Here is a 101,767-nt window from a genome sequence, read left to right on the forward strand (position 1 = left end):
TGCGATCGGAGCTTTGGATATCGCCTTTCACGATATCCGGGCGAAAGCGTTGGGTGTTCCCGTTCACCAATTGCTGGGAGGCAAGCACCGCGATTGCGTTCCAGCCTTTGCCACTGCCCCGGCCGATCCAGGGCCTGAGATGATTGAGCAGGCCAAGGTCCTTTGGGATGCGGGTTGGAATTGCATACGCTTCGTGCCATGGGGCCAGCATTCGGTAGACGTTTTCGAGCCTCGGGAATCGATCGCCCGCACGGCGCCCTGGATGGTAAAAGCGCGAGAGGAGTTAGGACCGGAAGCGGTCCTTGGTATCGACTATCACCATCGGCTCTCGGTCGCCGAGGCGGCGTCATTCTGCCAGAAGATGCCACGCGCCACGCTGGACTTTATCGAAGAGCCTATCCGGGACGAAACCCCCGAGGCCTATGAGGCCCTGCGGCGGATGACCGACGTGCCTTTCGCCATCGGGGAGGAGTTTTCATCCAAGTGGCAGTTCCTACCCTACATTGAGCGCGATATCCATCAGTTCAACCGTTTGGACATATGCAATGTCGGCGGCTTTACAGAGGCCGCCAAGGTCGCGGCCTGGAGCGAAGCCCACTACGTCGACTTGATGCCGCACAATCCGTTGGGTCCGATATGCACGGCGGCCACCCTTCATCTTGCCGCGGCCGTCCCCAATTTCGCCTGGCTCGAGTGCCGGGCGTCCCCGGTGGAGCAGCTCGGCTTCGATTCGCGTGAACTCTTCCCAGAGCAAGCGGTTCTCGAGGGCGCCCGTTACCGCGTTCCCGACGGCCCCGGTCTGGGGATTGAAGTCAATGAGGAAGCTCTGACAGAGGTCGACTTCCAGTATTGCGAGCCGCCGCACCTCCGGCGTCGCGACGGTAGCTTCACCAACTGGTGAAGAGATAGAGGAGGAGGAAAAGTTGGCAATTTCATGTAGCCGGCAGGGCGCTGAGCGAAGGTCCACGTCGGCTCTCAGAAATTAAGAGAGATTGTCGTCTTATTTCGGCTAAGGTCCTAACGAGCCGCTTGCGCGATCTGCAGGGCCGCGATGTCGTTTCTCGACAAGTGATGCCGACCTCGCCACCCACTGTGGAATACACGCTGACGGCGCTGGGGAAAGAGCTATTGCCGGCCATAAGGGCGATAGTCGAAGTTGGCACAAAGCTGCATGCGCGGCGAGAAGTGTCGCGAAATCCGCATCTCACGCGGTGAGAGGAGACGTGGTAATCACGATGGTAAAGTTCATGTCGAAGTCTCGTTACTGGTCAGCTACCGCGGCCGCTATCAAAATTTAGGCCGTGCCGTTGATGCGAGGTGGGGGCTTGTAACATGAGCAAGCACTGCAGATTTTGAGCGAAGGAACTTCAATTCGATCGCTGCATGGGGCGTAGGGGGCTTCCACGACGGATCAGAGGCACCAGCTACTCTTGAAATTGGGCGAAGCGACTGCTCCAGACGATCTCGAGGTTCTGATTTTTCCTCATGCAAACAACCCCCGATAGGTTCCAATCAATAACGCTGCAAAAGCGATCGTGGCGGCAAGACCGCATCCTCAATTTTTAAAATGACTTCGTGCGACCGCCTGCATTGTGCTCGCCTGCACGATCGCGATGAGGCCCGCAGCGATCGGCGAATAGCGGTTTGTCGACCCGCTAGCGGGTCGACAACTACTGGAATGACTAACATCAGCCACCGGTAGACATCGCGTTCGGATCCATCCACACTGCTTCCCAGACGTGTCCATCCGGATCGGCGAGATTGCGATTGTACAGGAAGCCGAGGTCTTGCATCGGATTGATGTCAGCTTCCCCGCCATGTCGGGCGGCAGCCTCATTCATCTGGTCGACCGCCTCGCGGCTCTCGCAGGAGATGGCCAGCATTACTTCGCTCGACGTTGCCGGCGGGATCGGACGGCTGGTGAAACCGCGCCATTTATCGTGGGTGAGAAGCATGACGTTGATCGTCTCGCTCACCACCATGCAGGCCGAGTTATCGTCGCTGAACTGCGCGTTGTTGGTGAAACCCAGGGCTTCGTAGAAAGCCTTGGCCCGAGCCAGGTCGGTCACCGGCAGGTTCACAAAAATCATCTTGGTCATCGTAGAGCCCTCTGGTAGTAGCGGGATACGGCCGAATCGGGGGCAATATCCGTGATTGAAGCCCCGCCATGACCTTCACGGCGGTTGCTTGGCTGGCAGAGATGGGGCAATTCGGTCGCGGAAGAATTGATATTTGTTAAGAAATCGCCTCAGCGTTTGTCGGATCTTGTGATCGCGATTGTCTTCCGCAGTCGGCTGAGGCTTTCCGGGGTTATGCCCAACCAAGCGGCGATGTGATGCTGCTTCAGACGCTTATGCAGTTCCGGCTCCCTATGGATGAAGTCGATGTAACGCTGCATCGCGTCGTCATGCCGAAAAGCGATCTCGCCCGGCTCTTTATTGATAATCCAATGGCGTTCCATATAGCTGATGTAAAACGCTGCAATGTCGGGAAAGTCACTCACGAGCGACTTGAAAGCTGCAAAGTCATATTCGAGAACGGTGCTGTTCTCGATCGCCGTAATTGCGAATGGGCTGGGCTTGCCGAGCAGAGTCGCGCTGACCGATGAGGCAATGCGGTTCTCAGGAAAGAAGCATTTAATGACCAGGTCGCCGTCGCGGCCGACATAGCGCTGACACAGAAGGCCTTCGACAACGAAGGCATAGGTCGTCGGTACGTCGCCCGCGCGAATGAAGGGCTCCTCCTTACGATATTGTCTCTGCCGCAGGAGTGACGACCAGGCGAGCTCGGCTTTTTCTGACAGATCGGTGTAGGTCCGGATTTTGGTGAAGAATGCTTCCGTGTTCATGAGCTCAGTCCGTGAGTCGGTGATGGTCTTAATCTGGCTCATTCATCGTCGTGGCAAAAGACCAATTCGTGTGCTGTGCTCACGTAGGGCGAGACGTTCCGCGGCACTGGGCAAACCAGACCATCATCGTTGCGACACGCCGGTGGCTGGCCAACCGCTCAGGTGCGATCTGGATGATTGCCCGAAGCACCTTTGAATTCGTCGATTTCGGCGATCAGCGACCGGATTTGAGGCGCTATCCGGACGGCCTCCATGTCTAGAAATTCCATTTCAACATCCGTTCCCATCCAATCCCTAGACACTCTCAGACACCATTTATCCGTCCGCAAATGGTTCACGGAAACGATCCATGAGGTCTCAGTGACTTAGGTTTCGCAGTACGGCGCCGCGGGCTCAAATGCCTCTAGGAGCCAAGTGTGTTGAATTATCACCGCTAGAGAGAAGAGGCAGCCTTTCGGCTGCCGCTTGGCCTACATTCCAGCTTCGGTCATCCAGGCCTCAGCATCAGCCCCTCCAGGAATGCGGAGCGGCGTCTTAGGCTGGGTGGCGGCGCGCCAGACCGCTTCGGCTACATCCCGTGCATAGGTTACCGGGCCTTTATCTTCCTGCACGTTCTTCACGAACTGCTGCAGGAGTGACGCATAGTCAGGATCATCCAGGCCGCGCAAATGGGGCCGGGCATTGGCGCCAAACTTCGTTTCCGGAGACCGGCCTGGTAGAACGATGTGCACACGAACTCCGAATGGCTCCACTTCCACTGCCAACGACTCGGAGATGGCGTTCACCGCAGCCTTGCTCGCGCGATAGACTCCGATGACCGGAAGCGTCCTGACCGTTACCGTGGAGGTGACATTGATAATGACACCCGCCCGACGCTGGCGCATTTGCGGAAGGAAAGCCTGGATCATCGCCAACGTTCCGATCGTGTTGATCTCAAACAACGACCGAACCGTTTCCGGTGTTGTGAGCTCGATCGGCGATGGTGCGCCTAGGCCGGCGTTGTTCACCAGGACATCAACCGGGCCAGCAGCTTTGACGGCCTCCCTGATGCTCGTCGGATCAGTGATGTCGAGGGGCAGCAGTCTAAGACCAGTGGCGGCCGGTAGCACCGCCGCGTCGGGGTTGCGCATCGTCGCGATCACATCCCAGTCGCGTTGCAGAAAGAGCTTTGCTGTTTCCAAGCCAAAGCCAGACGAGCAGCCGGTAATTAGTATCGTAGGCATATATGTCTCCGGATCAAAAGGAACACTCTGACCGTAGTGACCCGCAGCCGGACTTGATATAGGCTGAGATCCTCATTTCTTTAGTATAAGTCTTGATATGGCCGTTGATCCCCTTGCCGAAATCGTCACGTTGCTCCAGCCCGCCGCTCGTTTCTCCAAACTGGTGGAATGCAAGAACGCGTGGCGAATTCGACGTGGGGCCATGGGCGAGCCGTTCTACTCGGCAATCCTGAAGGGCAGTTGTCGCGTCAAGTTCGGGCACGGCGAACCGATCGTTCTTCACGCTGGCGACTTTGTCCTGGCGCCTGCCGCGCGCGACTTGGTCAACGAGAGCGTCGAAGCACCGTCGCGCCCGATTGAAACAGTTCCGGTCCAGGTTGCAGAAGGCCATTTTCGCGTTGGTCCCGAGGAGGGGGCCGCCGATCTCGTCATGCGCATCGGACACTGCAGCTTCGGCGCGCCAGACGCCAATCTTCTGGTATCGCTTCTTCCAGACGTGGTCGTCGTCCGTGGAGAACGTCGCCTTACGACGCTGATGGAGTTAATCGGCGAGGAGACGCGGGGGCGACGACCCGCCCGCGATCTCGTGCTCGAGAGACTGCTGGAGGTGGTGCTGATCGAGGCCCTACGGTCAGGGACTGACCACACCGCTGCTCCCGGACTGCGTCGCGGCCTCGCCGACGAACGCCTGTCTTGCGCACTACGCGCGTTTCATGGACGTCCGGCGCATCCATGGACCGTCGCAGATCTTGCGGCGGCTGCGTCTCTCTCACGGTCGGCCTTTTTTTCGCGGTTCAGCCGCATCGTCGGGGTGCCGCCCATGGAGTACCTGCTTGCTTGGCGCATGGCCCTCGCAAAGCAGTTACTGCGTATGGGGGGAATTGGCGTGGACCAAGTGGCGGAACGTGTCGGGTACGGCTCGGCAAGTGCGTTCAGCGTGGCGTTTGCTCGGTACGCGCGCGTCCCGCCGGCGCGGTATGCGCGCACCCATCGAGCGGATTGACCGCAAACAGCAAATTGTTGGAAGTGGCGTCGACCTTGTTCACGCCTGCACCGGCAGAGGCTCCGCCTCATGACGGGATGCCACCCGCTGAATGCGCCACGATACGGACAAAGCAGCGCGCCGATCGAAATAGGCCTTCCGGTAGACGTCGGTCGTCGGTCAATCACAGGGGCGGCGGGTCGGATGATTTAACTTCCCGATAGTGCACCAGCGCAGGCGCTGGTTCATTCCCCGAACAGGATGGCCCCATAGTCGGTGGCGCCATGTAAGATGTGGATGATGACCACCCTTCCGGCTTCGACGCGGTAGAAGATCAGATAGTTTCCATGAACGCGACAACGAATATGATGGTGCTCGTAGCGGGGGACGAGGGCGAAGCCTCGCATAACGTCGTTGGCTATGAGGACCGAAACTGGCTGATCAAAACCCACTTTGAGGCAGCCCACAGCCTACCATGAGCCGACGGACTTGCGCAGGTGGCACAATTGGGGCAGAGCGTTTTGAGCTTTGAAAGCACGACGTCTCGCCGCAGCTTTCTCTCGCTCTCGGCGCTGGCGTGTTGCGCCCCACCTTCAGCACCGGCCGGATGGTGGGGCAGCAGTCGACGCCTCACCCAGATGGATCCGCCCTCCAAGACGCCCACGGCTTTCGAGCCGGCCGTCATGTGCGGCCCGATCGCGGGTGGTGGGTTCCTGATCAGGTGGTTTCCTACCGCAGATCGATTTACGCCACTATCGCCAGCAGGTTTTCGATCACGATCTTTGAGCGCCCGGACACTATCGTCGTCGACATCCCCTCGCGTCTCCGCTTCACGACTCGATCCATGCCGGTTCATCCGCTCTGCCGTCGCCGGCCAGGCCCGACAATGCAAGCAAGCGGCTAGGTGCCGAACTCTGGAAAGCTTTCATTCAGCAAAGTCATTGAATGTCTACTCGCCGATAAGTAATTTGCAACCTCAGCTGGATTCAATGCTTTCCAGCCGCATGGAGACATCAATGTTACAAAGCCTGCAAAACATCATCCTCAGAATGGTTGCGCAGGGCGACGAGCTACAAGCGACCTTGGAAAGACTTTGCGTTGAAGTGGAGTACCTTCTACCGGGCGCTGTTGCATCGATACTGACGCTCGATGATCAGGGGCGCCTACACCCATGTGTCGGACCCAGCTTGCCTATGAGCTACTCGATAGCGCTTGACAATCTCGAGATCGGCCCGGCGGTTGGTTCGTGCGGATCAGCGGCTTTTCTTGGCGAAGCGGTGATCGTTGATGACATTGAGCATGATCCGCGATGGGCTGAATTCAAGACCTTGGCACTGCCTCACAGTCTCAGGGCGTGTTATTCCAATCCGATCTTTGGCAGCAAAGGCAAGATCCTTGGCACGTTCGCGCTTTATTTTCGGGACGCACGCGCACCTTCTATTCTTGAACAAACCATCGTAGAGAGCTGTTTACCGGTGTGCATGATTGCGATGGAGCGTCACGAGCGGTTGCGGGAATATCGCCGACTTGCCTTCACCGACGTCCTGACCGGGCTACCCAATCGCGCAAAATTCAACGTCGCGATGGACGAAATGTTGCCGGGTGACTGGGCGCTTTTGCTTGTCGATGTCGACAACCTGAAGGTCGTCAACGACACGTTTGGCCATGCGGCCGGCGATGACCTGATTGCATCGGCTGCACGAGGATTGCTGAGCGTCGTCAGCCCTCGGGCCGTCTATCGCCTAGGGGGCGACGAGTTCGCGATCGTCCTCGAACCCGCTTCGGGCACTGAAGCGGAGGATATCGCTGCAGAGTTTGCCCGAAAGGTCCATCAGCCAACCCTATGCGCCGGTCATACGGTGTTTCCATCCATCACCGTCGGAATCGCGCACTCCGAGCAAAGATATTCGGCGGAAGAAGTCCGCCACTTCGCCGACCTCGCCCTTTATCATGCCAAGGACAAAGCCCGCGGTGGCTTTGTGACCTATGACGCGGCATTGACATCGACAATTGCGCAGCGCTACGAAGTTGTGCAGAGCGTAGCGACCGCCTTGAGGGATGATCGTTTCGAAGCCTGGTACCAACCGATCGTCCGCATCGATACCGGAGAGATCGTCGGCGTCGAAGCTTTGGCGCGCATGCGTCTGGTGACTGGCGAGGTGTTGCCGGCCGCCGCTTTCCATGAAGCCACGAAAGATGCCCATGTCGCGGCATCCCTGACACGCACGATGATCAAGCACATTTCGATGGACCTCGGTAGCTGGCTGAGATCGGGTATCCCAATCCAGCATGTGGGGATCAATCTCTCCGCCGCAGATTTTCAATGTGAGGATTTTCCGGAGAGCCTCCAAGCCGCGTTCGCGCGGGAGGGTGTTCCGCTCCATCACGCAATTCTCGAGGTGACTGAATCCGTTTATCTAGGTGGACGAGATCAGATCGTTGCCAAGAAGATCGCCTCGATGCGTGCGGCTGGCTTCAAGATTGCGTTGGATGACTTCGGCACTGGCTTTGCCTCACTCACTCACCTGATCACAATCCCGGTCGACCTGATCAAGATCGACAAATCGTTTACCGATCGGTTGGGTGACGATGATGTGGGTGTAGCGATTGTTGAAGGTATCCTCCATATCGCCAAGCGAATGGGAGTCCCTGTGGTCGCAGAGGGCGTGGAAACGCCTGCGCAGGCCGAAATGCTCCTGACGCGTGGCTGCACCCTTGGCCAAGGATATCTTTATGCCAAGGCGATGCCCGCTTCCGAAATGGGTGTTTTGCTTCGGGCCCGCGGCCAAAAGACGGACAAGGTGGCCGCTCGCGTTAACGTTGGGGGCGCCCCAGGTCGATCCCTGCTGATACAGAAGGGGAAGGCGCGAAGAGTTGACGCCTCCAATTTCTAAAACGTCGGGAACCCGCTATGGCCCGTCTGGCCTCAGCAGACGTGGAGAAAATTTTCGTCACATACGGCAGGAGCGTACTTCCTCAAGACAATGTGCTGCCTACATTTCCCGAAAACGATGAATGGTCCGTAATACTGGAAAGGTCGGGGCGCGTTCTCGCTCGACATAGACACCAACATCCTGACGCCAACGTCGGAGTTCAGGAAGATCTATGGTCTCTCAAAGCGCAGCTGGTGGATATCTCGGCAGTCGAGGCGCGCGTCTTCGATGAGGATAAGGAGATTGGAGCCAACGCCAGGAGCCGCCGCACTGGTCAGTCGCTGCTGGATGTCGAATATTGCATTCGACGGGGGAAATGACGGCCAGAAGCGCGAGATCGCCCGGCGAGGCGAATTCGAGTTCGATCCTGCGGGAAAGCCTGTCCGTTTCGTTGGTGTCGTCCAGGATGTGACGGATGGCCGCAAGACCGGCGAGACCTGAAAAATTGCGAAGCGCGCTTTCGAGCGCTAGCTCAAGCGATACCCAAGCACGTCTGGACGGCGAGGCCCGATGGCCGCTCGACTGTTTCAACGAGCGATTTTACGAGTACGCAGGAAAGCACGCGGGCGAACTGGACGGTGAGCTGTGGATAGGCATCGTTGGCCTGAAGCATGCGCCGAAACAGTCGGAAAAAGTTCGGCTGCCTGACGCTTCCGATGCCGGCAGGCCTGCGATCCGATCTTGGCCCCGCAGGCAATCCTTGACCTCGCGAACTCCGACAATCCTCCTCTTCATCGCCTGCTGGGAAGCGATGCTCTCCGTCGCACACGCAGCAAAATCGATCAGGTCGTCGAGGAGATTGACGCGTGGGAGGCCATCACGCGTTGGACGAATTTCCCAGGGGCATAGGGAGGCCGGTCTGTTCCTGTCCCGGATTTCATCAAGGAGAGGTTTCTCGACCGCGCAAGTTTTCACCCGTCCTATGCCGCGACGAACTTAAAGTGAATACCCGTTCGGTTTAAATTCTAGCGCAGGTTTCTGTAACGGGAAGTCGGGAACAGGGTCCTGTGTTTCGTGACAGGACCCTGTCTTTGAGAAAGGTACCAGTAGGGGCGTCGGCACCCATCACAAACGCGAGCGCAGACGACCTTTCCAAGGCCCGAGCTCAGTGCCTAATACGATCCAGGACAGCCACAAGATCACCGACCGAACGGCTGGTGGTCGGCTTTCCACTCCCTCGATCTTGCTCCGATTACGCTAAGAAGACGTATCTAGGCAGACTAAAAAAAGCCGTGAAAAGCGCGGGAAACCCTCGTAAAAAGGTCAATTCCGCGATGGTTGGCCATTGACGCCAGCCAGCTTCGTGAAGCCGCCACATCGTTAACGGGTGAAGTTCCGAGGGGTGCATGTCGAAGGCAGAAGAAGGCCACGTGATTATTTCGAAGGCCGTTCAGAAATGGTATCGCCACTATCAGGTCGCTTGGGATGACGAGGCTTCATCTTTTCTTTGTGATGCCGCCCTCAAACTTTACGACAACGGTTTTCGTTCTGTGGAGGAAGTCGCTGACAGGCTCATTAAGACCTATGTTGGCGTCCCCGATACTCGCGTTAATGCCTGTTCTTGAGATTCGGTTCGTTGAGTTGCTAGGTCCAAAATAATCAGCACTCGTCGCCTACGGCAGTTGGGGGTAATTAGTTTGGCGTACAGCGTCCCGCTTCATCACAGGTGAAGAGAGTTTCAAGGCGCACACAGGAAATCAAGCTTGACCGTACAGTCAACCGTTCAGGCGTCGAAGTTCTCTTCACCCCCAATGCGGCGTCGAACAGGCCTCCAGCCGGGCACACGAGATGCAAATGAAGGGCTTCCCATGACGGGTGTGGCCCCGAGGTTCCATCTCAGCCACCGGGACGGCCACGATTGGATAACCAAAACGCGGCCCCTGAGTGACCGGTCCGCAGGGGCGGTGATCTAGATCCCGGTCGTTGTGGCGCGCTGTCCGTTGTGGCGCATCAAGCGGGATCATACTCCTCGACGTTGCGCATAGCTTTCAGATCTTCTGGTTCCTCTCCAGAGTGGGGACACGCGTGCGCAATTCTTCTTGGACCAGTGGCCAAACTACATTCATCGGTCCTTGACCGTGCCACGGGGGCTTCTGGTAGCGAGCCTCGGATGGTTCTGAGCTCCTGCGGCTGGATCACCTAAGCCTGCTCGGAACGTCCTGAAGCGAGATAGAGACGGTTCAGAATTGCCTTGACATGTCGAGGCCAAACCTCTGGCTTTGTAATCCGTCGCGATCGACCGTGGCACTGTAACGTCCGGTGATCGTCCCGGCGCGACCAGACGCCAGCGTCATGCCAAGGCCGCTCCGTGAGATCTTCCTAGGATTGTGATAAAGTCCCTCGGCGCGTGTCAGGAACTTGGTGTGTTCATATCCTTCAGGGCAAGCTGTCGCCGGCACCATTGGCCTCGTTGCCTTCAACCACCAATCGTCCACGGAGCTGTTCGATAGCACGTTGAAAAACGGACGGATCGTCCAGTGCCCGAGAAAGAACAATTGCTCCTTGAATAGCAAGAACGGCCTCCTCCGCGAGGATGCGCGACTGTTTCGCGTCACGGCCTTGCCGGGTAAGCGCTGACTGCAACGCGTCCACCCAAGCGATGAAGTAACCCCGAATGGCTTGCGCGAAAAGGTCACGCGTATTGGAAACTGCCAACGCTCCGACAAGGCACACGCGCCTGCCGGACCTGAAATATTGGGCCGTCGAGTCGAGCATTGCTCCGATGGAGCCATTCGCGTTGCGCTCGTTACGCAACGGCGAATAGACGGCATCCTCGAACCATTGGCCGATTTCGTCGAGAACGGCCCGCACCATCTCTTCCTTTCCGTTCGGGAAGAAATGGTAAAGGCTGCCCTTTCCAAGGCCGGTGGCCTTGCCAATCAAGGCAAGGCTTGCACCCTCATAGCCATGTTCGCGGAAAACTTCGGCCAACGGGGCTATAGCGTCGGCTCTTTCAGCGACCATACGGGCCATGATTAGAGGCCCAGATCGCTGAGGCTGGGATGATCATCCGGCCGACGGCCAAGAGGCCAGTGGAACAAACGATCGCTTTCAGAAATCGGCATTTCATTGATGCTCGCGTGTCTGTGCGCCATCAGACCGTCCTCTGCGAATTCCCAGTTCTCGTTACCATACGCCCGGTACCAGCGGCCGCCATCGTCGCGATATTCATATGCATAGCGTACCGCGATGCGGTTGCCTGTGAAAGCCCAAAGCTCCTTGATAAGGCGGTAGTCGTGTTCCTTGTTCCACTTACGTGTCAAAAATGCCTGGGCTTCTTCGCGATTGCTCGCGAATTCCACGCGGTTGCGCCAGCGGGTATCGAGCGTATAGGCGAGAGCGACTTTGCCCGCGTCTCGGGTGTTCCAGCCGTCTTCGGCCAAGCGAACCTTCTCGATGGCAGATTCGCGGGTGAATGGAGGGAGTGGGGGCCGTGACATTTCGATCTCCTTTGTCAATTAATCTGTACCGAGTGGTAATCACTGTACCGATCAGTACAATATGCGAAAGAATGGGGGAGTCAAGCAAGTCTTGCCGCAGCTGAAATATTTCTGAGCGTTTTTCAGTTCGTGGACAGCGTGCGCCGGTTCCCGAAACAGTTCAAAACGAAGCGAGCAGTCCGTACAGCCAGGCGCTCGGACGCACCGGTTTCATGCGAAGAACGCTACGAAACCCGCGATCGAAACGATCACCGGCCGGCCCCAGCGATCGCAGAACGAATATTTCCGGCTATGCGCCCAACCCCCGCCCGTTCCTTCAGATTGGCTGGCATGCCGCTCGCCGCGGAAAAAGGTAATTCTCTAGTATGCGGTCCGCACCTCGGTGAGGGGTAGTGGCGCCCCAAAACTATCTGATCCCTCGCATTGTCCCATAATAGGGGGCACGCCGTAGTTCCGTCCTTCAACGCCTTATTTGATTGAAAGAGATGGCCACGGGTTCAACTGCCACGACAAGGCGTACAATACCGTGCCTCGGGGCCCTGCAGATCTTGAACAGTACGGAAAGATCCCGCCGTTCGTCCACCACTCGGACGATCTTCGCGCAAGCAAAGGTCGGCTTGTGTCACAAAATCTGCCGGCATGTTTTCTTCGGCGTCTATGTCAAGTTGCCTCGAGATATAAAGCCCTGGCCCAGGTCAATCGTGACAATGCGGTACTGTCGGCAGCACCAGTGGAGTGAATTTTTTCGAGCATGATTGGCCTCGATAATCATGTGGAAGCCTCATGATACTATTGGGCCGAGTTGAAAACTCCGATCCATTTCAGAAGAAGCGGACTGGAGCGTTATGAGACTACGGAACTTGGCCTCCGTGGGACACTTGTCACCGGCAAGGCATTCAGATCCTAGCCGCGCCGGTGCAACAGAGTCAGGCCGAACACGAGCAGTCCCAGCAGCGTTACGGAAAAGCCGGCCCAGGCGGAGGACAGGAGACCATAGCCAGCTCCAACCGCGACACTGCCAGCCCAAGCGCCGATCGCATTGGCGACATTGAGCGATGCAAGGTTCATCGCGCCCATGAGGCTGGGAGCTTCAGGCGCTAAGCGGGTCAACCTTACCTGGATGGTCGGGATCGCTGCCATCATGGCCGCACCAACGCCGAACACGGCGGCGAAGAAGATCCAGGGATTGGTGCCGCCAACCGCCAGCGCAGCTAGGATCAGCAGTGTGCTACCGAAACCAAGGACGATTCCGCGTGCAGGATAGAGATCGGCGAGCTTGCCGCCAAAGACGTTGCCCACCGTCATACCGATTCCGAAAATCGCCAGCGAGGCAGGAATCATGTCGGGCGACAATCCTACAACGTCGGTGACCAGCGGTGCAATGAAGGTATAGACGGCGAAGATGCTGGCGATGCCGAGTGCCGCGACGATCATAACGCCCCAGACCTGTGGCGTACGAAGCGAAGACACCTCCTGGATCACCGGAACGCCATCGAGCGCCCTGGTGCGCGGCACCCATTGGAAGATTGCGGCGAATGCGAGAAGCGAAAAGGCCGCGACTGCAAGATAGGTTTCACGCCACCCGATCGTCTGCCCCAGAAGGGTCGCCAGAGGTGAACCGAAGATCGTCGCAACCGTCAGTCCGGTCATCACGATGGCAAAGGCCTTTCCGGCCTGCCCCGGCCCGACGATGTAGGAGGCGACGACAGCGCCTGCACCGAAATAGGCACCCTGTGGCAGGCCGCTGATGAAGCGGGCCAGCATAAAGAAGCCGAGGTTGGAGGCCATGGCCGACAGGACGTTACCGGTGATGAACAAGCCATGAGAGCAAGAAGCAGAGTGCGGCGATTGAGCCGTGCGGCGGCAAGTGTCACAAGTGGAGCGCCGATGACGACGCCGAAGGCATAAGCGGCGATCGCACTGGTCGCATCGGGAATGCTGACGCCGAGGCTCTCGGAAAAGAGCTGGATAATGCCCATGCTGGCGAATTCCGAAGTTCCGATCGAGAAACTGCCGAGCGCCAGCGCCAGCAGTGTCAGATTGCGGGAACGCGCATTATCGGCTGGCGCTTGGATGTAGGTGTTAGCTTGCGAGACGATTTCCATGATGCTGATCCTTTCCGAAACCGTGTGGGGAACAGTCTTTTGCGGAACTCACGTCCGGCTTGCTGCTCTGACGAGCAGATCTCACATCGGATGCGCGATCAGTAGACGCGGATTGTTCTCAGCATTTGAGAAACCGTTTCACAGGAGGGTTTTTTTGGCGACCGAGGGCTCGCTCCAGGCCAGCGGGATCTGAAGTCACCCTTCAGCAACTGCGCTCTTCCCCGGTGCAACTGAGGCGTCTCCTCGACGATGTTTACCTAATTCCGTATTGATCTCCAGGACGATCCCGCCGTCGAGCGAGCGGTTTACCATCTTTTGGGTAGGCAATCTCCGTAGCGGACGCCGCGAGATCGTTCTGCCGATAGAAGGCCTCGCCGCAGCGCCGATCCACGTCGTTTTTCCGCACAGGCGCCTCGCCGCCGCGAAAGTCAGGGTGTTTGTCGGCTTTCTGGCACTGAAATTAAAGTCGGCCCAGACACCCAATTGAAATCAATCAGACGCAAACGTGAAGTCGTTAGTTCGAACCGGTAGAAGACCGCGGCGCTCGGAAGAACTTTCGACGCTGCAACTGCTTAGCAAAAAGAGCACCGCAATTTCGTCTTTGCTAAGGACAGCGGTTGATGGCAATGTGGCTGCCCGTCGTTTGACAATCAATTGCCTCCAGCTAATGTACCCATGTGGCATACGAACGGTGAGGCTTAGTAAGGCGTACGGGGACCCGCCTTAATGGGACGGTTTTTCGCTGCCAGAGGAAGGGGTGTCATAGGGCTCTTTGGAGGCAACACCTGTGACTTCCCTTCCGTCATCTTCCACCAATCCCTGCAATGCCGGCGTATTGTCAGTAGAGTTCGCTTGCCTGCCAATGGTCAGACGGTTTCTCCGCCTTGATTTTGACGGCTCGAAGATCAGCTGACAGGTGTGACGTCACGTTTCGTCACATGATGGGATCGGAGATTCTCTCTCAAATTTGGGGGCTGGCTCCGCTTATCCGGCAGGTGGTTCTAGATTTGAACTTGCCGTAGGTCTGAACGCAGACGGGCTCAAAGCCGAGCCCGTCGGAAGGGCGTATTTCTAGATCGGTGGTGGAGCAGCTATCTCCGCGCCGCGTCGCCCGCCCTCGGCGGACCAAGCGGGCTCGAACCCAGGGATGAAGGCCCGATTTACCTTGCTATTGAACGACCAATGATAGCTAACTCTGTCTTCAGAAGGAGAAGACTCAGATGGCCAAGGGTCAGGTAAGAAGCAATAAAGAAGCCAGGAAGCCCAAAAAGGACAAGGGCGATAGCAAAAGCGCCTCGCCCGCAGTTGGTTCTCAGGTCAGGGACAGCCAAACCGCCAAGAAGTAAGAAACTAAAGCGAAAACTTTCCTGCCCTATCGCCGGACGAGGAGAATTAGTGTCAAACATCACGCCGCGACGCGGCCAAGCCGATCGTGGGTTTTCGGCGCGAGAACCGTACCACGCGGCAACTTTCGCTAAGAAGCATGGCATCGCTGCGAGCGATGCGACTCGCATTATCAACACGCATGGGTCTGATCGCGATGCATGTGACAAGGCCGCCAACCGATTGAAATAGGCAATTGGCTGGCCGCGTTCAAAGACCTAAAGGCGGCGGTCGCAACACTGGCCTAGGACTATCTCTGACAGCCAGGCATGTGGAGTCAGGTCGAACGAAAACGATTGGGCTTGGTCAAGGCCGTAACGTCAAGGACTTTGTCCATGATTTCGGCCGGCAGCGTACCTGCTTCACTGAGAAGGTCACGCAGGTTGCGGCCGCTCGATAGGATTTCTTTCGCCAGCAAGGTCGCACTTTCGTACCCAATGAGGGACGTCAGAGCCGTAGCGAGAGCTGTGCTGGCCTCCAGATTTTGTCGGCAGCGTTCTTCGTTTGCCGTGATGCCAAAAACACATTTGACGGTGAGCGTTTTCACGACGTTCGTCAAAAGCGTCATGGATTGCAGCAGGTTGAAGACGATGACAGGCTCCATCGCATTAAGCTGAAGCTGTCCCGCTTCCGCCGCAAGGGTCACAACTAGGTCGGCGCCAATAACCTGAAAGGCGACCTGGTTCACGACTTCGGGGATAACAGGGTTGACCTTGCCAGGCATGATCGAAGAGCCAGCCTGTACGGCGGGGAGGGATATCTCCCCCAGGCCCCCCCGCGGACCGCTGCAAAGCAGGCGAAGGTCGTTGGATATCTTCGAGAGCTTCACTGCCGTGCGCTTGAGGGTTCCCGAAAAGGAGACGAATGCGCCGGTATCCCAGCATGCCTCGACGAGATCGGATGCAGGAAGGACGAACACGCCGGAGACCTCGGCGAGTTTCTTGATGACGATCGAGGCATATGCCGGATCGGCGGTTATGCCCGTACCGATCGCGGTTCCCCCAAGGTTCATTTCCCGCAGAAGGTCGGCCGCATCATTCAACCGAGCGATGTCCTCGCGCAGTGTCACCGCGAACGCCATAAACTCCTGTCCAAGCGTCATGGGGACCGCGTCCTGCAATTGCGTCCGTCCCAGCTTTAAGATGTCGGCGAATTCCGCAGCTTTGCCTTCGAACGCGATTGCCAACGCTTCAATGGCTTCGGACAGAGCCCGATAGCTCAACAGTACTGCCAGTCGGATCGCCGTCGGATAGACGTCGTTGGTTGACTGGGACAGATTCACGTCATTGTTGGGATGAATGACGTCAAACGCGCCCCGCGGGTGATCGAGAATCTCGAGCGCCACGTTGGCAATCACCTCATTCATGTTCATGTTCGTCGATGTCCCGGCTCCCCCCTGGAAGACGTCGAGAACGAACTGGTCCCTGAATCTGCCTTTAACAATCTCGTCGCAGGCCGCCGCGATCGCAGTTGCTTTGACGTCATTGAGGTCGCCAATTTCGAGGTTTGCGAGGGCCGCTGCCTTCTTCACGTACGCCAGTGCCCGGATGAACATTGGGTAGTGTCCGATAGTGATGCCAGAGATTTGAAAGTTATCGATCGCCCTGGCGGTTTGAGACCCATAGTAAGCGCTATCGGCGACGTCGACGAAACCTAGGGAATCTTTGTAACGAGTCGTCATCGGTTCCACATCCTCTGTAACCATCTCTTGCACTCCAGCATCGGCCGGTTCTGGCCATCTCGCTTTTGGGGCGAGTTAGATCAGGCCGAATGGGATGCCCTTTCCCTCAATCGAACGACCCTGGAAGTCTTCACGGACGCCTTGCGATCTTCGAGAATCATGTCGGCACCCTTCATGGCGATCATCGCGGTTGGGGTATTCGTGTTGCCTGAGACGATAAGCGGCATGATAGACGCATCGATAACTCGAAGTCCCTCGATTCCGATGAAACGAAGGCGCTCGTCAACGACGGCGTCGGGATCATTGCGCTGGCCCATCTTTGCCGTGCTGGTGGGATGGAAGATCGTCGTACCGATATCGCCGGCCGCTTTCGCAAGCGAGGCGTCGTCGTCGCCGACCGAGGGGCCTGGCAGATATTCTTCCGGACGAAGCGAAGCCATCGCTGGCTGCCTTACCAGGCGTCTCGTCACCCGGATTGCATCTGCTGCAACCTGACGGTCCTCGTCTGTCGACAGATAGTTCGGTTTGATAACGGGCGGCTTGGCGAGGTCAGTCGTTGTGGTCCTGACGTAACCGCGGGATGTGGGACGGAGGTTGCACGCCGCGATCGTGATGGCGGAGAAGCGGTGGAGAGGGTCGCCGAACTTGTCCAGGGAAAGCGGCTGGACGTGAAATTCGATATTTGCTCGTTCCTGCGCCGGGTCGGACTTTGTAAAGATACCAAGCTGAGACGGAGCCATTGTCAGCGGGCCGCGACGGCGGAAAATATAATCCAGGCCCATCAACGCCTTGGAGATCGGGTTGTGGTAGCTATCGTTGAGCGTCTTCGCCCCGTGGATTTTGTAGATTGCCCTCTGTTGTAGGTGATCCTGCAAATTGCGGCCGACGCCTTGCTTGTCAACCACGGTCTCAACGCCGATCCGGGAAAGCCATTCGCCAGGCCCGACGCCAGATCGGTGGAGAACCTGTACCGATCCGATAGCACCTGCGCTCAGGATGATTTCTGCGTTTGCCGCAGCGACGACGTCGCTGCCGTCGGGCCGGCGGAAACGGACTGCGGTGGCACGCCCGTCGCGTATGTCAATTTTGTCAACGAGGACGTTGGTTTCCAAGGTCAGGTTGCCTCGGTGAAGCGCCGGCTTCAGAAAGCCACGAGCTGACGACCAGCGGCGACCGCGCTTCTGATTGACATGGAAGTAGCCAGCACCGTCGTTTTGACCAAGATTGAAATCGTCTGTCGCCGGGACGCCGATTTCGCCGGCAGCGGCGCGGACGGCATCTAGCACCGGCCAGGATATACGCGGGGCCTCAACTCGCCAGCCACCACCCGATCCGTGATACTCGCCCTCGCCCATGAAATGGTCTTCCAGGCGCTTGAATACCGGCAGGACATCCTGCCAACCCCAGCCCGACAATCCTAGCGAACGCCAGGTGTCGTAGTCAGCCGCCTGGCCGCGCATAGCGATCATGGCGTTGATCGCGGAGCATCCGCCGATAACCTTTCCCCGTGGGTAGGCAAGCGATCGGCCATTCAGGCCTTCTTCGAGCTCGGTGCGGAACATCCAGTCCGCCCTCGGATTGCCGATGGCAAACAGGTATCCGACGGGAACGTGAAACCAAATCCAATTATCGTTGCCACCGGCTTCGAGCAGAAGAACGCGGTTCTTCGGATCTTCGGACAGGCGGCTTGCGAGAATGCACCCTGCCGTGCCGGCACCGATCACGATGTAGTCAAAAGGGGCGTCCATCCCGGTCTCCTCCTAAGGTTTCCAAAGTGGATGCGCTTTGAAGGCTCTTGCTGCAACGCCAAAAAATGCAGATAGAATGTGCCAAAAAAGGTGATGAGCATGGATTGGGACGACCTAAGGATATTCTTGCAAATCGCTCGAACGGGACAAATCGTCGAAGCCGCGCGGCTTCTCGATCTCGACCATTCTACGGTAAGCCGCAGGCTGAGTAGGCTTGAAGAGGCGGTCGGAGCGAAACTCTTTAATCGTGCCGGTCGCCGACTGAAGATCAATGCGTCGGGCCGGGATCTTCTTTCAATCGCATCCAGGGTGGAATCGCTTCTGCTTAGCGAAGTCGGCACCATAACCGATGAAGGCGGCCCGGTGTCCGGCGTTGTCCGCATTGGGGCGCCGGAAGGCCTGGGCGCGGCGTATGTCAGTTCTCATCTAGACGAGCTCCGCGCCGGGCACGAAAGCCTCGAGGTCGAACTTGTCGCGCTTCCACAGAACTACTCGCTGGCCTCACGCGAGGTCGACATTGCGATAACGCTGGATCGTCCGCGAAGCGGAAGCGTGGCGACCCGGCGGCTGACTAACTATGGTCTGGGTTTCTTCGCGTCTGCCGACTACCTTCAACGCTATGGCCGGCCCCAAGCACTGGAGGAGTTGGCGGACCACCGGGTGTGTGGCTACATTCCGTCATTGCTCCATACACCGGAACTTGATTACCTGGATGCAGTCGGTGTCCCTCTGAAGGCGGCGCTCCGGAGCACCAGTATCATTGCCCAACGGACAATGGTCGAGACAGGCCAGGCTCTCGGGATACTGCCGTTTTTCATGGTGCAGCCCGGAGCTTCGTTGATACGATTAATTCCTGATTTCGAGTTAAAGAGAAGCTATTGGCTGTCGATACACGAGGACCTTCGGCGACAGGCGAGGGTGAGGGTTGCGGCAGAAGCGTTCGCTTCTATCATACACCGTGATCATCTTCTGTTTTCGGGCACGGGCCCGAGCAATCCCCAAGTTTAGTCGGTCGACCGAGGGTCGCCCAACATCTTGATACATGGTGTTGGAGGCCCTCAGGAGTTCGCCGGATATTGATCGACATTGTCCTTCGTGATCAACATCGATTTTAGCGTTATCTACTGGTCAATTTCCTCACCGCGGATGCCCGTCTGCGGCGACACCGGCAAGCTTGAGAGGGCTGCCCGGCTCTAGGAAATCGCCGCTGAGAGCGTTACTTCTTTGATCGCCCGGCGTGCGTCGACCTGAAGTCGATGCCGACCCGGCAGCCGTTCGCGGATGATCGCAAGCGCGTGTTCGATCGGGCAAATAGCCGACGGAACTGCGGAGATGCCCCAATAGCGGTACGGCTTTGGTAGAGCGTCAGTTTGCGTCAGTTCAGCAGCTACTGCGAAATTGACCCGGCACACCGCCAGCCGCACCATCGCATTCGAAGTGCAACAGCGTTTTGTGGGGGAAGAGATGTATCGGATGCAATTGGCGTTGGCGTATGTGTCACCTTTCGTTTCCTTGCGCCAACCATACAGCACGCCGGTCGCCGGAGAGCGCACACCCAAACCGGAAGAGCGGGAATCCACGCCACCAACACTCTCGTTGCTGGCATGCATGCGAAAGCGCTGTTCGGCTAGTAATCGACCGCGGTGAACGAGAGCTTTGGGCACGCGGGAGCTTCAGCTTCAGGCGATCTCGGTCCCCAACTGCGGGGGTCGATATTGCGGGCTTGTCGTTGGCTCATGTTGGGGTCGATTGGTGCGATGTCAGTGGTCGCCGGTTGTGCTTTCGCCCAGTCTTCGACATTGGGGCGCTGCCGCGATCGTATCGCCGAAAATCAGTTCGGGCTTCACGCGCAAGTGCCGCGGTGGGGACGCGCCTTTTTGAGCAGGCTGGACAGACTGGAGAAGAGCTTCCGACAGCTTCCCGATGTCAAGCCGGGAGACGGTCAGAGTGCTGTTCCGTTCGCCTGTCAGGTGCTTGCGTGATCCGCAGTCGAAAGCCACAACGGAAATGTCTCGCCCAACGGACATGCCGTTTGCGGTTGCCGAACGGACGATTGCATTGCCCACCGTTGGATTTGGACAGAAATAGGCTGTTGGCTGCGACGCCGCAGGCCGATAGGAATTGAAGGCACCTTTGACGGTCGTCACAAACAGCGTCTGTGTACTGCGTGTTGCGGGCGGGTATTCGGCCTGAGCCGTTCGAAAGCCTTCCAGGAAGTCGTCGACATAGGACGACAGGTAATGGCCACTGGGAAGGCGCTGCGATTTTCCCCTGTCCATTTACCACTATGATCCCATCCAACGGGGCTTTTGGAAGCAACTTCCCTGCCGCCGTAAGACCGTTGTCGTGAAGCGGTGGAATGGAGATCAGATGATATCTCTGGGCGAATGCGTGCGCTGTGAGGACCTGGAACAAGCTCGCGTCGAGTTCCGAGAATGGATGACCTGACGTTGGCCAGACCACGCCTATCGCATTGGAACTACCTGCACCCAACTGCCGGGCAGTCTGACATGCCCGATAGCCTGTCTCGGCCACAGCCTTCATTACTCTGCGGCGCGTCGCTTCCGCCACCTCCGGATAGCCGTTGACCGCACGACTGACGGTCGTCTGAGACAGACCCAGAAGCTCCGAAAGTTGTTTGAGGTTTGTCGGCATGACGGGAATGGAGGCCACGTTGAGGGGAGAACCATAATGTGACGAAGCGGTGTGGCCGGCCACACCGTTTCGGGTTTTAATGTTTGAGAGCCAGAAGTCTGGATGCCATTGCGTTTAACTGCGATCCGCCAAGCGCGAGTTCCATAAGCTCGATTCGGTTTCCTTCGGGGTCTTTCACCCACGATTGCCGGTTACCGTCGCGTCCGAGAGTTATGGCAGTGCCCTCGACACCGTAGATTCCAGAGAGGTCTTCGTGCCACAGGCACATAGTCGCACCGCGCTCTCGCAGCTTTGCGACAACGAGATCCAAGTCCTCAACATCGAGGCAGATGTGTTGATAGCCTCTGGCGTCAGGGGAGGGAGTGTCTGTTCCCACCGCCCCCGGAAAAAGCTCAAGGTACTGCTGGTCGTTAATTCTCAAATAGACGAGGAAAAGCGAGCCGTCGGCATTGTTAAGCCGAAACATCTCGGTGAAGCCCATGACTTCTTCATAGAAACGAAGTTGCGAGTGGATGTCGATGACTTTCAGGGCCACGTGAGTAAAGCCAACGAACAACTGGTCCGGCTGAAACGAGATCAGTCGGTTGTACGCGATCTTCCATTTCGAGACGAACATGGAGAACGTCGCAGGGTCATCATGGCATGCTACGTGGGTGGCGAGACGCGGCATCGCCCTGAGCGCTGCGATGATCAATGCCCAGTTGGTCGATCCGTGTCCCGGGACTGCCCGCGGAGGGCCGGCTTCCTGGTTGTCGTTGATGTCGAGAAGCCTTGCGGACACGATCCTTCCAGCATGCGCCTTCAGCAGGTCAGTGGTGCTACGCGCCGATCGAATGACCCAACCCAAATCAATCTGCCAATCCATGCCCGGCGCGAACCTGAGGAGGATCTCGATCGGGGCGTTGCCGCCTAGGTTCTCGGCAATTTCGACCTCGCCGTTGCGCCAGGCGAAACGCAAGCCCATTTTGCGAAGGGACCCCTCGATCGCGTTTAGTGTCGACGCCAAGCGTTTCCACTCAACTGACGTGGAAGGAGTATCGCTTTCGCCAGGAAGGGAAGATATTATCGTGTGTACGCCAAGGGCCCTGCAAATTCCGACCGCAGCATCGATATCGCTCTCAAGATCCAACAGCGAGAAATGGGCTTGGGGCATCCTGATTTGAAGTCGATGAGACGCAAATAGGAGTGCCTCTACATCGCCCTTCGCGATGTCGACTTCGATCCCGTCGTAACCCAATGCCACGGCGTGTTTCGCCATGGTTTCAAGCTGCTCAAAGTTCCGTGTCGAAGCGATATGAACGAGCGTCGCCATGTGATGATCCGCGTCCGGTCAGAGATTAAAAATACGTGACGGCTCCCGCCCCTTGTCAGGACTTGGGATGGAACTCGATCGCCATCCAGATGGCGTCCGTGTCTGTCCAGCCTCGATGCCAGGGATAGACAAAGGTGCGCTTGTCTACGACCCAGACGATTGGATCGTGCGTATCTCCGGGAGAGGCGCTGATTTCCCGGTACATCTCCGCGCCGGCCTGATCTTTGAAAAGCTGGATACGGCCATGGCCGAAAATCTGGGTGTGAAGCTCGATGAACGAATGGGCGTTGTGGATTACCGCGTCAGTTCGCGCTGGAGCCCACCAGAGATTAAGCTGAATGTCGTAGCTCTGAAGCTCATCCTTGGGTTCCGGATTGTTGGAGAACGTCCAGGGATTGAGTTCGACCTCGCCGACAATATCCTTAGCGGATATGTAGAGTGGGGTCCGTCGTGGAAACTCGGGCATCGTCTCGCCCAGCCACTTCCAGCCGTCGAGTGCGATCCCACCGAGATTGATATCGTCCGGCACGTGTACGATCGACGCACGCTCCGCATGGATGATGACGCCGTCCTTTATGACCGTTGAGCGCCATGGAGGGACAACGCCGATCGGGTTACCTGCGATGTACATTGGCGTTCCAGAGAGGTTTGTAACGACGCCCGTCGTCCTGTAGTCGCGGGCGTCGTACACCATGTGTGCCTTGACGAAGGTGCCATCGAATGCCAGAGGTCTCTTGTGGTTTTCGTTCTTCATGGCCCTTCGCTCATGTTCTGTTTGGCTTGTGAACTCGCCGCTTCTTAGAAGCCGCGACCCTTGACGTACTTGGCGCGCAGATCGCCAAGGTATGCCGGAACTGTGATATCCCACCAGCCCGTGACGTGCATGTTCGAGTACGGACGCTCGATCGCGCAGATGGCGTCAATGAGGTACGGTTTGCCGGAGGCCAAGGCTCTCTTGATAGCCGGGCCGATCTCGGCGGGATCCGTCACGCGTTCTGCCTCGCAGCCGAGCGACTTCGCAACACCCGCGGCATCGGCCATCCAAGGCTCTCCATCCGGCGTCTTGAAGTGCGTGATGATTTCGCGGTCTTCACCGAACATGTTGAGCTGGAGGTTACGGATTGCACCCCAGCCGCCATTATTGATGACGAGGAAGATCGCGTTCGCGCCAAGCATCGCGGCAGTCGCGAGTTCAGTCCCGGTCTGGAGGAACGCACCGTCGCCGAAAATCGCGCAGACCGGAACTTCCGGCTTGCCAAGCTTCGCGCCGATCGCCGCCGGCAGAGCGAAGCCGATTCCGGACATGCCGCCAGGCGTGATGTGCTGACGGGGACCGTAGACCGGGAATTCGTTGAAGACCTGGTTCTGCGGGTTCGAGCTATCGGTCACGACGATCGAGTCACGCGGAAGAGCCTTGCGGGCTTCTACCAGCACCTGCGATGCCGTCATCGGCTGGACGTTAGCGGTACGGAGCGGACGGAGGAACTCCTCCCATTCGACCTTGCGCTCAAGGAGCTCCTTGAACTGTGCGGTTTCCTTGTAATTCCGTGGCTTGCCCTTCTTCTTCAGGCCAGCCAGGATCTCGGACAGCACAGCCTTGGCGTCGCCTACGATACCGACCTCGACTGGATAGTTCTTGCCGATTTCGAAGCCGTCGAGATCCACCTGGATCAGCTTGGTCTTGGGAATGTCGAAGGTCACGCCCGGCTGATAGGAGGACGTGATGCGATCCGAAAAACGGCAGCCGATGGCGAGCAGGACGTCTGCCGAGCGCGTCATTGCATTGCCCGGGATCGAACCCAGGTCGCCGCATGCACAGGCGAACAGCTCGTGGTCTTCCGGGAACGAGCTCTTGCCCATGAACGAAGTCGTAACCGGGGAACCGATGAACTCGGCGATTTCACGCAGGACGTCGGTCGCCTCAGAGATGATTACGCCGCCGCCAGCCAGGATGACCGGGCGATCGGCCGAGAGGAGCAGGTCAACCGCTTCGGCGATATACGCCGGGTCACCGTAGGCCTTGGCCGCGGTGCGGCGCTTCTTGCCGTCCTTGATGACGACCTTGCCAGTCTCGGCCTGAACGTCCTGCGGAACGTTGATGAGAACTGGACCCATGCGGCCTTCGAGCATCGAGTTGAAGGCCTGCTCCATCATGTTGGGGATCTGTTCGACGTGGCTCGGGTTGAACCAACGCTTCACGACAGGCTCCGCCATGCGCGGGAAGTTATCAGAGTGCGGACGGTCGATTTCCTGCAACACGCCGCGACCCATCATATAGGTGTGCACGCCGCCGGTAATGATCAGCTGGGGCAGCGAGTCTGCATATGCAGTCGCGATGCCGGTCAGCGTATTGGTCGCGCCGGGGCCGATCGAAGTTACGACAGCGGCGACCTTGCCCGACGAACGGTAGTAGCCGTCGGCCATGTGAGAGGCGTTCTGCTCGTGCATTGCAGGCAGAAGGTTGATTTCTTCGGTGCGGTCGACGAAGGCATCCATCAATGCAGTGTCACCGTGGCCCGGAATGCCGAAAACGTGGGTGACGCCTTCACGGATGAGGTGATCGACGATGATCTGACCACCGGTCAGTTCCGTTGCTACCTGTTCCCCTTCAACTTTCTTATCGATCTTCACTTCGTTACCTCCAGGTTCTTTTCAACCGCGCTCGGTTCGACGGCGGTTGCGTAGTCGATATTTCTCTTGCCGTACCGGCGAACTCGAACGTTCGCTTGTTCGGCATGCCCGGCAAACCCCTCCATCATACACAGACGGGAAGCGTGCTCTCCCACAAGGGCGGAAGCTTGGTCTGTCAGGATCTTCTGATATGTGCAGGTCTTCAGGAATTTCCCTACCCATAGCCCACCAGTGTATCGTGCCGCGCGCATCGTCGGCAGCGTGTGGTTAGTTCCGATGACCTTGTCACCGTATGCAACGGTAGTACGGGCACCAAGGAACAGTGCTCCGTAGTTCTTGAGATTGTTCAGGAACCAGTCATCGTCGCTGGTCATCACCTGAACGTGTTCGGATGCCACGCGATCGGCTTCTGCCAGCATTTCCTCGCGGGTATCGCAAAGCATGATCTCACCGTGATTGCGCCATGCCTCGCCGGCGATCTTGGCCGTGGGCAGGATGCGCAGGAGACGGTCGATTTCCGAGAGCGTGTCATTTGCCAACCTCTCGGAATTGGTGATTAGGACCGCCGGTGAATTGGTACCGTGTTCTGCCTGGCCGAGAAGATCAGTGGCAACCAGCTCTCCGTCTACCGTATCATCAGCGACGATCAGAACCTCGGTCGGACCGGCGAACAGATCGATGCCGATACGGCCGAAAAGAAGGCGCTTTGCTTCGGCAACGTAGGCGTTGCCGGGGCCTGCAAGAACGCTTACAGGCTCGATCGTTTCCGTGCCGACCGCCATTGCGGCGACAGCCTGAACGCCACCGAGCGCGTAGATCTCGTCTGCACCAGCAAGATGCTGGGCAGCGACGATCAGCGGAGCCGGTGTTCCCTTGAAGGGAGGGGCACAGGTGATCACGCGTTCACAACCAGCGACCTTCGCAGTTAGAACGGTCATATGGGCCGAGGCCAAGAGAGGATATTTGCCGCCGGGAACATAGCAGCCAACGCTATCGACCGGTACGTGCTTGTGGCCGAGAATGACGCCTGGCAACGTCTCAACTTCGAGCTCGTGCATGGTCTCGAGTTGCGCCTTGGCGAAATTCCGCACCTGGTGCTGTGCGAATTCCATATCCTCGCGCTCTTGCCGGGAAATACTGTTCACGCAGGCATCGATTTCAGACTTGCTCAGGCGGTAGTTTTCGCGGTCGAGACCGTCGAAGCGGATAGCCAGTTCCCGAACGGCTTTGTCGCCGCCTTTTTCAATCTCGGAGATCAGGTTCTGAACTGTGCTTGTGACCGCTTCATCGTGGAAGTTCGACGCCGCCGCGGAGGGGCGTTTTAGGTGTCTAATCATAGCGTTATCCTACTTCTAATTCCGCGATACCCGCCGTCGGGGAAAGAGCGGCACCACTCAAATCTGGTGCAACAAGATTGTGACAGTTGGGCTTTGCGAACAATTTCGCAGGGCCTTGATACTTGGCGCAAACTGACGCATCTTTACGGTCGAATTCGAAGCACTGGAGGTTGTGTGAGTACGGAAGTTCATGAGTCGAGCCAAAGCCAAAATTTCGGAGCCAACCTGAGATTCCTCTGTGAACGGCAAGGCACGGTTTCGACGATTTGCCGGCGCATAAAAATTAATCGCCAGCAGTTCAACAAGTATCTTTCGGGCCTTCACCTTCCGTCCACGCAGAACCAGCGCCTGATCGCCAATCACTTTGGGCTAAGCCGAGCAGTGATGTTCGTCGAGCCAGAGGAATTCCGAACCCTGATTGAGGGAAACTACTTCTACGCTATCGATACGCTTCGCAACTCGAAGCGAATGGCCCCCTTCCTCGATACGATGCTGGTGGACGAGAAAGGGGCAGGCGACGAGTACATTGGCGTCTATGACCGCTATCAGTACTCTAGCATCTACAAAGGGAAGGTCCTGCGGTCCGCCTACTGCCTGTACCGCAACGGAGACTTCCTCCAGCACTACTACATCGAGCGTTTCCCGAACCTGGAAAACGAGGACAAGATCGACTTCGTGTTCAAGTATCACGGGTTCACGGTCCCGCTGCAGGGACGCTTGTTCTCGATGGACTTTGAGGCGGTTCAGAAGAGCGAGATGACGTTCGGGATTTTCGCGCCGGTGCGCCGAAGCTCGAAGAGCTTTCTGATGGGCATTACCACTGGTATCGCTGAAACGATGCTGCGGCCTCCGTACTCGACGAAGGTCGCAATGCATTTCCGTGGACCCGGCCTCCTCAAGAGGGAGCATCTGCAGCGTGTCACGACGCTGGAGAAAGGGGACCGATCGATCCCCACTGAAGTCCAACAGTATCTGAGCAGCGTCGATTAGGACGCTTTCAGGTTCGTCGCGAGGATATGCTCAGACGCACGGATGGCTTGGGCGACGATCGTCAGCGCCGGGTTGACGGCAGCCGAAGACGGGAAGAACGAGGCGTCGATCACAAACAGGTTCTGGTGGTCCCAGGTGCGACAGTATTGATCGATGGCCGATGAAGCCGGATCGCTACCCATCCGCACTGTTCCGGACTGATGGGCGGTAGCGTGCGCCACGAGAGACTTGGTCACTACGATGGGATATCCCGCGCGCTTGAGCGCTCGCTTCATTCTCTTCACAAGCTGGAGGTGTCCTTCCATGTTGTTCAGCGTGACTGCGAGCTTTATGGAGCGTCCATCGAGCGTAACTCGGTTGTTCGGATCGGGCAGGTCTTCCGACAAGGCGATCCAGTCCATACCGTGTCTCGCCATCTCGTTTCCGACTGCCTTGGGGAGGTGGGGAACATTGGCAGTGAGCATTCCGCCCTGCAATTTGCCGAGCATCTGCATGTGGCCCATTGGGAACGCGAAGTCCTTGTCCCCAAAGTACCAGTCGTTGATCGCCAGGGTTTTCTGGAACTTTGTCGAATTGACGCCGAGCGAAAGTCCCATCAGCGCGGTCTGGTTGTGAACCATATAATGTCGGCCGACAACGTCCGAGCTGTTGGCGGCGCCGCGGGGCGCGGCTGTGTCTGCTGAGCGCAACAGGAGTGCGGCACTGTTGACAGCGTTGCATGAAACGACAAACAACGGAGCGGAGTATCGCTTGGTTAGCCCCTCGTGCTCAACTTCGACAGCCTCAATCTTCTTGCCATTTGGGCTGAGAATGAGCCGCCGAGCCAGGGTTCGAGTTTGAAGTGTAACGCGTCCGGTCGCCAGAGCCGGCTCCAGAGCGCAGGTTTCAGCGTCGTTTTTCTGGCCGATCTTGCAGGGGAAGCCATCGCATGTCTTGCAAAGAATGCAGCTTCCGGCAGCCCCGGTGTTAACCCCGCTGGGCATGGGAGAAGCTGAGATGCCTTGACGGCGCAGGTTCTCGGCGAGTTTCGCAACGATTGGCTCTGATGGAACAGGACCGAAAGGATAAGGAGCGCTTCGCTGGGGAGCGGTTTTGTCTGTACGGTCGTCACCGTGGACTCGGAACATCGACTCCGCCTGACAGTAGTAGGGTTCCATATCGGCATAACGCATCGGCCAGGCCGGAGATGTCCCGCCGTGATGTGCCAGTTCGTCGAAATCCCTTTCCCTGAGCCGGAAGAGAGCAGCGCCGTAGAATTTGGTCGAGCCGCCGACATTATAATAGGCTCCAGGATCGAAAGGATTGCCGTTTTTATCCAGCCAAGTGTCGCGAGCCTTGTACTTCTTTTGAAAGAAGACAGTGTCAACGTCCCAGTTCTCGGGTTCACGCGGTACGAAGTCACCGCGCTCGAGGACCAGTACACGTGCTCCGGCTTCCGAGAGCTTGCGCGCAGTTACACTGCCTCCGACACCGCTGCCGATGATGATGACGTCGTAGTCCATTTCGTTCCCAAGTTCTGATTGTTTAATTGTGGTCCAACGATTTCATTGGCGGTCATCGATTCCTAACACTCGCTCAAACCGCTTAGAAGACGATTTCAGAGCTGTTGCGTCAGTTTGCGTCACATATCGAGCGGTTGCGAACCAGCGATAGTGACTGGTGGCGAGGGAAGGCGGCCGGCCGCAGGACGTAATCCAGGTCGCACGCGCGTGCCCCGTCATGCGTCTGGAAACGCCTCCCATTTTTGAGCCGTCGACGATTGGAGGCAAACTTCCGAGAGTACGACGCCACGCAGACCTTCGCGCAGGTCGGTGAGCGGGACGCGTAGGCTCTTCCGCCAGTCACGCCCAGAAAGCAAGGCTTTCGCGTAATCGGCGTAAAGTACCGCAAGGGCCTCGAGATAGGCCTCCGGGTTTCCGGCCGGTAGGCTGACGCAGGACATTCCGTCTTCGGTCATGTCGGAACCGCCGCGCCGGTAAATCAGATCGGCCTGTGCCATGCGGTGCAGGTGCAACGTTTCCGGTTGCTCCTGACACCACTCGAGCGTCCCTTTAGTTCCGACGATCTTGAACCGCAGGCCGTTGCGATGTCCGGGCGCTGCCAGGCTGCACCACAGAAGGCCCTGAGCGTCATCACCGAATTTGAGTTGGACAACGTCCGTATCGTCGAGACCAAACCCCGCGACCGTATTTTGAAGGTTGGCGTTCACAGCAGTGCATCGCATACCGGAGACGAACTCCAGGATATTGAAGGCGTGGGTACCGACGTCGCCGAGCGCTCCGGTGAGGCCCGCCTTGGCCGGGTCGCCTCGCCAGATGCCGCCTTTGCCGATCTTTGAAGGATCATTCGCCAGCCATTCGAGCAGGTACTCGACATAGAGAAACTTGACGTCGCCGATTTCGCCATCGCGAACGCGTGAACGCGCATCCCTGACCATCGGATACCCGGTGTAGGTGTAGGTGACAGCCGCGAACGTATCGTGCCGATCCGCGAGGCTGACCAGCTCCCTCGCTTCGGCAGAGGCGTTCACCAGGGGTTTGTCGCAAACGATGGGTATGCCTGCCTCGAGGAAGATGCGGCAGGGCTCGTAGTGCAAATGATTGGGAGTGACGATCACGCAGAGATCGATCCCGTCGGATCTGCGGACCTCCCCAGCCGCCATAGCGGTAAAGGTCGGATAGATCCGGTCACCAGGCACACCGAGTGCCACCCCAGCTTCTCGGGACACTGAAGGTGTGGAGGAAAAGACGCCGGCGACTATCTCGAACCGTCCCGCCAGTCTCATGGCGGCGCGGTGGACGCCAGCAAAAAAGGAACCTTTGCCTCCGCCGATCATACCCACTCTCAACGGGCGTCCCCCTGTACCGACGTCGTCAACAAGATTGGGCATTATTGTCTCCTCCTGGTCCAACACGAGGTGAAGTTTTCCCTCGCTCGCGCGTTTGCGCAATTTCGCAGGCTCTCAATAGCTGACGCGCTTTTGCGCACAGCGGCAGTGCGCCTTTGTCGACGCTGTCGGTGCTTCATATTGCGTCATGAGTCAGCAATTTGCGAAATTGTCACATTTTGGCGTGGGGGTACTCTGTTCGACAATCTGATGTCCTCACGAAAGGACGTCGACAACAACAAGGGAACGTGGATATGACTGATGTCGCCACTGGCCGCCATGTAGCCGCCAAACCGGGAGCCCTGCGTCGGTTCCTTTCGCCTCAGCATCCCGCTGTCATGGTACAGCGGGTTATGCTGCTTGTCCTCCTGGCAAGCGTCATTGGGCTGTGCCTCGCCAATCCGAACTTCCGCAATCCAGCGAACCTGCTCAATATAGTACAGCAGGCCTCGATGGTCGGTATCGTCGCTTGCGGCATGCAGATCATGATCATTTCAGGAGGCTTTGATCTCTCCGTTGGTGCGACTGCCGCCGCGGCAGGGTGCCTGGCGGCGACCGTGTCTCTCACGGCAGGGGTTCCTGCCGGACTGCTCGCCGGGTTGCTCTTGGGCCTTGCGATCGGCATCGCCAACGGATGTCTGATTGCAAAGATCGGGATGAATCCCTTCGTATCCACCTTTGGTACGCAGGCAATCATTCTAGGCACCATGTATGCGCTGACTGAAGCGCGTCCGATCGCTCCACTGCCCAAAGAATGGCGCGAGCTGGGCTTCTTCCATATCGGTGGCCTTACGTTCCCGAGCATGGTCTTCATAATGGTGGTGATCGCTCTTGCCGCCATGCTGCACTTCACCCGCTACGGCCAGCATGTCTACGCCGTGGGAAGCAACAAGGTCGGGACGAGCCGTGCCGGCGTGAACGTTGATCGCGTTCTGATCGCGACCTATGCGATCGGTGGCATTACCGCGGCAATCGCTGGTCTGCTTCTGACGTCGATCGCAGGCATCGGCAGCCCGCAGGCGGGCACGACCTGGGCTCTTCTGTCCATCGCAGCCGTGGTTATCGGCGGTACGCCGCTCTCCGGTGGTCTCGGCGGCATCACGTCTGCTGTCATCGGCATCTTCGCGCTGACGATCCTTAACAATGCGATGACCCTCTACAGCATCTCTGCCTTCTGGCAACCCGCGTTCATGGGGACAGGCGTCCTCCTGGCCGTTGGTTACGAAGCCCTGCGGCGTACCCGCAAAAACTAAAAGTGGAACAACCCGGCGGAAAGTCGCCAAAACTAGGAGGAATGCAAATGAATATCACAAGACGGATGCTTGGAGTCGCTTCGGTTGCACTGCTGGCAAGCAGCGCCCTGATCGCTCCCGCCCACGCCGAAAACAAGAAGATCGGCGTAATGATCTACAACGTGGGTGTTGATCCATGGATGAACGTTGCCGTTAAGTCGATGGAAGAAAACGCCAAGAAACTTGGCTACGACGTCACCATCACCGACGGCCACAACGATATAGCACAGATGAACTCGGCTATCGACCAGTTCGTCGTCCAGGGCTACAATGCGATCATCGTCGCACCGGCCGACCCCGACAGTCTCGTCGGCAGTGTCTCGAAGGCCACCGAAGCAAAAATTCCTGTCATTTCGTATTCCATGGGCATCTCCAAGGAAGCAAATGCCACGTCCTTCGTTGGTTCCAACGAAGAGCACATCGGCATGCTGCATGCCCAGGAAGCCATCAAGGAACTCGATGGTAAGGGCAACGTGGCGATCATGACCGGCCAGCTCGGCACGGCACCGCAGATTGGCCGAGCCAAGGGTGAGCACGAGGCCCTCGCTAGGGCACCCGGTATCAAGATTGTCGAAGAACAGGCGAACGACTGGGCTCCTGATAAAACCGTGGCACTCATCCAGGACTGGCTGTCCAAGTATCCCAAGGGCGAACTGAACGCCGTGTTCGCTCACGGTCCGGAATTGGTTGCCGCGGCCGAATACGCGAAATCGCAGGGTCGCACCGAGGTGAAGTTCTTCGCAGTGGACTACCCTGAAGACGCTCGTCGGGCGATCAAGGAAGGCACCCTCACGGCGACTGTATCACAGAGCCCGGCATTGCTGTCGAAGCTCGCCGTTGAAGCTGCGGACAAGGCGATCCGCGGCGAGAAGGTCGAACCCCAGATCATCATCGACAATACCTTGGTGACCAAGGCCAACGTCGAGCAGGTTCCGGCGGATTATTGACCCTTGTAGGTCCGCGGCGCACCCTCGCCGCGGGCTTCGAACTTCCAGTCTTATACGGGAGCAGTGCGATGCATATGTCTGTTGTTCGGCAAACTGAAGGATCTGTTCGGGCAGACCACCAGGTGCCAATCGTTGAAGCCGTTGGCGTTGCCAAGCACTACGGCGGCGTGATCGCCCTTTCGGGCGCCAACCTCAAGGTCATGCCTGGCGAGGTTGTTGCGATCGTCGGCGACAACGGTGCCGGCAAGTCCACATTCGTCAAGATACTGTCGGGCGCGCAGGCCTGCACAGAAGGCAAGATTCTCGTCTCCGGCAAGGAGGTGAGCTTCCACAGACCCAGCGATGCTCGCGAAGCAGGCATCGAAACGGTTTACCAGGATCTGTCTCTTGCTGAGCACCTTGACGTGCTGACAAACCTCTTTCTCGGCCGAGAAGAGTTCTATTTCAAATTCGGTGGCCTGAGCGTTCTTAACCGCCGCAAGATGATCACTCGTGCTGAAAAGCTTCTGAGCGAAATCGGCGTCAACGTTCCGGGTGTCCGCGATCTGGTTGGCGGTCTGTCAGGCGGCCAGCGCCAGGGTGTCGCAATTGCCCGTGCGGCTGGCTGGGGCTCTCAGCTGATCATCATGGACGAGCCTACGGCTGCCCTTGGTGTTCAGGAGACCGCGCACGTTCACGACATCATCCGTGGACTCCAATCGAGAGGTGTGGCGGTGCTTCTCGTGAGCCACAACATGAAACAGGTCATGGAACTGAGTAACCGGGTCTACGTCTTTCGACGCGGTCGGATCTCGGCAGAGTTGCAGACCGCCCAGACGACCACGGACGAGATCATCTCGTACATCACCGGTGCCCGTGGATGACAGGAATGCCGGCCAACATCGTTGGTCGGGACCGAGCAGGCCCAATACAGGTTACGGGCGACTGACTATCTTCCGGCAGCCCTGATTGTCGACATACGACGCCGCGGCCTATCTTCCGGGCGTAGCATTGTCCGTAACAAACTTAGAGGAATTGGATATGCGTCTTGCACATGTTGCGCTTTGGTGCCGTGACCTCGAGCGGGCCTCGTCCTTCTGGGAGGTGTACTTCAACGCGACAGTCGGCGAGCCTTACCATAGCAAGCGCCGTATCGGATTCGTGTCGAGGTTCATAGCACTGCCGGGCGACACCGTGCAGCTGGAACTTATGACAGGTCCTTGGATCAATGAAGGCTCATATCAGGAGACGATAGGTTGGGATCATGTCGCAATATCACTCGGCGATGCGGCCGCCGTCGATGCTCTGGCAGATCGCTGTCGTAAAGACGGAATTCTGGTCTCCGCACCTAGAACGACGGGAGATGGCTTCTATGAGGCCGTAATACAAACGCCAGACGGGACACGGATCGAGATCACCTCTTAGGCGCTCAACGGCTGGGTTACGCCGCCAGATCATCCAGTTGCACGGAAGCGAGTGTGCTGGACCTTCGTCTTGAAGAATGTCACGGGGATCGATTTCCGGTTCGGGCTTGGTATCGCCTGGAACCGGGAAGGTCCGACCCCATCACGACATGACATCCTTGAGATTGCCAATTCCCTGGTTCGCGGCGCGACGAGCAAAGCGGTGATAGGCAAGCCCGGTCGTGCGCGATCGAACTTCGGAGCTCGCGGGCACTAATTGGGACCGAAAGTCTGGGATCGTGCCTCTGGGGTGCTCGAGAGCATGGCCTTACAGTATCCGACGACGATTCGTATCTGTTCACTCGAACGGCCAACGAGGGCGCGATGGTTCCTGGAGGAATGTAAAAACACAATCGCGGCGCCACCACTGCGTTCGGTGAGTGGGCTCTGAGCCTACTCGGCCCATCGCGTGATCGGTTAACTTCGGCGATTACTGAACCGCGCCAAGTTGGACGAAGACGTGACCATTGCCGACGTCGATCCGTTGCAGTAGGTCTGCTCTGACCTCCTGCCGCGCGACAGACTTGAAGGGCCGCCATTTCTGGCTCTTCGCACTTGCGGGCAGAGGCGCCCCCTCCCGCAGAAATAGCGTGATATGAGGTACTTCATCTGATTTGTAGATGCAAATCCTCAACGGCCGGGTACCCTCGTCAACAGAGATGGATTGTGCGCCGCAACAACGAGAATTGCAAACCTAATTTGCCGGTAAATTATCTGGGTGGTTGATAGGGTCTTTGGCGTGCCAGACTTGCTGTCCGTCCACAGGTTAGAAAGCCTGGGCGACCTCGTTGAAGGTCGGCTCAGCCAACAGGGATATTATCAGGTTTACGCTGTAAGGCTTTTGCAGGAAATGGCAGTCAACCGGACAATTCTCCGGGCCGTGCCCACCGGATGCGACAACGACCTTTGTTCTCGGCGCCACAGTTCGAACCATGTGCGCCAGATCCAAACCGTTTAGACAGCCTGGCATATCGATGTCTGTGATCACAGCATCGAAGGCCGGGTTGCGCCCAAGCGCCGCCACCGCCTCCAGTACATTTCCCGCTTCAACAACACTGTAGCCCTCTTCCGTCAGGACATCTGCCAACATCAAGCGGATGAGGATCTCGTCTTCAACGATAAGTACGGTGCCGTTGCACATGTCTGGGTGACCTCCGTTGCTTCATGCAATCAACGAGTTCGCACCACGAACGGTCCGCCGTCGAACTCCATAATTTTGGAACATATTTAATAAAATGCGAATGAATGGAGGGTATTGCTGGGTTTGTCGTGTGGACGAAGTGCTTATCTCGTTGCTCTGATTTGCGAGGGAAAAGAGGACATCCCGCCGCCACAATGTACTGGCAAAACCGAAGAAGACTGGGGTTCTAATGAATAGAAAACAGATATCTCGCTGCCTAGCATTCTTCACGTTGTCATTTCAGTTGATTGGTTGCTCTCATACCGAACCACTTGAGACATCGGCAATCTCCACGACCTCACCGAGAGCCGTTCCGGTAACCGACCAGGCGATCATTGCCGAGACTGTTGGAAACGCGCCTACCGGTGTCAATAAGCTCGCGTGGGCGAACCCTGCAACAGGCAGTGCCGGCGTCATTGAGAGGGTCGACACGGGGAACGGTGGCATCGAAGGCTGCCGACAGTTTGTTACGAGCCAGCAGAGCCTGGAAGGTGCGACGCGGTTCGATGGCATGGCGTGCCCATCAGATGGCTCATGGAAAATCGCAGGTACGCCGGGATTGCATTGAATCTTTGGTGCCGCTGATGACGCCAATACTCGAGGACGACAGTCGTCAGCGTTGTATTGAACCGCCGAGCGACGAGGCGATCAAAACGACGCCAGAGGTTTCTCAAACGCGCACGCATCCAATCATCGCTGCGCCGACAGGTGGGGCCTGAGATTACTCGGCCGCCTGACGCAACGAGTATCCTTCCAGCGGCTCAACGAGCGCAATGATCTCGAAATCACCGATCATGTGATGTTGGTCGGATCCAGGGACCGCCAGGGTCCAGAAGTCCGGATCCTCGCCGAAGATCGTAGACACCTGCACGATCGTCGTCCGGCCACCGGTGTGCCTGTCAGATCGCGCCCAGTAAAATGCGTCTGGAACCAAACTCTTCATAACGTCTACTCCCCACACTATACGGTCACGATATCAGGAAATTCAAATATGACCATTGCTCGTGTTCGCTACCCACAACGAGGATAAGAGAGAGCAGGGAAATCGCTGCACGGGCTGTGCTGCATCGACGGCGACCCGACGCCCCTTGTGGAGATGTCGGCGGGTCACAGCGTTAAAAGCAACTGGTCTGTCCGAAGGTCATCGGCTGCCTCAAGCGAGGACAGGGTAACGCCCAGCAATCGAACGCCCTTCGGGGGCGGGAAAACGGGCTTCAGTAGCGAGCCGATCGTTTCCTCGATTTCGCCGGCCGATAGGAAAGACCGCTCGCCGGTTCTGGCGCGAGTGATCTGCGTGAAGTCAGCATATTTCACCTTGAGGGTGACGGTCTTGGCCCTGATCGCGTTGGCTTCGCAATATCGCCAGACCTTGGCGATCAGTGGCCGAAGCCCCTCGATTGCCGGCTCATAGCTATGGATGTCCTGCGCGAAGGTATCCTCGGCGCCGACGGATTTGCGAACCCTGTCCGGCTTGACGCGGCGTTCATCGATGCCCCGCGCAATGCCATAAAAGTATGGACCCGACTTCCCGAAATTCTGGGTCAGGAACTGCAGCGACTGTGCCTTGAGGTCGGCGCCTGTCCGGATGCCGAGGCGATGCATCTTCTCGGCCGTGGCCGGCCCGACGCCGTGGAATTTCTTCACTGCCAGCCCTTCGACGAAAGCGGGGCCATTCTTCGGCGTGATGACGGCCTGGCCGTTCGGCTTGTTGAGATCGGAGGCCATTTTGGCGAGAAACTTGTTGTACGAGATCCCCGCTGACGCATTCAGCCCGGTGACCGTCTTGATCTTTGCACGGATCTCCAGTGCGATCTCGGTGGCAATCGGCATATCCTTCAGGTTCTCGGTGACATCGAGGTACGCCTCGTCGAGCGAGAGCGGTTCGATCAGCGGGGTATATTCGGCAAAGATCTCACGGATCTGCTGCGAAACGGCGCGGTAGACATCGAAGCGCGGCGTCACGAAAATCAGATCAGGGCATTTGCGAGCGGCCGTGACCGAAGGCATCGCCGAATGAACACCAAATTTTCGGGCTTCATAGCTTGCAGCCGCAACCACGCCTCGCGCGGCAGCGCCACCGACCGCGAGCGGCTTGCCGCGCAGCTCCGGATTATCTCGCTGTTCCACCGACGCATAAAAGGCGTCCATGTCGACATGTATAATCTTTCTGGTCGCCGCATTGACATCCATCGGTGCGACCTCAGGCGGGACCGCCATTATTCGGACCGTGCTTGCCACCCGATGCTATGACTTGCTGCCAGTAACCCGTCTCGTCTTCGTCGAGCTCCTCGTCCAGCTTTGGATAGGGGCGCGTTTCATCGGGCAGTTTGACCCAAGCGGTGTCGGCGGCAAGCGACGACCCGACCTGCAAGTCAACCGTGCTGGAGTCCGGCCGATGACATGAATCGTAGGGGAATTCGCCAAATCTCGTAAGCAGATCAGCGGCGCCGGGCGAGAAATAATAGATCGGCCGCTCGTCCCGGCTCCGATAGAAGGCGGCGACATCCCAGTCGAAGCTGTCGCGGTGCGGCAGAAACAGTTTCAGAAAATGATCCTGGACCGCGAGCCGAAATTCAGGTTCCGACATCGACGATCTTGCGGGGTCGAGTTTGAGCCAGCTCATGTCCATATCCTTCCCTATCGATCGGAACAAAATAAGAACATTGTTGGCGAGAGTCAAATGGCGAAGGCGACCCAAGACTGTCAGTTACAAGACCATGGCTTGCTGCAGCACTTCGCCGTCTTTAGCAATGATCGATGAGCCGTATGGCTCGCGGGACGATATGATCAGCGCGCCGTCGGGCAGCGGTCGCGCCAGGTGCATCACCTCCTCCCACGGCGCCCGCATCCAGACGTCGGTCTCGTCCGGCGTGAGCAGCAGCACCGGCATCGCCTTTTCGTGGATGGGCTTCACCAGCGCATTCGGATCTGTCGTCAAGAAGCCATAGAGGTCATCGGTCGTCAGGCCGTCCTTCACCTTCCTGACGCTCTTCCAGGCCGGTACATGAATGCCGGCGAAGAACATCAGCGACTTTGCCTCGTCACGGGCGAACCAGGCGTTCGGCACCTTGCTGCCATCTTCCTGGCTGGCCGGATCCGGCTCCGCGAAGCTGGTGACCGGCACGAGGCACCGATGCTCGACGCCGAACCAACGCCTCCAATGGGGTAGGGTGAGCTTGCGGATATTGGTGACGCCGCGGTCGGGCTCCATGCGAATGAACTCGTCCATGTCGATGGCGTGACCTTTGGCTCTCAGCTTGTCGGCCCGGGCTTCCGCAGCTTTCTTCTGGACGAAAAGCGGGGACGGAAGCCCCCAGCGCGCATGGACGAGCTGATTGCGCCCGTCGGCTGTATTGCGAAGGATCGGCCCCATCTGGTCTGGGTTCATCTGGTAGACCGGCATGAGATTGATCAGGCTCTCGACGTCCTGGGCCCACTTGCTGACCCAGTCCTTGTCTTCCATGCGATAAAGGTTGCACATCTATGCCCCTCCCTTCCGATAACGCGGACCAACTTAGCGCATGTTGCGCCATCTGCTAGTCGAGGCGGAAGACGTCGGCGTTGTCCTGACGTTCGCGCAATCCCTTGTAGGATGCATGGCGAAGCTTCCCGTCCGCCGTCCAGGCACGGAACTCGATCTCGGCAATCAGGGTTGGCTGGACCCAGATGACATTGACGGCGTCAGTAGTCTCCACCGGCGGGCGCTTTTGCTTCCAACGCAGCTTGTCCAGCGTCTTGCGCAGTCTCGCTGTCTCGGCTTGCTTGAAGCCGGTGCCCACATTGCCGACATGTACGAGTTCATCGTCGCGATACGCTGCAACCACCAAGGAGGCGAAGCCGCCCGTCAGCGCGGTCGAGGGCTCATACCCGACAATGAAAAAGGCTTCGCTCTCGATACATTTGACCTTCACCCAGTCGCCAGTCCGACCGGATCGATACGGTTGATCCCGGTCCTTGCCGACAATGCCTTCCAGACCGAAGCGACAGGCGTGTTCCAGCAGGACATCAGGATCGGCATCCAGTTCCGCGGAGATTTGGATCGCGCCGTCCTGGCCCTTCAAAAGACCCTCAAGCAGATGGCGCCGGGATCGATACTCGACCCCGCGCAGATCGTGGCCGTCGAGATAGATGAGGTCGAAGGCATAGAGCATGGCGGCGGACGCCCGGTTGCCTGCCTTGTTGCCTGAGGCTCCAAGCGACTTCTGCAACAGCCCAAAATCCGACCGGCCCTCTGCGTCGAGAACGACAGCCTCGCCATCGATGATCATCGTCGCTGGCCCGAGAGCGCGGGCAGCCTCTGCGATATCAGGAAACCGATGGGTCCAGTCATGCCCGCCGCGCGTCAGGATCCTGATGCCATGCGGTTCAACGTGGATAGCCAGCCGATAGCCGTCCCACTTGACCTCCCAGCCCCATTGGTCGCCGCGGGGAGGCCGCTGCTTGACCTTGGCGAGCGCCGGCTCAACCCGGTCAGGCATGGGATCGAAGAGAAGCTGTGGTTGCGCAGGATTGCGCTTCCGCTGTGGCTTCGAGCGGATCGGCGCGTCGGTATCACGAAGGAGCGGCTTTGATTTCGGTGGCTTCGTCATTGCGGCAGTTCAGCAGGGAAAGTGAAGAACACTATGACGATCTCAGCTTTATCCCCGTTATCCAAGCGAAGAGAGATCGCGAGGGCCGTAAGCGGAAAAAATTCTCGCACGAGCTACCTGCCTGATTCCCATGGCAATTCGCGGAATTTCCAGTCTTCAGGATAATATTCCCATCCCGTGGGTTGCTTGACTCTTTGTTGCGGCAGGAACAGAAACGGAACATCCGCATTTTGCTCGACATGATGTCGGCCCGATCCTGACGCCACACGAACTTGAAGGGAGCCGTGAACGATGACTGCTGCCCGTGAACGGGTGATTTCAGATGTGATCTCCGATCTTCGCGAGCGGATCTCGACGCTGGGAGGTGTGACTGCCAGGAAGGCTGGCTGTCTTCCCTTCGGCGTGCCCGAGATCGACGCCGTCCTGCCCGGCGGAGGTCTCGCCTATGGCGCGTTGCATGAGTTCGCCGGCGGCGGGGCAGGCACTGTCGATGGTGCCGCGGCCGCACTATGCGCCGCCGGCATTTCGGCGCGTACCAAGGGTCCGATCGTCTGGTGCCTGACCCGGCCCGACCTGTTCTTCCCGGCCCTGGCCCAGGTTGGCCTTCATCCCGACCGGGTGATCTTCGTTGAATCAGACAAGGAAGAGGACGTGCTTGCCAACATGGAGGAGGGCTTGGCCTTCGGAGGCCTCGGCGCTGTGGTCGGCGAGCTCGTCCGATTGCCAATGGTCAGCTCCAGGCGGCTGCAGCTTGCCGCGGAACGCACGGGCACGATGGCGCTTGCGGTGCGACGATGGCGACGCCAGACGGAGGCTAACGATTTTGGCCAGCCGACGGCCGCGACGACGCGGTGGCGGGTCAGCGTCATGCCGTCGGAGGACCTTCCGGTGCCTGGTGTCGGCCGGGCGCAGTGGTTTTTGGAATTGATGCGCGTGAAAGCGGGTGAGTGTGCTGAGTTTCTCGTGAGGGCGTGTGATGACAAGGGTCGTATCGATCTATCTACCGGATCTGCCGACCGATCGGATCAGACGCGCCGATCCGTCTATTCCGGCTGAGCAGGCAATCGCGGTGATCGCCAGGAGCGGTTCAAAACGCTGGGTGTCATCAGTCGACGCAGCCGCGCGCAAAGCGGGCCTGCGTGTCGGCATGTCGGCGGCCAAGGCCCAGGCTCTGTTTCGCGGGCTGATGCTGGTCGATGCGCAGCCGGAAGCCGACGCGGCCGCGCTCGAGCGGATTACCTTGTGGGCCCTGACGCAATATTCCCCGATTGTTGCAGTCGATGGAACCGACGGGATTGTGCTCGACACAGAAGGCGCCGATCATTTGCAGGGTGGTGAGGTGCCGATGGTGACGAAGATCTCCAACCAGTTCCTGGCCCGAAAACTGACGGCCCGTGTGGCGATCGCCGACACCTTGGGTGCAGCCCACGCCTGTGCGCGAGCCATCAGCCGCGAGACCGTCATCGTACCGATCGGCAAGACAGTGGCCGCAGTCGAAAAGCTGCCGATCACGCTGTTACGGCTATCGGAAAAGATCGTTGGTGATCTCCGCACGCTCGGCTTCCAGACCGTCGGTGAATTGGCCAATACCCCACGCGCACCACTGACACTCCGGTTCGGACCGGAGATCGCCCGGCGCCTCGACCAGATGTTCGGCCGCGTTTCCGAGCCGATCGATCCGATCCGAACGCCTGAGTTGATCGAGGTCGCAAGAGCCTTCGCGGAGCCGATCGGGGCTGCCGAGACCATCGACAAATATGTCGGGTGCCTGGTCGTGCAGTTGATTGGCGAGCTCCAGAAGCGCGGTCTTGGCGTGCGCCGTGCCGACCTGATCGTAGACAAGGTCGATGGTACCAGTCAGGCGATCCGCGCCGGAACCGCCAAACCGGCGCGTGATGTCGCCTGGCTGACGAAGCTGTTTCGCGACCGGACGGAAAAGATCGAACCCGGCTTCGGGATCGAGAAATTGACGCTGGTTGCCGTCATGGCTGAACCGCTTGAGGACATGCAAAGGGTCTCATCTCTGGTCGAGGACGAGGTGACGGATGTCACCCCGCTGATCGACATTTACGGCAACCGTGGACAACGGGTCTATCGTGTGACGCCGGTTGCCTCCGATGTCCCCGAACGCTCGGTTCAACGCATTGCCGCCGCCTCTGATCCGCTCGAAGTCGCATGGGTCGGTCACTGGCGCCGGCCGGTGCGGCTGCTCGCCCGACCGGAGCTGATCACGGCCATTGCGCTGATGCCGGACCATCCGCCGGCCTCGATTACCTGGCGCGGCCGGCGGCGCAAGGTCAAGCGCGCCGACGGTCCCGAGCGCATCTTCGGCGAATGGTGGCAGCGCGACGCCGAGATGGAGGCCGTCAGGGATTATTTCGTGATCGAGGACGAAGCCGGCGAACGGCTCTGGGTGTTCCGGGCAGGCGATGGTGTCGATCCGGAGACCGGTGACCATCGCTGGTTCATGCACGGGATTTTCGCATGAGTTATGCCGAGCTCCAGGTCACGACGCATTTCTCGTTTCTGCGCGGAGCATCGTCGGCCGACGAGCTCTTCATGCGCGCCGCGGAGCTTGGCATCGAGGCGATCGGCGTGGTCGATCGCAACAGTCTGGCTGGTATCGTTCGCGCGCTGGAGGCATCGCGCGCCACCGGCCTGCGGCTTGTCGTCGGCTGCCGGCTGGATCTCGCCGATGGCATGTCGGTGCTGGTCTACCCGACAAATCGCGCCTCCTATTCCCGGCTGACCCGCCTGATCACCCTCGGTAAGAGCCGGGGCGGCAAGAACAACTGCATTCTTCACTGGGACGACGTCGTCGCCTATTGCGACGGGATGATCGCCATTCTGGTGGCCAATCTTGCGGACGAGACCTGCGCCGTGCAGCTGCGCAAGCTGGCCGAGATCTTCGGCGACCGCGCCTATGTATCGCTCTGCCTGCGCCGGCGCCCGAACGACCAGCTGCGCCTGCACGAGATCTCCAATATGGCCTTGCGGTTCAAGGTCAAAACCGTCGTCACCAACGATGTGCTGTTCCATGAGCCGGGCCGGCGGCAGCTGCAGGATATCGTCACGTGCATCCGCCACAGAACGACGATCGACGATGTCGGCTTTGAGCGCGAGCGTCACGCTGATCGCTATCTGAAGCCACCAGAGGAAATGCAGCGGCTGTTTCCGCGTTATCCAGAGGCGCTGGCGCGGACGATGGAGATCGTGCGGCGCTGCACGTTTTCGCTTGAGGAGCTGACCTATCAGTATCCGGAGGAGGCGATCGTGCCGGGCAAGGACGCCCAGTCCTCTCTCGAACACTATGTCTGGGAATGTGTGCCCGATCGGTACCCGGAAGGCCTGCCGCCTGATGTGCTGAAGATCGTTCGCCATGAGCTCGACCTCATCCGCACCATGAAATATGCGCCCTACTTCCTGACCGTCTTCTCGATCGTTCGCTACGCCCGCAGCCAGGGCATCCTGTGTCAGGGCCGAGGTTCGGCCGCCAACTCTGCTGTCTGCTATATCCTCGGCATCACCTCGATCGATCCCTCGACCAACGATCTCCTCTTCGAGCGCTTCGTCAGCCAGGAGCGCGATGAGCCGCCTGACATCGATGTGGACTTCGAGCACGAGCGCCGCGAGGAGGTCATTCAATGGATCTACCGGACCTACGGTCGGGAGAAGGCGGCACTTTGCGCCACCGTCACGCGCTACCGCGCCCGCGGCGCCATCCGCGATGTCGGCAAGGCGCTCGGACTGCCTGAAGACGTGATCAAGGCGCTCTCCTCAGGCATGTGGTCCTGGTCGGAAGAGGTCTGCGATCGCAATGTCCGCGAACTCAATCTCAATCCCGACGATCGGCGTCTCGCCCTGACCCTGAAACTGGCGCAGCAACTGATGGGGGCGCCGCGCCATCTCGGCCAGCACCCGGGTGGCTTTGTCCTGACCCATGACCGACTCGACGATCTGGTTCCGATCGAGCCGGCGACGATGAAGGATCGCCAGATCATCGAGTGGGACAAGGATGACGTCGAGGCGTTGAAGTTCATGAAGGTCGACGTGCTGGCGCTTGGCATGCTCACCTGCATGGCCAAGGCATTCGAACTCATCCGGGAACACAAGGACCAGGATATCGACTTGGCGACGATCCCGCAGGAGGATCCGGCGACCTATGCGATGATCCGCAAGGCTGACACGCTTGGGACCTTCCAGATCGAAAGCCGCGCGCAAATGGCGATGCTGCCACGGCTGAAGCCGCGTACCTTCTACGACCTCGTCGTCCAGGTGGCGATCGTCCGGCCAGGGCCGATCCAGGGTGACATGGTCCATCCCTATCTGCGTCGGCGCGAAGGCAAGGAGGCGGTCGAATACCCGACGCCCGAGCTTGAAGCGGTGCTCGGCAAGACGCTTGGCGTGCCACTGTTTCAGGAGAGCGCCATGCGGGTGGCCATGGTCTGTGCAGGGTTCACCGGCGGCGAGGCAGACCAGCTGCGCAAATCCATGGCGACCTTCAAGTTCACCGGTGGTGTGTCGCGCTTCAAGGACAAGCTCGTGTCCGGCATGGTGAAGAACGGCTACACCCCTGAGTTCGCCGAGAAGACATTCAGCCAGCTTGAGGGGTTTGGATCCTACGGCTTTCCGGAAAGCCATGCGGCGTCGTTCGCGCTGATCGCCTATGCCTCGAACTACATCAAGCGCCATCATCCCGAGGCATTCTGCGCGGCGCTGATCAACAGTCAGCCAATGGGGTTTTACGCACCGGCCCAGATCGTCGGCGACGCGCGAGCCCATGGCGTCGAGGTGCGTCCCGTCTGCATCAACCGATCCCGGTGGGATTGTACTTTGGAGAGGATCGGCAATAGCGACCGGCATGCCGTCCGGTTGGGTTTTCGACGGGTCAAGGGCTTGGCGGTCGCGGATGCTGCCCGCATTGTCGCCGGTCGCATGAACCGGGATTTCCAGTCGGTCGATGATACGTGGCGTCGGTCCGGTGTGTCCGCTGAAGCCCTCGTTCAGCTCGCCCAGGCAGATGCCTTCCTGCCGTCGTTGAAGCTCGAGCGCCGTGATGCACTCTGGGCGGTCAAGGCATTGCGCGACGAGCCCCTGCCGCTGTTTGCCGCGGCCGCCGAGCGCGAGATGCAGGCCATCGCCGAGCAGCAGGAGCCGGAAGTGGAGCTTCGGCAGATGACCGATGGCCACAACGTTATCCAGGACTACAGCCATACCGGTCTGACATTGCGCCAGCATCCGGTCGCGTTCCTGCGCAAGGATCTGCAGGATCGCAACATCATCACCTGCAGCGACGCGATGAATGCGCGCGACGGACAATGGGTCTATACGGCTGGCCTCGTCCTCGTGCGCCAGAAACCCGGGTCAGCCAAGGGCGTTATGTTCATCACCATCGAGGACGAGACCGGGCCGGCCAACATCGTCGTCTGGCCGACGCTGTTTGAGAAACGTCGCCGCGTCGTGCTCGGATCCTCGATGATGGCGATCAATGGACGTATTCAGCGGGAAGGGGAGGTGGTGCACCTGGTGGCGCAGCAGCTGTTTGACCTGTCGGGGGATCTTTCAGGGCTGGCCGATCGCGATACCGAGTTCAAACTGCCGGCGGGCAGAGGTGACGAGTTTGCGTATGGGGGTGGTCCTGATCCGCGCGATGCGCCGAAGCCCGTCGTTCAGCCGCGGGATATGTTCGTCCGTGATCTCCACATTGATACACTGAAGGTGCGGGCACGGAATTTTCAGTGACTTTCATAATCATTTGGCCGCTAATTCGAATTGGAGCAGTCAACGCCAATCACTAGCCCGGAACCGACACACCACGCGGACACGAACACAGGACATGAACATGGCCATACGTGGCCGCTGTCTCAGGATGCCAGATGAGAGTTCGGTCCAGTTCTAATTTCTTCCCTTAGGCTTCCGTCCGGACCGAAGTGGCTCGGGTTTTCCTTCACTCGGGCTGATTTCTTCGAAGAGGGACGCAACGCTGACGGAAAGAACATTTGCAATCGCCTCTAGCGTGGCCACCGTGACGTTTTCTTCGCCGCGTTCAACTCGCCCGACATAGGAGCGGTCGATGCTCGCCTCGAGCGCAAGCCTTTCCTGCGAGAGGCCCCGCTGCACGCGGATGCGCCTCAAATTCCAGCCTATGGTCTGCTTCGTGTCCATTTGCGCAGAACACAGTTAAACGGCTTGACAATCGACGGACTGTAGGTCCCATATTAATCCTTGCTTGCTGAATTGCCTAAGACGGAGGGTGAGCTGTGGAACTTCGCCAACTTTCCTTATTCAAAGCGGTAGCCGAGGAACTGCACTTCGGTCGTGCAGCTGCAAAGATGTGCATCGCCCAACCGGCATTGAGCAACCATGTCATGGCACTGGAGAAGGAACTGGGTTGCCCACTGTTCATCCGCTCGACCCGCCGGGTCGAGCTGACGAGGGCAGGGGCCACCTTCTATGATCGGGCGGTCCGGATCTTGAGCGAAATGGACCTGACCGCCGAACTGACACGGGCCGCCGGCGGCAGTCGTATTCGTCAGATCAAGATCGGAACCGTCTATCCCGCCACCATGGGCATGCTGCCGGTGTTCCTGGGCAAGATCGCGCATAAGTTTCCAGATGTCCGAATCCATATCGCCTCGGGCAATACCAGCGATATCATCCGTGGTCTGGAGACAGGGCAGATCAATCTTGGCTTCATCCGCCCCGTCGAAAACATCGGATCGTTGCGCTTTTTCTCGGTTGCGCATGAGAAGTACCTTCTGGCAGTTGGCGAGGGCAATCCGCTGGCACTTCGCCACGAAATCTCGATCGAGGATCTGCGCAACCAGAAGATCATTGCCTTCAACCGGCAGAACCTCTCTTTTACCGAACGCTATTTCAATGAGAAGTTCGAGGAATACGATCTTACGAAGAACATCGCCTATAGCTGCGACGATACCTACTCACTCGTGTCGCTCGTCTCCGCCGGCCTTGGTATCGGCTTTGCACCGGAATGGACGACGGACATTCCTAACCGCACCTTCGTATTGAAGAAGGTGAGGGGGATCGACTTCAGGATCGGGCTTGGCATTGCCTGGAATCGGGAGGATCCGACGGCATCGCGCGACGACATACTTGAGATTGCCAAGTCCATGGTGCGGGCGGCTCGGTGAGTATAATGCGCCGACGGCGGGACCCGGGAGCAGCCGAGAGCGCTGATCTATCCGGTACATTTTGCGCAGCGAAAGGAACTTCCGGTGCCCACTTCACGAACCGGTAAAAGCCGAGACGCACGCGTGCATAGTAATCAAGCCTGCGACCCGCGACTGATTGACAGTGCGCCCGAACCGTTTGGCAAGACGAGCACGGTTTTCATGCTTGAGGCTTCCGAGCGCCGCGCTGAGAAAGTGCTACTCGGCCGAACCATATGCACCGCAAGCCCTGAACTCTATGCCGAATATCTTGCACGGCTCGAAGCGCCGACACACCCCAATGAGCGTCTGAGAGCCGCGACATCGACCAATATGCTTCAAATCCGCGGGGCAGCACGACCATGCGTCGTCGCGTTTGTTTCACGGTGCCCGGCGGTTATGAAGCCGATCAGAAAGTCTCCCGCCTCGGTTCCCGGCACACCCAGGTCGCGGACAGAGCTCATATGATTGCGACCAGCCATGATCCTGGACGATACCGAGAAGCCTTGGGCTGCAAGGTGATTGTCGAAGGCATTGGATTGTTCATGAAAAGGACGTGTTTCGTCTTCGCCGACAGCCAGGACAACGTGACAATCCCCATCATGGCGCCGGGAAAGGGGTGTGAAGCGAGATACCTCGTCCTCGGTCAGCGCTATCTCCCTTTGCAAAAAAGATTGTTGCAGCGGCGCAAGATCATAAAGGCCGCCGAGCAGGAAAGCCCCCTGAACTCCGGAGGCTTTTTCGCTCTCCTCGAACGTGAACGTCGCGAGATGCGCTCCCGCAGAGTGTCCGCTCACAGATAGATGCAAGGGATTGCCGCCATAACTTGCAATATGCTGGATGACCCATTCTTTGGCGCGGACGACTTGGTCGACAAGAACCTCCATGCGCTGCGCCGGCATGAGAGAATAATCAACGATCACGGCGATAGCACCCGCCAAAGTGACGGTGTTGGCGATGCAAGAGTAATCTCGCTTGGAGAACATCCGCCAATAGCCGCCGTGGACAAACAGGTGGACAGGAAGGTTCTGACGCGGACCCTTGGGAAAGAAGATGTCCACAGTTTCATCTGGTCCGTCGCCATATGCGACGTCCGGTATCATAGGAAGGGCTTCGCGCGCCCTCGCACTCGCCGCGACGATCTCACCAACAATGGCGTCGAAATCCGCGACATGGTCGCGGATCCGGAATGGGTCGGTTTCCATAAAAGCCCCCCGCTTCAGAAACTCGTAGCGATATATTTGGCTTCCATGAATTCGGCAATGCCATGGTGCTGTCCGCCCTCGCGCCCCAGCCCGCTCTGCTTTACGCCGCCGAACGGCGCTGCCGGATCGGAGACCAAGCCTCGATTGAGGGCGATCATACCTGCTTCGATGGCGGAGGAAACGCGCAGGCCGCGTGCAAGGTCACGCGTGTACACATAGGCCGCAAGCCCATATTCCGTATCGTTGGCACGCGCTATGGCTTCTTCCTCGTCATCGAAACGGTAAAGCGGTGCAACGGGACCGAAAATCTCCTCTGACATCATCTCGGAGCTTACCGGGACGTCGGCAAGGACAGTCGGCGGGTAGAAGAAACCAGACCCGGACGGCGTCTCACCGCCGCATAGAACGCGCGCACCCTTGGCTTTTGAGTCATCAACCAGGCGACTGATCTTTTCGACCGCCTTTCGAGTGATCATCGGGCCGCAGTCGGTCTCGGCGTTGATGCCCGGACCCACGTTCAATGCCGCCATGCGCCTGGTCAATCCCTCGGCGAATGCGTCATAGATGCCCGACTGCACGTAAAAGCGGTTTGCCGCCGTGCATGCTTCGCCCGCATTGCGCATCTTGGCGATCATTGCCCCGTCGAGAGCGGCATCGAGATCGGCATCATCGAAAACCACGAAAGGCGCATTCCCGCCGAGTTCCATTGAGCACGAGATGACATGCTTCGCTGCCTCTGCGAGCAGTTTTTTACCGACGCCTGTCGATCCCGTGAAGGAGAGCTTCCGGACACGCGGATCGGCCAGGACATGTGCCGTCATCGATCCAGGGTCAGTAGTCGTCAGAACGTTGACGACGCCCTTCGGCACGCCAGCCTCTTCGTAGATTGCCGCAAGCGCGTAGGCCGTAAGAGGCGTCTCGCTGGCAGGCTTGAGGATGACTGTACAGCCTGCGGCCAGGGCAGGGGCGATCTTGCGGGTTGCCATTGCTGCCGGGAAGTTCCAGGGCGTGATCATCAGGCAGATCCCTATCGGCTGATAATCCACGATGATGCGGTTCGTGCCGGACGGAGCGATGCCGAACTCTCCGGTGATGCGTACCGCCTCTTCGGCGTTCCAGCGGAAGAATTCGGCAGCATAGGCGACTTCGCCGCGCGCGTCCCGCAACGCCTTGCCGTTCTCCAACGAGATCAAGGTCGCCAGCATCTCCGAGCGTTCGACCATGAGTTCGAAGCAGCGTCGCAGGATCTCGGATCGCTTGCGGGGCGGGGTGGCACGCCAGGCAGGCGCGGACGCCGCTGCTGCATCAATGCATGCCTGGGCATCCTCTACCGTTGCATCGGGCACAGCTGCGAGAACGACACCAGTCGACGGGTCGACGACATCGATTTGCCGACCGGACTGCGAAGGCCGCCATGACCCGTCGATATAGAGTCCGCGTGCGGCTGCATCGATGTCGGGCATCTCGCGCTCGGTTGCATGGATCTGCTGGGCAATGGTCATGAGTCTCCCCTCGATGTTCAGATTGCGGAGGCGGCGAGATCGCCGTCGTAAGCTGCTCTTACAAGACGCTTCATCGCGTCGAGATCGAACGGCCTGGGATTGTTCTTGATGAGCCTGTCGATGCCGAAGGCCTGCTCTGCCGTCCAATCGAGCTTGTCGGCGGCCAGCCCGAGATCGGCAAGGGTGGGGGTGATACCGATCGCTGCGAACAGCCTGCGAATTTCCTCTATCGCGGCGACGGCAAGCTGCTTTGGATCGCCATCCATGCTGTGAAGGCCAAGCGCTCCGGCAATCTCGGCCATTTCGGAGGTGGAAGCCGACCTGTTGTAGTTCATCACGTACGGCATCATGGTTGCGACACCGAGGCCGTGGGCGGTGTGGGTCAGCGCTCCGGCCGGGTACTGGATGGCGTGGGCCGCTGCGGTCCCTGCTGTCCCGAAGGCGCAACCCGCTGCCAAGGCTCCCATCATGACATCGGCCCGGGCCTCTTCGTCAGAACCATCCATGCAAGCCTTTTCGAGACTGCGGCCCAGAAGCTTGATTGCCAACAGTGCAAAATGATCGGTGAGGGTGCTCTTTCCGATGAAGACGTGTTCTTGCGCCAAGGCGGGGTCGGTGCCTCTGCGAGCCGCAGTGAAAGCCTCGATAGCGTGGGTGAGGGCGTCGGCTCCGGCGATTGCGGTCAGTCCGGGAGGGCAGGTCATCGTCAGTTGCGGATCACAAATAGCTACGGCCGCAATAAGATGGGGGCTTGAGATGCCGACCTTCAGCGTGCGGTCGGTGTCGGAGATGACCGCAACCGGAGTGACTTCGGATCCCGTTCCTGCCGTCGTTGGTACGGCAATGACGGGGATCGTGGGACCTGGGACCTTGTACTCGCCATAGTAATCCTTCAACGCGCCGCCGTGGGTGAGCAGCAGGGCCGCACACTTCGCCATATCAAGGCAACTCCCTCCGCCGATCCCGATCACCAGATCGGGATCAAAGCTGCGTGCGTCCTCCACGCATACCGAAACGGTAGCGACCGGAACGTCAGGCTGGACACCATCATGAATCAGCACTGCAATGTTCGCAGCCTCCAGCGACTTGACGATCTCGGCGAAGACGGTCGTGCCTGCGAACCGTTCGTCCGTGCAGATCAGCGCGCGACTGCCTAGTTTGGCCGCAACCGAGGGGAGGGCATGGCGCTGCCCCTTGCCGAAGAGAATTTCACGAGGAAGACGAAGCGCGGCGAAAAGGGTCATTGTCCATGTCCTCTGACGGGTGGATTGTTCGAATAAGAAAGGGCGTTGAGCTCGTCCCAGAGTTTGGGGCTGATCTCGATTCCGTCCTTGTGCGCCTGTTCACGCCGCGACGATGCGCCGTCGCCGGGAACTGTCACGGGGCGCAAAGGATCAGCGGGGATGGAAGTTCGGATGCGCTCGAGATAGTCACTGAAGCGCCGGAGCAAGGCTGGCTCTGCACCGACGTCAATGACAATCAACACATCGCCCTTGTTGCAGATATTGTCGGCGTCGAGCGTGCCGCGCACGTCGGGGGCCAGCGCCGACCCCGCGATCGAGGCGACGAGGAGCTCGAGCGCCATCCCAAGAGCGTACCCCTTTGCATCGCCGAAAGGCGCGATCGATCCCCTTGTGGCAGCCGCGGCATCCGTGGTCGGCTTTCCGTTGCTGTCGCGAGCCCAACCTTGCGGAATGGCGACGCCGTTGGCAGCATGATGGTGGATCTTGCCCATTGAAACGAGACCGGTTGCCAGATCGACAACGAGCGGCCTTCCGGCCGTGGGAACCGCGATCGCGAGCGGGTTGGTTCCCAGCAGCGCGCGCGTCCCTCCATAGGGGTGAACAAGCGCTTCGCTCGAGGACATGGCAATGCCGATCTGGCCCCGATCGGCGACACATTCGACGTAGTGTGCAAGCATGCCGAGATGGTTGGAGTTGCGGATGCCTGCAACTGCAATGCCAGTTTCACGAGCCCTTTCTGCGATCCGGTCGAGCGCGGCATGGGCGACAACTGGTCCCAGTCCTTTCTGGCCATCAACCTCAAGGTACGAGGACGAGCGCCAGTTTTGCATTCCCGCGGCCGATGCGTCGATAAGGTCGCGCTCAATTCGGGACAAGATACGCGGCAGCCGCTGCAGTCCATGGGACGGATGGCCTTTCAGTTCCCCTTCCACCAGCACGCGTGCCTGCATTGCAGCGTGGGCCGCAGGCGTCCCGCGGTCCGCAAGGAGGCGTGTTGCTAACGCCATGGCGCCGTCTTCATCTACCCTCACGACATCTCCGATATAAAATCCTATAGGATATGGGATTGCATATCGCGGAGCATCATGTTAGCGATGGGTTGTGTCAAGAGGCAAAAATAATGCAGGACCGGAATACGACGATGTTGAACGAAGCGCCCGACCCAAGTGGATTCATTCAGCGGAGTAACAGCCTCGCAGGCAGCGTCTATGACGCGATCTTCGCCCAGCTGATGTCCTTGAAGATTGCCCCAGGCGCGAGGATTACCGTCGACAACCTCGTCCGTGAACTCAACGTGTCGCAGACCCCAATCCGCGAGGCGCTTGGTCGACTTGAGGGGGAAGGACTTGTCGTCAAGACCCATCTCATCGGTTACAGCGCAGCGCCTCAGATCGCTCGGAGACGTTTTGATGAACTCTATCAGCTCCGTCTGCTGCTTGAGCCTGCGAGCGCAGCCAAGGCTGCATCTGTCATGGACGAGCACAAGCTCTCTGCACTTAAAGAGGCCGCAGGTGTGATGGGTCGGCGAGACGGCGGCGACGAACGACTGCGCTATTCGACCTTCGCTCGCCAGGACGCGCTCTTCCACGACAAGATTCTGGAAATTGCTGGAAACGAGCTCATTCGCGAGACGCTGAACCATCAACACACGCACTTTCACATTTTCCGATTGATGTTTCACTCCCGGGTCACCGAGGAGGCTCTCGATGAACATGAGGCCCTGATCACCGCGTTCGCTGCGGGCGATGCTTCCGCGGCCGAAGTGGCAATGCGTGTCCATCTCGAGCACTCGCGTGACCGACTGCTCCCCGCGTTCGATTAAGAGGCCGCCGATGTCGAGCGTTGTGAGCATGGAACGAAACGGAGGGGCCTCGGCGACGGAGACCCATAGCGTTACGCGCGCCCCCGTTCTCCGCGCCGAGGGTATCTCCAAGCAGTACGGACCAGTTACGGTTCTATCTGATATCTCGCTCGATATCTTCCCGGGGGAGATCCACGCGGTCATCGGCGAAAACGGCGCTGGCAAGTCGACCTTCATGCGTCTCTTGTCGGGCTACGCCGAACCGAGCTCTGGATCTCTTTCCATGAGCGAGGCTGCGGTCCGGTTCTCCAGGCCGGAGCAGGCTCAACAGGCAGGTATCGTTCTTGTGCACCAGGAGATCCTGCTCGCAGACGCGCTTACTGTTGCAGAAAACCTGTTCCTCGGTCGTGAGCTGATGCGAAACGGGGTCGTCGACGACAAGGCCATGCGTCGTATCGCCAGGGAGAAGCTCTCCGAACTCGGCTGTGATGTGTCACCCAGTTCGCTGGTGCGCAACATATCGCTCGCTGATCGCCAGCTCGTTCAAATCGCTCGCGCGCTTCTCGACGACTACAAGCTTGCGATCTTCGACGAGCCGACTGCAGTCCTCACCGGGGAAGAGGTCGAGCGTCTGCTTTCGATCATCATGCGACTGAAAGAACAGGGCACCGCAATTCTATACATCAGCCACCGGCTCGATGAGGTGCAACGTCTGGCCGACAAGGTAACGGTGCTACGTGACGGCAAGATGGTTGGCAGCTATCCCGGCCACAGCCTAAGCCAGATGGACATGGCTCGCCTGATGGTCGGCCGCGATCTCGCCGCGCTCTATCCGCCCAAGCGGGTAAAGGCGCCAAGCGGCGTGGAACTGACTGTTCGAGACCTCTCGGTGCCAGGTTTCGTCAAGGGCGTGTCCTTCCAGGTGCGCCAGTCCGAGATACTGGGTTTTGCCGGGATGATCGGTGCCGGTAGGACGGAACTGTTCGAAGGCATCATGGGATTGCGCCCGGCAAAAGGTGTGGTTGAGTTGCTGGGCAAGCCCATCGACATCCATTCGCCGCGGGCAGCACTCGATGCGGGCATCGGGTATTTGACCGAGGACCGAAAGGGAAAAGGTCTTCTTCTGCGGGAAGGATTGGCACCTAACCTGACGTTATCGGCTCTCGGTCGTTTTCACCCCGGGCTTCTGATGCACCGTCGCCGCGAGCGGGCCGCACTCGCTGACGCAATCGAGCAATACGATATTCGCCTCAAGAGTACGAGGGTCCAGGCGGGCCAGCTCTCAGGCGGCAACCAGCAGAAGCTGTTGCTCGCCAAGGTACTTCTCACCGCGCCGTCGATCGTCGTTATCGATGAGCCGACGCGCGGCATCGACATCGCCAACAAGGCGCAGATCTACGCCTTCATTCAGCAGCTGGTCTCGCAGGGCAAGACCTGCATCGTCATCTCGTCGGAGATGCAGGAACTGATTGGCATCTGCGACAGAATCCTTGTGATGCGTGAGGGGCGCATCGCAGGCGAGGTCTCTGGCGACGAGATGACAGAACACAATGTCGCGCTTTTGGCGACGAGCGATGCCGCTGAACGTGTTCAGGGAGGAACAAGATGACCGTATTAACAGGCTCCACTTCGGTCAGACCGGAGCGGGAATGGAATATCGGCTGGGCCGACGTCGGACCCTTTGTCGCTTTGGCCGCGCTGATGGTAATAGGCTTTGCGATCAATCCGGACTTTCTGTCCGCGACCAACCTCGGCAATGTCATCACGAGAAGCGCCTTCATCGCCATCATCGCCGTCGGCGCGACTTTCGTGATTTCCTCAGGTGGGCTCGATCTATCCGTCGGATCAATGGCCGCATTCATAACCGGAATCACCATCATGTTCATGAACCGGATGGCCCCGGAGTGGGGGGTAACGGCAATCCCGGCTGGCATGGTGGTCGCTGTCGCCGTGGGGTTGTTCTGCGGCCTGATGAATGGCCTGATCGTCACTGTCGGGAAGATCGAACCATTCATCGCCACGCTCGGCACGATGGGGATTTTCAGGGCGTTGATTACCTACATGTCGGACGGGGGCACCATCCCGATCGACCGCACCCTGCGCGACGCGTACCGACCGGTTTATTTCGGGACGGTCGCAGGTATCCCACTGCCTATCGTGATCTCGATCGCCGTTGCCGCGATCGCATCCTTCATCCTCTACAAGATGAAGTACGGGCGCAAATGCGCGGCCGTCGGCGCCAACGAGGACGTCGCGCGTTACTCCGGCATCTCGATCATCAAGACCCGCACGATCGCCTACGCGATCCAGGGTGCATGCGTTGCAATCGCCGCCATCTGCTACGTGCCGAGACTAGGAGCAGCCACTCCGACGACAGGTGTTCTTTGGGAGCTGCAGGTCATCACTGCGGTGGTGATTGGGGGAACCGCGCTTCGTGGCGGCAAGGGACACATTTGGGGAACGGTCGCTGGCGCGGTCATCCTTGAACTCATCGCCAACCTGATGGTGCTTTCCGACTTCGTCTCGGAATACCTCGTAGCGGGTGTCCAGGGTGTCATCATCATTATCGCCATGCTCATTCAAAGGTTTTCGAAATAATCCGTGTCAGGACCACACGGGTTCACGGTCTTAGGTCCAAATTCTGGGAGGAATGGAATGTCTACTACGAAATGGATAGCGGCAGCGGCCGTGAGTACTTTGTTCATCGCAAGTCATGGATTTGCCGCCGACAAGAAGGTCGTCGCGGTTTCGATCCCCGCAGCCGATCACGGATGGACGGCAGGTATCGTTTATCACGCGCAGGCGGCAGCCAAGGAAATCAACGCTTCATTTCCCAACGTCGAAGTCGTCGTCAAGACCTCGCCCTCGGCAACCGCACAGGTTAGCGCGCTCGAAGATCTCTCGGCAGGCCGCAAGCTCGATGCGCTGGTCATTCTGCCCTACACGTCCGAGGAGCTGACCACCCCTGTGAAAGCCGTCAAGGATTCGGGGACGTTCATCACGGTCGTCGATCGGGGCCTTAACGACCCGACCATCCAGGACCTTTATCTGGCGGGCGACAACATCGCCGTGGGCCGCAATACTGCAAAGTTCATGATCGACAAGCTCGGCGGCAAAGGCAATCTCGTTGTGCTGCGCGGCATTCCGACCGTGATCGACGATGAGCGTATCCAGGGTTTCCAGGACGCCATCAAGGGGACCGACCTCAAGGTTCTGGATATCCAGTACGCGAACTGGAACAGCGATGACGCCTTCAAACTCATGCAGGACTATCTTGCCAAGTACCCGCAGATCGATGCTGTATGGGCAAACGATGACGACATGCTGCTTGGCGTACTGGAGGCCGTCAAGGAGTCAGGTCGCAAGGACATCAAGCTGGCGCTTGGTGGTAACGGTATGAAGGACATTGTCAAGAAGGTCATCGACGGTGACGCAATGACCCCGGTCGAGACGCCTTACCCGCCTGCCATGATCAAGACTGCGATCTATATGACCGTTGCCAACCTCGTCGGGCAGGCGCCTGTGCGAGGAGCGGTCAAGCTGGATGCGCCGCTTATCACCCAGGAGAACGCCAAGGAATACTACTTCCCGGACTCTCCGTTCTGATTATCAACGTCAACAGGGGCGGCCAGCGCCGCCCCACCGCATGACCAAAGAGGAGTAAAATCATGCCAGGCAAGAAGATACTGATGCTGACGGGCGAGTTCACCGAGGAGTACGAGATCTTCGTCTACCAGCAGGCGATGGAAGCGGTCGGCCATACGGTGCATGTCGTCTGCCCGGACAAGAAGGCAGGGGATCTGATCAAGACCTCGCTACACGACTTCGAGGGCGACCAGACCTACACCGAGAAGCTCGGCCATTTTTTCACGATCAACAAGACGTTCTCGGAAGCCGAGGCGCAGCTTGATCAATACCACGCAGTCTATGCAGCAGGCGGGCGCGGGCCGGAATATATCCGCACCGACAAGCGTATTCAGGCCATGGTTCGCCATTTCCACGAGACGCGGAAGCCGATTTTCACGATCTGCCATGGCGTCCAGATCCTGATTGCAGTCGACGGGGTCGTGCGCGGGAAGCGTGTTGGTGCTCTTGGAGCTTGCGAGCCGGAAGTTACGCTCGCGGGTGGTACTTACGTCGATCTGTCGCCGACAGAAGCACTCGTTGATGGAAATATGGTTTCAGCGAAGGGATGGACAGCACTCGCAGCGTTCATCCGGGAATGCTTGAAGGTTCTGGGGACCGAGATTCACCATCGCGAAGATGTGGCTCAGGCTGCTGAATAATCAACCACGTTAGCTATGCTCGATCCGCAGCAGGCAGGGCCGCCAGCAACGGCGGCCCCGGCTTCTTCGGAAATACTGCATGTCTTTGTCCAAGCAGCGTCCCGCATGAACAGGACCTGGCCGGCATGTGCGAGAACCGAGGGTCCAATTTCGGGATCTCAGTGCTGTCGGGCGCGAGCACCAAACATGCTGCAAAGCCCCTCGAGGATCGTTGAGGGGAACACGCCAGAGGGTAGTTGGCCGTCTTGGGCGACGAAGAAAAGCTGCCCCAAGGAAGTGTTGACTGGCGCGAGGGAGACCGTGGCGAAGCTATTCCTTCGAGAGTTCGCGCCGGATTTACGCGTCGCCGGCACCGGTGCTTTGCGTTACGTCAAAGCGGCCGCCAAACCGACGCCGTATGGTTCACGCTCTTCCAGCTGGAGCCGTAAACATGACAATCCCTGCGAAGTCTGTGATGACAACGAATTTGGTTACGGTGTCGCCGGAGACCACCGTGGCCGAGGCGGCCAGGCGCATGCTGATCCACCAAGTCACCGCCGTACCGGTGGTGACACAAGATAACCGGCCGCTTGGATTGATTAGCGAAGGCGACGTGATGCGTCACTTCGGCGCGCAGTTTCAAAGCAAGCGAGCGCAATGGCTACGCATGCTGGCGGAAGGCGAGGCACTCGCGCCGGAGTTCCTCTCCGAAATCCGCCTCAACCAGCAGCACGTTCGCGACATTATGCAGTCGGCCATCATCTCCGCTGATGAGGAAACCTCGATTGCGGAGTTGGCTGATCTGATGCTGAAACACAGGATCAAGCGTGTCCTTATCCTGCGTGACGGCGTGTTGGTCGGCATCGTCAGCCGAGCTGATGTGGTTCGCGCCGTGGTCGAAAGACTGGACGACTTGCTTGAGCCAACGGATTAGCGCTGGAAGCGGATTGGCCGGTGGCAGACTTCGCCCAATACCGAAAAGAGAGAATTCAGATCCTAAGGATGTTTCGTTCGGCGACTTCGGTTCAAGTATTCGATACCACGTCCGACCCATCAACTCTTGAACAGCGCACAGGTCACCTCGAGTTCATCGCTCGAACGATCTCGTCGTCAGCGTCGGGCCTTGTCTCGTAGAGACACGGGCGCGCCGATCTTAGGGCATCACCATCTGGGCGTGCATTACGGCACACAGCGCTCGGGTACCAATACACCCAGGCGCTGGGGCAGGCGGCCCGGGAGCCTCATCCGACACGTTGTCACGTGCGTGACCGAGCTCATCGAGCCTAATCGCAGAATTCGGAATCAATCCTTACTGGAGCTTGAATTCGCCTTCAACGCGGCGCCATTCGTTCGGTCCGATCAGGCGCTGGTGCGTGTAGCGGACGGAATGCAGCGGCCCGTCGAGGTTTGCCTGCCAGTAAGCCAGGAACCTTTGCATCTCAGGGAAATCGGGAGCGAGGTCGTAATCTTGCCAAACGTAGGTTTGCAGTACAGATTCGAAATCGGGAATACGGTAGAGGATGTGTGCAGTGGTGAGCCCGTAGCCATTGAGCTGACATTCCAGGTCCGATGAAAATCGCATGCTTCATCTCCGTTTCATGACATTGCGAATGTGGCGTAAAACTTTGCGACTATCAACGGTTTTTCGAACGAAAAAACCGTGTTTGTTGTTCCTTTCCAGGATGTTAGCAGCCACTCTATACGAGTGCTGATTTTTTCGTTTTGTCCCCTTGAAATCGGAAAAACGCCAAACCAGATCATTTTGTGCACAATGCTCGATTGAGGTTTTGCATCCGCCGGGACCCCATGGCCCCCGGTCAGGGATTGACGTCATCTTTTTTGTCCAACGGAGGAAAACATGTCGTTCCGACCGCTTCATGACCACAGTCTTGTCTCCGCCTGCTGGTGGCAACCGAAGCCATGATCGCAGAAAAACCCAAGAAGGACGCCGCATCGGCAATCCTCGCCGGCGCCGCCATGGGACTCCTAAGGCAATCGATGCTGGTCCGCCCTGCCGCAAGGGTGGGCCTTGGGAAATGGAGGAATAAATGGTTCAAACGATCATCAAGAAGTCGCAAGCGCCGCTCGATTCCCGTGATCTCGAAATTTGCCAGTACGTCTTCGATGAGCTCAGGGCGATGGCGGATGTGCCTCGCGATTCTGAAGAAGCCGAACGGATCGCTGCCATCGTGGTGGAGCTTTATCGCCAGGGCGTTCGCAATCCCGAACACCTGAAAACCATGGTTCAGGCTGCGCGCGGTCTGTTCGAAACGACCGCGTGACCACGAAAGGTACAAGGTCGATTGGACCTATATCAGTGGAGTTGGAGCATGAGAAAGGAAACGGATCACAATTCTGCAGCCAAGCATGCCGTAGCAACAATCAGCGCAGCGCATCTGTTGCACCCGGCTATGCACTTCGATCATCCCCGCGACGTTCTGACGGCGGGCGATATCAGCAAGGACGAGAAGAGGGCGATATTGGCCTCATGGGCGTCCGATATATCTGCAATCGAATCAATGCCAGCCTGGCGACGTTACCCCGGGACAGACCACATCGTCTCCTACGACGAGGTTGTTGCGACTTTGAAGGCTCTTGATGGTAATGATCAAAACATGTTGGCGCAAAAGCAGACGGCTTGCGCCAACGACAACCGTGACCGCCGCTGGAGATGCCTGTCGCGCCCACCCGGCGGCTTCGGTCTGTGCAGCTACCGGAAGGGACGGCGTCGCAAACACGCATTCGAGATCTAGCCATTCCCTCTGATCGTCGCGTGCTTGGCCTGGACGCAGGGATGCTCTATTCACCGGCGTCACCTATCCCGCGCGAGCCGAACGGGTCGCTCACATGCCGATGAGCGCCTCGTCACAACGGCTCGATATCGCGGTCACGGCTGTTGCGCCGATACTCGAGGGACTATTGCCGCTCTTCTCCCGGGCTTTCGGGGCTTTCCTTCACCCTCCCGCGCCGGCGACCAGTCACAGGCGTGTTAAGCAGCAGTGACACTATCGCTATTGATTCGTGTCTCGGTGTAGCGTTCGATCCGCACGCCGTGCAGTTCAGCGTAAACGAGCCGCGGCTTCCGAGCGTCCTCTACGCGTGACGTTGCGGCGTCGTGATTGGCAATGGTTCGCAAGACGTCATCTTCCAATGTTCCGGCCGCTACATCGTGGTGGACATGATCGATCGCACAGGCGATATCCGCATTCACGCGAATGGATGACGCGGTTGGGTGACGCTTCGCTGATCAACTCAAAATCATGCTATCTGTCGTGCTCTTCCTCTTCGGCGCACAGCAGATCAACGAGCTCGGCAACCCTTCCTCCCGGCAGTCGCCGACCTTCACCTATCAAGGCTTCGTCGTTGCTGGCCCATGCAAATGCCTCGGCAAGTTCAGTCCGCGTCGCACCCGTCGCGATGACCTCGGCCACCAGCGTTTCATCGACAGGGCCAAGAATGGCGATAACGTCTTCGGAAGTCATGGTCATATCGTTGCTTCCTTCTCTTGCCTCATCCGAATCTGGTGACGCAGATGAAAAAATCAATTTCTGCGGCGAACAAACCATGGATCCTCGAAGGTGCAACCAGCTGAATTAAATCAGTATTGTTCGATATCCGGATATGGCGATGTGGGCAAATCTCGATTTCCATCATGTTCTGGTCGAACACCGGCTTGTAGAAGGCGCAGTCCCAGCTCAAGAGCACGGCCATCAAGAACTGATCGAAACGAACCCGCACGGCTGTTCGGTGCTGGGGCACTGCCCACAGCATCAGTTTGCCGGAAAGCATGGAGCCGACGAGCCTGGGCCGGCAGGCTCCATAAGGCTGCAAAAGACCGCTATTTGGTCGGGCCAACGAGGCTGAGCTTGCGTAGCACTTCGCGCGGCGCCGGCATACGCCAGACGGTCTGGAAACATTCCACGACATTTCGCGCGGTGACAGCAAGGCCGGGCAAGGCGACCCAGTCGGGGGCCAGGCGGCCAAGCAGAGCGGTCACGACGATGGAGGCCGCGGTTTCTCCCTGGCGGAAGGGTTGCTGCGCGGCGATGGCAACGAGGGGTTCGCTGGCGGCAAGTCCGATAGCGGCTTCCTGGCCAAGGTCCACCGTCGCCATGGAAAGCCTGTGTCCCATCGTGTCGAGAACCTGCGCGGCCGTCATTGCTGGCGTATCCCAGACGACAAACAGGCCGGCAAGCCTGGGGTGGGCTCCAGCGAGGTCTCGCGTAGTCTTCGCGACATCCGACAGGGCAGGGAACCGCCGCACGCGAAGCGTCAGATCCGGGCGATTGATCTGCATCCACTTCACAAAGGCTATTTCGCGTTCGTTCGTCGCGAAGAAATCCGCGTCATAGCCGAGCACGCCTACGTCCGCACCATCAGGCAGATGCGGCGACAAGCCTTCCGCCGCGATCTTCCCGAGCCCGAAATTGTCCGCCGAGACCAGCGAGATGTAGTCCTTGCCTGGAAGAAGGCCGGTCGGGACGTTGTCGAGCAGGACGAGTCTTATGCCGGCCGCGGAGACGCGCGAATGAGCCGCCGCCACTTTCGAATTGGCGACGGGCAGCGATATGATCGCGTCAGGCGCCTCGAGGATCAGGCGCTCCAGTGCTTCGATCTGTACCTCCGGGTTGAAGCCGCAGTCGACCACGTCGATGACCGCGACCCCGCAATTGCCAAGCGTGCCGACGATGCCCGAAAGCTGCTGCTTGGCCCAGTCGCTCTCAAGCGTGTGCAGCACGATCGCGACGCGGAAGCCACTTGCCCGTGCCCGCTCCATGTCCTCGGGCAGGAGCAGCACCCGCTCGGGTGCCGACGCGCGCTCACCATGGGGGCCAAGACCAGTAATTGCCATTCATTCCTCCTTACATGTCCGGCGGCCGGACATTGTCTCCCTTGATGGCCTTCCGCTGGGCGATCTCGTTCTTCATCTGCTGGAATAGCGGATGCGCCTGGGGCCGGCCCGACATGATCCAGTCTCGCAGCATGGGTGCTGCGAACAGGCCTTCGGTCGCGACGATGGCGGCCCCGACAAGCCCCGACGAGCTGCCCATCTGGGAGCGGATGATCTGCAGATCGCGGCTGACGAGCGGGTGGCAGGCACCATAAATTGCCTCCCGCGCCGACGCGAGAAGAATGTCATTGGTCTGGGCGATCGAACCGGATAACACGATGAGCGCCGGGTTCAGCATGTTGGCGAGCGTCGCGACCACCTGGCCGATCAGCCGGCCACTCTGCGACAGGATCTCGATTGCCGCAGCATCGCCAACCTGGGCGGCCTGGGCGACTTCCAGCGCCGTAATGTCGCCGCCGCGTCGCACAAGCTCGGCGAGGACCGGGCTCGCTCCGTTCTCCGCCGCGAGCCTGCCGTCCTGGGCTATGTGGTCCGATCCCGCCATCGCTTCGAGCGTGCCGGCCCTGTCGCCCAACGTCACCGGTACGGAACCGATGAGGCCGACCGTACCCTGAGCGCCGCGAAACAGCACCCCTTCGCTTGCCAGTCCGGCGCCGATCCGTTTGCCGACCTTGACCAGCAGCATCGTGCGTTGATTGCGTCCGGCCCCGGCGTGGAGTTCGCCCATCGTCATCGTTTCGACGCTGGAGCGAAGCCAGACTGGAGCATCAAAGGCTGCAACCAGTGTCTCGACCAGCGGAAAGCTTTCCCAGCCCGGGAGGACACCCGGTGTGGTACGCTGAAAAAGCGCCTCGCCGCCGTCGGAAACGGCGCCGGGTACGGAAATGGAGATGCCGTAGAGCTGAGGATTTGACTGCCGCTCGAGAATCCAGCGGAAGAGCGTCACCAGCCGTTCCGCAAGGGCCGAGACCGGTTGAGCGAGTTCGGTCGCCTCGTGATGTTCCATGAGCAGTGAGCCGGCGAGATCGGCAACGCCGACGCCGAGTGCGGTCTGGTCGAGCGTGGCGACGAGAATGCGTCCGCGATCCGCCGCAAACCGCACGAGGCGTGGCGCCCGGCCTCCGGTGGCGGTGCCAAGCTCGCTTTCATCGACGAGACCGAGTTCGCTGAGCATTCCGAGCCTATCGGCGACGACAGCGCGCCCAAGCTCGCTTTGGCGCTCGATTTCCTGGCGAGTGGTGGCCTGTTCGGTGCGGACAAGATTGAGGATATCGACGAGGCTGGGTGCGGCGGTCTCGGAGACGCGCGGACGGCCTTTGCGGCGCGGATGTCCATCAGTTTGCATGCTCGCCGTCGTCGGCATGGTTTTTCCTTCCTGGCCGCTTCGCCTTCCTTCCCTTGATAAAGCTGCTCGTTTCGACTGGCAACACCATACTTTTGCATTAAAACAGCAAAAGAAAGCCATGATATGCAGATAAATAATTGACATCGATTTTTCTTCGACGTAAGACTTGCTGCAAGTCACGACGGTCACTGGGAGGAGGCGCCGATGTCGAACTTCAAGCTCGCTTATCATGCGAATTGCTGGGGCAGCCTTGGCGGGGATCCCGTCGGCGTTACGTCGATCACCAATCTCGCCTACCGGACGTTCGGCGACATGCGTCGCGCCTTCGCTGATATCGCCGTGGCGGGCTACGAGGGTGTCGAGCTTTTCGACGGCAACCTTCTCGATTTTAGGTCCGAAGACATGCGCTCCCTGCTTGCCGACAACGGTCTCGCGCTCGTTGCGACCTATGCCGGCGGCAATTTCATCTTCGATGATATCTTGCCAGAGGAGCTTGCCCGGGTCGTTCGTGCCGCCGATCGCGCCGCTGAACTCGGGGCGCCGCATCTCGTTGTCGGTGGCGGCGCGAAGCGCTTCGATGGCATCCGCGAGGCGGATTATCACAAGCTCGCGGCAGCACTCGACCGGGTGAAGGAGATCGCCGAAGCGCGGGGTCTTACCGCCCACTATCACCCGCATCTTTCCACGATCGTCGAAGGACCGGCGCAAGTGCGCAAGATCTTTGCGCTCACCGGTATCAATTTCTGCCCGGACACGGCCCATCTCGCCGCTGCCGGCGGCGATCCCGCGGCGCTGGTCCGCGAGCACGCGGCACGCATCTCCTATGTGCACCTGAAAGGGTATCAGAGAGAGCCCTTCGCCTTCACACCGATCGATCGCGGCGACGTCCCAACGGACGGGATCATCGCGGCCCTACGAGAGACCGGCTTTGCCGGCTGGCTTTGTACCGAACTCGATTCCTGGCCTGATCCGCTGGAGGGAGCGAAAGCGAGCATGGCCTATCTTAAATCGGCCTGACGGCCGTGACCGGGGCTGGAGCCCCATTTTCGGGAGGAAAAGTGATGATAAAAAGACGAACTCTGTTAGGCACGGCCGCCGTGCTGGCGCTCACTCTTGCACATGGCGTACCGGCATTCGCCGATCCGGACAGCGCGCTGGCGCAACTTCAGAAGACAGTTCTCTCCAAGGGACCTTCGGGCGAATCTCCGTCGCCGGCCTCCGATGTGACGCTGACTGACGAAGAACTGACCAAGATCAAGGCGATGAACGCGACGGCTGCGATCGTCATGCACTACGGCGGCAACGACTGGTCGCGCGCCCAGATCAACGGTCTGAAGACACAGTTTGCCGCCATGGGCATCAAGGTGCTTGCCGTGACCGACGCCGGCTTCAAGCCGGAAAAGCAGGTCTCCGACATTGAGACCATCATGGCGCAGAAGCCGAGCATAATCGTCTCGATCCCGACAGACCCTACGGCGACCGCCGGGGCATACAGGGCGGCAGCGGAGGCCGGCACCAAGCTCGTTTTCATGGATAACGTGCCGACCGGTTTCGTGGCCGGGAAGGACTACGTTTCGGTCGTGTCGGCAGACAACTACGGCAACGGCGTCGCCGCGGCACATCTCATGGCGAAGGCGCTGAAGGGAGAAGGCGATATCGGACTGGTCTTCCATGCCGCCGACTTCTTCGTTACCAAGCAGCGCTACGATGGCTTCAAGGCGACGATCGCGTCCGACTACCCCAATATCAAGATCGTGGCCGAGCAGGGCATCGGCGGACCAGATTTCTCGGGCGATGCGGAAAAGGCGGCTTCGGCTATCCTCACCTCCAATCCGACCATCAAGGGCATTTGGGCGGTTTGGGACGTGCCGGCCGAAGGTGTGATCTCGGCAGCGCGCGTTGCCGGTCGAGACGATCTCGCCATCACCACGATCGATCTCGGCGAGAACGTGGCGATCTCGATGGCCCAGGGTGGTTTCGTCAAGGGGCTTGGCGCGCAGCGGCCCTACGACGCCGGCGTGGTCGAAGCCAAGCTTGCCGGCTATGCGCTGCTCGATAAGCAAGCACCCGCCTTCGTCGCGCTGCCGGCGCTACCGGTGACGCGCGAGACGCTGCTCGAGGGCTGGAAGGCGGTCTATTCAACCGAGGCGACCGACAACATCAAGTCAAGCCTCGGACAGTGACCGACCACGCCCGGGGCGCGACGACCGTGCCCCGGGCCGAATGATTTGATCCGGCTTGCGCCGGCAGATGAACGCGGCTCGTTGCAGCCAACCTCTTTCATTGGAGAAAACTGATGACCAAAGTGATGAACGTCGCCATGATCGGCGGCGGTTTCATGGGCAAGGCGCATGCCATGGCTTATGCCTCCATGCCGATGTTCTTCTGGCCGGCGCCGGCCATTCCACATCGCAAGGTCGTTGTCGACGTGACAGACGGCATGGCAGAGGAGGCGCGCCAGCGCTACGGTTTCGAAGAAGCGTCCTCCGACTGGCGCGCCGTCGTCAACCGGCCGGATATCGACGTCGTGGACATCTGCACGCCGAACAACGTGCATGCCGAGATCGCCATTGAAGCGGCGAAGGCCGGAAAGCATATCATCTGCGAGAAGCCGCTCGCCCGTACCGTCGAGGAAGCGAGGGCGATGCGCGACGCGGCGAAGGCCGCCGGCATCGTTCACATGGTTGCCTTCAACTACCGCCGTACGCCGGCTGTGGCGCTCGCCAGGAAATATATCGAAGAGGGCCGCATCGGCCGGATCCTGAATTTCCGCGGCACTTATCTGCAAGACTGGTCGGCAGACCCGGATTCACCGCTCTCCTGGCGCTTCCAGAAAAAGATCGCCGGATCAGGCTCGGTCGGCGACATCGCCACCCATGTGGTCGATCTTGCGCACTATCTCGTCGGCCCGATCGCCGAGGTGAACGCGCTGACGACGACTTACAACAAGACGCGGCCGCTCCAGCAAGGCGGCATCGACAAGCTCGGCGCGGCGGAGAAGGCGACTGATGTCGAACGGGGTGAGGTGGATGTTGACGACGAGGTCGTCTCGATGCTGAAATTCGAGGGCGGTGCAATCGGAAGCCTGGAAGCAACCCGCAACGCCTATGGCCGGAACAACTTCATCACTTTGGAAATTCACGGCACCAAGGGCTCGATCCACTTCAATTACGAGCGCCGCGACGAGCTGCAGGTGATGTTTGCCGACGATCCGGGCGATGCCCGCGGCTTCCGCACCATCTATACCGGCCCGGCGCATCCCTATGGCAACGGCCTGTGGCCGATCCCTGGCCTCGGCATCGGTTATTCGGAGACGAAGATCGTCGAGTGCTACGATTTCTTCTCGGCCATCGCGAAGAACCGGCAGCCGAGCCCGAACTTCGAGGACGGCCTGCTGACCGAACTCGTCGCCGACGCCCTTATCCGCTCCGGTGAGACGGGACAATGGGAGAAGGTGGGATGACTGCGAGTGCCGCTGCCGTCCGCATGACCGGCATTTCAAAGGCTTTCGGGGGGGTGCGCGCGCTCGAAGACGTATCCTTCGAGGTCCTGCCGGGCGAAGTTCATGCTCTGCTTGGCGGCAATGGCGCCGGCAAGTCAACGATCCTCAAGGTGCTGAACGGGGTGCATCGCCCCGACCAGGGGGCAATCGAGGTTGGCGGCGTGCCTCTGACGACGCATACGCCGGAGGCGTCGCGCGCGGCCGGCATCGCGATGAACTACCAGGAAATGAGCCTGGTCCCGACGTTGACGGTCGCCCAGAACATCTTCCTGACGCGCGAGTGCCGTGACGGAACGGGGTTTATCGATGACCGGGAAGCCGAGCGGCGCGCGGCGGGCATCTTCGCACTCCTCGACGTCTTCGTCGACCCGAAGGCCGTGGTCGGCGATCTCGGCGCCGGCCAGAAACAGTTGACGGAGATTGCCAAGGCAATCTCGCAGGATGCCAGGGTGTTGGTTCTGGACGAACCATCGACGGCGCTTGCCGTTTCCGATGTCGAGCGGCTCTTCATCTTCCTGCGCAAGTTGAAGGCGAAAGGGGTGGCGATCATCTATGTCAGCCACCGCATGGACGAGATTGCTCGCATCGCCGATCGCGCGACGATCCTGCGCGACGGTCGCCACGTCATCACTGCGCCGCTTAGTGAATTGCCGATCGACACGATGATCGAACATATCGTCGGCCGGCGCTCCAAAGGGCTGTCGGACGTCGAGCGCGGCGAGGCCGTGAAGGGCGAAGTGCTGTTGGAGCTCGCGAATGTCAGCGGTCGTCAAAAGCCGGAGAACATTTCCCTGACGTTGCATCGTGGCGAAATCATAGGGCTTGCAGGTCTGCTCGGGTCGGGCCGTTCGTCGCTTGCGCGGGTGATTGCCGGCATCGACCCGGCCGTCAACGGAGAGATATACATCAAGGGCCGTGCGGTCGCGTTCCGCAAGCCGGGCGACGCTATCGCTGCGGGTGTCGCGCTGGTGCCGGAAGCGCGTGCGACGCAGGGCATCATCCCCGCCCATTCTGTCGCCTCAAACATGATCCTTGCCGTCATCGATCGGCTTTCCACGGGCGGCCTCGTTGATACGAAGGCCGCAAACGATCTGACCGACGCGCAAATCGAGCGCCTTCGCGTGAAAACGGCGAGCCGCGATCACGCCGTCTCGACGCTTTCGGGCGGCAACCAGCAAAAGGTCGTCATCGGCAAGTGGCTTGCGACCAACCCCGACATCCTCATTCTCGACGAGCCGACCGCCGGTATCGATATAGGCTCGAAATCCGAGATCATCCGCCTGGTGCGCGAGCTTGCCGCTGCCGGCAAGGGCATCATCATGATCTCGTCCGAACTTTCCGAGCTTTTGACCGCCTGCGACCGCATTCTCGTTATGTCCGAGGGGCGCGTCCACCAGGACCTGGCGCGCGAGGCGCTTGATGACCCGTCGGTGCCTCGCGATGACCTTGCGCACCGTCTCCAGGCGGCCGAACAGCGGCTGCAGATCGAAATCCAGAAAGCCCTTGCGGTTCAAGAGGTATCCAATGGCTAACGCCATCTTCGCCAACTGGCGCCAGAACATCATCTACATTGGTTTCATCGTCATCTTCCTCGTCTTCGCGGTGGCGTTGGCCGACAAGGGGTTCCTCAATCCCAACAATTTGCTCAACATCGTGCGGCAAACGGCGATGATCGCCGTCATGGCGATCGCCATGACCTTCGTGCTTTCGGCCGGTGAGATCGATCTTTCGATCGGCGCGGTCGCTGGCCTCTCGACCGTCACCGTTGCAATGGCGATTGCCGCCGGAGGGCCGCTCGTCGGCGTCGGGGCCGGCATCGCCACCGGGCTTGCGGTCGGCATGTTCAACGGCTGGCTGACCACCCGTATTGGCATTCCCTCGTTCCTCACCACGCTCGCCATGATGGGCATCGCCAAGGGCGTCGCCATGTGGATATCCGCAACGGCGGCGGTACCGATCCTGTCGACCGGCTATGCCTGGCTCTTCGGCGGTGGCAATCTCGGGCCGGTGCCGGTGCTGCTGTTCTGGATGGCAGTGCTTGGCGGAATCGGCCATGTCGCGCTGCGGCGCTCGGGCTTCGGCAGACGGGTGCTGGCGACCGGCGGCGGCGAGACGGCGGCGCGCTATTCCGGCATCGACACGAAGGCAATCAAGTTCAAGGTGCTGGTCATCTCTTCGCTGGCGGCAGCGCTCGCCGGCATGCTCTATGCGGGGCGCCTGCAATCTGGCCGCTTTCAGCTTGGCGAGGGCGACGAACTTTCGGTCATCGCGGCTGCGGTGCTCGGCGGCACAAGCCTATTCGGTGGCAGGGGGACGGTGATCGGGACCATCGTAGGCGCCCTGATGATCGGCCTCATCAACAACGGTCTCATTCTGATGGGGCTCGAATTCAGCCAGCAACTGATCGCCCGCGGCGGCATCATCATCCTTGCCGTCGCGCTCAGCCAGAAGCGGAGCTGATGCCATGACCGTTTCGCTCATTGCGACACTGACAGCCCGCCCGGAAACGCGAGAAGAGCTTTTCCGCCTTCTCGTCGATCAGGTCGAGCCAACCCGGGCCGAAAACGGCTGCATAGACTACAACCTTCACGTCGATGCCAGGGATCCACACGTCTTCGTGTTCTACGAGAAATGGCAGAGCCAGGCGGATCTCGACGCCCACATGGAAATGCCTCACCTGAAGCCGCTGCTGAGCCAGATCGACCGCTTGCTGGCAAAACCGATCGACATATGGCGGCTGCTTCCGGCGCAGCCCACGGGGAACGGTTGATCGCACTGCGCCTGATGAGGGCGGCTATCACCCGCTGCCCGCGAAACGGCCTTGGTCGCTCCTCGTCTGACTAATCCCCGACACAGGCGCTCATCGATCGTCCTGCGAAGCGTCGATCGCCGCCCGCAATGTCTCCGCAAGCTGCCGGCGGGTATAGGGTTTTGAAAGCGGCCGGTATCGCGACGTGTCGCAAATGCGTTCGACGTCCGCGTAGCCGGTCGCGAGGACGACCGGGACGTTCGGATACAGCGTCATGATCTTGACCGCCATAGCGTCGCCGTCGATTGGGCCGGGCATGACCACATCGGAGAAAACCAAATCGAACCGCGCGTCTGCTTTGAGGATCTGTAACGCTTCCGTTGCGTCGTTCGCGCATGTGACGAAATAACCGAGCGAAACGAGTGTGCCCGCTGCGAATTCGCGGACCATTGGATCATCCTCCACGACGAGGATTCGTTCATTGCCACCATCCAGCATCCCGTTCGAGATAGGCTCCGCGGGTATTTCGGTGGACGCCAGTCGAGGAAAGGACATGAAAATGGTTGTTCCCATGCCCGGCTCCGCTTCAATTTCGATCCGTCCCCCTGATTGCCGCACGAAGCCATACACCATGCTGAGACCTAGCCCGCTGCCCTTTCCGAAGGGCTTCGTGGTGAAGAACGGCTCAAAGGCCTTGGCCCGCGTCTCCGCGTCCATTCCGAAGCCGTTGTCCGAGATTCGCATCACCGCGTCGTCACCGCTTTGCGCCGTCGAGATTGTCAGCCTGCCGCCCTCCGGCATCGCGTCGCGCGCGTTGATGCACAGGTTCATGATCGACGCTTCCAGTTGCGCAGCGTCCGCTCTGACGTGACCTGCCGCCGGATCAAGCGCAAGATGCAGGATGATGGTTTCGCCAAGAGCAGTCGACAGCAATCCCTCCATGGCCCGTATGATCCTGTTGATGCTCAGCGACGCCGGCTCGAGGGGTTGCCGTCCCGCGAAGGTGAGTAGCTGGCGCGTGAGGGCGGCACTTTGCCGCGAGGCCTTGTGGTTCAACTGTGCGATTGCAGACAGTCGCGGATCGGCAATCTCGTCGGCCAATGTCTCCGCCGTCCCGATAATGACCGTCAGCAGGTTATTGAAATCATGGGCGACGCCGCCAGTCAGTTGACCTATCGCTTCAAGCCGCTGCGCTTGCAGTCGTTTTGCCTCGTTCAATCGTGTTTCGGTGATATCCCGGATGCCACCTACCATCCGGGTCGCCTCGCCTGCGGCATTGCGGATGATGTGGGCCTGATCCAGGACCTCGGCGTAGATTCCCGTTCCGCGACGGAAGCGAAATTCTTCCTGCCAGGTTTCTGCTCGTCCATCAATTGCTGCAAGCACGCTTGACACCACGCGTTCGCGGTCGTCGGGATGGATCTTGGATTCCCATTCCCGAAAACCGTCCTTCACCGATACGTCCTCATGCCCGAAGACCGATGCCATGTTGCTGTTCCATTGCACATGACCTGTCGCGATGTCCCAGTCCCAGACTGCGTCTGTCGTCATCATGGCGACGATCGAGAAGCGTTCCTCGCTTTCGGCGAGCTTTTCCTCCGTTCTCTTTCTGTCGGTGATTTCGCGACCGGTCGCCACAAAATGGGTGGCGCGACCGGCCGAGCCGATAATCGGGGCGATGCTCATGTCCACCCAATACTCGCGGCCGTCCTTGGCGTAGTTGATAAGTTCGGCACGGATCGCTTCCGATCGCGCGATGGCGTTGTTGATCTCCTCGATGGTGTCGGCGTCAGTCCGTTGCCCCTGGAGAAAGCCGGGCGAACGGCCGAGCGCGTCGTGCGGTGAATAGCCGGTGATCCTGACGAAGGCGTCGTTCACGTAGACAATCGTTTGGCCGTCTTCGGGCTGTGAGCCAGCCTTTGTTATTATGACGAAGTCCTCTATTCTCGATATCGCCATTTCCAGAAGGTGCAAGTGTTGGTCGGCCGCGCGCCGCTTCGTCACATCTCGGAAATAGACGGTGAGGCCCGTGGGGCCAGGATAGGCGGTGACCGAGAACCATCCGTTGAGGGACTCGTAAAATACCTCGAAATCCGCCGTCTCGTGTTCGCGGACGGCACGTTCATAGTTCTGCCGGATGATCCCCGAGGAGGCCTCCGGAAATTCCTTCCAGATCAGGCGGCCCATAAGCGCTGATCGCGGGCGCTCCAGCAGACGTTCGGCCTGATGGTTGAGGTATGTGAAGCGCCAATCGGCGTCGAGCTGGAAAAACGCATCGCTGATATTCTCCATGGACTCGGCCAAGCGCCGCTCAAGATCCCTTGCCGTATTTTCCAGCCGCTTGCGCTCGTCGATATCCTGAAGGGCGCCCTGTATACGCGAGATGTGTCCCATCTTGTCGCGGATCGCCACGCCAATTGCGCGAACCCATTTCCGGCGGCCCGTACCATCGATGATCTTCACCTCGATATCGTAGGGCAGACCGGTCGCCACGCAAGTTTCGAAGTGCCGGATGATCGCATCTTGCCATTCCGGCGCAAAATAGCCGATCCCCTCCTCGAAGGTGACCGTCTTGCCCCTTGGTCTCTCGTGGATCGCCCAGGTTTCGTCCGACCATTCGATCCGCCGATCAGGCAGGTGCACTACCCACCCGCCGAGCTTCGCGGCCTTGCCGGCGATCTCGCGAAGAGCCTGGTTTCCGTAGAGATCTTGCGAATGTCGGCGAGCATCGCGAGACAGGGACCCATCTTTACGCAGTCGCCAGGCGATGATCAGCGTTGCTCCACCCACCCAGAGCCATGCCGTTGTCGGACGCAAGGCAACGACCAAAGCGGAGATGCCGCCACCCAGCAATCCCGCGGAAAGCCGATCCGTCGCACATTGCCTGAGACCGTTCACCAGGATGCGAAAGCCCTTGCCAGCAATTGCGTTTTCCCGTCGCATGATTTGCATCGCCCTCAGCAGTCGTTGTTTTCAACCTCGATAGTCCCAAGCGAGACAGCAATCCATGAGAGATATCTAAATTTTACCTTATTTAAACTTGGCGCCGCGGTCGCTTAACGGTGCGCCGTTTTAATCAAGGCATCCAACTGCCGCGTTCCTGCCTCCAGTTTCGGAGAGGCCTCGGCAAGCATCGGGGTGAGCCTGGGAAAGCGACAATGAGAACAACCTATCTGAGCCGCGTCGAATCCGACTACTTCAGCCGCAAATGGTACAGCCGAAGTGTCACGCTCTTCTGCAATCTGCTCTATACCGGAAAGTGGATGCGCAAGACGCAGATCGTGCGCTGCCTCGTCGTGGAGATCAGCGAGGGCGGGGCGACCGTGCGCGTCGGAAAGTCGCTGATTCCAGATCACGCTTACCTTGTTTTCGGCAGGTTTGACGTCGTGGTCGGCAGTATCGTTGTTCAGCGGGATCCGGGTCACCTTCATCTTTGCTTTGTGAAACAGTTGGAACCGGACTTCGTCAACCGGCTGGCACGCATGAACTCCCCATTTTCGACCTTGGAAAGCCTCAACCCGAAAACCATATGAGTTAAAACATGCGGCCAATGCTGCGCCCAACACCATTCGCCGCCCTATTGCGCGCGGAAAAGAGGCTTGGGTCACACCACCAAACATTCGAAGAGACTATGAACATAATGATCATCGAAGATCAGCGAGACGTCGTTGATATGTTGCGGTTGAACTGGTCGGATTCCCGGGACCGGCTGGACTGTCTTGCATCCGTGAGGCAAGCGAACCGCTTCATTCATTCAAACGAACTCGCTGCCTATGACTGCATCCTGATAGACATCAACCTGACCGACGGGAGCGGGTTGGAACTGCTTCGCGCTGCGCGCTCACGCTCCGACGTGCCCATCATCATGATCTCGGGCGCTGGAGACGCCGATAGCAGGGCGGACGCCATCAGTGTCGGTGCGGATGACTATGTGATGAAGCCGTTCAGCGTGAAGGAATTGCGCGCCCGCGTCCATCGCCTGCACGAGGCGCGATTGGGCCGCACTACTCTGCGGCAAAGTGTTGCTTTCAAGATCGGCAATATCGATTGCGACATCGGACGCCTGTCGATGGATTTTGATGGCGTCAGTCAGCCGCTGACCGCACTCGAGGGAAGAATACTGCAGGTCCTTTTCAACAGTGTGGGAGAAGACTGCTCGAAGTCGTGCATTGCACGCCAGGCGCTCTTTCGCGAGCACGATCCTCGCGACAAGACGATCGACGTATACATCAACAGGCTGCGCGGCAAGCTTGCGGAACTGGATGCCGCGAGCGGTGAGGTCATCAAGACCATCCGCGGCGTCGGCTATCGCCTGAGCGAAATCCAACAACGGTAAGAATAGAAGAGCCATATGCTTCAGTGTGTTGACCGCCATGCGATTTTCCCCGAAATGTTCGAACCCGAGGGCCTCCCGCCGGACGAAGCGGCTCGCCTCAAACGTCTGAGAGAACTGTCCATTGTGTCGTCCGGCCCGGATCCGGTGCTCGATGCACTGGTCGATGCAGCCTGCCTTGCGGCCGATACGCCGATCGGCCTCATCACCTTGCTGGACGGCGAACGCCAGTGGTTCAAGTCGAAGCGGGGCATCGAAGGTGTCGGGTCCTCCAGGATAGACGCCTTCTGCGACTACACAATCCAGTCGCCGAGACCCTTCGTGGTGCCGGACGCCGCTCGCGACGTTCGCTTCGCTGAAAACCCTTTCGTCACCGGAACCGACAGGATCCGTTTCTATGCCGGCGTGCCGCTGGAGATCGAGCCTGGGCTTCGGCTCGGCTCGCTCTGCGTGCTCGATCGGGTGCCGCGACGCCTCGGGGCCGACGTGCGCGGCATGCTGGCTCGGCTGGCGCGTTGCGTTGTGGAACGTCTCCTGCAATCCGAAGACCGCTATCTGTTGACCCGGGTCGACTCTGGTCGGCTCAATCGTGCGAAATCCGACAAGGCGGCGCTGGCACTCGCGGAAGAGGCGCTCGCACAGGGGCTCTTCACACTCCATTACCAGCCGAAGATTGCGCTCGATACGGGACGGCGCGTCGGCTTTGAGGCACTTTTGAGGCTCAAGAGGTCAGACGGATCGGTAATCGGCCCCTCGGCCTTTGCCGCGGCTCTGGACGACCCGACACTTTCCAGGCGCATCGGTGGTTATGTGCTGCAGTGCGCCGTCGCACAAGCCACGGCGTGGGAAATGGCCGGTATCGATTTCGGGCACATTGCGATCAACGTTTCGTCGTCGCAGTTCATGGCGTTTCCCGACAGCCCAAGCCTTGTGGAGGAAATCCTGGACGCGACCCGGTCGGCAGGATTGTCGCCTCGTTATATCCAGATCGAGGTCACGGAAGGGGTCATGATGTCGGAGCAGGGCGGCGATATCGGCGCGCAGCTCGAGGCGTTGCGCGCTGCAGGCTTCATCGTTGCCTTTGACGATTTCGGCACCGGCTTTGCGTCCCTCGTACATCTGAAGGAACTTGCCTATGACCAGATCAAGATCGACGGCGCCTTCGTGCGTGCGATGACAAGCTCACACGCCGATCTAGCCATCGTGAAAGCCATAATTGATATGGCGACGGCACTGGGAAAGCACGTCGTCGCCGAGGGTGTGGAAACCGTGACAGAACTCCGCGCGCTGCAAGAGCTTGGCTGCCACTATGGCCAGGGGTTCCTCTTCGGCCGCCCCACCAGCGAATGTAATATAGAGTAGGCGTTGATGCAGATGGGCAGTTTATCCCGCACCATCCTTGAGAACGGGTAGACGCACACCGTCTTCGAGACGTTTGGCCCCAGCCAGATTGGCATTGAGGCCTGCGCGACAGCTCGCGGCTCGGCGCGCAGGTTTTCGGATGCTGGCCAGAGGTCGGGCTGAGCCCGCCGACACGATGCCCCAACGCTGCTGTCATCCGTGAAGCTGTCAGGCGGCCAGGGATGCACTTCGCAACGGACTGCGCTCGCCGATGCCCTTGGTCACCTTGTCGAGGTTGTCACCGTTGTACGACCGGGAAACTTGCAAGACGTGACAGCTTATCGGCTGACGAGCCTGCGGGAAATGGGCCCTGGCATCGTGATATGTATTTCGGCCAGCGTCTCCAATCTCAAGTGGTTCGAAGGTTAGCGTGAGTTGGTAGCCTGATGGTGAGCGACGAGTGTACTGGGTAGCGCAAAAAGGCCGGCTTCCTGCCCGGACCTGTTGGGTGGGAAGCCGGCTGAGGTGTCCTGGGACACGTGGTGGAGTACCACGGTGCCATCATGGATTGGACCACGAACGGGAAGCGTTATTCGCCTTGGCGCGCATATCCCTATGCGTTATTCCCTTACGAGGCGTTGAAGCATGGTAAAAAAGGGTTAACACCATGGGATGCTCACCGTTCACCAGGAGGGCTGGGACAGCGTGGGGCAGGAGAATCGGTTACAGTCAGCCGATCAACAGCAATCCCCCATACCTTCTGTCGAAAAGAATATGGTGATTGCATTCGGCGGCTTGGGCAGCTGTCTCGATGGTCGGCCCCGTTATCTTTCGACACTTTCCTTTGCGGGAGGCGGCATGCTTGCCGCAACCGCAGTTCCACCCAGTTCAATGTCCAATGCGTGGGGGAAGCGCGGGCGATCGTATTGCCCGCATATTGGGGCGAGCTCAGTTGAGAGCGAATAAAAAAGCACCCACGGAAGGTCCAGTCACTTACTTAAACGTGGAATCGTTGGCCCACCTTCTCCTAGACCCCTTATAACGCGAGTAATTGTGTATTGCTTGTGCCGGAGATTTTTCCGGAGGCTCGAAGCGGCTCCCAACTGCCCTCCTTCCAAGGGGACGCGTCACCAACACTGGAATTACCGGCAGACCGGGTCGGAGCAGCAATGGTTTGATTTCACTCCAGCGCACCGGAGCAGTATGTTATAAAATGGAAAAGTGCCGATGGCGCTTCCGGCCCGGCATCCGGGCTATAGTAGGCCTTCTCGCAATCGCATTCTAATAGCAGCTATGTCCCGTAAGGCGTTGGGGACCCACCCGGACCACAATCAACGCATGGAAGAAGACAGCGCGTTCCTGTCAATCGGCGAAGCAACTTCTCGGCGTTTCTTCGAGGGCTGCCTCCAAGGAGGTGTGCAATGACACTCGTCAAATCAACCGCATCCCTGATCACACTTGCGGCTATCGCTGTTGGTATTCTAATTAGAGCCGAGGCCCATCAAGCGAAGAGCGGCTGGACTTATCCTCCGGCGTGCTGCAAAGCTCACGATGTTGGTGGAGATTGTGAAGCCATTCCCGCTCAGGATATCAGCCCAGGGCCTCATGGCTTTTCCGTCTTCCTGCATGCAGGAGACCACCACCTCGCGACAAAACCGCACCGATTCTTCATCCCATATGGCGACGAGATGCCCTCGGGCGATGGCCGATATCACATCTGCCTTCATCCGACGGAAAACGACGTGAACTGTTTCTTCGCGCCGCCTGACGGTGCCTAGCCCTATTGCCCATGGTCGCCAAGACGGCTGTTGGGGACAAGAAAAAGGCCTTCTATTTCAGTTAGCTATAATAAACGAAGCTAAATGTAGAAACGACGATTTTTGCGATTCCACATATAAGTAAATGGCTGGCACGAAAGGTGATCCGATTTTCAAAATCCGTCTTGCTTCCATGTCGGATGCGGCGTTGCGACTTGCCACTCTACGTTCAGCGATCCAGCCGGAAGCGGGCGCAACAACTCTTCCTCAGGCTCGTCAAGGTCGATCCACGCTTTCCAATCCCCTGGTCGAAGGATAACGACCTGGCGATTATGAAAAGGCTTCACATCCGACCCAGGCTCGGTCGTCAACATCGCAAACGCCGATGGCTGGCCCTTTCGCCCGGGCCGCCATATCGCGGCGATCGCCATGAACGGCGCGTCGACGAGCGTGAACCGGTGTTTGACCCTCGGATGATTTTTTCCGGTAAACTCGAAGAAGGCGCTGGCTGGAACAAGACAGCGGTGGCTGCCGCCGAAATGCCTTCTCTGCGATCGATAGTTGGATACCGGGCCATGCGCGCGGGTTGGCGGAAAGCCGAACTTCATCTGCACCAGCTCTACTATGTTGTCGCCCGCGGCTCGGATGACGGGGGCCATATCGCCTATCCTGATGTCATCACCCGGCGGCATATCCAGCTCCGTTTCTTTTATCGGAACGCCAAGCGCGAGGTTCTGCACCACCTTGCAGTATTCGACGTAGCTGGTGTGTTGTTCGTACTCATTGCACATAGCAGAAGCCTAAGTATTCGGGATTCCTTCACAGATCATCGCGATGAGAACAGGGCCATCGACCACGCTGGCGCTAAGAGTTGCAAGCCTCGTTGCCGTTGGCCATCACTGCCGACACCAGCGACAATCGGATATGCTTCACCTACCGTAACTCCAGGGTTCACGGTCAGCAAGGGAGATGTCGCTGCCGCGCATTTGGGCGACCCGCTAGACTCTGAATTCGGGTGGCCAAGAGCAACGGTTCGGGTTGTTTCAAGAGAAAAGGCAACGAAGGCAATCGATGATCTCAATTCAGTGGGAATCCCACTCCATGGGGAGTGCGGCGCGGGGATCAGTGTCGTTCGGGGTGAGCGCGCTCGCACCGTGTGCATCGCCAATCCACGTCCTTCAGGTGGCATTGAACGCCACATCGACGCCACTGCGTCAAGCCCTCAAATCGTGATATCCGAAGGCGTTGCCGCCACCTCCGGGAAATTCGGCAAGCGCGGCGTGGCTGTTCCAAGTCGCGCCGCCGCATCCCTGTCGAAAGCGCTGCGCATTTTTTGCAAGCCAGAATCTATCATCAGTGCATGTTACTGCTTAGCCGGTCGCGTTCCAGGCGCAGCGCGCGAAGATGGGCATTCTTTTCGTCCTGGTAAACTTTCTCCTGGAGGGCTATTTCCTTGGCGTGGATCGCTGTGCGTTCAGCATCAGTCACGCTGCGGCCAAGCATGCCCTTGTGGGTGAGATCTTTAATCGACGACATTTCTTGGCTCCTCCGGCGCCCCACGAACTGCACGTAAGCGTCTGTCGTTGGCAGGGGGCAGACCCCGAATTGCATACTGGTGGAGTGTGCTTGAGTGGAAGACGACCGGGTCTGATCGACCAAAGGCGCGCTCTAAAGCCGTGGAGAAGTGGACCGGATCTGTGACACCTTCGTGGAAAAGGCTGATCAGGAGCTTGGTGGCGGCATTCGTTCCTGCGCCAGGTGACACCACATCGCCGGAGTAGCCCGCATCGAACAACACCTTGTTGAGGGCGTCGGCGTGGCTCTCGTTCAGTTTTCTGGGGAGATTCTCGGAAGACACATCGTCCTCCTTCCTTTTGGGGCGAGGGTGAAATCGAGCCCTCAATCGGCAACGCCCGTTCAATGGCTACCGATGGGAGGACCTTGCGCGTCATGCGTGGGAATAGCAAATGAATTCAGCCACGGCTGATCGCTGCCCTGCAAAGGTGTCGGGAGACGGGGCGGCGTTCTGTCGAAAAGCTTGGTATCGCATCCGCGATCGCCATTTCCTTCGCTTGTCCTTTGACCGAGCGTGGAAAATGTATTGCAGCTTGGGAATGCGCCATCTCAACCTGAGGATGTTCATTCCGCTTTTGCAAAACTAATCGTTGACGTTCTGCTTTCATTCATCTACTCATATTCCATCGATCTTTTGCTTGCCGAGCTTTGTCTACCGCGTGATTGGCACCACGCTCTATTCGAACCTTCTCTTTCAAAAATAGTCGGTTTTCACCCGCGCAGCATTCGCTTCGCGGTCTCTCACTCTATGCTTTGAAAGGGTTCATCATGACCACTGGCACAGTAAAATGGTTCAATTCCACCAAGGGCTTCGGCTTCATCCAGCCTGACAACGGCGGCGCTGATGCGTTCGTTCATATCTCGGCAGTCGAGCGCGCCGGAATGCGCGAACTCGTTGAAGGCCAGAAGATCGGCTTCGAGCTCGAGCGCGACATGAAGTCGGGCAAGATGTCGGCCACCAATCTGCAGGCCGCATGAAAATGAAATTCGCTTCCCTTTGACCACGGATGTACTGGCACTGCCGGAAGCTGTTTCACTGAGGCCAGGCGTTTTGTCTGGCCTTTTCGTTTTGGCTACTAGTCAAGCTAACGAGGTTGTAGTGACAGACACATATAGCAAATCCCGCCAGCAGGCGGAGCATGCGTTCAGCACCGTTCAGACACAGTTTTTCTCCAAGAACAACGCGACAGAGGAGCTCGAAGCTGTCGCCCAGGCTCGGGACGCCAAGACGCTCCGGCTGCGGGAGGCGCGGCTTGCCAGGGAACTGTCGGATCGCATATCGGCGGCATACAATCCCATCGCCACGCCAGCCAGGAAACGCTGATCTCTTCAGCAACAACGCATAGGACGAGAATGACCAATACCAGAACCAACGAAGTCGCGGACCGCCGTGCCGCATCCGCTGACGCCAAAGTGGCTCTCATCAATGCTTACCGCGCGGCGCAGGCTGCGGCTGACCCAGCCAAGCTCGCGACACAGGCCGAACGCATGGCCATCGCCTCCGCTCGTGAAGAGCGACGGTTTGAACGCGAGCGCGCGAAGCTCGCCGAGCAGAGCCGTATCGAGACCGAGGCGGTAGAACGTCAAGCCGCTGCCGAGGCCGCAGCAATGGCCGAGGCAGACGCGCGTGAGGCCGCCGACAAGGCCCGCATAGCGCGGGTGATCGAAGATGAGGCCGCGCGCAAGGCCGAACGCGACCGGCGCTACGCGAACCGCAAGGCAAGACAGGCCTAGTAGCCTTCGAAAGTGCGGCCTCAACGATCCGAGCGCGGTGCGTGGCGTCCACGCAATAGAAGAGAGACCCATGGCACCGGACATAAAAGAACTACAGGCAATCAACACTGCGTGGCAGATAGCGATCCAGGAAATCCTGCGCATGGTCATCCGTGACTTTTACAGCACAGGTGGCGAAGCAGAATTCAAGGCGCACATAAAGCGTATCGAAGAGGCCGCGGTCCATAGCATCTATACCGATCTGAGACTTCGAGGGACGAGTGAGTGGACCGAGGTGCTCGTCAAGGAGCGGGCGAGCAACTTCGTAACCACCTTACTGACCACCTTTACCTATGACCGAGCCTGACCCCTCTAGGTGAGACCAATCAAGCGCGTACTCTGTTGTCCGAATGCGCGACCTTGACTTGAATATTTTGCGGCCAGAGAGGTTGAATTATGAGGCGCCTGCCTAAATCCCTCCAGCCTAAGCCTCAACAAGCGAACGCGTTGGTCATGGAAGAGAATACAGTAGAACGCCTTGCGGCCATCGTGGATTCGTCGTTCGATGCAATCATTTACAAGGATCTTTCCGGCACGATCGCGAGCTGGAACAGCGCCGCCAGGCGCATGTTTGGCTATGCGGAAGTCGAGGCTGTTGGCCAGCCCATCTCCCTGATCTTACCCAATGACAGACGGGATGAGGAAGCTGATATCTTGCGCCTGCTGAAGCTCGGCAAGCGGATCGAAACCCTCCAGACAACGCTCCGTCATCGTGATGGGCAGTTGGTCCCAGTCTCGCTCACCATCTCTCCAATCAAGAACCGTTCCGGCGACCGGATCGGAGCATTGAGCATCGCTCGGGACATCTCAGACGCGCGCGAAAGCGAGCGCCGTCTTCGTCTTTTGATGAGAGAGATAAATCATCGCGTTAAAAACCAGTACGCGGTCGTCCTTGCGGTTATCAGGCAAACTGGAACACGTTCCCGTTCGATCGAGGATTTCGAGAGACGGGTCCGCGAGCGCATCATGGCGCTGTCTCACTCACATGATCTTCTCTCGCAGGTCGATTGGGCCGGCGTCAGACTTGCCGATCTGGTGTCTCACCAACTCGAGCCGTTCGATGCATCACACCGGGTCAAGGTGGGTGGCCCCGAGATTGCTCTCGACGCCAACGCTGTCCTCAATCTTGGCATGGCGTTTCACGAACTGATCATGAACGCGATGCGCTTTGGATTAGCAGACCTCGACGGCATATCGGTAATGTGGAGCGTCACGACAGACGAAGGCGGGTATATTTTCGAGCTCATCTGGTGCGAGCCGGCAGTGGCTTATGCCGATTTGCTGGCGCAGGAGGAGGGGTTTGGCGCCCTCGTTCTGTGCAAGCTGGTGCCATCTGCTCTTTCCGGTCAGGCGAACTGGAATTTCGAGGACGGGTTGGTCGTCTGGAAGCTGACGGCACCGCTGGCGCGTATTCAGATTGGGTTGAGTTCTCCGGTTTCGTCCTGACAGCCTGTTCGGATCTTAGATGATCTGGCCGGCGCTGGCGCCGCACACAGCTTAGAAGCGGACCGTGCATTCCATCTGCCGACAAGAAACTAGAAAGGTAGTCGCCGACAGGCGAGGAACCAACTCTTTGCAAGGGACGTTTCCAGTAAAACAGGGAAGCGATCGATGCCAAGATTCTATTTCCACATCCGGCGAGACGGTTTCCTTGAAGTTGATGACGAAGGATTAGAGTTGTCGGGAACTGACGAAGCCATTCTGGAGGCGACACGCGCGGCGAGGGATATGCTCACTGACAGGCTCGTCGGTGGCTCCTTCGCGGACGAGGAATGCATTGAGTTGACAGCACACGATGGCACCCTGCTGCACAGGGTGCCATTCAAGTTCGATATAACGCCGGAGTAGCGCCAGAAGCGAGTCGGGCGGATTGATCTTGGTGCATTCAACGCGCGGCGCCACTTCCTATACTCTGACAAGCACACGCAAGATCCATCCGATCTCGCGAGTGGCGTTGGGAGGTTTGTCGATCATCCTAGGCCAGTCGTTTCCGCACGGCATTCAGCAGGTGCAGGCTTCGGTCTCCCTTAGGTCGTAGCTTCGAACACCAATGGATTGTCTATTGCGCGATATGCGGGAATTGGAAAGCCTCGGGATGATTTGAGATTGTTGAACCGCCCCAAATCAGCTTTAGTCCGGGCGGTGATCATTTTGTCGAGCGGGAGGAAACTCAAGCTTGCGCACGTCGTAGCCGAGCTGGCTCGCCTTCTGGACCATCCGGCGAAGGCGTGCTTGAGACGGCACTGTTCTTGAGTAGATCCAGAGATCGGTCATTGATGGGTTTGAGCTGATGAACCAGGATTTATCCGGCGACTTGTAAAGTACCCAGTAATTGAATGTGATCAGCAATGGATAACGGACACGCATCTTGGCGCCGGTCGTCCCGAAATCGACGATCTTGCCTGCCCCGCGGACCGTCTTCAAACGTCCCGTCGGGGTGTCGACATGGCAGCCATCTTCCACGATGACCTCATCTGGCGTTTCACCCTTTTGATAGGTTGAATAGCCGGCGACACAGCCATCGGTGAGGAGCATTGGCGTCCGTGCGATTTCGAGCCAGGTACCCCGATAATGGTCAGGCTGGACCTTTACGACCTTTGGCGCGGCGGCGACCTGCGTTGCCATGCAAACAGCCGATGAAAGCGCGATAACGGATCGAAGTGCCGAGCGAATACTTAATGCCATGATGATGAACTCCCAGATGGACAAGTTTGGCCTAGCGCCGATCTCCCGTGCAAGCTCCGGTTCAACGGACGATCCCGCCATAGCGAAGGGTTATAAAGGTCGTCAGGCTTGCGACCGCAACGGCGTTCAGGTTCAGCAGGACCGATAGCTCGTCGCTGCTCCAGTCGTGAAGCGGCACGCCTATCCACTTTCTCGACAATACGAACGCCAGAAAGACAAATGCGGCTGCGGCGCGTTGATACCAGATTTCGCTGGTCCGAAACGAAAGCGCAACGAGCAAGATGCAGGCCGCAAGGAACAGTTCCGTACCGGAGGCCGTCCCAAAGAGTTTCGTTTCGAACAAGGTGTCGACGGTGCCGATGAGCGGAAGTGCCACGCGAGCAGCAAGACTGGAGTATCGCGCAATAAGGGGGACCGCCAGGAAGAGCGGTGCGGCGATGACAGAGCCGAGCGACGCCATTACCCCGGTGCCCACCAGGTACCAGACATAGAGCGGATAGAGGGGTTTGTTCAGAACGATCAGCCACGCAATAGTGACAGTTGCCTGGGTCAGGGGATCGAGCACACCGCGCGCCCCGGTCATGGTGTTGGCACCATCAGGTAATGGCCGACGCCCCATGTATCGCCATTGTCGTGACCAAAAAGGCCGGCGGTCGAGAGGAAGAATAACCGCCAGCGGCGCAACCATAAAGATGCCTCCTTGCGGTAGACCTCCCGTAGGATCGGCTGGATGGAGGACATCTCCCGGTCGAAGTTCGCAAGCCAGTCGAGCGCGGTGCGGCGATAATGCACTCCGGACCACCGCCATTTGTTCTCGACGTGAAAGAGGTCCGTGAAGCGATGCGGCAGGTCGTGCGCCGGCATTATTCCGCCAGTGAAGAAATGACGCGCGATCCAGTCGGAGGGATCGTCGTGGTCGAAACGGTAGGAGCGGTTCTTGTGGGTGAAGACGTGCAGAAAGAGCCTGCCATCGGGTTTCAACCAGCCGCGCACACGCTCCAGAAGCGCGCGCCAGTTGGACATGTGTTCAAACATTTCGACGGAAACCACGCGGTCATAGCGCCCTGCCGCCGTGAAGTTGTTCATGTCGGCGGTGATGACCGCGAGGTTGGTCAAGCCCTCCTTTTTCGCAAGATCGAGGATATAGGCCCGTTGAGATGAGGAGTTGGAAACCGCGACGATCGGCGAGTTGGGGAAGCAGCGCGCCAGATAAAGGGACAGCGATCCCCATCCACACCCCAGTTCGAGAATGCTCATGCCATCCTGGATCCTTGCGTGCATTACAGTTTGCGCCAGCGCGTAATTTTCGGCCTCCGCAAGACTGGATTCGGCAGCCGGATAGAGGCAGCAGGAGTATTTGCGCTGCGGTCCCAGTGCCAGTCCGAAGAATTCCGAAGGTACCTCATAGTGCTGACGGTTTGCCGCATCCGTATGGATCGCGACAGGAAAGTGCTCCATGGTCTTGACGAATTCGTCTTCCTCGGCAGCCGAACTCGCAGCCAGCCTGCGCTTCGTTCGGCCGCAGAGAAAGTCGATGCCGGCGAGCGTCATGCCGTCTAGAAGAGGCGCGCGCTCGACCGTGTTGATCGCGAAGGCCAACATGTTCATGATTGTTTTCCTTGATGGGCGGGATCGGATTTTCGGGGACCTGGAAAGAACGCGTTTACACGCGCCTGAAGCGCGCGAAACTTTTCGCCGCGCGAACGCAGCATGTGCTCCTCAAGCAGTGGAATGCCGGAGACATGCACGAGCAGCCAGTACATCAGGAGTGGTGCAAGCATCGAAAGCCAACTCCAGGGCAATGGAGTAAGGGCAAGCAGCGGCCAGGAGCACCAGAACAGCCATTCGAAGAAATAGTTTGGATGGCGGGAATAGCGCCACAGTCCAATCTCGCAGATCTCCGTCTTCGCCTGTGAGGTTTTCCGGAAGCGCGCCAGTTGCGCGTCGGAGACGGCCTCCCCGACGAGACCGATCGTCGCCGTCAACATGGCGATGCTATCGAATAGGTCGGGAAAGTGTGTTGCCTTCGTGGCGGCAAAATAGACTGACAGAAGCAGTACGAGGGCGGTGAACGCCTGAATCTGAAGGAACAGAAACAGTCGCCAGGCGGCCCTGTCGCCCCAATCCTCGATCAACTTTGCGTATCTGGGGTCTTCGCCGAAAGCTCTCGTGCGTGAACCGATATGGCCACCAAGGCGAAGCGCCCAGGCTGAGATCATAGCAAAGGCAGCGATGCGCCTTGCGATATCGCCATCGGAATAGAGCGCCGCGATCCAGCCGCCGCCGCCAATTGCAAAACACCAGATCGTATCGATCCAGCCGCTCATGCCAGTGGCACGCTGGACCGCCCAGGCGATCGACATTGCGATCGATACCCAGACGGCAATAACCACTATCAGAGTCAAGTCCAAGATGTCCCTCGATTTTCAAACCATACCTGACTGGCGTCTACGGCGCTGTCGACGCGTCGGTTCTGGCTGAACTGAAAAAAATCCAAAAAAATTCGCCGCGCACAAAACCATCCGGGACAACTTCTCGTAACGCCTCGGTAGAAGACGAACAAAGTCATGCAGATGATGGGTCAAGGGAATTGATGACGTTCTACAAGCGGACCGCGGGCGCGAAGCGCATGAACATTGCAATCGTCGGAAGCGGAATATCGGGGCTCTCGGCTGCATGGCTGCTGTCGCAGCGACACGACGTGACCGTATACGAAGCAGCGGACCGCATGGGCGGACATAGCAATACCGTCGAATTCGAGAGCCTCGATGGACCTGTTGCGGTCGATACGGGCTTCATTGTCTATAACGAGGTTACATATCCGAACCTGACGGCCCTGTTTGAAGCGCTAGGCGTGTCGACAGTGGCTTCCAATATGTCATTCGCCGTATCGCTCAACGACGGAGCCTTTGAATATTCGGGGGGGACCGGACTGGGGTTGTTGGCCCAGAAGTCCAATCTCCTTAATCCGCGCTTTTGGTCGATGATGCGTGATCTCCTTCGCTTTTATCGCGGCGCGCGGCGTGATCTTGCGATCATGGGCGGGATTTCGCTTGACGATTACCTCGACCGCAACGCCTACGGCAGGGCCTTCCGCAACGATCACCTGTATCCGATGGCGGCAGCGATCTGGTCCACGCCGGCCATGCAAGTCGGTTCTTATCCGGCGTCGGCCTTCGTCAGGTTCTGCGCCAACCATGGGTTGCTCGAACTCTGGGATCGACCGGTCTGGCGCACCGTAAAGGGGGGAAGCCGCGAGTATGTTGCGCGCATGACCGCTCGCTTTGTCGACAGAATCCTTACCTCCACGCCGGTCAAATCCATCCATCGTCTGCCCGGTCGTGTGGAAATCCGCGACATGCGTGGCGGCCACTCTGCTTTCGACGAGGTCGTGATAGCAACCCATGCCGATCAGGCGCTCAGCATGCTTTGCGACGCGAGCGCGGATGAACGACGGATCCTTAGTGCTTTCCGGTATTCGCACAACGAGGCAGTGCTGCACGGCGATACGGCACTCATGCCGAAGCGCCGTGCCGCCTGGTCTTGCTGGAACTACCTCGCGGAGACGAGGGAGGGCTCGACCCAGCCTTCGATCACCTACTGGATGAACAAACTGCAGCCGCTCGGGGCCGCCCCCCCGACCTTTGTCACACTCAATCCGCGTCGCGGTCCCCGTGAAGAGACCGTCATTCGCCGTGACGTGTACGAACATCCGATCTTCGATCTCACCACGGAACGCGCGCAACAGGAAATCTGGTCGCTCCAGGGCGTGCGCAACACCTGGTTCTGCGGAGCGCATTTCGGCGCGGGCTTCCACGAGGACGGGATTCAGGCCGGGCTAGCGGTTGCCGAGGATCTCGGCGGCACGAGGCGGCCCTGGCAGGTCGCGAATGAAAGTTCCCGTATTGTCCGCAAGCCGATGATTGCGCCTGTCGATCTTTCGGTCATGGAGGAGCTGGCATGAGGGACGTCCCACCGGCACGGCACGAGATTGGGGTAAAAGCCGTTTGCCTGCGCTCGCCTCCGCGGCTGTCAGAGGAGCCCATATCGATGTTTTCGCGGCGATACCAGATTGATCTTTCCCTCAGGCGTCAATCGACGTGGCAGCGAGCGGAAAACGGCGGAGTTCCGTCGTCCTGCCGATTGCGGGTGCGCAGGATCGAAAGCAATGAGTGGCACTCTTGTACCCGTACTCCGAAAGGAGCCGCGGTTGAACGCGCGACAGGTGGCGATCGCTGCGCAGGTTTCGAAGAGCGCTCCAACCACTTCCGGCACCACCGCCCACCACGAGTTCGGCATCAAATGGGTTAGGATCAATGTCGGGCTTTACACCATCGAACCGCACGGACAATGGAGAAAGCACATGAAATCATGCATCCTGACAGCCGCCGTTTTCGCTTGGGGCCACGCCGGTATCGCGCTTGCTGCTGAGATCGATGGTCAGTGGGCGAGGGGAGATGGAAACGCCACGGTCATCATCGCTCCCTGTGGTTCCGACATTTGTGCCGTCAACACCTGGATCAAGCCCGGAACGCCCAAGGAAAAGAAGGGTGACAAGCTCGTCATGACGATCAAGTCGGGTGCCGATGGGGTCTATTCCGGTAGGGCCTACGATCCTCAGCGCGAGCTGACTTATAACCTCACCGTGACAGTTACCGGCGACAAGATGACCACGCGAGGCTGCATCGTTGCTGGCATCCTTTGCAAGGCTATCGACTGGACGCGGATGAACTGATGCGGCCGATCTTGAAGAGAATGACGATGAAGCAATATTCAATCGCCTATCTTGCCACACTTGTCGCTTTCGTCGCGATCGACTTTGTCTGGCTGAGTACCATGGCGGACCGGCTCTACCGTCCGATCCTCGGAGACTTGTTGGCCCCGGACTTCCGTGTGGCTCCCGCTATTGCCTTTTATCTTCTCTATGCTGCCGGGTTGAGTTTCCTTGCCGTAAGGGCAGGCCTCATGTCTGGTTCGCTACGAACCGCTGCGCTTCATGGCGCCGTGGTCGGCGTTACATCCTATGCCACATACGATCTGACCAATCAGTCGACGCTCAACAACTGGTCGACCTTCCTCACGATCGCGGACCTGAGTTGGGGGGCATTGCTTTCTGCGGTCGCCGCTGCAGCAGGTTTCTGGACCACCCAACGGCTTGTCGAATACTTGGACCGGAATGAATGACGCGACCAATCGTCCAATCAGTGTCGCTTCGCGAATTGCCAGGCATCGAACGCCCAGCCGAGAGGTTCGCGTCTGTTGAAAGATGTCTTCGCGACGCATCTTGGTCGGCTTCGCAAGGTGCCCAATCTGGAGCAGCGGTTAGCTACTTAAGCGGGCAATCCGAAAGCAACCGCCTAGGAAACCGCGGGCTTTCAGTCTTAATCTCGATGAGGCTCGATTTTGCCGGATACGTGCGAGAGTTCCGCGCCCGTCCGAGCCAACCTGGGTGTCCTCAAGCTCTGTGTTTTCTTGTCACGCGCCGCCGTTTCAGCCTCGAGGATGCTGCGAACGCTGGCCTTCGTTTGCGCGGCCTTTGCGTCCGAGGAGAGTTTCTCGGGTTTGAAGAAGTTTTGTTTGGTTGCGATCATGATTTATCTCACGGTTGCTTGTCCGCGATCAGCATCCGCAGTGCGGCGTGCTCTGGACCCTGGGGATCAAGCGATAGAAATCGCTCGATCCCATAGCGTGTCTCGCCTGCGCCGGCGGCGTCGTTAGCACGGTGTAATACAAAATCCCACCCTCCCACGCCGCGGTCTAGGAACCACCGGTCGCCGCTGCTGCTATTGGCGAACTCGGAAAGTTCCATGTCGCACTCCTTTTGGTTCAGATACCCCGGTCAGCTTTTTCGAGAGTTCCGGCGACTGCTATCATTCTTGCCTTTGGCAGAAGACGTCTTTGCATCATAAGCCTGCCCGAAGTTGGTGCCCCCGAGATGGCCGCCGCCGCTGGTGTTCTTCACCTGACGTACCGCCCGCTGAATCTGTTGCTCGGCGCTTGTCTTTTTCATGGATATTTTTCCTTGGGAAATGAAAGAAGGTCGGGAACCAGTCCCGACATGGAAACATCAGGCTTATGCCAGCTCGGCCGTGACCAGTGAGCTGAAAACGATCATGCCACCTGGAGGTTCTCGGCGGCGCTCTTCCCGGAGCGGCGGTCTTCGACGATGTCAAAGCTTACCTTCTGGCCTTCCGAGATGAAGCTCATTCCAGAGCGCTCAACGGCGGAGATGTGGACGAAGACGTCCTTCGAGCCGTCGCTAGGCTGAATGAACCCGAAGCCCTTGGCACTGTTGAAAAATTTGATGATACCGGTGTTCATGACGACTATCCCTTTCAATCGCACGACTGGTCGCTGCCCGACGCACGTCGTCGGCAGTCAATGATCGATGTCTGAAAGAAAAGGTTCGCCAGCTGCGCTGCTGCGCAAAGCAAAGCTCAAAAAGCAAAATCCGATGACACATACTTAATCAGGATGCTGACTTAATCAAGCCGTTGAAGGACGTTAATTTTCAAAGCCTCTGTGAAAACCTAGGCATTCCTGGTGTGCATGCGCGAGATGAGTGGCATTGCCTTTGCCGCAACAAGAGCGCATGCTGGATGCTTCGGTAGCCATTTTAAGGGCGCTGCTGCTCAGGGGTTTACCCTGGCCCCAATGAAAGGAGGACGTGATGTCTTCCGAAACCAATTCCGAGATAACATCCCGCAACCTGAGCCGTGTCAGCAGCTTCGGCTATCGTGAGAATATTTCCACTCGTTCGGTTCGCGACAGCAAGAGAGACTTGCCCGGGCTTTTGCGCAAGCTTGGTATCGGGATTATCGGCAAGCGCATCACATCGTGCGGCCCGTCCGATGGGTCGGCGCCGCGAGCGACCACATCTATGACAATTGCGGGGTCTTCGAGTTTGCTGGTTTCGCTTCTGGGTGTCAGCCAAGGCTGGCCTGCGTCACCAACACCAGCCTAGCTGCAGACATCTCAGCCTGACCCCGGAAGGCGATATGGCCAAGTATCAAGTTCGCAGCAGCCGCAAGTTTCGGGCGACGAAAGAGCCACTATGGCGGTTGTGAGCGGCAAGCTGCTCTCGGCCTTCCTCAGGCCAAGGCATCGTGACTTGGATTTTATTTCTGATGACTGGACTTTTTTGTGAATGATGCATCATTCGCGACTGCTCTGTCTGATTGAAAATCCGCGCGTCGATAACAAAAGTAGACGCGGGTTGGTGCCTTATGTATGGAAATCAGTCATCGATGCTTGTCGACGATATTTGTCTGGCTGCGCTTGGCGCCTCTTGATCAACTCTCCCTTCAAAATTCGAAAGCCGCGTGCATTGCGCCGTGGCCCGGTGAGAGACGGTTGGATGGGAAAGTAATGATCATGGGCACTGTTCAATGCTCCGAAATGCACTCGCTTCATCCGGCCCGGCGATGCCGCGCTCACCCGGTTGACGGGTCGGCGGTCGAACGGGCGGTCATGACCTCAACTTGGCGGCAAGAAGCTCTGCAGCGAGGCGACAAGTCGGGCAAAAATGTCCTGCGGCCACATTCGGGCCGCTTGAAGGGATCTCCACGAGCAAGTGTGGCCGCTAAGGTCTGAGGTCGCGATAACCGGTACCGATGCCGGGCGGCGCCGTCCCTTTGCTACCCAAGGAGCGGCACAACCGCTCGTCGAAACAAAACAGGCCAGCCTTCGCGAGGCCACACCCGAAAAAGGACCCCATGCTTTCGATCAAAGACCAAGCCCCACAACAGCCGGCATCGGACAAAGACAAACCGGGCGAGTGGCTCAGGATACTCGCAAAATACCGGCAGCCAAGGTTTGGGCGAAGCATCTTCGAGCTTGCCGTAACGGCTGTGCCGTTCGTCGCCCTTTGGGTTGCTGCCTATGCCTGCGTGATAAATGGGCTCTGGTCCGGTTATTTCCTGGTTCTGCCAGCGTCGGCGTTTCTGCTTCGACTTTTTATGATACAGCATGATTGCGGCCATGGATCTTTCTTCGCGCAAAGACGTCTCGACACATGGATTGGACGCGTTCTTGGCGTGCTTACGCTGACACCCTACGACTATTGGCGGCGCTTACATGCTGCCCATCATGCGTCAGCCGGCAATCTTGACGAACGCGGGACCGGCGACATCACCACGATAACGGTCGCGGAATTCAACTCGCGCTCTTGGGGTGGTCGGCTCAGCTATCGGCTTTACCGGCATCCGCTCGTCATGTTTGGTATTGGGCCTGCCTGGCTGTTCTTGTTCAAGCAGCGTCTTCCATTCGGTATGATGGGAGCCGAGGCCTTGCCCTGGATGTCCACTATGGGCACCAATCTGGGGATAGCGTCAGCTGCTGCGTTGATGATCTGGTTGGTCGGGCTCGCTCCATTCCTGCTTGTGCATATACCCGTCGTCTTGTTGGCCGCAGCGGCCGGCGTCTGGTTGTTCTACGTTCAGCACCAGTTCGAAGACACACTCCATGGGGCATCGCACTATGATCTTCCCGTGGTGCTGCGATGGCTGACGGGTAACATCGGCGTGCACCATGTCCATCATCTTTCAAGCCGAATCCCTTACTACCGGCTTCCTGAGGTTCTTCGCGATCATCCAGACCTCGCGTGCATCGGACGCATCACGCTTTGGCAAAGCCTGAGGTGCGTCCGGCTCGCCCTGTGGGATGAGGAGATGGGAAAGCTAGTCTCCTTCAAGGAGGCTAGGATGACTCCAGTCCACCAGGCATGGGTTTACGCCTCCCCACCCGAGACAATTGATTGACAGTCAGGATCCACGATGACTCCGACCAACAGAAAGAGCCGAACACCGCGGCATTGATGACTACATTGACACCTGCCCAGATCAGAGGGCTAAAACTTACCAAGGAGGGAGATCTGCATCCCCAGGGTGGGAAGAGATGGACGCTTCTCAACGCAACGATTACCTACGCGAGGACCGATCGTTTCAAGGAGCGGCCGATCAAGGTCAAGTTCGCTACAACGGATACCCTTGGTGAGCTGAGGGAAGGCGGCTTTTTGAAGGCTGTCGAGCCGGAGGTGGGATTGGACCTTTCCCCACATGAGATTACCATGGCTGGCAAGTTGTGGTTGCTGAAGCACAAGTGAGACGATAGAGGCCCGCGGCGATCACAAGCCTCGTCGCGCGAGCGGAAATACTTACGCTGTTATAACCGCGCCTGTTCGTCTTGGATATCTGCATTTCGCTAGCGCCGCAGGAGTTGAGAAAGAGGGTTGCGGAGGCGGCGAACATGCCCGAAGTCTCGCCATGTTGATGAAGGCCGGCTCGACCTGGCTGCTCAGCCCGGGAAGGCCAGCGGAGGGCGAGCTCCTTAACCACGAAGACGGAAATACGGTGTTGCGTTCCGTCAATGACGCGCGGGGTCTTTGTTCCGGTAGCGATGAATTAGGCATCGCAGATCAGGCGTAGATCTCTTTCTCGACCCCCGGGGAGATGTATGTATTCCGTCAATTCCCAATGGGACGTACAAGCGTGCTCGTCATCCAAAGAGGGCCCACGATTTGGGCTAAGGCGGCTGCGTGCTCTCAGGCAGCCCAGGTTGGAATTCCGTCGTGCAGCTTCCGATAGGGATTTTTACGAAACGGTGCCCGGTCCCGCTTGATCAAGTCGCTAGAATGCGACGGCACGACTGATGACTACGCAGCCAATCCCGCGGTTGCTTTAGCTTAGCCCTAGAACGCCAGTTTGATCTCCAACTCGCGAAGGACAGCAGCCTTATCTTTGTAAGTCTGCACTATATCGACGGCCGCTTTGACGGCGCGACGTCCTTCGGCGCTATCGATATCGGAGCCGTTTTCCGCGCACCACTGGGTGACCGCACCAATCACGAGTTCAATGTCTTCCAATAAGGAAATAGGGGTATGGAACATCTTGGGTGCTCCTCTTTGAACGGCAAGAGCAACGAGTAACTCCCAAGCGACCTCCGCCATTAGCACTGGGGCCGATCGCAATGAGTGTACTCTCAATTTTGGCAATAGCGATGGTTCATCTCAGGCAATATCGGGTGAAGACGGTCGCTTCGCCAGCCACAATTGTCATCACCTCTCAATTGGCGCGAGGGAGCTCGTCGTCTTCGCGCCGCTTCTGGTCTTGAATTGCCCCGTCAGCCACATCAGGCGCTGGTACTCGCTTCGGCGAGCGCGGCGCGCAGCCCATCTAGCGTGAACGGCTTTGACAGCTGTAGTGCGTCGGTGATGCCTGAGGCCATTTTCGCGCGCTCGTCACCGCTGGCAAACACGATCCTGACAGTCGGCCAGAGCTCCCGGACCTGTTGGGCGAGATCAATACCGGACATTCCGGGCAACCCAACATCCGTCAGAAGGATGTCCACTCGTTCGGTTTCCATAACGGTGAGTGCGCCTTCGGCTGAGGCAGCTTCGTGAACCGTATGGCCGAGTTCGATAAGCATATCGGCGGTCGACATCAATATGAGCGGCTCATCCTCCACGACAAGAACGCTTGTCGCGGCAGCCTGGGGAGCCTGGTGCGTCACAATGGCCACCGGCTTCTGGTGCTCCTGCCGCTCCACCGCGATTTGTTGTTGCCGAGCATTGCTCAGGACGTGACGAACCTTACGAGCAAGTGCTTCACGCGTATACGGCTTCGAGAGCAGCTCGACGCCTGCGTCCAGTCGACCACCGTGAACGATCGAGTTCTCGGTGTATCCCGACGTGTACAAGATGGCCATGCTGGGAAAAAGTGCCTTGGCTCTCCTTGCAAGTTCGGTGCTGCGCATGGGTCCTGGCATTACGACATCCGTGAAAAGCAAATCGATGTGCACACCAGCATTGACAATGGCGAATGCCGACTGAGCATCATGGGCCTTGAGAACCCGATAGCCGAGATCAGTCAAGAGCGCGACCGACGTCTCCCGCACGCCCTCGTCATCTTCCACGACGAGTACCGTTTCCGTGCCGCCCTTCACCGGAATGGCGTTTGCATCGGCCAGACTATCCTCTACTCGCATGGTGCGCGGCATGTAGAGCTTCATCGTGGTACCATGACCGACTTCGCTGTATATCTTGAGGTGGCCACCAGACTGTTTCAGAAAGCCATACACCATCGAGAGGCCGAGCCCGCTTCCTTTTCCCTCCGTCTTGGTGCTGAAGAACGGCTCGAGCACATGCTCGATAATGTCCGGCGGTATGCCAGATCCCGTATCAGTGACGGCGACAAGAACGTACTGACCTGGGCGCACGTCATCATGCGTGCGGGCATAATCATCATCGAGAACCGAATTAGCGGCCTCGATCGTGAGGCGCCCACGGCCTTCCATTGCATCCCTCGCATTGATAGCCAGGTTCAGAATGGCATTCTCCAACTGGCCGGGATCGATCAACGTGTTCCAAAGCCCGCCAGAGACAACGGTTTCAAGCTCGATTTCCTCACCCAGTGCACGCCGCAACATGTCGTCCATGTTCTGGATCAGCTTGCGCACATTGACGACCTTCGGCTCGAGCGGCTGCCGGCGTCCGAAAGCCAGGAGCTGTGAGGCCAGTTTCGCCCCCCGCGCAACACCGGCCAAGGCGTTGTGAAGGCGTTGCTCCGCGCGCGCGTTGCCTTCGATATCCTTAAACATGAGTTGCAGATTGCCGCTTACCACCTGCAGAAGATTGTTGAAATCATGGGCGACGCCACCGGTCAACTTGCCGAGCGCTTCCATTTTTTGCGCTTGCCTCAAGGCAAGCTGGGCGCTCTCTCGTTCGGCGGTTTCCTTTTCCAGCTCAAGCAGCGCGGATCGCAGTTCGTGGGTCCGCTGCTCCACCCTTTGTTCGAGCGTATGATTGAGCCCTTGCAGCTGATCTTCGGCGCGCTTCTGGTGAGTAACATCAAAACCGTCCACAAATATTCCCGTCACTTTACCCAGCTGATCGAAAATGGGCTGATAGATCAGATTGATGAAACGCTGATCTGGCTCCTTTTCCCCTTCGCGTCGTAGCGTGACCGGCAGGTATCGGCCGATGTAGGGCTTTCCGGATTGAAAAACCCCATCCAGCAATTCGAAGAACCCCTGCTCGGCAACGTCGGGCAGCGCGTCGCGAACGGTGAGGCCGACGAGCCGTCGATCGCCAACCAATTGAAGATAAGCGTCGTTGACGAGTTCGAAAACATGTTCGGGTCCACTCAAGATACACATGAAACTGGGCGCCTGCTGAAAGAGGGCCCGCATACGATCCCGTTCGGCTGTCCGGAGTTCGACCTCCGAAGCGAGCTGCCCATTGAGCTTTTCAAGCGCAACAGCTGCCTTGTCTCGCAATTCTGCCGCGTCAGCCAGGGCGGCAGCCCGTCGCCGCTCCATTTCGAAGGCCTGGGCGCTTGCAAGCCGCGAGGCGATTTGCCCCCCGATCAACTTCAGGAAATCCAGATAGTCATCGCTGGCTACGCGGTGTGGATTGAGTGCATTGATCAGGACGCCTTTCGGTTTGTCACCACCTTGTCCGATCAAAGGGACTATCGCCGCAAGTGTCGGCGCCTTCGGCCATGGTCCAGCGGGTACGTCGGGCAAGCCCGACAGATCGACAAGATCGACGGACTGTCGCTCCCAGGCGTTTCCGAGGTTCCAGGTCCCTTGTCCCCGGCAAATCGCGGCAGGCAACAGCGGATGGTCGGTTGACGCGCCGGTAATCCATTGACGTCGCGCATCGCCGTCGTCGTCAAACATGTACAACGCGCTGAAGGGCAGGTCTTGGAGGTTTTGGGCCAGAGCTGCGTGTGACGCGTGGATCACCTCGCTTGCCGTTTCAGCCGCGGCCAATCCCGACGCCAGCGCTCGCATCGTCAAAATACGACGCTCGCTTATAACCCGCTCCGTTTCCTCTGTAACGGCGCAGAAAACTCCTTCGACCTTGCCTCCGCGACCGATCAGGGGGCTATAGGAGAAGGTGTGATAAGTTTCCTCCGGATAACCGTTACGCTCGAGCAAAAGAAGAAGGGCCCTGTCCCAGGTGGCCTGGCCCGTCTCGTAGACCGTCGCCAGCCGATCTTTTACGTCATCCCAGATTTCCGCCCACAGGATCTTCGTCGGCACACCAAGAGCGTTGGGATGCTTGTTTCCCAGTGTGGGCCGATAAGCGTCATTATAGAAAAAGGCGATGTCCGGACCCCATCCCAGCCACATTTCGAACTTCGACGTGAGCAGCAGCCGCAAGGCCACCTTCAACGGCTCGGGCCAGTCGTCGGGCGTGCCCAGGGACGTGCTCGCCCAATCGTGCTGACGCATCAGTTGCGCCATCTCGCCGTCGCCGACGAAAATATCCTCGTACTGTGAAAACTGAAGGGTCATCGCATTTCCATCCGAACATCGCAGGACGCAGTTAGGCCATTGATAACGTTTGTCCAGCCCACTAGTTCTGCATCAGGGCAGATTTGATATCGGTGGAGAAATTTGACAATGAACCACGCGCAGTCGCAGCCTGAATGGAATGGAGACGAACTGAGACGGGCTATCAAGTCCGCAGGGGTCGCTCTTTGGACCTGGATCGTCGACGACGATACATTCGTGATGGACGCCAAAGCCTACGAGCTCTGGGACATTGCCGTCGAGACGGACCTTACCTTCGAGCATCTGTCGGCCAAGGTCCATCCTGCGGACCGGGACCGGGTCAGAGCGGCGTTTGTTGCCACTCGTGCAATCGATGGCCCATTCGAAATCGACTTTCGCATCCTCACCGATACATCGGATGTTCGATGGATCTCCGCGCGCGGCGAAGGTAATGAGGGCGACGCCGCAACGAAGAAGATGACCGGCATTTTCCTTGACGTTACGGGACGCAAGCAGGCCGAGGAAGGCAACGAGCTTCTTGCGGGAGAGATGAGTCATCGCGTCAAGAACCTTCTTGCGTTGGCTTCCGGTTTGACGAACATCACGTCGCGTACTGCTGCGACCAAGGAGGAGATGGTGCAGCAGTTGACTGAGCGGCTGGCTGCTCTCGGGCGCGCCCATGAACTGGTACGCCCTCTTCCGCAAGGCCAGGGAAGCGCGGCCTTGCTCGGTGACCTGATTACCGTGCTTCTCGCCCCCTACAATGACGTCGGTGCGTTCGCGGGGCGCATAAGGGTCGCAGTGCCTCGAATGGGACTTGGCGAGAAAGCCGCGACAAACCTCGCGCTCGCCATTCATGAGCTGGCGACCAATTCGCTCAAATACGGCGCGCTATCGGATGATGCGGGCTTGCTCGACGTCTCCGGCTCTCTGGTGGAAGACTGCGTCGAGATCATCTGGAATGAGCAGGGTGGCATTCGCAACGAGCGGCCTGCATCGGCGGAAGGCTACGGGAGCAAATTACTACATCGGACGATTTCCGGGCAGTTGGGTGGGTCGATCAGCCATGACTGGGTGGACGGTGGCGTGGTGGTAACGCTGAGGCTGAAGGAAAGCCGCCTCTCGGCCTGACAGGCTTGGCCAAACGGCTTGTCGCTAGGGCTTCTCAACCTGGAAATCATAAACGGCCGCCCATGGTTCCGCGCGATGGGGAGTGAGCCTGGTGCTTCAACAGCTTTGCCTGATCGAATCTAAGTGGGTGAACCTGTTCGCCTCGTCACTGCACCCGGGCAAATATTGGAACGATGTGGGAGCGCAGGCACCGTTTGAGTGACAGTACCGCTTACGCGAGCATCCGTTAAGGCCGCGCCCTTTCGGCTTGCTCCAGCCTTCTGCCCGCCACTGTTAGGATAGGAAAGCAACGCTCAGCAACGACAGAAGGAGGGCGGGTAGCATGACGACGGCTCCCAGTCGCAGAAACGCAAGAGCACCCATGTCGATGCCTTCGCGACGTAGCGCCGTCAGCCACAGGATGGTCGCCAGCGACCCTGTCACCGAAAGGTTGGGGCCAAGATCCACCCCGATCAAGACCGCTCCAGCGACGGCGTCGGAAACATGCGCGGATTGCACCGCACTACCCGCGAAAAGCCCCATTGGCAAATTGTTGACCAGATTTGATCCGAGTGCGACCGCCAGGCCCGCTACGCCGATTGCCATTCCCTGTGATTGCGCGGCCAGATGCGATAGCCAGATCGCGAAGGTCGAGGTTATTCCGGTCTGATTGATCGCCTCGACGATCACGAAAAGCCCCGCGACAAGCGGAAGAACCGACCAGCTCACGCCCGAGATGATTCCGACCGGATTCTGGCGGGTGATCAAAAGGACTGCCGCCGTGGTCGCAACGCCGGCAGCGAATGTCGGGATGCCCAAGTCGACATGCATTGCCGAACATCCCACAAGAGCACTCGCGGTCACCAGAAGGCCCCAACCCGACAGCTTCGCGGGAAGTGTGAGGTGCGGCTTGTCGACATCGAGGGCGATTTCATCGTGACGCAACGCCTTGCGTTGGGTGAAATAAAGCGCGGCAAGCGTCGCTACTATCGCCGCGATGGAGGGGACCAGAAACGTCTGCATCCATCGCGAAAGAGATGGCATCTCACCACCCGCGAAGATCACCAGGTTGGCAGGGTTGGAGATCGGCAACACAAAGCTCGCAGCGTTGGCGATGAACGCGCAGACGAGCAGGTAGGGCACTGGGTCCTTTACCTTGGCAGCACGGCAGGCCGCATAGACGGCCGGGGTGAGTACGACCGCCGTGGCGTCATTGGACAGGAGGACCGTTACCACCGTCCCGATACCGTAGACGAGCAGGAACAAGCGGCGAGGGGACCCTTTTGCCCGCGTGGTCGCAATTGCCGCCATCCAGTCGAACAGCCCCTCCCGGCGCGCCAGCTCCGACAGGAGCATCATGCCGATCAGAAACAGATAGACGTCTCGCCCCTTGGCGACGCCGGCCCATACCTGCTCTTCGGTCAGCAGACCGGCAGCCAATAGAAGGACAGCCCCTCCAACCGCCCAGATCGCTTCCGGCAGGCGAAATGGTCGCGTCACGACCCCGGCGGCCGAGAGACTTGCGATCGCGCAGGTATAGAGGGTGGCGGTCATGCGTTTCCTTGGAAGATCGTTTTCGGGGCTGCGTTTGCGTCAACCGGGGTCCGGCTACCCCGAGGGGCTGGTTTCGAGATGCGAAGCGTGTCCAGGAGAAGATAGATCACGGGCGTCGTATAGAGCGTCAGCAGCTGGCTGACCAGCAGTCCGCCGGCGATTGCGTAGCCGAGAGGCTGTCGCAGTTCCGAGCCGGTACCATGGCCGAGCGCAAGGGGAACGCCGCCGAGCAGTGCCGCCATCGTCGTCCTCAGGATGGGACGAAAGCGGCCGGGAGGCTCTGGAGCCGGGCGTTCGGCTCGATGAGACCGATCCAGAGTACGGCTTGGGCCTCAGCATCGCCAAGGAACTCTCTGCGCACTACGGCGGATCGGTCTGTCTTCGGCCAGACCCGAAATCCGGCCTTGTCACTGCTATCGATCTTCCGCAGGGAATGGTGCCACCTGAGATCCCGATCACCCCGTATTGAGAAACGGACCGCGATCGGTAGGAGCCCAGAATTTGCTGTTGCGTTACACACCATCATGAAAGTTCATTCAAAAGTAGCGCTTGGCGGTTATGGGTCCCCCGTCATGGTTGGTTTTCGGTTTGACGATGGATCTTGCTACAGTCCTGCTTCTTCATAAGTCTTCGTTCATTGTCGGTGCGGCGTGCTTCTTCTACGTGAAATGGCGTTCGCGGGAGCCAGGACTGGATCTCCTGGCAGTTGGCTACGGGCTTCTTGCCATCGCGTCTACGCTTGCTGGGATCGGAGAGCAGGGCGGGCTGAGATACGAGGTCTGGACGCTTGGCAGCTTTTCCATTGGGGCCATCGGATACGGCGCGATGGCGATGGGAATGATCCAACTGAGCGGCCAGCGCAGGAAGCTGGCGGATTGGTATTTGATAATTGCTGCCGTGGCCCTCGTCGCCCTTGTGGGCGCCAGGCAGTGGTACATGGATAACCACCTTCGCGCAGCCCTGTTCAATGCCAACGCGGCGGCTTTCTTGATCATCTCCGGCACATCGATTGCGCGAGGGTTCCTTGTCGACCGCATCCCTGCTCGGCTCGGTCTGCTTTTATCGATCGGGGCTGCAACGGCTTTTTCCGCACTCGTCGCGCAGGGAATGGTTTTTCCGGGACACGGTCCAATCGAGCCTCGCTACGCCTTCTTCATGCTCATCATCTGCCACTTCTCGATCGCGTTATTTGTCGTCGTTCTGGTGCAGGAACGGGCGCAGGGTCGCCTGGAAACACGCGCCAATACCGACGGGCTGACAGGTATTGCGAACCGCCAACATTTTCTTGCGTCTCTTCCTCGGGCGCTGTCTCAGGCAGATGCCTTCCTCATGATCGACATCGATCATTTCAAGAGCGTGAACGATCGATATGGCCACGAGGTGGGCGATCGGGTGATCGTCGCAGTCGCTGAGAGAGTAGCCCTCGCCAGTCAGTCCCCTGGCTGGGTCGGCCGCCTGGGAGGAGAGGAGTTCGCGCTTTTCCTGCGTGACCAGACCGAAGAGGGATTGATAGCGACGGCTGAGCAGGTTCGAATGGCAGTTGCCGGCCTGGCAGTGGCGACCCGTGAAGGCACGATAAAGGTGACTGTCAGTGTGGGCGCGGCTCGATGGAACGGTGAGTTCGATGCGCTGGAATTGCGCGAGCGGGCTGACAAGGCTCTCTATATTGCCAAGCGTGGCGGACGCGACAGAGTTGAGCTGCATCAAGCGGGCTCTACCCCTGCAGAAGACGTGGCCGATTGGCCAGATGACGAACCACATCGGATTTCGCGGATCATCCTCCCCCATGGCGACAGGCCCCGGGCCGCCTGAACCTCCTTGCTGTTGGTGGTAGCCCGCAAATTACCGTGCGCTTGTCGACCCATAAGATTGTGTGGCGGAGCGGGATGCTTGGTGGGTGCCGCCCTCCGAGCCTTCGGATCCGAGATGGTGACGGCATATTCCCATGCAACCCCCGCGAACAAACAAGAGGATTGGTATTGTCTCGTGGGCCAGTACCGCATGCGGTTTACCAGCAGGCCCGTTGGCTTGATGCTGCAGCCTCTTTCGACCGTCAACTGCAAGCTTGCTTGCAGTGTAGGTATTGCCAAATGAATAGGCGGAGCCCTCGTCAGCGATGATGGTCGGTTGCACAGTGGGCTTCCAGGAGGCGCAAACGTTACCCGGGACATCTCCGGCTGAATTCGCTCAACATTCACCGGCCGACGAACAGTGCCCCTCAGCTTGCGACAGAGTGAGCGGCGACGTTCAAGATCGACGCGATAAAGCTTGCGCTGGTCTTGGGTGCAGGAACGAGGGAGGTGCCGAGGTCGACTTTCCCAAACACCTCGTCCCTGCGTTTGCCACCGTTACTGGCGGAGTTTGACGAGGGTCAACGCGCGAGCCACGGTTGTTTGTACGTTTGCACCAAGAGGCAACGTAGCAATGTCTTCGAAGATCCTCATCCCAACCAATGGTTCAAGGCTCGCCGTGTGGCAGGAGGAAATGCTGTTTCATTTGCGCGCGACGCCTATGCATCCGTCGTTTTCCTCCACGTGAACGAACCGTTTCGGATCTTCACAACAGGCTGCAGCAAGGGGTCGGCAAGTCGGCAGGACTATTTGCGCTTGCGGGGGGGCCTTTAGCCATTCCCAACCAGTGCCAAGACCTGCCATTTCCGAGAACGCTGTAACGGGGACCGGCGTGTAGACGGCTCGCCAGTAATCGGCATTGCCATAGATTTCATCGCAACCATCCGGGCGATTAATCCTATTGGTTGAAGGACCACTATCGCGGCTCGATCTCGGGGACCGGCATTTTTGTGAAGTCTTTTGTGATCGCAAGAACCCCATCGTGCGCGGTGGAGCGATCAGGAGAAGCCGCTTGACGGCACCGCTGGCGATGTCGCTATCGTAGGCTGGATGATTGGTGCTAAGTCGCGCGTCGATCTGACTTCATCCTGGTTCGTGACGGGTGAGCGATGATCGGGAGGCGTGTACCACACACATTGCGATCCGCGCCTCAACGTCGATCAGGCCCCCGAACTGGCGTTCCTGCTGTCCGAGCGCATGAAGAGCGGCCGCGACGAGAAGCGGATGGCCGTCAACGGCTGATCGATCCATCGATCCTGAGTTCGAGAAGCC

The 101,767-nt window shown here is 58.7% G+C and carries 96 protein-coding genes and 7 pseudogenes (1 of these 103 cut by a window edge); 54 read left to right on the forward strand and 49 right to left on the reverse strand.

The genetic code is table 11. The annotated features are described in order from the left end of the window. Nucleotides 1-901: the 3' portion of a mandelate racemase/muconate lactonizing enzyme family protein gene (locus tag A6U87_RS06280; RefSeq protein WP_065690388.1), read on the forward strand. 251 nt of this gene lie to the left of the window's left edge; only the last 901 of its 1,152 coding nucleotides appear in the window; its start codon lies off the left edge, out of view; it ends in the stop codon at nt 899-901. Between the two features lie 35 nt (nt 902-936). After that, nucleotides 937-1,215 (forward strand): annotated as a pseudogene (locus tag A6U87_RS29155) (winged helix-turn-helix transcriptional regulator); the annotation flags it as partial. Nucleotides 1,216-1,688: 473 nt separating this feature from the next. On the opposite strand, the gene A6U87_RS06285 reads toward A6U87_RS29155, so the two are convergent. The 3 genes from A6U87_RS06285 to A6U87_RS06295 all read right to left on the reverse strand — a co-directional run bounded on the left by A6U87_RS06285 (nt 1,689) and on the right by A6U87_RS06295 (nt 4,071). After that, complete coding sequence (locus A6U87_RS06285; RefSeq protein ID WP_065690389.1) at nt 1,689-2,099, reverse strand: VOC family protein; 411 nt, start codon at nt 2,097-2,099, stop codon at nt 1,689-1,691. Nucleotides 2,100-2,248: 149 nt separating this feature from the next. Continuing rightward, nucleotides 2,249-2,848 (reverse strand): Crp/Fnr family transcriptional regulator, encoded by a 600-nt coding sequence (locus A6U87_RS06290; RefSeq protein ID WP_065690478.1) that lies wholly within the window; start codon nt 2,846-2,848, stop codon nt 2,249-2,251. A gap of 470 nt (nt 2,849-3,318) precedes the next feature. Beyond that, entirely contained in the window at nt 3,319-4,071 is a 753-nt protein-coding gene (locus tag A6U87_RS06295; protein ID WP_065690390.1) for an SDR family oxidoreductase, read from the reverse strand. Nucleotides 4,072-4,168: 97 nt separating this feature from the next. Here A6U87_RS06295 and A6U87_RS06300 point away from each other — a divergent pair, with 97 nt between their 5' ends. Beyond that, nucleotides 4,169-5,074, forward strand: coding sequence for an AraC family transcriptional regulator (locus A6U87_RS06300; protein WP_065690391.1), 906 nt, complete (start codon nt 4,169-4,171; stop codon nt 5,072-5,074). Between the two features lie 224 nt (nt 5,075-5,298). Here the strand turns inward: A6U87_RS06300 and A6U87_RS29165 are convergent. Next, nucleotides 5,299-5,454 (reverse strand): annotated as a pseudogene (locus A6U87_RS29165) (type II toxin-antitoxin system RelE/ParE family toxin); the annotation flags it as partial. A 615-nt stretch (nt 5,455-6,069) separates the two neighbouring features. On the opposite strand from A6U87_RS29165, the gene A6U87_RS06310 reads away from it, so the two are divergent. The 3 genes from A6U87_RS06310 to A6U87_RS06320 all read left to right on the forward strand — a co-directional run bounded on the left by A6U87_RS06310 (nt 6,070) and on the right by A6U87_RS06320 (nt 9,551). After that, entirely contained in the window at nt 6,070-7,947 is a 1,878-nt protein-coding gene (locus tag A6U87_RS06310; RefSeq protein ID WP_083199289.1) for a bifunctional diguanylate cyclase/phosphodiesterase, read from the forward strand. A gap of 282 nt (nt 7,948-8,229) precedes the next feature. Then, complete coding sequence (locus A6U87_RS29570; protein ID WP_141683914.1) at nt 8,230-8,427, forward strand: hypothetical protein; 198 nt, start codon at nt 8,230-8,232, stop codon at nt 8,425-8,427. Nucleotides 8,428-9,332: 905 nt separating this feature from the next. Further along, the gene (locus A6U87_RS06320) at nt 9,333-9,551 is read left to right on the forward strand and encodes a hypothetical protein (protein ID WP_065690395.1); all 219 of its coding nucleotides are present in this window, start codon (nt 9,333-9,335) and stop codon (nt 9,549-9,551) included. 811 nt (nt 9,552-10,362) lie between these two features. Here the strand turns inward: A6U87_RS06320 and A6U87_RS06325 are convergent. The 3 genes and pseudogenes from A6U87_RS06325 to A6U87_RS06335 form a co-directional block, all read right to left on the reverse strand. Beyond that, nucleotides 10,363-10,959 (reverse strand): TetR/AcrR family transcriptional regulator, encoded by a 597-nt coding sequence (locus tag A6U87_RS06325; RefSeq protein WP_065690396.1) that lies wholly within the window; start codon nt 10,957-10,959, stop codon nt 10,363-10,365. A 2-nt stretch (nt 10,960-10,961) separates the two neighbouring features. Further along, nucleotides 10,962-11,426, reverse strand: coding sequence for a DUF1348 family protein (locus tag A6U87_RS06330; RefSeq protein ID WP_065690397.1), 465 nt, complete (start codon nt 11,424-11,426; stop codon nt 10,962-10,964). Nucleotides 11,427-12,329: 903 nt separating this feature from the next. Then, a pseudogene (locus A6U87_RS06335) lies at nt 12,330-13,531 on the reverse strand (MFS transporter). A gap of 1,220 nt (nt 13,532-14,751) precedes the next feature. Between A6U87_RS06335 and A6U87_RS30570 the strand changes: the two are divergent. After that, complete coding sequence (locus A6U87_RS30570) at nt 14,752-14,877, forward strand: hypothetical protein (protein ID WP_275078377.1); 126 nt, start codon at nt 14,752-14,754, stop codon at nt 14,875-14,877. A gap of 49 nt (nt 14,878-14,926) precedes the next feature. Next, a complete protein-coding gene (locus A6U87_RS30365) occupies nt 14,927-15,106 on the forward strand; it encodes a DUF3606 domain-containing protein (protein ID WP_083199290.1) in 180 nt (59 codons plus the stop codon). Nucleotides 15,107-15,191: 85 nt separating this feature from the next. Here A6U87_RS30365 and A6U87_RS06345 read toward each other — a convergent pair whose 3' ends face one another. Then, the gene (locus A6U87_RS06345; protein ID WP_083199291.1) at nt 15,192-16,619 is read right to left on the reverse strand and encodes an aspartate ammonia-lyase; all 1,428 of its coding nucleotides are present in this window, start codon (nt 16,617-16,619) and stop codon (nt 15,192-15,194) included. A gap of 56 nt (nt 16,620-16,675) precedes the next feature. After that, nucleotides 16,676-18,343 (reverse strand): GMC family oxidoreductase, encoded by a 1,668-nt coding sequence (locus A6U87_RS06350; protein WP_065690399.1) that lies wholly within the window; start codon nt 18,341-18,343, stop codon nt 16,676-16,678. A gap of 99 nt (nt 18,344-18,442) precedes the next feature. Here A6U87_RS06350 and A6U87_RS06355 point away from each other — a divergent pair, with 99 nt between their 5' ends. Continuing rightward, nucleotides 18,443-19,351 (forward strand): LysR family transcriptional regulator, encoded by a 909-nt coding sequence (locus A6U87_RS06355; protein WP_065690480.1) that lies wholly within the window; start codon nt 18,443-18,445, stop codon nt 19,349-19,351. 185 nt (nt 19,352-19,536) lie between these two features. On the opposite strand, the gene A6U87_RS29575 is transcribed toward A6U87_RS06355, so the two are convergent. From A6U87_RS29575 to hisD, 7 genes and pseudogenes are all read right to left on the reverse strand, one after another. Further along, nucleotides 19,537-20,007 carry a hypothetical protein gene (locus tag A6U87_RS29575; protein WP_141683915.1) on the reverse strand — a complete coding sequence of 157 codons (471 nt, stop codon included), beginning with the start codon at nt 20,005-20,007 and terminating at the stop codon, nt 19,537-19,539. A gap of 96 nt (nt 20,008-20,103) precedes the next feature. Then, nucleotides 20,104-20,622 (reverse strand): substrate-binding domain-containing protein, encoded by a 519-nt coding sequence (locus A6U87_RS06360; protein ID WP_065690400.1) that lies wholly within the window; start codon nt 20,620-20,622, stop codon nt 20,104-20,106. A gap of 160 nt (nt 20,623-20,782) precedes the next feature. Next, nucleotides 20,783-20,998 (reverse strand): annotated as a pseudogene (locus tag A6U87_RS29180) (LacI family DNA-binding transcriptional regulator); the annotation flags it as partial. A gap of 76 nt (nt 20,999-21,074) precedes the next feature. Further along, complete coding sequence (locus tag A6U87_RS30370; RefSeq protein ID WP_244499433.1) at nt 21,075-22,310, reverse strand: VOC family protein; 1,236 nt, start codon at nt 22,308-22,310, stop codon at nt 21,075-21,077. A gap of 55 nt (nt 22,311-22,365) precedes the next feature. Next, a complete protein-coding gene (locus tag A6U87_RS06370) occupies nt 22,366-23,064 on the reverse strand; it encodes a hypothetical protein (RefSeq protein WP_065690401.1) in 699 nt (232 codons plus the stop codon). Between the two features lie 44 nt (nt 23,065-23,108). After that, nucleotides 23,109-24,941: a thiamine pyrophosphate-binding protein gene (locus A6U87_RS06375; protein WP_198928676.1), complete on the reverse strand. Its 1,833-nt coding sequence runs from the start codon at nt 24,939-24,941 to the stop codon at nt 23,109-23,111. Beyond that, complete coding sequence (hisD, locus tag A6U87_RS06380; protein ID WP_065690402.1) at nt 24,938-26,278, reverse strand: histidinol dehydrogenase; 1,341 nt, start codon at nt 26,276-26,278, stop codon at nt 24,938-24,940. The genes A6U87_RS06375 and hisD overlap by 4 nt, the downstream gene beginning before the upstream one ends. Before the next feature lie 384 nt (nt 26,279-26,662). Here hisD and A6U87_RS06385 point away from each other — a divergent pair, with 384 nt between their 5' ends. Next, complete coding sequence (locus A6U87_RS06385; RefSeq protein ID WP_244499434.1) at nt 26,663-27,268, forward strand: XRE family transcriptional regulator; 606 nt, start codon at nt 26,663-26,665, stop codon at nt 27,266-27,268. Here the strand turns inward: A6U87_RS06385 and A6U87_RS06390 are convergent. Next, the gene (locus A6U87_RS06390; RefSeq protein WP_065690404.1) at nt 27,265-28,770 is read right to left on the reverse strand and encodes a GMC family oxidoreductase; all 1,506 of its coding nucleotides are present in this window, start codon (nt 28,768-28,770) and stop codon (nt 27,265-27,267) included. The two genes, A6U87_RS06385 and A6U87_RS06390, sit on opposite strands and share 4 nt — an antisense overlap. Before the next feature lie 215 nt (nt 28,771-28,985). Further along, nucleotides 28,986-30,158, reverse strand: a complete 1,173-nt coding sequence (locus A6U87_RS06395) for a Gfo/Idh/MocA family protein (RefSeq protein WP_065690405.1) — start codon at nt 30,156-30,158, stop codon at nt 28,986-28,988. Between the two features lie 251 nt (nt 30,159-30,409). Between A6U87_RS06395 and A6U87_RS06400 the strand changes: the two genes are divergently transcribed. The 5 genes and pseudogenes from A6U87_RS06400 to A6U87_RS30375 all read left to right on the forward strand — a co-directional run. Then, complete coding sequence (locus A6U87_RS06400) at nt 30,410-31,408, forward strand: ABC transporter permease (RefSeq protein WP_083199293.1); 999 nt, start codon at nt 30,410-30,412, stop codon at nt 31,406-31,408. A 47-nt stretch (nt 31,409-31,455) separates the two neighbouring features. Then, nucleotides 31,456-32,394, forward strand: coding sequence for a sugar ABC transporter substrate-binding protein (locus A6U87_RS06405; RefSeq protein ID WP_065690406.1), 939 nt, complete (start codon nt 31,456-31,458; stop codon nt 32,392-32,394). A 122-nt stretch (nt 32,395-32,516) separates the two neighbouring features. Continuing rightward, on the forward strand, nt 32,517-33,257 hold the full coding sequence (locus A6U87_RS06410; RefSeq protein WP_244499435.1) for an ATP-binding cassette domain-containing protein: 741 nt from the start codon (nt 32,517-32,519) through the stop codon (nt 33,255-33,257). A 157-nt stretch (nt 33,258-33,414) separates the two neighbouring features. After that, nucleotides 33,415-33,798, forward strand: coding sequence for a VOC family protein (locus A6U87_RS06415; RefSeq protein ID WP_065690407.1), 384 nt, complete (start codon nt 33,415-33,417; stop codon nt 33,796-33,798). Between the two features lie 63 nt (nt 33,799-33,861). After that, nucleotides 33,862-34,053, forward strand: a pseudogene (locus A6U87_RS30375) (hypothetical protein); the annotation flags it as partial. A 549-nt stretch (nt 34,054-34,602) separates the two neighbouring features. Here A6U87_RS30375 and A6U87_RS06430 read toward each other — a convergent pair. Then, nucleotides 34,603-34,977, reverse strand: a complete 375-nt coding sequence (locus A6U87_RS06430) for a response regulator (RefSeq protein ID WP_065690410.1) — start codon at nt 34,975-34,977, stop codon at nt 34,603-34,605. Nucleotides 34,978-35,206: 229 nt separating this feature from the next. On the opposite strand from A6U87_RS06430, the gene A6U87_RS29185 reads away from it, so the two are divergent. Then, nucleotides 35,207-35,584, forward strand: a complete 378-nt coding sequence (locus A6U87_RS29185; RefSeq protein ID WP_083199295.1) for an RT0821/Lpp0805 family surface protein — start codon at nt 35,207-35,209, stop codon at nt 35,582-35,584. Nucleotides 35,585-35,737: 153 nt separating this feature from the next. Here A6U87_RS29185 and A6U87_RS06435 read toward each other — a convergent pair whose 3' ends face one another. From A6U87_RS06435 to ligD, 5 genes are all read right to left on the reverse strand, one after another. Further along, a complete protein-coding gene (locus tag A6U87_RS06435; RefSeq protein WP_065690411.1) occupies nt 35,738-35,959 on the reverse strand; it encodes a hypothetical protein in 222 nt (73 codons plus the stop codon). A gap of 164 nt (nt 35,960-36,123) precedes the next feature. Then, on the reverse strand, nt 36,124-37,206 hold the full coding sequence (gene dinB, locus A6U87_RS06440; RefSeq protein WP_065690485.1) for a DNA polymerase IV: 1,083 nt from the start codon (nt 37,204-37,206) through the stop codon (nt 36,124-36,126). A gap of 10 nt (nt 37,207-37,216) precedes the next feature. After that, nucleotides 37,217-37,639, reverse strand: coding sequence for a hypothetical protein (locus A6U87_RS06445; protein ID WP_141683916.1), 423 nt, complete (start codon nt 37,637-37,639; stop codon nt 37,217-37,219). Between the two features lie 84 nt (nt 37,640-37,723). Next, nucleotides 37,724-38,497 (reverse strand): SOS response-associated peptidase, encoded by a 774-nt coding sequence (locus A6U87_RS06450; protein ID WP_065690413.1) that lies wholly within the window; start codon nt 38,495-38,497, stop codon nt 37,724-37,726. Nucleotides 38,498-38,552: 55 nt separating this feature from the next. After that, a complete protein-coding gene (ligD, locus tag A6U87_RS06455; protein ID WP_065690414.1) occupies nt 38,553-39,605 on the reverse strand; it encodes a non-homologous end-joining DNA ligase in 1,053 nt (350 codons plus the stop codon). A gap of 291 nt (nt 39,606-39,896) precedes the next feature. Here ligD and A6U87_RS06460 point away from each other — a divergent pair, with 291 nt between their 5' ends. Genes A6U87_RS06460 through A6U87_RS06470 form a run of 3 tightly spaced genes read left to right on the forward strand, consistent with a single transcriptional unit; the run spans nt 39,897 to nt 45,347 of the window. Then, nucleotides 39,897-40,661, forward strand: coding sequence for an ImuA family protein (locus A6U87_RS06460; RefSeq protein WP_065690415.1), 765 nt, complete (start codon nt 39,897-39,899; stop codon nt 40,659-40,661). After that, the gene (locus A6U87_RS06465; RefSeq protein ID WP_065690416.1) at nt 40,582-42,093 is read left to right on the forward strand and encodes a DNA polymerase Y family protein; all 1,512 of its coding nucleotides are present in this window, start codon (nt 40,582-40,584) and stop codon (nt 42,091-42,093) included. Before A6U87_RS06460 ends, A6U87_RS06465 begins: the two co-directional genes overlap by 80 nt. Then, nucleotides 42,090-45,347 carry an error-prone DNA polymerase gene (locus tag A6U87_RS06470; protein ID WP_065690417.1) on the forward strand — a complete coding sequence of 1,086 codons (3,258 nt, stop codon included), beginning with the start codon at nt 42,090-42,092 and terminating at the stop codon, nt 45,345-45,347. Before A6U87_RS06465 ends, A6U87_RS06470 begins: the two co-directional genes overlap by 4 nt. 153 nt (nt 45,348-45,500) lie before the next feature. On the opposite strand, the gene A6U87_RS06475 is transcribed toward A6U87_RS06470, so the two are convergent. Next, a complete protein-coding gene (locus A6U87_RS06475) occupies nt 45,501-45,770 on the reverse strand; it encodes a helix-turn-helix domain-containing protein (protein WP_065690418.1) in 270 nt (89 codons plus the stop codon). Nucleotides 45,771-45,865: 95 nt separating this feature from the next. Here A6U87_RS06475 and A6U87_RS06480 point away from each other — a divergent pair, with 95 nt between their 5' ends. Continuing rightward, nucleotides 45,866-46,756, forward strand: a complete 891-nt coding sequence (locus A6U87_RS06480; RefSeq protein WP_065690419.1) for a LysR family transcriptional regulator — start codon at nt 45,866-45,868, stop codon at nt 46,754-46,756. An 84-nt stretch (nt 46,757-46,840) separates the two neighbouring features. After that, a pseudogene (locus tag A6U87_RS30380) lies at nt 46,841-47,089 on the forward strand (DUF1778 domain-containing protein); the annotation flags it as partial. A 23-nt stretch (nt 47,090-47,112) separates the two neighbouring features. Here A6U87_RS30380 and A6U87_RS06485 read toward each other — a convergent pair. Genes A6U87_RS06485 through A6U87_RS06500 form a run of 4 tightly spaced genes read right to left on the reverse strand, consistent with a single transcriptional unit; the run spans nt 47,113 to nt 51,756 of the window. Then, entirely contained in the window at nt 47,113-47,979 is an 867-nt protein-coding gene (locus A6U87_RS06485) for an alpha/beta hydrolase (protein ID WP_083199297.1), read from the reverse strand. A gap of 14 nt (nt 47,980-47,993) precedes the next feature. Further along, nucleotides 47,994-49,442, reverse strand: coding sequence for an NAD-dependent succinate-semialdehyde dehydrogenase (locus A6U87_RS06490; RefSeq protein ID WP_065690486.1), 1,449 nt, complete (start codon nt 49,440-49,442; stop codon nt 47,994-47,996). 56 nt (nt 49,443-49,498) lie between these two features. Next, nucleotides 49,499-50,725 carry an iron-containing alcohol dehydrogenase gene (locus A6U87_RS06495; RefSeq protein ID WP_065690420.1) on the reverse strand — a complete coding sequence of 409 codons (1,227 nt, stop codon included), beginning with the start codon at nt 50,723-50,725 and terminating at the stop codon, nt 49,499-49,501. Next, nucleotides 50,722-51,756, reverse strand: a complete 1,035-nt coding sequence (locus A6U87_RS06500) for an Ldh family oxidoreductase (protein ID WP_065690421.1) — start codon at nt 51,754-51,756, stop codon at nt 50,722-50,724. Before A6U87_RS06500 ends, A6U87_RS06495 begins: the two co-directional genes overlap by 4 nt. A gap of 110 nt (nt 51,757-51,866) precedes the next feature. Between A6U87_RS06500 and A6U87_RS06505 the strand changes: the two genes are divergently transcribed. The 6 genes from A6U87_RS06505 to A6U87_RS06530 all read left to right on the forward strand — a co-directional run bounded on the left by A6U87_RS06505 (nt 51,867) and on the right by A6U87_RS06530 (nt 57,725). After that, nucleotides 51,867-52,547: a GntR family transcriptional regulator gene (locus tag A6U87_RS06505; protein WP_065690488.1), complete on the forward strand. Its 681-nt coding sequence runs from the start codon at nt 51,867-51,869 to the stop codon at nt 52,545-52,547. 28 nt (nt 52,548-52,575) lie between these two features. Beyond that, the gene (locus tag A6U87_RS06510) at nt 52,576-54,135 is read left to right on the forward strand and encodes a sugar ABC transporter ATP-binding protein (protein ID WP_065690489.1); all 1,560 of its coding nucleotides are present in this window, start codon (nt 52,576-52,578) and stop codon (nt 54,133-54,135) included. After that, nucleotides 54,132-55,124 carry an ABC transporter permease gene (locus A6U87_RS06515; RefSeq protein WP_065690422.1) on the forward strand — a complete coding sequence of 331 codons (993 nt, stop codon included), beginning with the start codon at nt 54,132-54,134 and terminating at the stop codon, nt 55,122-55,124. Before A6U87_RS06510 ends, A6U87_RS06515 begins: the two co-directional genes overlap by 4 nt. 57 nt (nt 55,125-55,181) lie before the next feature. Then, entirely contained in the window at nt 55,182-56,132 is a 951-nt protein-coding gene (locus A6U87_RS06520) for a substrate-binding domain-containing protein (RefSeq protein ID WP_141683918.1), read from the forward strand. Between the two features lie 62 nt (nt 56,133-56,194). Then, complete coding sequence (locus A6U87_RS06525; protein WP_065690424.1) at nt 56,195-56,812, forward strand: DJ-1/PfpI family protein; 618 nt, start codon at nt 56,195-56,197, stop codon at nt 56,810-56,812. Between the two features lie 454 nt (nt 56,813-57,266). After that, nucleotides 57,267-57,725: a CBS domain-containing protein gene (locus A6U87_RS06530; protein ID WP_275078378.1), complete on the forward strand. Its 459-nt coding sequence runs from the start codon at nt 57,267-57,269 to the stop codon at nt 57,723-57,725. A 375-nt stretch (nt 57,726-58,100) separates the two neighbouring features. Here A6U87_RS06530 and A6U87_RS06535 read toward each other — a convergent pair whose 3' ends face one another. After that, nucleotides 58,101-58,373, reverse strand: a complete 273-nt coding sequence (locus A6U87_RS06535; protein WP_065690426.1) for an usg protein — start codon at nt 58,371-58,373, stop codon at nt 58,101-58,103. 466 nt (nt 58,374-58,839) lie between these two features. Here A6U87_RS06535 and A6U87_RS06540 point away from each other — a divergent pair, with 466 nt between their 5' ends. Both A6U87_RS06540 and A6U87_RS06545 read left to right on the forward strand, forming a co-directional pair. Then, a complete protein-coding gene (locus A6U87_RS06540) occupies nt 58,840-59,073 on the forward strand; it encodes a hypothetical protein (RefSeq protein ID WP_065690427.1) in 234 nt (77 codons plus the stop codon). Between the two features lie 48 nt (nt 59,074-59,121). Further along, nucleotides 59,122-59,544, forward strand: coding sequence for a hypothetical protein (locus tag A6U87_RS06545; RefSeq protein WP_065690428.1), 423 nt, complete (start codon nt 59,122-59,124; stop codon nt 59,542-59,544). A gap of 510 nt (nt 59,545-60,054) precedes the next feature. Here A6U87_RS06545 and A6U87_RS06555 read toward each other — a convergent pair. Genes A6U87_RS06555 through A6U87_RS06570 form a run of 4 tightly spaced genes read right to left on the reverse strand, consistent with a single transcriptional unit; the run spans nt 60,055 to nt 63,006 of the window. Beyond that, nucleotides 60,055-60,279: a hypothetical protein gene (locus tag A6U87_RS06555; RefSeq protein WP_065690430.1), complete on the reverse strand. Its 225-nt coding sequence runs from the start codon at nt 60,277-60,279 to the stop codon at nt 60,055-60,057. 22 nt (nt 60,280-60,301) lie between these two features. After that, entirely contained in the window at nt 60,302-60,580 is a 279-nt protein-coding gene (locus A6U87_RS06560) for a hypothetical protein (RefSeq protein WP_065690431.1), read from the reverse strand. A 49-nt stretch (nt 60,581-60,629) separates the two neighbouring features. Continuing rightward, nucleotides 60,630-61,643: a substrate-binding domain-containing protein gene (locus A6U87_RS06565; RefSeq protein ID WP_065690432.1), complete on the reverse strand. Its 1,014-nt coding sequence runs from the start codon at nt 61,641-61,643 to the stop codon at nt 60,630-60,632. A 10-nt stretch (nt 61,644-61,653) separates the two neighbouring features. Then, on the reverse strand, nt 61,654-63,006 hold the full coding sequence (locus A6U87_RS06570) for an ROK family protein (RefSeq protein WP_065690433.1): 1,353 nt from the start codon (nt 63,004-63,006) through the stop codon (nt 61,654-61,656). Between the two features lie 186 nt (nt 63,007-63,192). On the opposite strand from A6U87_RS06570, the gene A6U87_RS06575 reads away from it, so the two are divergent. The 6 genes from A6U87_RS06575 to A6U87_RS06600 all read left to right on the forward strand — a co-directional run bounded on the left by A6U87_RS06575 (nt 63,193) and on the right by A6U87_RS06600 (nt 69,260). After that, a complete protein-coding gene (locus A6U87_RS06575) occupies nt 63,193-64,005 on the forward strand; it encodes a sugar phosphate isomerase/epimerase (RefSeq protein ID WP_065690434.1) in 813 nt (270 codons plus the stop codon). Nucleotides 64,006-64,049: 44 nt separating this feature from the next. Continuing rightward, nucleotides 64,050-65,171, forward strand: a complete 1,122-nt coding sequence (locus tag A6U87_RS06580) for a substrate-binding domain-containing protein (protein WP_083199300.1) — start codon at nt 64,050-64,052, stop codon at nt 65,169-65,171. Nucleotides 65,172-65,284: 113 nt separating this feature from the next. Further along, complete coding sequence (locus tag A6U87_RS06585; protein WP_065690436.1) at nt 65,285-66,451, forward strand: Gfo/Idh/MocA family protein; 1,167 nt, start codon at nt 65,285-65,287, stop codon at nt 66,449-66,451. Next, nucleotides 66,448-68,022, forward strand: a complete 1,575-nt coding sequence (locus A6U87_RS06590) for a sugar ABC transporter ATP-binding protein (protein ID WP_083199301.1) — start codon at nt 66,448-66,450, stop codon at nt 68,020-68,022. Before A6U87_RS06585 ends, A6U87_RS06590 begins: the two co-directional genes overlap by 4 nt. Continuing rightward, nucleotides 68,015-68,950, forward strand: coding sequence for an ABC transporter permease (locus tag A6U87_RS06595; protein WP_065690438.1), 936 nt, complete (start codon nt 68,015-68,017; stop codon nt 68,948-68,950). Before A6U87_RS06590 ends, A6U87_RS06595 begins: the two co-directional genes overlap by 8 nt. 4 nt (nt 68,951-68,954) lie before the next feature. Next, on the forward strand, nt 68,955-69,260 hold the full coding sequence (locus tag A6U87_RS06600) for a putative quinol monooxygenase (protein WP_065690439.1): 306 nt from the start codon (nt 68,955-68,957) through the stop codon (nt 69,258-69,260). A gap of 90 nt (nt 69,261-69,350) precedes the next feature. Here A6U87_RS06600 and A6U87_RS06605 read toward each other — a convergent pair whose 3' ends face one another. Beyond that, nucleotides 69,351-72,182: a PAS domain-containing sensor histidine kinase gene (locus tag A6U87_RS06605; RefSeq protein WP_158007259.1), complete on the reverse strand. Its 2,832-nt coding sequence runs from the start codon at nt 72,180-72,182 to the stop codon at nt 69,351-69,353. A 215-nt stretch (nt 72,183-72,397) separates the two neighbouring features. Between A6U87_RS06605 and A6U87_RS06610 the strand changes: the two genes are divergently transcribed. The 4 genes from A6U87_RS06610 (at nt 72,398) to A6U87_RS29195 (ending at nt 76,691) form a co-directional block, all read left to right on the forward strand. Continuing rightward, nucleotides 72,398-72,772: a hypothetical protein gene (locus A6U87_RS06610; protein WP_065690441.1), complete on the forward strand. Its 375-nt coding sequence runs from the start codon at nt 72,398-72,400 to the stop codon at nt 72,770-72,772. Between the two features lie 98 nt (nt 72,773-72,870). After that, entirely contained in the window at nt 72,871-73,575 is a 705-nt protein-coding gene (locus tag A6U87_RS06615; protein WP_065690442.1) for a response regulator transcription factor, read from the forward strand. Between the two features lie 15 nt (nt 73,576-73,590). Continuing rightward, nucleotides 73,591-74,934 (forward strand): EAL domain-containing protein, encoded by a 1,344-nt coding sequence (locus tag A6U87_RS06620; protein WP_065690443.1) that lies wholly within the window; start codon nt 73,591-73,593, stop codon nt 74,932-74,934. A 1,400-nt stretch (nt 74,935-76,334) separates the two neighbouring features. Beyond that, nucleotides 76,335-76,691, forward strand: coding sequence for a hypothetical protein (locus A6U87_RS29195; RefSeq protein ID WP_083199303.1), 357 nt, complete (start codon nt 76,335-76,337; stop codon nt 76,689-76,691). A gap of 152 nt (nt 76,692-76,843) precedes the next feature. Here A6U87_RS29195 and A6U87_RS06630 read toward each other — a convergent pair whose 3' ends face one another. The 3 genes from A6U87_RS06630 to A6U87_RS06640 all read right to left on the reverse strand — a co-directional run bounded on the left by A6U87_RS06630 (nt 76,844) and on the right by A6U87_RS06640 (nt 78,528). Continuing rightward, nucleotides 76,844-77,461 (reverse strand): SOS response-associated peptidase family protein, encoded by a 618-nt coding sequence (locus A6U87_RS06630; protein ID WP_065690445.1) that lies wholly within the window; start codon nt 77,459-77,461, stop codon nt 76,844-76,846. A gap of 562 nt (nt 77,462-78,023) precedes the next feature. Next, complete coding sequence (locus A6U87_RS06635; protein ID WP_065690446.1) at nt 78,024-78,206, reverse strand: hypothetical protein; 183 nt, start codon at nt 78,204-78,206, stop codon at nt 78,024-78,026. Continuing rightward, nucleotides 78,193-78,528 carry a hypothetical protein gene (locus tag A6U87_RS06640; RefSeq protein ID WP_083199304.1) on the reverse strand — a complete coding sequence of 112 codons (336 nt, stop codon included), beginning with the start codon at nt 78,526-78,528 and terminating at the stop codon, nt 78,193-78,195. The genes A6U87_RS06635 and A6U87_RS06640 overlap by 14 nt, the downstream gene beginning before the upstream one ends. A gap of 485 nt (nt 78,529-79,013) precedes the next feature. Between A6U87_RS06640 and A6U87_RS06645 the strand changes: the two genes are divergently transcribed. From A6U87_RS06645 to A6U87_RS06670, 6 genes are all read left to right on the forward strand, one after another. Then, a complete protein-coding gene (locus tag A6U87_RS06645) occupies nt 79,014-79,223 on the forward strand; it encodes a cold-shock protein (protein ID WP_025662430.1) in 210 nt (69 codons plus the stop codon). Nucleotides 79,224-79,344: 121 nt separating this feature from the next. Further along, complete coding sequence (locus tag A6U87_RS06650; RefSeq protein WP_065690490.1) at nt 79,345-79,569, forward strand: hypothetical protein; 225 nt, start codon at nt 79,345-79,347, stop codon at nt 79,567-79,569. 29 nt (nt 79,570-79,598) lie between these two features. Continuing rightward, nucleotides 79,599-79,979, forward strand: coding sequence for a DUF6481 family protein (locus A6U87_RS06655; protein WP_065690447.1), 381 nt, complete (start codon nt 79,599-79,601; stop codon nt 79,977-79,979). 70 nt (nt 79,980-80,049) lie between these two features. Continuing rightward, complete coding sequence (locus A6U87_RS06660; RefSeq protein ID WP_065690448.1) at nt 80,050-80,325, forward strand: hypothetical protein; 276 nt, start codon at nt 80,050-80,052, stop codon at nt 80,323-80,325. A 146-nt stretch (nt 80,326-80,471) separates the two neighbouring features. Further along, nucleotides 80,472-81,464 (forward strand): sensor histidine kinase, encoded by a 993-nt coding sequence (locus A6U87_RS06665; protein WP_065690449.1) that lies wholly within the window; start codon nt 80,472-80,474, stop codon nt 81,462-81,464. A gap of 165 nt (nt 81,465-81,629) precedes the next feature. Beyond that, nucleotides 81,630-81,866 carry a hypothetical protein gene (locus tag A6U87_RS06670; protein ID WP_065690450.1) on the forward strand — a complete coding sequence of 79 codons (237 nt, stop codon included), beginning with the start codon at nt 81,630-81,632 and terminating at the stop codon, nt 81,864-81,866. A 282-nt stretch (nt 81,867-82,148) separates the two neighbouring features. Here the strand turns inward: A6U87_RS06670 and A6U87_RS06675 are convergent, their stop codons facing one another. From A6U87_RS06675 to A6U87_RS06690, 4 genes are all read right to left on the reverse strand, one after another. Then, nucleotides 82,149-82,643, reverse strand: coding sequence for a lipocalin family protein (locus tag A6U87_RS06675; protein WP_244499439.1), 495 nt, complete (start codon nt 82,641-82,643; stop codon nt 82,149-82,151). Nucleotides 82,644-82,764: 121 nt separating this feature from the next. Further along, the gene (locus tag A6U87_RS06680) at nt 82,765-83,286 is read right to left on the reverse strand and encodes a hypothetical protein (protein WP_065690451.1); all 522 of its coding nucleotides are present in this window, start codon (nt 83,284-83,286) and stop codon (nt 82,765-82,767) included. Continuing rightward, nucleotides 83,283-84,311, reverse strand: a complete 1,029-nt coding sequence (locus A6U87_RS06685) for a cyclopropane-fatty-acyl-phospholipid synthase family protein (RefSeq protein WP_065690452.1) — start codon at nt 84,309-84,311, stop codon at nt 83,283-83,285. Before A6U87_RS06685 ends, A6U87_RS06680 begins: the two co-directional genes overlap by 4 nt. After that, nucleotides 84,308-85,066 (reverse strand): DUF1295 domain-containing protein, encoded by a 759-nt coding sequence (locus A6U87_RS06690; protein ID WP_065690492.1) that lies wholly within the window; start codon nt 85,064-85,066, stop codon nt 84,308-84,310. The genes A6U87_RS06685 and A6U87_RS06690 overlap by 4 nt, the downstream gene beginning before the upstream one ends. A gap of 230 nt (nt 85,067-85,296) precedes the next feature. Between A6U87_RS06690 and A6U87_RS06695 the strand changes: the two genes are divergently transcribed. From A6U87_RS06695 to A6U87_RS06705, 3 genes are all read left to right on the forward strand, one after another. After that, the gene (locus tag A6U87_RS06695; RefSeq protein ID WP_065690453.1) at nt 85,297-86,667 is read left to right on the forward strand and encodes an NAD(P)/FAD-dependent oxidoreductase; all 1,371 of its coding nucleotides are present in this window, start codon (nt 85,297-85,299) and stop codon (nt 86,665-86,667) included. Between the two features lie 399 nt (nt 86,668-87,066). Next, a complete protein-coding gene (locus A6U87_RS06700) occupies nt 87,067-87,438 on the forward strand; it encodes a DUF2147 domain-containing protein (RefSeq protein WP_065690493.1) in 372 nt (123 codons plus the stop codon). Nucleotides 87,439-87,464: 26 nt separating this feature from the next. Further along, nucleotides 87,465-87,887: a DUF2177 family protein gene (locus A6U87_RS06705; RefSeq protein WP_065690494.1), complete on the forward strand. Its 423-nt coding sequence runs from the start codon at nt 87,465-87,467 to the stop codon at nt 87,885-87,887. A gap of 415 nt (nt 87,888-88,302) precedes the next feature. Here the strand turns inward: A6U87_RS06705 and A6U87_RS06715 are convergent, their stop codons facing one another. From A6U87_RS06715 to A6U87_RS06720, 3 genes are all read right to left on the reverse strand, one after another. After that, nucleotides 88,303-88,512: a hypothetical protein gene (locus tag A6U87_RS06715; RefSeq protein WP_065690455.1), complete on the reverse strand. Its 210-nt coding sequence runs from the start codon at nt 88,510-88,512 to the stop codon at nt 88,303-88,305. A 30-nt stretch (nt 88,513-88,542) separates the two neighbouring features. After that, complete coding sequence (locus tag A6U87_RS30085) at nt 88,543-88,713, reverse strand: hypothetical protein (protein ID WP_198928677.1); 171 nt, start codon at nt 88,711-88,713, stop codon at nt 88,543-88,545. 101 nt (nt 88,714-88,814) lie between these two features. Beyond that, the gene (locus A6U87_RS06720; RefSeq protein ID WP_065690456.1) at nt 88,815-89,024 is read right to left on the reverse strand and encodes a cold-shock protein; all 210 of its coding nucleotides are present in this window, start codon (nt 89,022-89,024) and stop codon (nt 88,815-88,817) included. Between the two features lie 349 nt (nt 89,025-89,373). Here A6U87_RS06720 and A6U87_RS29585 point away from each other — a divergent pair, with 349 nt between their 5' ends. The 3 genes from A6U87_RS29585 (at nt 89,374) to A6U87_RS06730 (ending at nt 91,806) form a co-directional block, all read left to right on the forward strand. Beyond that, a complete protein-coding gene (locus A6U87_RS29585) occupies nt 89,374-89,667 on the forward strand; it encodes a hypothetical protein (RefSeq protein ID WP_141683919.1) in 294 nt (97 codons plus the stop codon). A gap of 751 nt (nt 89,668-90,418) precedes the next feature. Next, nucleotides 90,419-91,462, forward strand: a complete 1,044-nt coding sequence (locus tag A6U87_RS06725) for a fatty acid desaturase (protein WP_065690457.1) — start codon at nt 90,419-90,421, stop codon at nt 91,460-91,462. A gap of 56 nt (nt 91,463-91,518) precedes the next feature. Further along, nucleotides 91,519-91,806, forward strand: a complete 288-nt coding sequence (locus A6U87_RS06730) for a hypothetical protein (RefSeq protein WP_065690495.1) — start codon at nt 91,519-91,521, stop codon at nt 91,804-91,806. Between the two features lie 585 nt (nt 91,807-92,391). Here A6U87_RS06730 and A6U87_RS06735 read toward each other — a convergent pair. After that, entirely contained in the window at nt 92,392-92,589 is a 198-nt protein-coding gene (locus A6U87_RS06735; RefSeq protein ID WP_065690496.1) for a hypothetical protein, read from the reverse strand. Between the two features lie 242 nt (nt 92,590-92,831). Continuing rightward, nucleotides 92,832-95,951: a response regulator gene (locus A6U87_RS06740; RefSeq protein WP_065690497.1), complete on the reverse strand. Its 3,120-nt coding sequence runs from the start codon at nt 95,949-95,951 to the stop codon at nt 92,832-92,834. 159 nt (nt 95,952-96,110) lie between these two features. Here A6U87_RS06740 and A6U87_RS06745 point away from each other — a divergent pair, with 159 nt between their 5' ends. Then, nucleotides 96,111-97,112, forward strand: coding sequence for a sensor histidine kinase (locus A6U87_RS06745; protein WP_141683920.1), 1,002 nt, complete (start codon nt 96,111-96,113; stop codon nt 97,110-97,112). A gap of 273 nt (nt 97,113-97,385) precedes the next feature. Here A6U87_RS06745 and A6U87_RS06750 read toward each other — a convergent pair whose 3' ends face one another. Both A6U87_RS06750 and A6U87_RS06755 read right to left on the reverse strand, forming a co-directional pair. After that, a complete protein-coding gene (locus A6U87_RS06750) occupies nt 97,386-98,645 on the reverse strand; it encodes an arsenic transporter (protein ID WP_065690459.1) in 1,260 nt (419 codons plus the stop codon). Then, nucleotides 98,642-98,914, reverse strand: a pseudogene (locus tag A6U87_RS06755) (efflux RND transporter permease subunit); the annotation flags it as partial. The gene A6U87_RS06750 and the pseudogene A6U87_RS06755, both read right to left, overlap by 4 nt. Here A6U87_RS06755 and A6U87_RS29590 point away from each other — a divergent pair. Both A6U87_RS29590 and A6U87_RS06765 read left to right on the forward strand, forming a co-directional pair. Next, the gene (locus A6U87_RS29590; RefSeq protein ID WP_141683921.1) at nt 98,878-99,114 is read left to right on the forward strand and encodes a HAMP domain-containing histidine kinase; all 237 of its coding nucleotides are present in this window, start codon (nt 98,878-98,880) and stop codon (nt 99,112-99,114) included. The pseudogene A6U87_RS06755 and the gene A6U87_RS29590 overlap by 37 nt on opposite strands. Before the next feature lie 125 nt (nt 99,115-99,239). Further along, on the forward strand, nt 99,240-100,457 hold the full coding sequence (locus A6U87_RS06765) for a GGDEF domain-containing protein (protein WP_244499437.1): 1,218 nt from the start codon (nt 99,240-99,242) through the stop codon (nt 100,455-100,457). The last annotated feature ends 1,310 nt before the right edge of the window (nt 100,458-101,767 follow it).

Origin of the sequence: Rhizobium sp. AC44/96, assembly GCF_001692185.1 — a bacterium.
GTDB lineage: Bacteria > Pseudomonadota > Alphaproteobacteria > Rhizobiales > Rhizobiaceae > Rhizobium.

Coding starts and splice junctions, on each gene's coding strand:
- A6U87_RS06285 (WP_065690389.1), bottom strand. CDS start 2,099: ATGACCAAGATGATTTTTGTGAACCTGCCGGTGACCGACCTGGCTCGG.
- A6U87_RS06290 (WP_065690478.1), bottom strand. CDS start 2,848: ATGAACACGGAAGCATTCTTCACCAAAATCCGGACCTACACCGATCTG.
- A6U87_RS06295 (WP_065690390.1), bottom strand. CDS start 4,071: ATGCCTACGATACTAATTACCGGCTGCTCGTCTGGCTTTGGCTTGGAA.
- A6U87_RS06300 (WP_065690391.1), top strand. CDS start 4,169: ATGGCCGTTGATCCCCTTGCCGAAATCGTCACGTTGCTCCAGCCCGCC.
- A6U87_RS06310 (WP_083199289.1), top strand. CDS start 6,070: ATGTTACAAAGCCTGCAAAACATCATCCTCAGAATGGTTGCGCAGGGC.
- A6U87_RS06320 (WP_065690395.1), top strand. CDS start 9,333: ATGTCGAAGGCAGAAGAAGGCCACGTGATTATTTCGAAGGCCGTTCAG.
- A6U87_RS06325 (WP_065690396.1), bottom strand. CDS start 10,959: ATGGCCCGTATGGTCGCTGAAAGAGCCGACGCTATAGCCCCGTTGGCC.
- A6U87_RS06330 (WP_065690397.1), bottom strand. CDS start 11,426: ATGTCACGGCCCCCACTCCCTCCATTCACCCGCGAATCTGCCATCGAG.
- A6U87_RS30570 (WP_275078377.1), top strand. CDS start 14,752: ATGGCCAAGGGTCAGGTAAGAAGCAATAAAGAAGCCAGGAAGCCCAAA.
- A6U87_RS06345 (WP_083199291.1), bottom strand. CDS start 16,619: ATGGTTACAGAGGATGTGGAACCGATGACGACTCGTTACAAAGATTCC.
- A6U87_RS06350 (WP_065690399.1), bottom strand. CDS start 18,343: ATGGACGCCCCTTTTGACTACATCGTGATCGGTGCCGGCACGGCAGGG.
- A6U87_RS06355 (WP_065690480.1), top strand. CDS start 18,443: ATGGATTGGGACGACCTAAGGATATTCTTGCAAATCGCTCGAACGGGA.
- A6U87_RS06360 (WP_065690400.1), bottom strand. CDS start 20,622: ATGGACAGGGGAAAATCGCAGCGCCTTCCCAGTGGCCATTACCTGTCG.
- A6U87_RS30370 (WP_244499433.1), bottom strand. CDS start 22,310: ATGGCGACGCTCGTTCATATCGCTTCGACACGGAACTTTGAGCAGCTT.
- A6U87_RS06370 (WP_065690401.1), bottom strand. CDS start 23,064: ATGAAGAACGAAAACCACAAGAGACCTCTGGCATTCGATGGCACCTTC.
- hisD (WP_065690402.1), bottom strand. CDS start 26,278: ATGATTAGACACCTAAAACGCCCCTCCGCGGCGGCGTCGAACTTCCAC.
- A6U87_RS06385 (WP_244499434.1), top strand. CDS start 26,663: ATGTTCGTCGAGCCAGAGGAATTCCGAACCCTGATTGAGGGAAACTAC.
- A6U87_RS06390 (WP_065690404.1), bottom strand. CDS start 28,770: ATGGACTACGACGTCATCATCATCGGCAGCGGTGTCGGAGGCAGTGTA.
- A6U87_RS06395 (WP_065690405.1), bottom strand. CDS start 30,158: ATGCCCAATCTTGTTGACGACGTCGGTACAGGGGGACGCCCGTTGAGA.
- A6U87_RS06400 (WP_083199293.1), top strand. CDS start 30,410: ATGACTGATGTCGCCACTGGCCGCCATGTAGCCGCCAAACCGGGAGCC.
- A6U87_RS06405 (WP_065690406.1), top strand. CDS start 31,456: ATGAATATCACAAGACGGATGCTTGGAGTCGCTTCGGTTGCACTGCTG.
- A6U87_RS06415 (WP_065690407.1), top strand. CDS start 33,415: ATGCGTCTTGCACATGTTGCGCTTTGGTGCCGTGACCTCGAGCGGGCC.
- A6U87_RS06430 (WP_065690410.1), bottom strand. CDS start 34,977: ATGTGCAACGGCACCGTACTTATCGTTGAAGACGAGATCCTCATCCGC.
- A6U87_RS29185 (WP_083199295.1), top strand. CDS start 35,207: ATGAATAGAAAACAGATATCTCGCTGCCTAGCATTCTTCACGTTGTCA.
- A6U87_RS06435 (WP_065690411.1), bottom strand. CDS start 35,959: ATGAAGAGTTTGGTTCCAGACGCATTTTACTGGGCGCGATCTGACAGG.
- dinB (WP_065690485.1), bottom strand. CDS start 37,206: ATGGATGTCAATGCGGCGACCAGAAAGATTATACATGTCGACATGGAC.
- A6U87_RS06445 (WP_141683916.1), bottom strand. CDS start 37,639: ATGAGCTGGCTCAAACTCGACCCCGCAAGATCGTCGATGTCGGAACCT.
- A6U87_RS06450 (WP_065690413.1), bottom strand. CDS start 38,497: ATGTGCAACCTTTATCGCATGGAAGACAAGGACTGGGTCAGCAAGTGG.
- ligD (WP_065690414.1), bottom strand. CDS start 39,605: ATGACGAAGCCACCGAAATCAAAGCCGCTCCTTCGTGATACCGACGCG.
- A6U87_RS06460 (WP_065690415.1), top strand. CDS start 39,897: ATGACTGCTGCCCGTGAACGGGTGATTTCAGATGTGATCTCCGATCTT.
- A6U87_RS06465 (WP_065690416.1), top strand. CDS start 40,582: ATGACAAGGGTCGTATCGATCTATCTACCGGATCTGCCGACCGATCGG.
- A6U87_RS06470 (WP_065690417.1), top strand. CDS start 42,090: ATGAGTTATGCCGAGCTCCAGGTCACGACGCATTTCTCGTTTCTGCGC.
- A6U87_RS06475 (WP_065690418.1), bottom strand. CDS start 45,770: ATGGACACGAAGCAGACCATAGGCTGGAATTTGAGGCGCATCCGCGTG.
- A6U87_RS06485 (WP_083199297.1), bottom strand. CDS start 47,979: ATGGAAACCGACCCATTCCGGATCCGCGACCATGTCGCGGATTTCGAC.
- A6U87_RS06490 (WP_065690486.1), bottom strand. CDS start 49,442: ATGCCCGACATCGATGCAGCCGCACGCGGACTCTATATCGACGGGTCA.
- A6U87_RS06495 (WP_065690420.1), bottom strand. CDS start 50,725: ATGACCCTTTTCGCCGCGCTTCGTCTTCCTCGTGAAATTCTCTTCGGC.
- A6U87_RS06505 (WP_065690488.1), top strand. CDS start 51,867: ATGTTGAACGAAGCGCCCGACCCAAGTGGATTCATTCAGCGGAGTAAC.
- A6U87_RS06510 (WP_065690489.1), top strand. CDS start 52,576: ATGGAACGAAACGGAGGGGCCTCGGCGACGGAGACCCATAGCGTTACG.
- A6U87_RS06515 (WP_065690422.1), top strand. CDS start 54,132: ATGACCGTATTAACAGGCTCCACTTCGGTCAGACCGGAGCGGGAATGG.
- A6U87_RS06520 (WP_141683918.1), top strand. CDS start 55,182: ATGTCTACTACGAAATGGATAGCGGCAGCGGCCGTGAGTACTTTGTTC.
- A6U87_RS06525 (WP_065690424.1), top strand. CDS start 56,195: ATGCCAGGCAAGAAGATACTGATGCTGACGGGCGAGTTCACCGAGGAG.
- A6U87_RS06530 (WP_275078378.1), top strand. CDS start 57,267: ATGACAACGAATTTGGTTACGGTGTCGCCGGAGACCACCGTGGCCGAG.
- A6U87_RS06535 (WP_065690426.1), bottom strand. CDS start 58,373: ATGCGATTTTCATCGGACCTGGAATGTCAGCTCAATGGCTACGGGCTC.
- A6U87_RS06540 (WP_065690427.1), top strand. CDS start 58,840: ATGGTTCAAACGATCATCAAGAAGTCGCAAGCGCCGCTCGATTCCCGT.
- A6U87_RS06545 (WP_065690428.1), top strand. CDS start 59,122: ATGAGAAAGGAAACGGATCACAATTCTGCAGCCAAGCATGCCGTAGCA.
- A6U87_RS06555 (WP_065690430.1), bottom strand. CDS start 60,279: ATGACCATGACTTCCGAAGACGTTATCGCCATTCTTGGCCCTGTCGAT.
- A6U87_RS06560 (WP_065690431.1), bottom strand. CDS start 60,580: ATGCTTTCCGGCAAACTGATGCTGTGGGCAGTGCCCCAGCACCGAACA.
- A6U87_RS06565 (WP_065690432.1), bottom strand. CDS start 61,643: ATGGCAATTACTGGTCTTGGCCCCCATGGTGAGCGCGCGTCGGCACCC.
- A6U87_RS06570 (WP_065690433.1), bottom strand. CDS start 63,006: ATGCCGACGACGGCGAGCATGCAAACTGATGGACATCCGCGCCGCAAA.
- A6U87_RS06575 (WP_065690434.1), top strand. CDS start 63,193: ATGTCGAACTTCAAGCTCGCTTATCATGCGAATTGCTGGGGCAGCCTT.
- A6U87_RS06580 (WP_083199300.1), top strand. CDS start 64,050: ATGATAAAAAGACGAACTCTGTTAGGCACGGCCGCCGTGCTGGCGCTC.
- A6U87_RS06585 (WP_065690436.1), top strand. CDS start 65,285: ATGACCAAAGTGATGAACGTCGCCATGATCGGCGGCGGTTTCATGGGC.
- A6U87_RS06590 (WP_083199301.1), top strand. CDS start 66,448: ATGACTGCGAGTGCCGCTGCCGTCCGCATGACCGGCATTTCAAAGGCT.
- A6U87_RS06595 (WP_065690438.1), top strand. CDS start 68,015: ATGGCTAACGCCATCTTCGCCAACTGGCGCCAGAACATCATCTACATT.
- A6U87_RS06600 (WP_065690439.1), top strand. CDS start 68,955: ATGACCGTTTCGCTCATTGCGACACTGACAGCCCGCCCGGAAACGCGA.
- A6U87_RS06605 (WP_158007259.1), bottom strand. CDS start 72,182: ATGCGACGGGAAAACGCAATTGCTGGCAAGGGCTTTCGCATCCTGGTG.
- A6U87_RS06610 (WP_065690441.1), top strand. CDS start 72,398: ATGAGAACAACCTATCTGAGCCGCGTCGAATCCGACTACTTCAGCCGC.
- A6U87_RS06615 (WP_065690442.1), top strand. CDS start 72,871: ATGAACATAATGATCATCGAAGATCAGCGAGACGTCGTTGATATGTTG.
- A6U87_RS06620 (WP_065690443.1), top strand. CDS start 73,591: ATGCTTCAGTGTGTTGACCGCCATGCGATTTTCCCCGAAATGTTCGAA.
- A6U87_RS29195 (WP_083199303.1), top strand. CDS start 76,335: ATGACACTCGTCAAATCAACCGCATCCCTGATCACACTTGCGGCTATC.
- A6U87_RS06630 (WP_065690445.1), bottom strand. CDS start 77,461: ATGTGCAATGAGTACGAACAACACACCAGCTACGTCGAATACTGCAAG.
- A6U87_RS06635 (WP_065690446.1), bottom strand. CDS start 78,206: ATGTCGTCGATTAAAGATCTCACCCACAAGGGCATGCTTGGCCGCAGC.
- A6U87_RS06645 (WP_025662430.1), top strand. CDS start 79,014: ATGACCACTGGCACAGTAAAATGGTTCAATTCCACCAAGGGCTTCGGC.
- A6U87_RS06655 (WP_065690447.1), top strand. CDS start 79,599: ATGACCAATACCAGAACCAACGAAGTCGCGGACCGCCGTGCCGCATCC.
- A6U87_RS06660 (WP_065690448.1), top strand. CDS start 80,050: ATGGCACCGGACATAAAAGAACTACAGGCAATCAACACTGCGTGGCAG.
- A6U87_RS06665 (WP_065690449.1), top strand. CDS start 80,472: ATGGAAGAGAATACAGTAGAACGCCTTGCGGCCATCGTGGATTCGTCG.
- A6U87_RS06670 (WP_065690450.1), top strand. CDS start 81,630: ATGCCAAGATTCTATTTCCACATCCGGCGAGACGGTTTCCTTGAAGTT.
- A6U87_RS06675 (WP_244499439.1), bottom strand. CDS start 82,643: ATGGCAACGCAGGTCGCCGCCGCGCCAAAGGTCGTAAAGGTCCAGCCT.
- A6U87_RS06680 (WP_065690451.1), bottom strand. CDS start 83,286: ATGACCGGGGCGCGCGGTGTGCTCGATCCCCTGACCCAGGCAACTGTC.
- A6U87_RS06685 (WP_065690452.1), bottom strand. CDS start 84,311: ATGAACATGTTGGCCTTCGCGATCAACACGGTCGAGCGCGCGCCTCTT.
- A6U87_RS06690 (WP_065690492.1), bottom strand. CDS start 85,066: ATGTCGATCGCCTGGGCGGTCCAGCGTGCCACTGGCATGAGCGGCTGG.
- A6U87_RS06695 (WP_065690453.1), top strand. CDS start 85,297: ATGACGTTCTACAAGCGGACCGCGGGCGCGAAGCGCATGAACATTGCA.
- A6U87_RS06700 (WP_065690493.1), top strand. CDS start 87,067: ATGAAATCATGCATCCTGACAGCCGCCGTTTTCGCTTGGGGCCACGCC.
- A6U87_RS06705 (WP_065690494.1), top strand. CDS start 87,465: ATGAAGCAATATTCAATCGCCTATCTTGCCACACTTGTCGCTTTCGTC.
- A6U87_RS06715 (WP_065690455.1), bottom strand. CDS start 88,512: ATGGAACTTTCCGAGTTCGCCAATAGCAGCAGCGGCGACCGGTGGTTC.
- A6U87_RS30085 (WP_198928677.1), bottom strand. CDS start 88,713: ATGAAAAAGACAAGCGCCGAGCAACAGATTCAGCGGGCGGTACGTCAG.
- A6U87_RS06720 (WP_065690456.1), bottom strand. CDS start 89,024: ATGAACACCGGTATCATCAAATTTTTCAACAGTGCCAAGGGCTTCGGG.
- A6U87_RS29585 (WP_141683919.1), top strand. CDS start 89,374: ATGTCTTCCGAAACCAATTCCGAGATAACATCCCGCAACCTGAGCCGT.
- A6U87_RS06725 (WP_065690457.1), top strand. CDS start 90,419: ATGCTTTCGATCAAAGACCAAGCCCCACAACAGCCGGCATCGGACAAA.
- A6U87_RS06730 (WP_065690495.1), top strand. CDS start 91,519: ATGACTACATTGACACCTGCCCAGATCAGAGGGCTAAAACTTACCAAG.
- A6U87_RS06735 (WP_065690496.1), bottom strand. CDS start 92,589: ATGTTCCATACCCCTATTTCCTTATTGGAAGACATTGAACTCGTGATT.
- A6U87_RS06740 (WP_065690497.1), bottom strand. CDS start 95,951: ATGGCGCAACTGATGCGTCAGCACGATTGGGCGAGCACGTCCCTGGGC.
- A6U87_RS06745 (WP_141683920.1), top strand. CDS start 96,111: ATGAACCACGCGCAGTCGCAGCCTGAATGGAATGGAGACGAACTGAGA.
- A6U87_RS06750 (WP_065690459.1), bottom strand. CDS start 98,645: ATGACCGCCACCCTCTATACCTGCGCGATCGCAAGTCTCTCGGCCGCC.
- A6U87_RS06765 (WP_244499437.1), top strand. CDS start 99,240: ATGGATCTTGCTACAGTCCTGCTTCTTCATAAGTCTTCGTTCATTGTC.